The 113,738-nt window shown below is 56.0% G+C and carries 112 protein-coding genes, 2 tRNA genes and 3 pseudogenes (1 of these 117 only partly in view); 46 read left to right on the top strand and 71 right to left on the bottom strand.

Annotated elements, in window-relative coordinates:
* The first annotated feature begins 4 nt into the window (after positions 1–4).
* From metK to AAC637_RS08670, 6 genes are all read left to right on the top strand, one after another.
* The gene (gene metK / locus AAC637_RS08645; protein WP_340303218.1) at positions 5–1,186 is read left to right on the top strand and encodes a methionine adenosyltransferase; all 1,182 of its coding nucleotides are present in this window, start codon (positions 5–7) and stop codon (positions 1,184–1,186) included.
* 59 nt (positions 1,187–1,245) lie between these two features.
* A complete protein-coding gene (gene trmB / locus AAC637_RS08650; RefSeq protein ID WP_340303219.1) occupies positions 1,246–1,947 on the top strand; it encodes a tRNA (guanine(46)-N(7))-methyltransferase TrmB in 702 nt (233 codons plus the stop codon).
* 76 nt (positions 1,948–2,023) lie between these two features.
* Positions 2,024–3,376 carry a 3-phosphoshikimate 1-carboxyvinyltransferase gene (aroA, locus tag AAC637_RS08655; protein WP_340303220.1) on the top strand — a complete coding sequence of 451 codons (1,353 nt, stop codon included), beginning with the start codon at positions 2,024–2,026 and terminating at the stop codon, positions 3,374–3,376.
* Positions 3,373–3,969, top strand: coding sequence for a (d)CMP kinase (locus AAC637_RS08660; RefSeq protein ID WP_340303221.1), 597 nt, complete (start codon positions 3,373–3,375; stop codon positions 3,967–3,969). The genes aroA and AAC637_RS08660 overlap by 4 nt, the downstream gene beginning before the upstream one ends.
* 208 nt (positions 3,970–4,177) lie before the next feature.
* A complete protein-coding gene (gene rpsA, locus AAC637_RS08665; RefSeq protein WP_340244555.1) occupies positions 4,178–5,857 on the top strand; it encodes a 30S ribosomal protein S1 in 1,680 nt (559 codons plus the stop codon).
* Between the two features lie 204 nt (positions 5,858–6,061).
* Positions 6,062–6,889, top strand: a complete 828-nt coding sequence (locus AAC637_RS08670; protein WP_340303222.1) for a phosphogluconate dehydrogenase C-terminal domain-containing protein — start codon at positions 6,062–6,064, stop codon at positions 6,887–6,889.
* A gap of 176 nt (positions 6,890–7,065) precedes the next feature.
* On the opposite strand, the gene rpmE is transcribed toward AAC637_RS08670, so the two are convergent.
* From rpmE to AAC637_RS08775, 21 genes and pseudogenes are all read right to left on the bottom strand, one after another.
* Positions 7,066–7,287 (bottom strand): 50S ribosomal protein L31, encoded by a 222-nt coding sequence (rpmE, locus tag AAC637_RS08675; protein WP_317655736.1) that lies wholly within the window; start codon positions 7,285–7,287, stop codon positions 7,066–7,068.
* A 14-nt stretch (positions 7,288–7,301) separates the two neighbouring features.
* Positions 7,302–7,688, bottom strand: a complete 387-nt coding sequence (rplS, locus tag AAC637_RS08680; protein ID WP_317655735.1) for a 50S ribosomal protein L19 — start codon at positions 7,686–7,688, stop codon at positions 7,302–7,304.
* 266 nt (positions 7,689–7,954) lie between these two features.
* The gene (gene trmD / locus AAC637_RS08685; RefSeq protein WP_340303223.1) at positions 7,955–8,779 is read right to left on the bottom strand and encodes a tRNA (guanosine(37)-N1)-methyltransferase TrmD; all 825 of its coding nucleotides are present in this window, start codon (positions 8,777–8,779) and stop codon (positions 7,955–7,957) included.
* Entirely contained in the window at positions 8,769–9,293 is a 525-nt protein-coding gene (gene rimM, locus AAC637_RS08690) for a ribosome maturation factor RimM (protein ID WP_340244548.1), read from the bottom strand. The genes trmD and rimM overlap by 11 nt, the downstream gene beginning before the upstream one ends.
* Positions 9,290–9,445, bottom strand: coding sequence for a hypothetical protein (locus AAC637_RS08695; protein ID WP_340254140.1), 156 nt, complete (start codon positions 9,443–9,445; stop codon positions 9,290–9,292). The genes rimM and AAC637_RS08695 overlap by 4 nt, the downstream gene beginning before the upstream one ends.
* Before the next feature lie 165 nt (positions 9,446–9,610).
* Positions 9,611–10,006: pseudogene (rpsP, locus tag AAC637_RS08700) on the bottom strand (30S ribosomal protein S16); the annotation flags it as partial.
* A gap of 41 nt (positions 10,007–10,047) precedes the next feature.
* On the bottom strand, positions 10,048–10,353 hold the full coding sequence (locus AAC637_RS08705) for a chorismate mutase (RefSeq protein WP_317655731.1): 306 nt from the start codon (positions 10,351–10,353) through the stop codon (positions 10,048–10,050).
* A gap of 12 nt (positions 10,354–10,365) precedes the next feature.
* Positions 10,366–11,859, bottom strand: coding sequence for a signal recognition particle protein (gene ffh / locus AAC637_RS08710; protein WP_340303224.1), 1,494 nt, complete (start codon positions 11,857–11,859; stop codon positions 10,366–10,368).
* 200 nt (positions 11,860–12,059) lie between these two features.
* Positions 12,060–14,048 (bottom strand): 3'-5' exonuclease, encoded by a 1,989-nt coding sequence (locus AAC637_RS08715; protein WP_340303225.1) that lies wholly within the window; start codon positions 14,046–14,048, stop codon positions 12,060–12,062.
* 39 nt (positions 14,049–14,087) lie between these two features.
* Complete coding sequence (locus tag AAC637_RS08720; RefSeq protein ID WP_340303226.1) at positions 14,088–14,615, bottom strand: hypothetical protein; 528 nt, start codon at positions 14,613–14,615, stop codon at positions 14,088–14,090.
* 53 nt (positions 14,616–14,668) lie between these two features.
* Positions 14,669–16,483 (bottom strand): DUF294 nucleotidyltransferase-like domain-containing protein, encoded by a 1,815-nt coding sequence (locus AAC637_RS08725; protein WP_340303227.1) that lies wholly within the window; start codon positions 16,481–16,483, stop codon positions 14,669–14,671.
* Positions 16,484–16,603: 120 nt separating this feature from the next.
* Positions 16,604–18,373, bottom strand: a complete 1,770-nt coding sequence (locus AAC637_RS08730) for a sodium:solute symporter family protein (protein WP_340303228.1) — start codon at positions 18,371–18,373, stop codon at positions 16,604–16,606.
* A 15-nt stretch (positions 18,374–18,388) separates the two neighbouring features.
* Complete coding sequence (locus AAC637_RS08735; RefSeq protein ID WP_340303229.1) at positions 18,389–18,649, bottom strand: DUF4212 domain-containing protein; 261 nt, start codon at positions 18,647–18,649, stop codon at positions 18,389–18,391.
* Positions 18,650–18,747: 98 nt separating this feature from the next.
* Positions 18,748–19,434, bottom strand: coding sequence for an adenylate kinase (locus AAC637_RS08740; protein ID WP_340254155.1), 687 nt, complete (start codon positions 19,432–19,434; stop codon positions 18,748–18,750).
* A gap of 17 nt (positions 19,435–19,451) precedes the next feature.
* On the bottom strand, positions 19,452–21,392 hold the full coding sequence (gene acs, locus AAC637_RS08745; RefSeq protein ID WP_340303230.1) for an acetate--CoA ligase: 1,941 nt from the start codon (positions 21,390–21,392) through the stop codon (positions 19,452–19,454).
* Positions 21,393–21,974: 582 nt separating this feature from the next.
* Positions 21,975–22,937, bottom strand: coding sequence for a LysR family transcriptional regulator (locus AAC637_RS08750; protein ID WP_340303231.1), 963 nt, complete (start codon positions 22,935–22,937; stop codon positions 21,975–21,977).
* Positions 22,934–23,944 (bottom strand): annotated as a pseudogene (locus tag AAC637_RS08755) (Ldh family oxidoreductase). Before AAC637_RS08755 ends, AAC637_RS08750 begins: the two are co-directional and overlap by 4 nt.
* Positions 23,945–24,063: 119 nt before the next feature.
* The gene (locus AAC637_RS08760; RefSeq protein ID WP_340259821.1) at positions 24,064–25,002 is read right to left on the bottom strand and encodes a hydrogen peroxide-inducible genes activator; all 939 of its coding nucleotides are present in this window, start codon (positions 25,000–25,002) and stop codon (positions 24,064–24,066) included.
* 312 nt (positions 25,003–25,314) lie between these two features.
* Positions 25,315–26,199 carry a serine/threonine protein phosphatase gene (locus AAC637_RS08765; protein ID WP_340303683.1) on the bottom strand — a complete coding sequence of 295 codons (885 nt, stop codon included), beginning with the start codon at positions 26,197–26,199 and terminating at the stop codon, positions 25,315–25,317.
* Positions 26,148–28,688, bottom strand: a complete 2,541-nt coding sequence (locus AAC637_RS08770; protein WP_340303232.1) for an ABC transporter permease — start codon at positions 28,686–28,688, stop codon at positions 26,148–26,150. Before AAC637_RS08770 ends, AAC637_RS08765 begins: the two co-directional genes overlap by 52 nt.
* The gene (locus AAC637_RS08775; RefSeq protein ID WP_340303233.1) at positions 28,685–29,386 is read right to left on the bottom strand and encodes an ABC transporter ATP-binding protein; all 702 of its coding nucleotides are present in this window, start codon (positions 29,384–29,386) and stop codon (positions 28,685–28,687) included. The genes AAC637_RS08770 and AAC637_RS08775 overlap by 4 nt, the downstream gene beginning before the upstream one ends.
* Here AAC637_RS08775 and AAC637_RS08780 point away from each other — a divergent pair.
* Together AAC637_RS08780 and AAC637_RS08785 are read left to right on the top strand one after the other, a co-directional pair.
* Complete coding sequence (locus AAC637_RS08780) at positions 29,385–30,107, top strand: arylesterase (protein ID WP_445322730.1); 723 nt, start codon at positions 29,385–29,387, stop codon at positions 30,105–30,107. The genes AAC637_RS08775 and AAC637_RS08780 overlap by 2 nt on opposite strands.
* Positions 30,104–30,991: a carbon-nitrogen hydrolase family protein gene (locus AAC637_RS08785; protein ID WP_340303234.1), complete on the top strand. Its 888-nt coding sequence runs from the start codon at positions 30,104–30,106 to the stop codon at positions 30,989–30,991. The genes AAC637_RS08780 and AAC637_RS08785 overlap by 4 nt, the downstream gene beginning before the upstream one ends.
* 70 nt (positions 30,992–31,061) lie before the next feature.
* Here AAC637_RS08785 and AAC637_RS08790 read toward each other — a convergent pair.
* The 4 genes and pseudogenes from AAC637_RS08790 to AAC637_RS12695 all read right to left on the bottom strand — a co-directional run.
* A tRNA-Gln gene (locus AAC637_RS08790) sits at positions 31,062–31,136 on the bottom strand.
* An 80-nt stretch (positions 31,137–31,216) separates the two neighbouring features.
* Positions 31,217–32,713, bottom strand: a complete 1,497-nt coding sequence (locus tag AAC637_RS08795) for a phosphomannomutase/phosphoglucomutase (protein ID WP_340303235.1) — start codon at positions 32,711–32,713, stop codon at positions 31,217–31,219.
* A 24-nt stretch (positions 32,714–32,737) separates the two neighbouring features.
* Positions 32,738–33,571 (bottom strand): 3-deoxy-8-phosphooctulonate synthase, encoded by an 834-nt coding sequence (gene kdsA, locus AAC637_RS08800; RefSeq protein WP_317655712.1) that lies wholly within the window; start codon positions 33,569–33,571, stop codon positions 32,738–32,740.
* Positions 33,572–33,576: 5 nt separating this feature from the next.
* Positions 33,577–33,738, bottom strand: a pseudogene (locus tag AAC637_RS12695) (capsule biosynthesis protein); the annotation flags it as partial.
* A 127-nt stretch (positions 33,739–33,865) separates the two neighbouring features.
* On the opposite strand from AAC637_RS12695, the gene AAC637_RS08805 reads away from it, so the two are divergent.
* The 3 genes from AAC637_RS08805 to lpdA all read left to right on the top strand — a co-directional run bounded on the left by AAC637_RS08805 (position 33,866) and on the right by lpdA (position 36,642).
* Positions 33,866–34,657 (top strand): SseB family protein, encoded by a 792-nt coding sequence (locus AAC637_RS08805; RefSeq protein WP_340303236.1) that lies wholly within the window; start codon positions 33,866–33,868, stop codon positions 34,655–34,657.
* A 29-nt stretch (positions 34,658–34,686) separates the two neighbouring features.
* On the top strand, positions 34,687–35,088 hold the full coding sequence (locus AAC637_RS08810) for an MAPEG family protein (protein ID WP_340303237.1): 402 nt from the start codon (positions 34,687–34,689) through the stop codon (positions 35,086–35,088).
* 165 nt (positions 35,089–35,253) lie between these two features.
* Entirely contained in the window at positions 35,254–36,642 is a 1,389-nt protein-coding gene (gene lpdA / locus AAC637_RS08815) for a dihydrolipoyl dehydrogenase (RefSeq protein ID WP_340303238.1), read from the top strand.
* A 188-nt stretch (positions 36,643–36,830) separates the two neighbouring features.
* Here the strand turns inward: lpdA and AAC637_RS08820 are convergent, their stop codons facing one another.
* Both AAC637_RS08820 and AAC637_RS08825 read right to left on the bottom strand, forming a co-directional pair.
* Positions 36,831–37,484, bottom strand: coding sequence for a GntR family transcriptional regulator (locus tag AAC637_RS08820; protein ID WP_340303239.1), 654 nt, complete (start codon positions 37,482–37,484; stop codon positions 36,831–36,833).
* 22 nt (positions 37,485–37,506) lie between these two features.
* Positions 37,507–38,226 (bottom strand): M48 family metallopeptidase, encoded by a 720-nt coding sequence (locus tag AAC637_RS08825; RefSeq protein ID WP_340303240.1) that lies wholly within the window; start codon positions 38,224–38,226, stop codon positions 37,507–37,509.
* Between the two features lie 132 nt (positions 38,227–38,358).
* On the opposite strand from AAC637_RS08825, the gene AAC637_RS08830 reads away from it, so the two are divergent.
* From AAC637_RS08830 to AAC637_RS08840, 3 genes are all read left to right on the top strand, one after another.
* On the top strand, positions 38,359–38,694 hold the full coding sequence (locus tag AAC637_RS08830) for a TIGR02300 family protein (RefSeq protein WP_340303241.1): 336 nt from the start codon (positions 38,359–38,361) through the stop codon (positions 38,692–38,694).
* A gap of 100 nt (positions 38,695–38,794) precedes the next feature.
* Positions 38,795–38,870: transfer RNA gene (locus AAC637_RS08835), tRNA-Ala, on the top strand.
* 238 nt (positions 38,871–39,108) lie between these two features.
* A complete protein-coding gene (locus tag AAC637_RS08840; RefSeq protein ID WP_340303242.1) occupies positions 39,109–39,438 on the top strand; it encodes a hypothetical protein in 330 nt (109 codons plus the stop codon).
* 215 nt (positions 39,439–39,653) lie between these two features.
* Here AAC637_RS08840 and AAC637_RS08845 read toward each other — a convergent pair whose 3' ends face one another.
* Positions 39,654–39,947, bottom strand: coding sequence for a hypothetical protein (locus AAC637_RS08845; protein WP_340303243.1), 294 nt, complete (start codon positions 39,945–39,947; stop codon positions 39,654–39,656).
* A gap of 63 nt (positions 39,948–40,010) precedes the next feature.
* The gene (locus AAC637_RS08850; RefSeq protein ID WP_340303244.1) at positions 40,011–40,340 is read right to left on the bottom strand and encodes a hypothetical protein; all 330 of its coding nucleotides are present in this window, start codon (positions 40,338–40,340) and stop codon (positions 40,011–40,013) included.
* 1,207 nt (positions 40,341–41,547) lie between these two features.
* On the opposite strand from AAC637_RS08850, the gene AAC637_RS08855 reads away from it, so the two are divergent.
* Positions 41,548–42,606, top strand: coding sequence for a YeeE/YedE family protein (locus AAC637_RS08855; protein WP_340303245.1), 1,059 nt, complete (start codon positions 41,548–41,550; stop codon positions 42,604–42,606).
* 84 nt (positions 42,607–42,690) lie between these two features.
* On the opposite strand, the gene AAC637_RS08860 is transcribed toward AAC637_RS08855, so the two are convergent.
* On the bottom strand, positions 42,691–43,890 hold the full coding sequence (locus tag AAC637_RS08860) for a UxaA family hydrolase (RefSeq protein ID WP_340303246.1): 1,200 nt from the start codon (positions 43,888–43,890) through the stop codon (positions 42,691–42,693).
* 10 nt (positions 43,891–43,900) lie between these two features.
* On the bottom strand, positions 43,901–44,212 hold the full coding sequence (locus tag AAC637_RS08865) for a UxaA family hydrolase (protein WP_340254214.1): 312 nt from the start codon (positions 44,210–44,212) through the stop codon (positions 43,901–43,903).
* 191 nt (positions 44,213–44,403) lie between these two features.
* On the opposite strand from AAC637_RS08865, the gene AAC637_RS08870 reads away from it, so the two are divergent.
* Positions 44,404–45,387 carry a sterol desaturase family protein gene (locus AAC637_RS08870; RefSeq protein ID WP_340303247.1) on the top strand — a complete coding sequence of 328 codons (984 nt, stop codon included), beginning with the start codon at positions 44,404–44,406 and terminating at the stop codon, positions 45,385–45,387.
* Between the two features lie 177 nt (positions 45,388–45,564).
* Here the strand turns inward: AAC637_RS08870 and AAC637_RS08875 are convergent, their stop codons facing one another.
* A complete protein-coding gene (locus AAC637_RS08875; protein ID WP_340303248.1) occupies positions 45,565–46,935 on the bottom strand; it encodes an aspartate aminotransferase family protein in 1,371 nt (456 codons plus the stop codon).
* Positions 46,936–47,145: 210 nt separating this feature from the next.
* Between AAC637_RS08875 and doeA the strand changes: the two genes are divergently transcribed.
* Positions 47,146–48,324 (top strand): ectoine hydrolase DoeA, encoded by a 1,179-nt coding sequence (gene doeA / locus AAC637_RS08880; RefSeq protein WP_317655701.1) that lies wholly within the window; start codon positions 47,146–47,148, stop codon positions 48,322–48,324.
* Positions 48,321–49,304 carry a N(2)-acetyl-L-2,4-diaminobutanoate deacetylase DoeB gene (gene doeB, locus AAC637_RS08885; protein WP_340303249.1) on the top strand — a complete coding sequence of 328 codons (984 nt, stop codon included), beginning with the start codon at positions 48,321–48,323 and terminating at the stop codon, positions 49,302–49,304. The genes doeA and doeB overlap by 4 nt, the downstream gene beginning before the upstream one ends.
* Here doeB and AAC637_RS08890 read toward each other — a convergent pair.
* The gene (locus AAC637_RS08890; RefSeq protein ID WP_340303250.1) at positions 49,301–49,612 is read right to left on the bottom strand and encodes a hypothetical protein; all 312 of its coding nucleotides are present in this window, start codon (positions 49,610–49,612) and stop codon (positions 49,301–49,303) included. The two genes, doeB and AAC637_RS08890, sit on opposite strands and share 4 nt — an antisense overlap.
* 213 nt (positions 49,613–49,825) lie before the next feature.
* Here AAC637_RS08890 and AAC637_RS08895 point away from each other — a divergent pair, with 213 nt between their 5' ends.
* Entirely contained in the window at positions 49,826–51,361 is a 1,536-nt protein-coding gene (locus tag AAC637_RS08895) for an ATP-dependent DNA helicase (RefSeq protein WP_340303251.1), read from the top strand.
* Here AAC637_RS08895 and AAC637_RS08900 read toward each other — a convergent pair.
* From AAC637_RS08900 to trpS, 14 genes are all read right to left on the bottom strand, one after another.
* On the bottom strand, positions 51,338–52,087 hold the full coding sequence (locus tag AAC637_RS08900; RefSeq protein ID WP_340303252.1) for a TIGR02186 family protein: 750 nt from the start codon (positions 52,085–52,087) through the stop codon (positions 51,338–51,340). The genes AAC637_RS08895 and AAC637_RS08900 overlap by 24 nt on opposite strands.
* 2 nt (positions 52,088–52,089) lie before the next feature.
* Entirely contained in the window at positions 52,090–53,010 is a 921-nt protein-coding gene (locus tag AAC637_RS08905) for a sulfite exporter TauE/SafE family protein (protein WP_340303253.1), read from the bottom strand.
* Positions 53,011–53,078: 68 nt separating this feature from the next.
* Positions 53,079–53,882 (bottom strand): purine-nucleoside phosphorylase, encoded by an 804-nt coding sequence (locus tag AAC637_RS08910; protein ID WP_340303254.1) that lies wholly within the window; start codon positions 53,880–53,882, stop codon positions 53,079–53,081.
* On the bottom strand, positions 53,866–54,831 hold the full coding sequence (locus AAC637_RS08915) for an ABC transporter permease (RefSeq protein WP_340303255.1): 966 nt from the start codon (positions 54,829–54,831) through the stop codon (positions 53,866–53,868). The genes AAC637_RS08910 and AAC637_RS08915 overlap by 17 nt, the downstream gene beginning before the upstream one ends.
* Complete coding sequence (locus AAC637_RS08920; RefSeq protein ID WP_340303256.1) at positions 54,831–55,931, bottom strand: ABC transporter permease; 1,101 nt, start codon at positions 55,929–55,931, stop codon at positions 54,831–54,833. Before AAC637_RS08920 ends, AAC637_RS08915 begins: the two co-directional genes overlap by 1 nt.
* Positions 55,931–57,469, bottom strand: a complete 1,539-nt coding sequence (locus AAC637_RS08925; protein ID WP_340303257.1) for an ABC transporter ATP-binding protein — start codon at positions 57,467–57,469, stop codon at positions 55,931–55,933. The genes AAC637_RS08920 and AAC637_RS08925 overlap by 1 nt, the downstream gene beginning before the upstream one ends.
* Before the next feature lie 96 nt (positions 57,470–57,565).
* Positions 57,566–58,573: a BMP family lipoprotein gene (locus AAC637_RS08930; RefSeq protein ID WP_340303258.1), complete on the bottom strand. Its 1,008-nt coding sequence runs from the start codon at positions 58,571–58,573 to the stop codon at positions 57,566–57,568.
* Between the two features lie 179 nt (positions 58,574–58,752).
* Entirely contained in the window at positions 58,753–59,175 is a 423-nt protein-coding gene (rimI, locus tag AAC637_RS08935) for a ribosomal protein S18-alanine N-acetyltransferase (protein WP_340303259.1), read from the bottom strand.
* Positions 59,172–59,816 (bottom strand): tRNA (adenosine(37)-N6)-threonylcarbamoyltransferase complex dimerization subunit type 1 TsaB, encoded by a 645-nt coding sequence (gene tsaB / locus AAC637_RS08940; RefSeq protein WP_340303260.1) that lies wholly within the window; start codon positions 59,814–59,816, stop codon positions 59,172–59,174. Before tsaB ends, rimI begins: the two co-directional genes overlap by 4 nt.
* Positions 59,817–59,822: 6 nt before the next feature.
* Positions 59,823–60,386, bottom strand: a complete 564-nt coding sequence (locus tag AAC637_RS08945; protein ID WP_317655688.1) for a NifU family protein — start codon at positions 60,384–60,386, stop codon at positions 59,823–59,825.
* A gap of 88 nt (positions 60,387–60,474) precedes the next feature.
* Positions 60,475–60,930: a universal stress protein gene (locus AAC637_RS08950; RefSeq protein ID WP_317655687.1), complete on the bottom strand. Its 456-nt coding sequence runs from the start codon at positions 60,928–60,930 to the stop codon at positions 60,475–60,477.
* A gap of 73 nt (positions 60,931–61,003) precedes the next feature.
* Positions 61,004–61,873 (bottom strand): branched-chain amino acid aminotransferase, encoded by an 870-nt coding sequence (locus AAC637_RS08955; RefSeq protein WP_340303261.1) that lies wholly within the window; start codon positions 61,871–61,873, stop codon positions 61,004–61,006.
* Between the two features lie 367 nt (positions 61,874–62,240).
* The gene (locus tag AAC637_RS08960) at positions 62,241–62,723 is read right to left on the bottom strand and encodes a VOC family protein (protein ID WP_340303262.1); all 483 of its coding nucleotides are present in this window, start codon (positions 62,721–62,723) and stop codon (positions 62,241–62,243) included.
* Between the two features lie 93 nt (positions 62,724–62,816).
* Positions 62,817–63,839, bottom strand: a complete 1,023-nt coding sequence (gene trpS / locus AAC637_RS08965; protein ID WP_340303263.1) for a tryptophan--tRNA ligase — start codon at positions 63,837–63,839, stop codon at positions 62,817–62,819.
* A 116-nt stretch (positions 63,840–63,955) separates the two neighbouring features.
* On the opposite strand from trpS, the gene AAC637_RS08970 reads away from it, so the two are divergent.
* Positions 63,956–64,639, top strand: coding sequence for a rhomboid family intramembrane serine protease (locus AAC637_RS08970; RefSeq protein WP_340303264.1), 684 nt, complete (start codon positions 63,956–63,958; stop codon positions 64,637–64,639).
* 123 nt (positions 64,640–64,762) lie between these two features.
* On the opposite strand, the gene AAC637_RS08975 is transcribed toward AAC637_RS08970, so the two are convergent.
* A complete protein-coding gene (locus AAC637_RS08975) occupies positions 64,763–65,644 on the bottom strand; it encodes an RNA polymerase factor sigma-32 (protein ID WP_340303265.1) in 882 nt (293 codons plus the stop codon).
* 38 nt (positions 65,645–65,682) lie between these two features.
* On the opposite strand from AAC637_RS08975, the gene cobU reads away from it, so the two are divergent.
* From cobU to AAC637_RS08990, 3 genes are all read left to right on the top strand, one after another.
* Positions 65,683–66,303, top strand: coding sequence for a bifunctional adenosylcobinamide kinase/adenosylcobinamide-phosphate guanylyltransferase (gene cobU / locus AAC637_RS08980; RefSeq protein ID WP_340303266.1), 621 nt, complete (start codon positions 65,683–65,685; stop codon positions 66,301–66,303).
* A complete protein-coding gene (locus AAC637_RS08985; protein ID WP_340303267.1) occupies positions 66,303–66,878 on the top strand; it encodes a histidine phosphatase family protein in 576 nt (191 codons plus the stop codon). The genes cobU and AAC637_RS08985 overlap by 1 nt, the downstream gene beginning before the upstream one ends.
* Before the next feature lie 180 nt (positions 66,879–67,058).
* On the top strand, positions 67,059–67,232 hold the full coding sequence (locus AAC637_RS08990) for a hypothetical protein (RefSeq protein ID WP_340303268.1): 174 nt from the start codon (positions 67,059–67,061) through the stop codon (positions 67,230–67,232).
* On the opposite strand, the gene gshB is transcribed toward AAC637_RS08990, so the two are convergent.
* The 3 genes from gshB to rsmI all read right to left on the bottom strand — a co-directional run bounded on the left by gshB (position 67,229) and on the right by rsmI (position 69,498).
* Complete coding sequence (gshB, locus tag AAC637_RS08995; protein ID WP_340303269.1) at positions 67,229–68,173, bottom strand: glutathione synthase; 945 nt, start codon at positions 68,171–68,173, stop codon at positions 67,229–67,231. The genes AAC637_RS08990 and gshB overlap by 4 nt on opposite strands.
* Positions 68,174–68,251: 78 nt before the next feature.
* Positions 68,252–68,605 carry a YraN family protein gene (locus AAC637_RS09000; RefSeq protein WP_340303270.1) on the bottom strand — a complete coding sequence of 118 codons (354 nt, stop codon included), beginning with the start codon at positions 68,603–68,605 and terminating at the stop codon, positions 68,252–68,254.
* Positions 68,602–69,498, bottom strand: coding sequence for a 16S rRNA (cytidine(1402)-2'-O)-methyltransferase (gene rsmI, locus AAC637_RS09005; RefSeq protein WP_340303271.1), 897 nt, complete (start codon positions 69,496–69,498; stop codon positions 68,602–68,604). The genes AAC637_RS09000 and rsmI overlap by 4 nt, the downstream gene beginning before the upstream one ends.
* Positions 69,499–69,601: 103 nt before the next feature.
* On the opposite strand from rsmI, the gene AAC637_RS09010 reads away from it, so the two are divergent.
* From AAC637_RS09010 to AAC637_RS09035, 6 genes are all read left to right on the top strand, one after another.
* Positions 69,602–70,756 carry a penicillin-binding protein activator gene (locus tag AAC637_RS09010; RefSeq protein WP_340303272.1) on the top strand — a complete coding sequence of 385 codons (1,155 nt, stop codon included), beginning with the start codon at positions 69,602–69,604 and terminating at the stop codon, positions 70,754–70,756.
* Positions 70,719–73,544, top strand: coding sequence for a [protein-PII] uridylyltransferase (locus AAC637_RS09015; RefSeq protein ID WP_340303661.1), 2,826 nt, complete (start codon positions 70,719–70,721; stop codon positions 73,542–73,544). Before AAC637_RS09010 ends, AAC637_RS09015 begins: the two co-directional genes overlap by 38 nt.
* 5 nt (positions 73,545–73,549) lie before the next feature.
* On the top strand, positions 73,550–75,127 hold the full coding sequence (gene murJ, locus AAC637_RS09020) for a murein biosynthesis integral membrane protein MurJ (protein WP_340303273.1): 1,578 nt from the start codon (positions 73,550–73,552) through the stop codon (positions 75,125–75,127).
* A gap of 75 nt (positions 75,128–75,202) precedes the next feature.
* On the top strand, positions 75,203–76,405 hold the full coding sequence (gene coaBC / locus AAC637_RS09025) for a bifunctional phosphopantothenoylcysteine decarboxylase/phosphopantothenate--cysteine ligase CoaBC (RefSeq protein ID WP_340303274.1): 1,203 nt from the start codon (positions 75,203–75,205) through the stop codon (positions 76,403–76,405).
* A complete protein-coding gene (dut, locus tag AAC637_RS09030) occupies positions 76,405–76,875 on the top strand; it encodes a dUTP diphosphatase (RefSeq protein WP_340303275.1) in 471 nt (156 codons plus the stop codon). The genes coaBC and dut overlap by 1 nt, the downstream gene beginning before the upstream one ends.
* Positions 76,875–77,915, top strand: coding sequence for a HesA/MoeB/ThiF family protein (locus AAC637_RS09035; protein WP_340303276.1), 1,041 nt, complete (start codon positions 76,875–76,877; stop codon positions 77,913–77,915). Before dut ends, AAC637_RS09035 begins: the two co-directional genes overlap by 1 nt.
* On the opposite strand, the gene AAC637_RS09040 is transcribed toward AAC637_RS09035, so the two are convergent.
* Complete coding sequence (locus tag AAC637_RS09040) at positions 77,912–78,526, bottom strand: SH3 domain-containing protein (protein WP_340303277.1); 615 nt, start codon at positions 78,524–78,526, stop codon at positions 77,912–77,914. The genes AAC637_RS09035 and AAC637_RS09040 overlap by 4 nt on opposite strands.
* A 201-nt stretch (positions 78,527–78,727) precedes the next feature.
* On the opposite strand from AAC637_RS09040, the gene AAC637_RS09045 reads away from it, so the two are divergent.
* On the top strand, positions 78,728–79,714 hold the full coding sequence (locus tag AAC637_RS09045) for a 2-hydroxyacid dehydrogenase (RefSeq protein ID WP_340303278.1): 987 nt from the start codon (positions 78,728–78,730) through the stop codon (positions 79,712–79,714).
* A gap of 28 nt (positions 79,715–79,742) precedes the next feature.
* Here AAC637_RS09045 and AAC637_RS09050 read toward each other — a convergent pair whose 3' ends face one another.
* Together AAC637_RS09050 and AAC637_RS09055 are read right to left on the bottom strand one after the other, a co-directional pair.
* Positions 79,743–80,207, bottom strand: coding sequence for a lytic transglycosylase domain-containing protein (locus tag AAC637_RS09050; protein ID WP_317655663.1), 465 nt, complete (start codon positions 80,205–80,207; stop codon positions 79,743–79,745).
* Positions 80,208–80,210: 3 nt separating this feature from the next.
* A complete protein-coding gene (locus tag AAC637_RS09055; protein WP_340303279.1) occupies positions 80,211–82,175 on the bottom strand; it encodes an AsmA family protein in 1,965 nt (654 codons plus the stop codon).
* A 209-nt stretch (positions 82,176–82,384) separates the two neighbouring features.
* Between AAC637_RS09055 and rimO the strand changes: the two genes are divergently transcribed.
* Complete coding sequence (rimO, locus tag AAC637_RS09060) at positions 82,385–83,743, top strand: 30S ribosomal protein S12 methylthiotransferase RimO (RefSeq protein WP_340303280.1); 1,359 nt, start codon at positions 82,385–82,387, stop codon at positions 83,741–83,743.
* Positions 83,744–83,752: 9 nt separating this feature from the next.
* On the opposite strand, the gene AAC637_RS09065 is transcribed toward rimO, so the two are convergent.
* Entirely contained in the window at positions 83,753–84,466 is a 714-nt protein-coding gene (locus tag AAC637_RS09065) for a M48 family metalloprotease (protein ID WP_340303281.1), read from the bottom strand.
* A gap of 128 nt (positions 84,467–84,594) precedes the next feature.
* On the opposite strand from AAC637_RS09065, the gene AAC637_RS09070 reads away from it, so the two are divergent.
* Positions 84,595–84,834, top strand: a complete 240-nt coding sequence (locus AAC637_RS09070; RefSeq protein WP_317655657.1) for a hypothetical protein — start codon at positions 84,595–84,597, stop codon at positions 84,832–84,834.
* A gap of 9 nt (positions 84,835–84,843) precedes the next feature.
* A complete protein-coding gene (locus AAC637_RS09075) occupies positions 84,844–85,722 on the top strand; it encodes a DMT family transporter (protein ID WP_340303282.1) in 879 nt (292 codons plus the stop codon).
* Here the strand turns inward: AAC637_RS09075 and AAC637_RS09080 are convergent.
* Positions 85,719–86,006 carry a DUF167 domain-containing protein gene (locus AAC637_RS09080; protein WP_340303283.1) on the bottom strand — a complete coding sequence of 96 codons (288 nt, stop codon included), beginning with the start codon at positions 86,004–86,006 and terminating at the stop codon, positions 85,719–85,721. The two genes, AAC637_RS09075 and AAC637_RS09080, sit on opposite strands and share 4 nt — an antisense overlap.
* A 77-nt stretch (positions 86,007–86,083) precedes the next feature.
* Here AAC637_RS09080 and AAC637_RS09085 point away from each other — a divergent pair, with 77 nt between their 5' ends.
* The 3 genes from AAC637_RS09085 (at position 86,084) to AAC637_RS09095 (ending at position 88,631) form a co-directional block, all read left to right on the top strand.
* Entirely contained in the window at positions 86,084–87,196 is a 1,113-nt protein-coding gene (locus AAC637_RS09085) for a class II histone deacetylase (protein WP_340303662.1), read from the top strand.
* A gap of 100 nt (positions 87,197–87,296) precedes the next feature.
* On the top strand, positions 87,297–88,001 hold the full coding sequence (locus AAC637_RS09090; RefSeq protein WP_317655654.1) for a CoA transferase subunit A: 705 nt from the start codon (positions 87,297–87,299) through the stop codon (positions 87,999–88,001).
* 3 nt (positions 88,002–88,004) lie between these two features.
* Positions 88,005–88,631: a CoA transferase subunit B gene (locus AAC637_RS09095; protein WP_340303284.1), complete on the top strand. Its 627-nt coding sequence runs from the start codon at positions 88,005–88,007 to the stop codon at positions 88,629–88,631.
* A gap of 3 nt (positions 88,632–88,634) precedes the next feature.
* Here the strand turns inward: AAC637_RS09095 and AAC637_RS09100 are convergent, their stop codons facing one another.
* Positions 88,635–89,168, bottom strand: coding sequence for a lytic transglycosylase domain-containing protein (locus tag AAC637_RS09100; protein ID WP_340303285.1), 534 nt, complete (start codon positions 89,166–89,168; stop codon positions 88,635–88,637).
* Between the two features lie 162 nt (positions 89,169–89,330).
* Here AAC637_RS09100 and AAC637_RS09105 point away from each other — a divergent pair, with 162 nt between their 5' ends.
* Genes AAC637_RS09105 through pdeM form a run of 4 tightly spaced genes read left to right on the top strand, consistent with a single transcriptional unit; the run spans position 89,331 to position 93,220 of the window.
* The gene (locus tag AAC637_RS09105) at positions 89,331–89,552 is read left to right on the top strand and encodes a hypothetical protein (RefSeq protein ID WP_340303286.1); all 222 of its coding nucleotides are present in this window, start codon (positions 89,331–89,333) and stop codon (positions 89,550–89,552) included.
* Positions 89,553–89,606: 54 nt separating this feature from the next.
* A complete protein-coding gene (locus AAC637_RS09110) occupies positions 89,607–90,056 on the top strand; it encodes a prepilin peptidase (protein WP_340303663.1) in 450 nt (149 codons plus the stop codon).
* 42 nt (positions 90,057–90,098) lie between these two features.
* Positions 90,099–92,504 (top strand): ligase-associated DNA damage response DEXH box helicase, encoded by a 2,406-nt coding sequence (locus AAC637_RS09115; protein WP_340303287.1) that lies wholly within the window; start codon positions 90,099–90,101, stop codon positions 92,502–92,504.
* 41 nt (positions 92,505–92,545) lie between these two features.
* Positions 92,546–93,220 (top strand): ligase-associated DNA damage response endonuclease PdeM, encoded by a 675-nt coding sequence (pdeM, locus tag AAC637_RS09120; protein WP_340303288.1) that lies wholly within the window; start codon positions 92,546–92,548, stop codon positions 93,218–93,220.
* Here pdeM and folD read toward each other — a convergent pair.
* The 14 genes from folD to truA form a co-directional block, all read right to left on the bottom strand.
* Positions 93,210–94,103 (bottom strand): bifunctional methylenetetrahydrofolate dehydrogenase/methenyltetrahydrofolate cyclohydrolase FolD, encoded by an 894-nt coding sequence (gene folD / locus AAC637_RS09125; RefSeq protein WP_340303289.1) that lies wholly within the window; start codon positions 94,101–94,103, stop codon positions 93,210–93,212. The two genes, pdeM and folD, sit on opposite strands and share 11 nt — an antisense overlap.
* A gap of 105 nt (positions 94,104–94,208) precedes the next feature.
* Positions 94,209–95,885, bottom strand: a complete 1,677-nt coding sequence (locus tag AAC637_RS09130; protein ID WP_340303290.1) for a formate--tetrahydrofolate ligase — start codon at positions 95,883–95,885, stop codon at positions 94,209–94,211.
* Between the two features lie 202 nt (positions 95,886–96,087).
* Positions 96,088–98,004 (bottom strand): ATP-dependent zinc metalloprotease FtsH, encoded by a 1,917-nt coding sequence (gene ftsH / locus AAC637_RS09135; protein ID WP_340303291.1) that lies wholly within the window; start codon positions 98,002–98,004, stop codon positions 96,088–96,090.
* Between the two features lie 80 nt (positions 98,005–98,084).
* A complete protein-coding gene (tilS, locus tag AAC637_RS09140; protein WP_340303292.1) occupies positions 98,085–99,386 on the bottom strand; it encodes a tRNA lysidine(34) synthetase TilS in 1,302 nt (433 codons plus the stop codon).
* Positions 99,377–100,258 (bottom strand): tol-pal system protein YbgF, encoded by an 882-nt coding sequence (ybgF, locus tag AAC637_RS09145; protein WP_340303293.1) that lies wholly within the window; start codon positions 100,256–100,258, stop codon positions 99,377–99,379. Before ybgF ends, tilS begins: the two co-directional genes overlap by 10 nt.
* A gap of 5 nt (positions 100,259–100,263) precedes the next feature.
* Positions 100,264–100,761: a peptidoglycan-associated lipoprotein Pal gene (pal, locus tag AAC637_RS09150; RefSeq protein ID WP_340303294.1), complete on the bottom strand. Its 498-nt coding sequence runs from the start codon at positions 100,759–100,761 to the stop codon at positions 100,264–100,266.
* Positions 100,762–100,886: 125 nt separating this feature from the next.
* On the bottom strand, positions 100,887–102,233 hold the full coding sequence (gene tolB, locus AAC637_RS09155) for a Tol-Pal system beta propeller repeat protein TolB (RefSeq protein WP_445322731.1): 1,347 nt from the start codon (positions 102,231–102,233) through the stop codon (positions 100,887–100,889).
* Positions 102,230–103,225 (bottom strand): hypothetical protein, encoded by a 996-nt coding sequence (locus AAC637_RS09160; protein WP_340303295.1) that lies wholly within the window; start codon positions 103,223–103,225, stop codon positions 102,230–102,232. The genes tolB and AAC637_RS09160 overlap by 4 nt, the downstream gene beginning before the upstream one ends.
* A 5-nt stretch (positions 103,226–103,230) precedes the next feature.
* Positions 103,231–103,722 (bottom strand): protein TolR, encoded by a 492-nt coding sequence (gene tolR, locus AAC637_RS09165; RefSeq protein ID WP_317655620.1) that lies wholly within the window; start codon positions 103,720–103,722, stop codon positions 103,231–103,233.
* The gene (tolQ, locus tag AAC637_RS09170; protein WP_340303296.1) at positions 103,722–104,414 is read right to left on the bottom strand and encodes a protein TolQ; all 693 of its coding nucleotides are present in this window, start codon (positions 104,412–104,414) and stop codon (positions 103,722–103,724) included. The genes tolR and tolQ overlap by 1 nt, the downstream gene beginning before the upstream one ends.
* 182 nt (positions 104,415–104,596) lie before the next feature.
* On the bottom strand, positions 104,597–104,986 hold the full coding sequence (gene ybgC / locus AAC637_RS09175) for a tol-pal system-associated acyl-CoA thioesterase (RefSeq protein ID WP_340303665.1): 390 nt from the start codon (positions 104,984–104,986) through the stop codon (positions 104,597–104,599).
* A gap of 2 nt (positions 104,987–104,988) precedes the next feature.
* Positions 104,989–105,624, bottom strand: a complete 636-nt coding sequence (locus AAC637_RS09180; RefSeq protein ID WP_340303297.1) for a hypothetical protein — start codon at positions 105,622–105,624, stop codon at positions 104,989–104,991.
* A gap of 42 nt (positions 105,625–105,666) precedes the next feature.
* Positions 105,667–107,847, bottom strand: coding sequence for a selenide, water dikinase SelD (gene selD / locus AAC637_RS09185; protein ID WP_340303298.1), 2,181 nt, complete (start codon positions 107,845–107,847; stop codon positions 105,667–105,669).
* Positions 107,844–108,623, bottom strand: a complete 780-nt coding sequence (gene truA, locus AAC637_RS09190; protein ID WP_340303666.1) for a tRNA pseudouridine(38-40) synthase TruA — start codon at positions 108,621–108,623, stop codon at positions 107,844–107,846. Before truA ends, selD begins: the two co-directional genes overlap by 4 nt.
* Before the next feature lie 110 nt (positions 108,624–108,733).
* On the opposite strand from truA, the gene AAC637_RS09195 reads away from it, so the two are divergent.
* The 6 genes from AAC637_RS09195 to ruvB all read left to right on the top strand — a co-directional run.
* Positions 108,734–110,155 (top strand): YcjX family GTP-binding protein, encoded by a 1,422-nt coding sequence (locus AAC637_RS09195; RefSeq protein WP_340303299.1) that lies wholly within the window; start codon positions 108,734–108,736, stop codon positions 110,153–110,155.
* 46 nt (positions 110,156–110,201) lie between these two features.
* The gene (locus tag AAC637_RS09200; RefSeq protein ID WP_340303667.1) at positions 110,202–111,452 is read left to right on the top strand and encodes an MFS transporter; all 1,251 of its coding nucleotides are present in this window, start codon (positions 110,202–110,204) and stop codon (positions 111,450–111,452) included.
* Between the two features lie 7 nt (positions 111,453–111,459).
* Complete coding sequence (locus tag AAC637_RS09205) at positions 111,460–112,332, top strand: 50S ribosomal protein L11 methyltransferase (protein ID WP_340303300.1); 873 nt, start codon at positions 111,460–111,462, stop codon at positions 112,330–112,332.
* Between the two features lie 86 nt (positions 112,333–112,418).
* A complete protein-coding gene (gene ruvC / locus AAC637_RS09210) occupies positions 112,419–112,922 on the top strand; it encodes a crossover junction endodeoxyribonuclease RuvC (protein ID WP_340254363.1) in 504 nt (167 codons plus the stop codon).
* Entirely contained in the window at positions 112,919–113,602 is a 684-nt protein-coding gene (gene ruvA, locus AAC637_RS09215) for a Holliday junction branch migration protein RuvA (RefSeq protein ID WP_340303301.1), read from the top strand. Before ruvC ends, ruvA begins: the two co-directional genes overlap by 4 nt.
* Before the next feature lies 1 nt (position 113,603).
* Positions 113,604–113,738 carry the 5' portion of a Holliday junction branch migration DNA helicase RuvB gene (gene ruvB, locus AAC637_RS09220; protein WP_340303302.1) on the top strand. The gene runs 900 nt beyond the window's last position, so 135 of the gene's 1,035 nt are visible here — the first part of the coding sequence; its start codon is at positions 113,604–113,606; its stop codon lies beyond the right edge, outside the window.

Consider the following 113,738-nt stretch of genomic DNA (forward strand, 5'->3'; position numbering starts at 1 on the left):
TATCATGTCCCGTAAGCACTATGTTTTCACCTCCGAATCCGTTTCGGAAGGTCATCCTGATAAAGTATGTGATCGTATCTCTGATGCGGTCTTGGACGCGTTTTTGTCCGAAGAACCCGAAGCGCGTGTTGCTTGCGAGACTTTCGCCACGACCAATCGCGTTGTGATCGGTGGCGAGGTTGGTTTGTCTGACCAAGATAAACTGCGCGACTATATGGGCCGTATCGAAGATATCGCCCGCGCGTGTATGCGCGACATTGGGTATGAGCAGGACAAATTCCATTGGAAAACCTGTGAGATCACCAACCTCTTGCACGAGCAATCCGCCCATATTGCACAAGGCGTGAACGCCGCAGAGGATAAAGACGAGGGTGCAGGCGACCAAGGGATCATGTTTGGCTTTGCCACCAATGAAACACCTGATCTGATGCCCGCCCCGATCCAATATTCCCATGCGATCCTGCGCCGTTTGGCTGAGGCACGAAAGTCTGGCGCGGCCCCGCAGCTTGGGCCAGATGCGAAATCGCAGCTTTCTGTGCGCTACGAGGATGGCAAGCCAGTTGAAATCACTTCCTTGGTTTTGTCGACACAGCATCTGGACGAAAGCATGACCTCCGCTGATGTGCGGGACTTGGTCGAGCCTTATATCCGCGAAGTGCTGCCCGAGGGGTGGCTGACCGCCGCCACAGAATGGCACGTTAATCCAACGGGTAAATTCGTCATTGGTGGCCCTGATGGCGATGCGGGCCTCACAGGGCGCAAGATCATCGTAGACACCTATGGTGGCGCGGCCCCACATGGCGGCGGTGCGTTCTCGGGCAAAGACCCGACCAAGGTGGATCGCTCAGCCGCCTATGCGGCGCGCTATTTGGCGAAAAACGTGGTGGCTGCAGGTCTTGCAGATCGCTGCACTATTCAGCTGTCCTATGCGATTGGCGTGGCCAAGCCTTTGTCGATCTATGCCGACACACATGGCACGGGCAATGTCGATGAGGCCGCGATTGAGCGCGCCGTGGCACAGGCGATGAACCTGACCCCACGCGGCATTCGCCTGCATTTGGGCTTGAATAAGCCAATCTTCCAGCGCACCGCGGCCTATGGCCATTTTGGCCGCGCCCCCGAGGCAGATGGTGGCTTCTCGTGGGAGCGCACTGATCTGGTCGATGCGATCAAATCAGCGCTCTAATTTGAACCTTGCACATGGAGTATGGCCCTGACCGATTTGGTTGGGGCCTTCTTTCAAAGATGACCGAAGCCAGACCCCACCGCAATTTCTATGGCCGCCGCAAAGGGCATAACCTGCGCGACAGTCAAGAAGCCTATTTGGAACAAGACTTGGCCAAGCTTAGTCCTGGTGCGGTTGATTGGGATGAGAACCCCGATCGCACAGCCCTTGATCTTGAGACGCTGTTTGGCGGGCGCGATGTTTGGCTTGAGGTTGGGTTTGGCGGCGGCGAGCACATGGTGCATCAAGCCGCGCTGAACCCCGATGTCGGGTTGATTGGTTGCGAGCCCTATATCAATGGCGTGGCCATGCTGCTTGGCAAAATCCGCGCCAGCGGTGTCGCCAATCTGCGGGTTTTTCCGGGCGATGTGCGCGATATGTTTGATGTGCTGCCTGATGCATCAATCGCGCGTGCGTTTTTGCTTTATCCTGATCCGTGGCCGAAGAAACGCCACCATCGCCGCCGTTTCGTCACGCCGGAGCATTTGGAACCTTTGGCGCGGGTTTTGCAGCCTGGCGCGATTTTTCGGGTTGCCACTGATATTCCCGACTATGTCCGCCAGACATTGGAGGAAGTTCCAAAGGCAGGGTTTGAATGGTTGGCCGAAGGGCCAGGGGATTGGCGCAAACCTTGGGGCGATTGGATTTCCACCCGTTACGAACAAAAAGCCCTGCGGGAGGGGCGGGTTCCCCATTATCTGACCTTCCGTCGGTTGGGGTGATATCCCCAAAGCCTGTGGACGCGGCGGGCTGTCACCGCTATCAGATGGGCCAAGTTAATTTGCGAGGGAATGAAGCATGTCTGCCCACGGAAAACCTATCAAAATGAAGGCGCGGAAATCAGCGGGTTTGTCGGGCGAGGCGCATGTGCCAGGTGATAAATCCATCTCGCATCGCAGCCTTATTTTTGGTGCGATGGCCATCGGGCAGACGCGCATCAAAGGGTTGCTTGAGGGGCAAGATGTTTTGGATACGGCCAAGGCGATGGCCTCCTTTGGTGCCCGCGTCACGCGTATTGCGGATGGCGAGTGGCATGTGGACGGCGTTGGTGTTGGCGGCTTTGCCGAGCCTGATCATGTGATTGATTGCGGCAATTCTGGAACGGGTGTGCGTCTGATTATGGGCGCTATGGCCACAACCCCCATTGCCGCCACCTTTACAGGCGATGCAAGTCTCAATAAGCGCCCCATGGCACGGGTCACAGACCCGCTCGCCCTTTTTGGTGCACAGTCCTTTGGGCGCTCAGGCGGGCGCTTGCCGATGACGATTATCGGTGCGGAAACCCCCGTGCCTGTGCGCTACAAGTTGCCTGTGCCCTCAGCACAGGTCAAATCTGCGGTTCTGTTGGCGGGCTTGAATGTGCGCGGACAAACTGTGGTCATCGAAGAAGAGGCCACGCGGGATCATACCGAACGGATGCTTGCGGGTTTTGGCGCAACGATTACGAGCGAGCAGACCGATGAGGGGCACGTGATCACCTTAGAGGGCCAACCAGAATTGCGCCCACAGGATATCACTGTGCCCCGTGATCCCTCCTCCGCGGCCTTCCCAATTTGTGCGGCGCTTATCACGGAAGGCTCAGATGTATTGGTGCCAAATATCGGCCTTAACCCCACCCGCGCAGGTTTGTTTGAAACCCTGATCGAGATGGGGGCGGATTTGACCTATGAAAACATCCGCGATGAAGGCGGAGAGCCAATGGCAGACATCCGTGCGCGTTTCTCACCTGATCTCAAGGGGATCGAAGTTCCGCCTGAGCGCGCCGCAAGTATGATTGATGAATACCCAATTCTGTCGGTTGTGGCCGCGAATGCCACGGGCGCGACTGTGATGCGCGGGGTCAAAGAACTGCGCGTCAAGGAAAGCGACCGCATTGATGCCATGGCCACAGGTCTGCGCGCAAATGGGGTTGAGGTGGAAGATGGCCCTGATTGGTGGATTGTGCAGGGCCGCGGTGCGGGCGGTGTGCAAGGCGGCGCGATATGTGCAACGCATTTGGATCATCGGATCGCCATGTCTTTCTTGTGCTTGGGGCTGTCCACGAAAGAACCCGTGCAAATTGATGATGGCGGGCCAATTACGACTTCATTCCCCATCTTCATTGATCTGATGCGGGGGCTTGGCGCCACGCTTGGCGAGGTGGACGTTTGATTTTCACGGTCGCCATTGATGGGCCTGCGGCCGCAGGTAAGGGCACGATAAGCCGCCGCTTGGCTGATCAATTTGGCTTTGACCATCTCGATACAGGCCTGCTTTATCGGGCCGTTGGGGCAAAAGTGGCCGATGGGGTCGCGCCTCAGATGGCCGCGCAAAATCTGACAGCCGCCGATCTGGCCCGCACTGATCTGCGCAGCCATGCGGCGGGGCAAGCTGCCTCAAAAGTTGCTGTGATCCCCGAGGTGCGCAGTGCCTTGGTGACATTTCAACGCGAGTTTGCCCGTCAAAGTGGCGGCGCTGTTTTGGATGGGCGCGATATTGGCACGGTGATCTGCCCCGATGCGGATTTGAAATTATTCATCACAGCCCGCCCCGAAGTGCGCGCGCATCGCCGCTATTTGGAACTTGGGGGAGATGAAGCGCAGATCTTGAACGAGATCATTGAGCGCGACAGCCGCGATATGTCGCGTGCAGATGCCCCATTGCGTGCCGCCGAGGATGCGGTGGTGATCGACACCAGCGATTTGGACATTGAGGCAGCTGTTCGCCTTGCGGCAGAACATGTGACAGCCCGCCTCAAGGGCTAGTGTGAAAAATGGCCAAAACCCTTGTCATACTGGCGCAATGACTGTATGAGCCACGCAATCAAGCAGACGGTCAACGTCTCGGATTGAGCAGGGTCGGGATATCCTCCGGCCCTTCATCATTTTCGAGGGGGCGATTGAAAACGAAACCAAAGACCTGCGGAGACAACCGCATGGCCCGAATAGCTCTATGAAAAGGAACTGAATATTTATGTGCGCTAAAGCAACTATGGAAGAATTCGAAGCCCTTCTGAACGAAAGCTTCGAGATTGATACCCCCGCAGAAGGTGCGGTTGTCACTGGTAAGGTCATCGCAATCGAAGCGGGCCAAGCCATCATTGATGTGGGCTACAAAATGGAAGGCCGCATCGACCTTAAAGAATTCGCAAATCCCGGCGAGGCCCCCGAAATCGCAGTTGGTGATGAGGTAGAGGTTTACTTGCGCAATGTGGAAAACGCGCGTGGCGAAGCGGTTTTGAGCCGCGAAATGGCCCGCCGCGAAGCCGCATGGGATCGCTTGGAAAAAGCATATGCCGCAGAAGAGCGTGTCGATGGTGCAATCTTTGGCCGCGTCAAAGGTGGCTTCACCGTTGATCTGGGCGGTGCTGTTGCGTTCTTGCCTGGGTCTCAGGTTGACGTGCGCCCCGTGCGGGATGCAGGGCCTTTGATGGGCCTCAAGCAGCCATTCCAAATCCTGAAAATGGATCGCCGCCGTGGCAATATCGTTGTGTCCCGCCGTGCAATCCTTGAGGAAAGCCGCGCCGAGCAGCGCGCCGAAGTTATCGGCAAACTGGGCGAAGGCGACATCGTGGATGGTGTGGTCAAGAACATCACCGAATACGGCGCATTTGTTGACTTGGGCGGTGTTGACGGCCTGTTGCACGTCACCGACATGGCATGGCGCCGTGTGAATGATCCAAAAGAGGTTCTCACAATTGGTGAGACCGTGAAGGTTCAGGTGATCAAGGTCAACAAAGACACCCATCGTATCAGCCTCGGCATGAAGCAGCTGTTGGACGATCCATGGGATTCCGTTGAAGCGAAATTCCCGCTTGAATCCGTTCACATGGGCCGCGTGACCAACATTACCGATTACGGTGCATTTGTTGAGCTGGAGCCTGGCGTTGAAGGTCTTGTGCACGTGTCTGAGATGTCATGGACAAAGAAAAACGTGCATCCTGGCAAGATCGTTTCGACCAGCCAAGAAGTTGAAGTAATGGTTCTGGAGATCGACAGCTCCAAGCGCCGCGTATCGCTTGGCCTCAAGCAGACCATGCGCAACCCATGGGAAGTGTTTGCAGAAACCCATCCTGTTGGCACAGCGGTTGAAGGCGAGATCAAGAACATCACCGAATTCGGTTTGTTCATCGGCCTCGACAACGACATTGACGGCATGGTTCACCTGTCTGACCTGACATGGGAAGGCCGTGGTGAGGATGTGATCGGCGATTACCGCAAAGGCGATATGGTCAAAGCGGTTGTTACCGAAGTTGACGTTGAGAAAGAGCGTATCTCCCTGTCGATCAAAGCTGTTGATGGCGACCCATTCGCAGATGCCGTTGGCGGCGTGAAGCGTGGCTCGGTCATCACTGTTGTTGTGACTTCGGTCGAAGAAGGCGGTCTGGAAGTGGAATATGAAGGTATGAAATCCTTCATTCGCCGCTCTGACCTCAGCCGCGACCGTGGTGATCAGCGCCCTGACCGTTTCTCGGTTGGTGACAAGATCGATGTGCGCGTAACCAATATCGATGCGAAGACCCGCAAACTGGGCCTGTCGATCAAGGCACGCGAAATCGCCGAAGAAAAAGAAGCGGTCGAGCAGTATGGCTCATCCGATTCTGGTGCAAGCTTGGGCGATATCCTTGGCGCTGCATTGAACAAAGACGAGTAATCATCACGCGGGCCTTTGGCCCCGTTATGAGATGAAAAAGCCCCGCTCTGCAGAGCGGGGCTTTTTCTATTTCTGTATGATAGGCCGTCGTAGCTGATAGAATCTTCATCTTTTGCGCTTCACGGGCAAACGAAGTATCAATGTGGGCAGGGCAGAGATGCATAGCATGCAAGGGGCTCGGATAGAGCGGTAGGAGAACATATTATGACGAACGTGGCAGTTTTTGGCGCTGGTGGCAAAATGGGAGTCCGATGCTCTCTCAATTTGGCTAAAACTGACTTTGATGTGTCCCACATTGAAGTGAGCGAAGCTGGCCGCGCACGCCTAAAAGAGGCCGTTGGTGTTGATTGCGTTGATGCTGAGACCGCAATTGCTAACGCTGATGTCGTGCTTCTTGCTGTTCCGGATACGGCCATTGGCGCTGTCGCCACAAGCATCGTCGACAAACTGAACCCAGGCACAATGGTTGTGATCCTCGATGCGGCAGCACCTTTCGCGGGCCATCTGCCAGAACGAAAAGATATCACTTACTTTGTGACCCACCCATGTCACCCGATGATCTACCACAATGAAGCCAAAGAAGCTGCGCGCCTCGATCGTTTTGGTGGGGTGGCTCATCCGCAGGGCGTCGTGAATGCCCTGATGCAGGGCCCAGAAGAGCACTACGCGATCGGCGATGAGGTGGCGAAAGCGATCTACGCGCCCGTGCGCACCACATACCGCGTGACGGTCGAACAGATGGCCTACCTAGAACCTGGCCTGTCCGAAACCGTCTGTGCCTCGCTTCTGGTCGTGATGAAACAAGCGATGGACGAAGTTGTGAAAACTGGCGTTTCTGAGGAATGCGCACGTGACTTCTTGCTCGGTCATATGAACATTTTGGGTGCTGTAATCTTTAATGTTCAGGACGGTGTTTTCTCGGACGCGTGCAACAAAGCAATCGAATTCGGCATCCCAGCCCTGATGCGCGATGATTGGAAAAACGTCTTCGAGCGGGATGAAATCATGGCGTCCATTCGCCGGATTACATAACCCGAAATACCACCTGCTGAATTGAAAGAGCTGTGCCATTTGGGGTGCATTCTGTTGACATTCAATACACGGAAGGAATTCAGCACTGTTAAGCAGCAAAGACATTTAAATTGTGGTTAAAATAAAAAACACCGTCCCAAAGGGACGGTGTTTTGAAATAGTCAGGTGGGTTTGGATTAGAAACCCAGACCTTCGTATTTCTTTTTGAACTTGGAAACGCGGCCGCCTGTATCCATCAAGCGCGCGCCACCACCTGTCCATGCAGGGTGCACAGAAGGGTCAATATCCAGCGCAAGCGTATCGCCCTCGGAACCCCAAGTGGATTTCATCTGAACAACGGTACCATCGGTCATTTTGACATCGATGACGTGGTAATCGGGATGGATGTCTTTTTTCATCGTCTAAGCCCTTCTTACGCTTCGGCATTATCGCTGAGTTCGCGATAGTTTGTTTTCTCGGCGATACGGGCCGACTTACCACGGCGATCACGCAAGTAGTACAGCTTCGCGCGGCGAACACGGCCGCGGCGCACCACTTCGATTGAATCGATATTGGTCGAGTAGAGGGGGAATACGCGCTCTACGCCTTCACCAAATGAAATTTTGCGAACAGTGAACGAACCTGCGATCCCTTTGCCGTTTTTACGGCTGATGCAAACGCCTTCATACATCTGCACACGAGAACGCGACCCTTCGGTCACTTTAAAGCCAACGCGAATGGTGTCGCCAGCTTTGAAATCGGGAATAGTCTTCCCAAGGGCGGCAATCTGTTCCGCCTCGATTTGTGCGATCAGATCCATTGGATCTTCTCCTCTAAATGCTCGCGGTTGCTCCGCGAAGGTGTGGTCGCATCTGAGAGCTCTGGTCTTCGACCGGATCCACCTGTTCCCATATGGGGGTGTCCGCCAGAGGTCACGCTGACTTTCCTAATGTGATCTTTGGCTAATCTGTCTTGCGCCGAAGTTCCGCAAAAGCGCGGGGACGAAGCCCCAAGAGAAACCAAAGGTGCCCGATCAGCCGATTCCGACTGCGGACGGATGGCGTATAGGCTGCAAATCCCAAAGGATCAAGCCTTATCGCGCCCTGTCTTGCCCTGTTTAGAGAGATATTCCGCCCAAAGATCAGGACGGCGCGATTGCGTTAAAGCCTCGGCTTGGGCATGGCGCCATTCCGCAACGCGGGCGTGATTGCCAGATGTCAAAACCTCGGGGATCGCCATCCCGCGCCATTCAGCGGGGCGGGTATAATGCGGATGCTCCAACAGGCCATTGGAAAAACTTTCTTCTTGGGTCGAGTCAAAATTTCCCAAGACACCCGGAATAAGGCGAATGGTGGCGTCAAGCACCGCTTGGGCGGCAATCTCGCCGCCCGTCAGAACAAAATCACCCAGCGAGATTTCTTCCATCTCGTAATGGTCAATTACACGTTGATCCACCCCTTCGAACCGCCCGCATAAAAGGGTTATGCCGTCACAGCTCGCAAAGCGCGCGGCATCGGCCTGTGTAAAAGGCCGCCCCCGAGGTGACAGATAGACACGCGGCCAGCGTGCAGGGTCACGTGGTGTGTTATCAGCGGCCATGTCCATGGCGCGCCCCACAATGTCGGGACGCAAGACCAGCCCCGCGCCGCCGCCTGCGGGCGTATTATCAACATTGCGGTGCTTGCCCTCGCCGAAGATGCGCAGGTCGATAGTGTCTAAGGCCCAAAGACCGCTTTGCAATGCCTTACCTGTCAGCGAGCCCCCCAAGACACCTGGAAACATGTCAGGAAAGAGTGTGATGACCTTCGCGCACCATGCATCCTTTAGGCGCTGCGGCCCCATCAAATCGCGTGGGGTGGCATTGGCCGAAATCGACAGACGGCCATAGCTGCGGGGTGGTTTAGACGTCATCGTCAAACAAGCCTTCTGGCGGATCAATCACGATGCGCTTGGCGCTGAGGTCAACTGTGGGGACAACCGCCTGTGTAAAGGGCACAAGAACGCTGCCTTTGTGATTGGGCACGCTGCGCAGTTCGAGAATATCACCTGCGCCATGGTTCAAAACGGCTGCCACCTTGCCGCGCGCTGCGCCGCCTGTGTCGACCACGTTAAGACCGAGAAGGTCGCTGTGATAAAACTCGTCATCAGGAAGGGCGGGCAGGGCCGTGCGCGGGGCAAACAAACGGGTGCCGCGAAGGCCATCTGCCGCTTCTTTTGTCATGACCCCAACAACCCGCGCGGCAAAGCCACCTTTGACCGCACGGGTGATTTTAAGATCAAAGCTTCGGTCGCCTTTTTCAGAAAACAGCGGGGTGTAAGTGCCGATATCTTCGGGATTGGCGCAAAAACTTTTGAGGCGCACTTCACCGCGCACGCCAAAGGAGCCTGCAATCGCACCGACACAAATCAGGTTTTGATCGCTCATTCCACGGGGCCCTCTCTTAGGCATAACCGATCTGCGCTGACCCATTCGCCCGAAAGGGCAAGACAGGCCGCTTGCGCATTGCGCCGTTCTTCAACGCGCCCACCTATATAGGCGACAAGGCAGAGGATCGAAATTAGGATCAGGCGGCGCATTTAAGATACTCAAAGCCACATCTACGCTTGGACCTAAGGCCGCCTTGCCCCCAAGACATAACAAGCGGGGGCAAGGCAGGGGGCTGATTACTCAGCCTTTGCTTCTTCTGCGGCTTCCTCAGCGGCAGGCGCTTCTTCAGGTGCAGCTGCTTCTTCAACAACGGCCTCTTCTGCGGGCGCCTCTTCTGCGGCAGGTGCAGGTGCGGCTGCTGCTTCGGCTGCTTCTGCGGCCTTAGCGGCTTTTTCTTCTGCGCGCTCTTGTGCCTTTTTGCCTGGAACAGCTTTGTTCGGGTTGTTGCGGGTTTTCGCGGCCAACACGCCAGCTGCTTCCAAGAAACGGCTTACGCGGTCGGTGGGCTGTGCGCCCTGCTCGAGCCAGTATTTCACGCGCTCCATGTTCATTTTCACGCGATCTTCGCTGTCTTTTGCCAAGAGCGGGTTATATGTGCCGAGCTTCTCGATGAAGCGGCCATCGCGGGGCATGCGGCTGTCAGAGGCCACGATGCTGTAGAATGGGCGCTTTTTCGAGCCACCACGGGCCAAGCGGATTTTCATTGCCATGTTAGTCTTCTCCTTCGGATAGATGATCGGGGCGTTTTTGTTTATTGCCCGTTTTCAATGTGTTGTTCATGGTGACGGATGACCTCCTGAATGATGAATTTCAGAAAGGTCTTGGCGAATTCGGGGTCGAGATCGGCCTCCTCAGCCAAACGCTCAAGCCGCGCGATTTGTTTGGCTTCGCGGTCTGGGTCGGAAGGGGGCAGATCATGTTGTGCCTTCAACTTCCCTACGGCTTGGGTGTGCTTGAACCGCTCGCCAAGGGTATAGACAAGGATTGCGTCTAAGCGATCAATTGAGGCGCGATGTTCCTTGAGCAGCGCTGCGGCGCGGGCGGCTGTATCGGTCATGATGCGATCCCTTTATTTCTTTTTGCCAAAGCCCGTCAGGGGCGGCAGACCGCCGCCACCACCCAAGCCGCCAAGCCCCATCTTGCGGGCTGCGGCCTCCATCGCTTTGGGATCCATTGCTGAAGGGTCCATGCCCGCCAAATCTTTGGGTGCGCCTTTGCCCATTAATGCGCCAAGGCCCTGCTTGAGCATCCCGCCTTTGCCCATTTTGCCAAGCTTCTTCATCGCATCGGCCATTTGGCGGTGCATTTTCAAAAGTTTGTTCAGGTCAGAGACATCTTGCCCTGCGCCTGCGGCAATGCGCTTTTTGCGGCTTGCCTGCAAAAGGTCAGGGTTGGCCCTTTCCCGCTTTGTCATGGATTGGATCAGCGCGATCTGGCGTTTGATCACCTTGTCATCAAGCCCTGCATCATCAAGCTGCTTTTGCATCTTGGCCATGCCCGGCATCATCGACATCATGCCCTGCATCCCGCCCATTTTCAGCATCTGCTCTAACTGGCCTTTAAGATCGTTCATGTTGAACTGACCTTTTTGGAAGCGCTTCATCATGCGCTCGGCCTGTTCAGCCTCAAGGGTTTCTTGGGCTTTTTCAACAAGGGCCACGATATCGCCCATGCCTAAGATGCGGCCAGCGACACGCTGTGCTTCGAATGTTTCAAGCGCCTCGAGCTTTTCACCCAAACCCACAAAGCGGATCGGTTTGCCCGTGATTGCGCGCATCGACAGTGCCGCGCCGCCGCGACCATCGCCGTCCATACGAGTTAAAACGATACCAGAGACGCCAATTTTATCGTCAAATTCCTGCGCAACATTCACCGCATCTTGGCCCGTGAGGCCATCCACGACCAAGAGTGTCTCGCGCGGGTTGGCAATGTCACGCACGGCTGCGGCCTGCGCGATCAGGTCTTGATCAATATGCAAGCGCCCTGCGGTGTCGAGGATATAGACATCATAGCCACCAAGCCCCGCTTGGGTTTTGGCACGCTTTGCAATCGTCTCAGGGTTTTCACCTTGGATGATGGGCAGGGTATCCACGCCAATTTGTTGGCCAAGGATGGCCAACTGCTCCATCGCGGCAGGGCGGTTTGTGTCAAGGGATGCCATCAACACGCGCTTGCCTTCGCGCTCCTTCAGGCGCTTGGCCAGTTTCGCGGTTGTCGTGGTTTTCCCTGAGCCTTGCAGACCCACCATCAGGATGGGTGCAGGCGGGTTGTCGATTTTCAGTGCGCCAATCTCGCCTTCGCCCTGAAGCGTGGCGATCAATTCGTCATGCACAATTTTGACGACCTGTTGACCCGGGGTCACCGATTTGGTCACCGCAGCGCCTGTGGCCTTTTTCTCGACCGCGCGAATAAATTCCCGCGCCACGGGCAAAGAGACATCTGCCTCAAGCAAGGCCACCCGCACTTCGCGCAGGGCTGTTTTCACATCATCAGCAGACAAAGCGCCTTGCTTTGTCAGCCCCTCAAAGACCGAGGAGAGGCGTTCTGAAAGTGTTTCAAACATTGGCCAAGGCCCCTTTGTCGCGTCATCTCATTGGTGATCTGTGCATCAGGCCACCGCATTGCAATGCACCAAGGCCCCCGTGGGCGAAACTCGCTGACGGGGGGCGATCTTGGACATATCCTAAGACCAGAAAGCTAAAGCTTGCTGGAAGTTGTGCCGCTCTTACGCGCGCGCAGAGGGGAATGTCAAGCCTTCGCGCCTTAGTTCAAATGGCGCAAGAGTCGCGCATGACGATCAAAGGCCGTGATCAACTGTCCCAGATTTTGGATATCTGTCGCCTCAAGCATGGGCAACATCTTCACAAAGGCCCGCGCCGTTCCCAATGTGTCGCCAAGTGCGGTATGACGGGCATTGTCGGGCATGCGGATGCTAAGGCGGTCACATAGCGCGTCCAATGTGTGTTCCGCAGACTGACCAAAAAGGATGGCCGAACACAGAACAGTGTCCAAGATCGGCTGATCAAAACGCGCGCCAATGGCCCCTTCGCGCCGCTGTAGAAAGGCCATGTCAAAGGGGGCGTTATGGGCCACCAGAACCGCGCCATCGGCAAAGCGATGAAATCGCGATAAGGCATCAACAACCGATGGGGCGTCTGCCACCATCTCATTGGTGATCTGATGCACCGCTGTTGAGGCCGCAGGGATTTTGCGCGCAGGGTTGACCAATGTATCAAAGCGTTCGCTCTCGACCAATTTGCCGTTTACGATCCGCATCGCGGCAATCTGACAGATTTCATCGACTTGCGGGTTCAACCCGGTGGTTTCTGTATCGAACACCACGAAAGACAAGTTCTTCAGCGGGACCTGTAACAGCTCAGCAGGCAGTGCGGTTTGCAACAGGTCAAAATCATATTGGATCACGCGCGGCGTTTGTAGCGCTTCGGGGGCGGCGGCTAGGGACAGGCTGATCCGTTGATCTGTGGCTTCGATCTTGGCGCCGTGGCTGCGCAAAACATCGGCCCCCGCAAAGCGTGAATGGCCCGTGATCAGGGGGCTGTCTAACCAATCATTGAGCCGTGCCGCGTCAGGGGCCTTTGCATCTCCCTGCAGGTCAAGAATGGCCTCTCCCTCTGTCAGTCGGGCCGCAAGTCGAATGTCAGACGCCCCCGCGCCAATCCACGACAGCGTCAGGCGCTCTAACAAGCGGCTGATGGCAAAGCCATCGGCGCGCAGTCGCAGGTCAGGCAGCGCGTCATACTGGAGTTGGATATCCTTTTGCGCCAAGCGCGTGGCAAGCGCGATTGCGATATCGGATAGGTCAAGCTGCTCAAGGGGCCACCAAGCTGTATCGGTTTTGGCTTTTTCTTTTTGCACATCGCGCAACGTCTTTTCCAACTGCGTACGCGGCGCCCCTTGGGGCAGGTCTGGCAAAACGGCATCCACGGCCTCAATTAAATCGGCAAACAAAGCCTCGCGCGTGCCATGCAGTGCCAAATCTTTGGATTGGTCTTGCAAGCACAAGAGATAGGCAGGATCGGCTGTTTCCTGACCTTCGAGCCAGAATAAGCGCATCCGTGCCTCGAAAAGGCGGGCATCGTGGCGGGTTGTTACCAAAATATCCGTGCCCTTGGCGCTCTGTGCGCGCAACAGCCTGCCATAAGCCTCGCGCAAGGGGGCCATGCGCAAAAGCTGATCAAGGGGGCGGTTCAGACCCAACCCCTCATCATCATTGAAGAGGTCCCGCATCTTGCCATTGTAAAGCGCGATTTTATGGTCAGGCGTGCAGAACACGACCCCATCGGGAATTTCAGCCAGTAAGGTTTCAAGCCGCTGCTTCTCAAGGCCGAGCCGTGCTGTTTCACGCCCCACGGCCAATGCTATTGCGTTGCGCGTTTCGGTCAAATGCGCGGCAACAGCCGCAGCAGCAGGGGCTAAATCACCCAAATATCGCGCATAGTTTGGATTGATTTCATCATCCACATCGGCATGAGCGCGGGCGCGCATATCCGCGGCCAATGCCTCAAGGGGGCGGGCGACATATTCATCGAACTTTGTCCAAACCCAAGCAGACAGGCCGATAATTGCAAATGCCCCAACCGCCCCTGCGGTGATAAAGGCCGATAGCGCGTGATCCTCGCCCAAGCGAACATACCCGATCACCAGACCCGCGGTCAGCAGGGCCGCGCCCCCAAGGGCCAAGAGCGCAAAGAACAAAAAGATGCGCAAACGCAAACTAAGATGGGTGAACATGGGCGTGCGGGCCTCCTCCTCCCGCAGCGGTGACGCGGCCTAGCCGCCCAGAGTTGGGCAGACCACGGCAATCAACGGATCATCAGGGGAAACCGCTAACCAATCGGCATTCTGGGCGCGGCCATCGGTATCAAAACTGGTGGTTGGAAAAATCTCTGCGCGGGCGGGGGTCGTGCAATCCACCAAGATGGGCTTGATGATCGCGGGTTGCCACCGCTCGTGCAGGCGCGTTTGCACAACCCATTGGCCTGAGCCTTCGACTGTTTCGACAGTCTCTGACGGGGTAACTGCGACAAAGCCTTTGATCCATGGCTTCACGTATGTCCACGGCTGCCAAACTGCGCGCTGTTCGCGGGTGGCGATCATTACAGTGTCTGAGGGCAGGGTGGCCATGACGCCGCGCGCCCATGAATATTCGAGGGATATCGTGGTCAGGATCATCGCGAGCCCTGCGCCTGCAGGCACGAACCACTTTGGTATCCGCTCTCCTATCAGGCGGCGCAGGCCATAGGCGATGCCTGCCCCTGCAAAGGCCGAGGACAGTGCCGCAATAAGGACGAGGAACATTTGCATTTCGTTGGTCTTTCTCTTTTCGTGACAACCAAAAACAGGCGCGGGGGTTATAGAAACCCGCTCCGCTGTCCGATTGCCGATTGCATTGTTTTAATCACAACGAAGGCATCGCGGAGATGACTTCGATCAAAATCGGATAAATAAGCAGGCGCCATGAAATTATCGGGCGCGTGGCCATTGCGGATTTGGCGCGCTTGATGCGCAAGCCGCGCTTCCGCGATCATGTCATAGGCATCCAATAAATCCCGTCCGCCCGAGGCAGAAACCGTACCTCCGTCAATTGCGGCAACCAAGCGCGCGCGGGTGTTTACTTCGGTCAACTGTCCTTTCAGCGCATAGATGCGCCCCAAATCCACCACGGGCACAACGCCGTTATGCTTGAGATCAATGCGATCTTTATGCTCGCCCGACCGGACAGTGGCAAAGCCCCGAAAGAGACCAAGCGGGGGCGTATGCTTGAGCGAATTGGAAATCATATGAGCCACAAAAATCGAATTTCCCGAAGCCTCTGCAAGGGTCGATGCGTGAAGATCGTCAAACAGGGCCATCGTGCCGCCAATGGGCCGCAGGTCAAACATCACCGATGCCAACATCTGCGCCTCGGTGTTGGGTTTGTTGATCCATTTCGAGAAATAGTTTCGCCAAACGCGTAAGGGTTGCCGCCAACGCGCGGCGGTCGCCATCATATCACCTGGGCAATAGAAATAGCCTGCCTCATCTAAACCATCAGAGACGAATTTTGCCAAAGCGGCGAAATAAGCGTCATCTTCTGGGCGCATAGCATCGTCTATGATTAGGCAATTGTCTTGGTCGGACACGCCCGTTTGTTCTTGCCGGCCTTGGCTGCCGCAGGCCAGCCACAGATAGGGCACAGGCGGCGGCCCAAGATGGTCTTCTGCAAGTTTTAGCAACCGCCGGGTCGCGGCATCGCCGATATCGGTGATCAGGCGTGTGACCACTCGATGATCATTATTTGCCCCAACCAATTGCATCAAAAGGGCAGGGATGCCTTTTACATATTTGGCAATTTCTGCGCTATTCGCGGCATAGGCGATATCCATGATGATTGAGGCGGAACTGGTCGCCTGAAAGCGCATCATATCGGTCTGGCTTAATATGCCTTCGGGCTGCCCGCGATCCATGACGGGCATATGGGTAAACCCATGCTCGACCATCAAATGCAGCGCATCAGCTACGAGGGCGGAGGCGGGCAAGGTCTTGGGATCACGCGTCATCACTTCGGCCACGGCCGTGTCTGATGGCAGCCCCGCCGCCATCGCGCGATTGGTTAAGTCGCGTGTGGTGATGATCCCTTGCAGCGCCCCCGTTTCGGAGGTGACAAGCAAGCAAGAGACGCGGTGATCCCGCATCTTCTGCGCGGCGCTCAGCAAGCTGTCTTGCGCTGTGCAGGTCAGAGGATTGCGCGTCATTAAATCGCCCAAGGTTTGGGTCGATAATGCACTGCGCTTGGCGCGGGCTGGGCGGGTGCGGTCAAAGAAATCTAGAAAGGCGGGGTGCTCTTTCACCAATTTATGGAAAAGTGGCGCCGAGATCTCCAATAGTTCGGTTGGTTTCACGGCGGTTGCGGTGACAGGCGCAATACCATCGCGCATCAAGCCACGCTCTCCGAAGGAGTTTTTGGGGCCGAGGATCGAGACCAGTTCACCATTGGGTTCGGTGATATCAACCTGCCCTGACACGATGAGGTAAAGCGCCTCAAGCGGCGCGCCCGCGTGATAAATCACAGCGCCCGCTTTCGCCATGGAGCGGTTCACCTGCCCTGCCAGTTCCGCCAGATAATCATGCGGTAAGCTGTCATAGGGGTGCGTTTGTGACAGAAGTGTCAGGATTTCTTTTGGCATCTGGATCTAGGTCTGTTTGGTCGGTCTGGCTCAGCCTAGACTATTTATGAAAAAGGCGCATCCCGATTGATCGGAATGCGCCCATTTTTCTTGAGGGGTAGCCCCTAAGTGATCAAAGGATCACTTGTTGATGGCTGCACCTGCGCCACGTGGGATACGTACGGATTCCACGAGGTCTTGGATCTCCTGCGGAGGCTCTGCTGTCACGCGGGATACTGCGAATGCAACGGCAAAGTTCAGCAATGCGCCCACTGGCCCGAAATGGGTTGGTGGGATGCCGAACAGGTAGTTCGCTGCAGTGTTATCCAGCATGTTGGTGCCTGGGATGAAGAACCAACCCAAGAATGTGAACAGGTAGAGACAGGTTGAAATCAGACCTGCAAGCATACCTGCTGTTGCACCTGCGGAGTTCATGCGCTTGGAGAAGATACCCATCATCAGTGTTGGGAACAGCGAAGCTGCTGCCAGACCGAATGCCAGAGCCACGGTTTGCGCCGCGAAGCCTGGAGGGTTCAGACCAAGATAGGTTGCCAAAGCAATCGCGCCTGCCATCGATATACGGGCGGCCATAAGCTCGCCTTTTTCGGAGATGTCAGGATTGATCACCGACTTGATCAAGTCGTGACTGATGGAAGAGGAGATCGCCAACAGAAGACCCGCCGCTGTGGACAGAGCCGCTGCCAGACCACCTGCCGCGATCAGAGCGATAACCCAACCTGGAAGCTGTGCGATTTCTGGGTTTGCCAAAACGAGGATGTCACGGTTGAACGTAACAAGCTCGTTTCCTGCCCAACCACGCTCAGCTGCCATTTCAGCCATACCAGCATTATTTTCATTGTAGTACTGGATTAGGCCATCGCCGTTCTTGTCTTCAACAGCCAGAAGGCCAGTCACTGACCAAGTGTTGAACCAATCAGGCAGATCAGCTTGTGCAACAGGCTCACCTTCAACGCCATTTGGCCACATGGTGGTCATGATGTTCAAACGAGCCATAGCGCCCACCGCAGGAGCGGTTAGGTAAAGCAGCGCGATGAACACCAGTGCCCAGCCAGCAGACCAACGTGCGTCTGACACTTTGGGAACGGTGAAGAAGCGAATGATCACGTGGGGCAGACCCGCGGTACCAATCATTAGAGACAAGGTAAACAAAGCCATCAACCATGGGCTAGAGCCTGTGGTGTAAGCATTGAAGCCCAGATCCGTCAGCAAGCCGTCCAATGTGGCCAGCAGAGGCTGGCCAGAGGCGGTGTGCTCGGAGAAGAGGCCGAGGCTTGGGATTGGGTTACCAGTCAGTTGCAGTGAGATGAACACAGCAGGGATCGTATACGCAGTGATCAGAACACAATACTGCGCCACCTGTGTATAAGTGATGCCCTTCATACCGCCTAAAACCGCGTAAACGAATACGGTTGCGGAGGCAATGTAGAGACCCGTTGTTTTGTCAACTTCGAGGAAGCGAGAGAAAGCCACGCCAGCACCAGTCATCTGACCGATAACGTAAGTCACGGACATCACAATCAGTGAGGCTACGGCCACAACGCGTGCAGTTTGGCTGTAGAAACGGTCGCCTACGAACTCAGGAACCGTATACTTGCCAAATTTGCGCAAATAGGGCGCAAGAAGCATCGCCATAAGCACGTAACCGCCCGTCCAGCCCATTAGGAAGGTCGAGTTGTTATAGCCTACGAATGCGATAAGACCTGCCATTGAGATGAAGGAGGCTGCCGACATCCAGTCAGCTGCAGTTGCCATACCGTTCAAGACAGGCGGAACACCACGCCCTGCGGCGTAGAATTCAGATGTGGAACCCGCGCGGGCCCAAATCGCGATACCGAAGTAGAGCGCAAACGACAGCCCCACAACGATAATATTGAGTGTTGTTTGATCCATAATCTGGCCCGTCCCTTACTCTTCGTCCACGCCATATTCTTTGTCTAATTTGTTCATACGCGATGCGTAGAAGAAAATCAGAACAAGGAATACGAGGATTGAACCTTGCTGAGCAAACCAGAAGCCCAGATCTGTGCCACCCACCGCGATGCCGCTAAGCATCGGGCGGAAAAGAATAGCAAAGCCATAGGAACACAGCGCCCAGATCACCAAGCATAGGGTGACCAAGCGGATGTTCGCGGCCCAGTATTCAGAGTTATTTGCCTTTTCGGCCATTGATATCTCCCTTCGGTTTCTAACCAGTGAGGCACTGCCCCAACGGTGACATCTGACGCCGCCTCCTCCTAAGGCGCCGACAGAATTCTTTTGCCCAATTACGCCCCAGTGAGGTGGGACACGATCTTGCCAAGTGCCTTGGCAATATCGTCAATAGCCCCCATAGCCGCGACTTTGCTAAGCGTGCCGCGGGCATTGTAATAGTCGATAAGGGGGGCCGTTTGGGCATGATATGCCGACAGGCGCGTGCGCACTGTTTCGGCATTATCATCAGGGCGGCGCTTAAACGAGCTGCCCTGACATTTGTCACAAACACCCGCTGTTGCGGGTTGCTTGAATTCGTCATGATATCCTTCGCCACAATCGGCGCAGGTATAGCGACCCGATACGCGGGCCACCATCGCTTCATCATCCACCTCAAGGCTGATGACAGCGTCAATCTGCTGGTTGCGTGCCGCCAAAAGGCCATCAAGCGCCTCGGCTTGCGCGGCGGTGCGGGGAAAACCATCCAGAATTGTGCCTGCGGCCACATCGGGCTGCTGAAGGCGTTCTTCGAGAACGGCGAGCACAATCTCATCCGAGACCAACTCGCCCTTTTCCATAACCGATTTCGCGGCCAAGCCTGCGGGTGTGCCTGCATTGACTGCGCCACGCAGCAAGTCACCAGTGGACAGCTGCACAAGCCCGAATGCCTCTTCTAGCATGCGGGCTTGGGTGCCCTTCCCAGCGCCCGGAGGCCCGAGAAGGATTAAGTTAACTGGTCGTGTCATCGTATCTGCCGTCATTTACTGAATTCCACGCGTTACTTAACGATGCGATTGGCGATGAGGTCATCCACCACGCTTGGATCTGCCAAGGTTGATGTGTCACCAAGGCTGCCGAAATCGTTTTCGGCAATCTTACGCAAAATGCGGCGCATGATTTTCCCCGACCGCGTTTTGGGCAGGCCAGGTGCAAATTGCAGCGCGTCTGGTTTTGCAATTGGGCCGATCTCTTTACGCACCCAATTGGTCAATTCTGCCCGCAATTCTTCGGAGGGCTCTTCGCCCGCCATCAACGTGACGTAGCAGTAGATCCCCTGACCTTTGATATCATGGGGGAAGCCCACAACTGCGGCCTCTGATACTTTTTCGTGTGCCACAAGCGCCGATTCAACTTCGGCTGTGCCCATGCGGTGGCCCGACACGTTGATCACATCATCCACGCGGCCCGTGATCCAGTAATAGCCATCTTCGTCGCGGCGGCATCCGTCCCCAGTGAAGTAATAACCTTTATAGTCACTGAAATAAGCTTGCACAAAGCGGTCAGGATCGCCCCACAGGGTGCGCATCTGACCAGGCCAGCTGTCTTTGATACACAAAACGCCTTCTGCGGCGGTTTCGTGGATTTCTTGACCTGTGGTCGCATCCAACAGCACGGGCTGAACGCCGAAGAATGGATTTGTCGCTGAGCCCGGCTTAAGTTTGGTTGCACCTGGCATAGGCGTAATCAAATGGCCGCCCGTTTCGGTCTGCCACCATGTGTCAACAATGGGGCAGTTCCCCTTGCCAACAACGTCATTATACCAATTCCATGCTTCGGGGTTGATAGGCTCGCCCACCGACCCCAAAAGCTTGAGGCTAGAGAGATCATATTTGGTGACGAATTCATTACCCTGACCCATCAGCAAACGAATGGCTGTAGGGGCGGTGTAGAATTGGTTCACTTTGTGCTTTTCACAAACAGCCCAGAAACGACCCGCGTCAGGATAGGTTGGCACGCCTTCAAACATCAAGGTTGTCGCGCCATTCGCAAGCGGGCCGTAGATGATATAGCTGTGGCCTGTCACCCAGCCTACATCTGCGGTGCACCAGAACACATCGCCATCATGATAGTCGAACGTGTACTGATGCGTCATCGCAGCATAAGTCAGATAGCCGCCTGACGTATGAACAACACCCTTCGGCTTGCCCGTTGAGCCCGAGGTGTAAAGAATGAACAGCGGATCTTCAGCGTTCATTTCTTCCGCAGGGCAGGCGGTGGATTGGCCCGCAGAGGCCTCATGATACCAGATATCGCGACCATCTGCCCAAGTTACATCTTGACCTGTGCGCTTCACGACCAAGCATTTCACATGGTCATCACAATGCAAAAGCGCCATATCCACGTTAGATTTCAGATCGGTCACGCGACCGCCGCGGGGGGCGCCGTCCGAAGTAATGACAACCCGTGCTTCCGAGTCATTGATCCGATTTGCCAATGCGTCAGGTGAGAAGCCCGCGAAGACCACGGAGTGGATCGCGCCGATGCGCGCGCAGGCCAGCATGGCATAGGCGGCCTCGGGGATCATCGGCAAATAGAGAACAACACGATCACCACGCTTGACGCCCAATGATTTCAGGGTGTTGGCAAAACGACCCACTTCATCGCCAAGCTGTGAGTAGGTGATATGCTGCGCGGCTTCGTTGGGATCGTCTGGTTCAAACAAAATCGCGGTCTGATTGCCGCGCGTTGCCAGATGACGATCAATGCAGTTGGCCGCTACGTTCAGCGTGCCGTCCTCATACCAACGGATATCTACATTGTCATAGGCAAAGGAGGTGTTTTTGACCTTGGTGTAGGGCTTGATCCAATCAAGGCGCTTGCCTTGTTCGCCCCAGAACGCCTCGGGATCGGAAATGGAGGCCTTATACATTGCTGTGTATTTATCCGCGTCAATATGCGCGCCAGCAAGAAGGTCAGGGAATTTCGAAGTCGTTGGCAATGTGGTTCTCCCTCAAAGGTGGCGGCGCGGATGTCGTTTGACAAAGGGTGCCGCGCCGCAGCTTGGGTGTCGCTCACCCCGATCCCTTCGTGGAAATATGGCGGTTCGTGCTTGTTCAACGTAAACAAACGACACAAACGCAGCTCATGTGATGACTAAAACAGATCCTCCCCGATCCCCAAATTTTGCGTCCTTGCCCCCTCCATTGGGCGGTTTCGCAAAGTCGACAGTGGCCCCATCCTTGGCCTGATTTCCCGATCAGGCACACCGCTATCGATCACGATCAGTTTACAACAAGTTTTTGACTTCAGAAGAAATACATCCTGATTTCCGCGATTTCTGTGTAACAAATTTACACTGCGTTGCGGAATTTGTAAATTTATTAACAATATTTGAAAATTTCCTTGGAAAACATACCTAGTTTGGTGGCGAGCATATTTAAACCATAGGCTGTATTTGTGCGTTTTTAGAGAGTTAGCGCTAAATTCTGCGCTGCGGCGCAACCCCAACATGTGGTGTTTTTCCTGATTATCGGTTGATGGAGGGACAAAACCGCGCGCGAGTCACCCGAAATTAAGGGCGCTAAAGCACGCGGAAATCCGCCCCCAGCCAAGGCATCCTTTGCAGGGCTGGCGCGATGAACAGCTTTTGTGAAAGATCGCGGATCAGGTTCGCCATTTCACTGGGAATGGCCCCCGTCCAGTCATCGGTGCAATAGAGCATGATCTGGCGCGGTTGTGCGGGTGAGGGCAAGGGGTGGGTGTCAATCCCATCTGCAAATCGCTCGCCCCGCATCAGGCTTAGGGGCGTTGTGATGGTGAAGCCAAGCCCTGCTGCCACGAGGGCCGAAATGGATTGGTTCGAGTCGATCTCAAATCTGCGACTAACCTGCATATCATGCATCTGAAGATACTCATCAATATGCTGCGCCATAACCTGCGCGGGGTCGCGACCCAAAAAAGCAAGCCCGCCCAAATCTTCGAACCTTCCCTCAAAGGCATATCCTTTTGGGAGGGCCAAAATATAGGGATCCTGCACAATCGGGTGCGCCACGATATCGGCGGGCGCGGTCTGCGGTGCGGCGCAAATGATCATATCAAGGTTCCGCTTGGCCAACATATTGAGCAAGATGTGGCTCGCCCCAGTTTGTAGGCGGAATTTACAATCGCTGAGCGTCTCGGCCAAACGTGCGGCCAATTGTGGGGTTAGATCATTCTCAAAATCATCAATAACCCCAAGACCAAGGGCGGATATGCCCGATAGGTTCAAGCGGCTCAGATCTTTTTGCCCTGCACGCAGCGCGCCAAGCGCCACTTCCACCCGTTTTAGGAACAACCGCCCCGCAGGTGTCAGGCCAATAGGCCGCCTGCGGGTGTCAATCAATTCAACCCCCACCGCCAAAGATAAATTGCGCAGTTGTTGCGAGGCGGCAGGCACGGATAGACCCATCTCCTCGGCCGCATCGGACAGCGATCCCGTGCGCGCCATAACCTCGAAGGTCTCAAGGCTCTTGAGGCTGATCCCCTTAAGATCGGGTCGCGTCATGCGGCGATGATCCGTTCCAATAGCGCCTGAGGCACAGCGACCCCTTCTGTCAGCGCGGTTTCAAATTTTTGCCTGCGCGAAAGCGCCTGCAACCTATTGGGGGCATCGGCAAGAAGCGCTTGGGTGAATTGCTCAAGCGCCGATACCTGCCCGTATGATTGCGGCTTGATGGCAAAAAGACAATGCCCCATGCGCTGCGGCCCACTGCTTGGATCATCAGGGTCACTGATCATGGCCGAGGCCCCCGCCCCGACAAGGCTGAGCACGAGAATTTCGACCATCACCGCAATATTGAACCCGTAGCTGCCCTTAACAGGCAGGATGTTGCCCTCAATCGCCGCGCGAGGGTTTTACGTGACGCGCCCGTGATCATCAAGCGCAAGCTGGGGCGGCAGGGTGGTTCCTGATTTGATGTGATCAAATACAGTGTAGCGCAATATCGCGGCTTGGCCTTGTTCAAAAATCAACACACCTTGTCCGCGCTTGTCAGGGACTGCTAGTGCGATTGGATTATCCCCCAAAGTCGGTGGCAAACGCGGGTTTGTGCTGATGCATGCCGTATCGGTCGATAGCGCCAAGCTCACATAGCCGCGCCGCGCAACGTCTTCGGCCATCTGCGGCAGAAATCCTGGGCTATGACCATTGGCAAAGGCCAAACAGGCCGCCCCTTCCGCCTCGGCGATCTGCAGAAACTCGGGCAGGGCCAGATCAAAGGCCGCGGGCAAAAAGCCGTTGGCGATGTCACAATGTAACCGCATGCCTTGTCTGGGCTGCAATTTCGGCATCGCCCCCCCATCACAGCGACCAAGCGCCAGATCCTCAAGGCAATGCAATAAATAGCGAGGGCCTGCGCGGGCGCGTCCTTTGGCTTCGGCGCGGGCGATGCGGCGTGAAAGAGGTTTGGCTTGATGTGTTTTGGCCGACAATCTGCTGAGGCTGTCAAAACTCAGCGCTTCTAAATCGGCAAGGCTTAGCCGTTGATTGTTTTCGTCTTGCTGCTCATTCATACTCTGTCGCCTTTTACACTGCGGCTCAACATTGAGCCTCTATGGGACAGATTGTTTCACTCAAGAACTGCGGCAGAAGGGCGCAAGCGCGGCAAAAGCGGTGCGATATTGGGGCGCGCCTAGCCCTCGATGATCAGTTCGGGCAATTGACGCGCGTAGCCGCGGATCACATCGGCCAATTGCCGATGCGCAGTGCTGGCCCCTGAGGTTGAGCGCCATACAAGCCCGATAGAGCGCGAAAAACGCTTGCCCTTAAAGGGCCTTACTGCAACATCCTGCGCGCGCCCCAATATTTCGGAACGCACATAGAGCGCAGGCAAAAATGTGGCCCCCATCCCCATTGCAACCATCTGGCGCAGGGCATCAAGCGATGTGCCCTCATATTCGCGCGACAATGTCGCCCCTGTTTCAACACAAAGTGCAGATATCTGGTCATGCAGCGCATAATTCGGTGACAGTGACAGGATTGTTTCGCCGCTGAGGTCTTGCGGCTCAATTTGGCTGCGCTGCGCAAGTGGATGATCGGCTGAGATTGCCACGACCAAGGGCTCTCGGAACAATCGTTCCGTGACCAAAGACGCGCCAGGGATTGGCAACTGAGTCAGGATCAGATCATGGCCCCCTTCGCTGATTTGACGGGCAAGGTCATGCGGGGCCGCCTCGCGCACATAGAGACGCAAATCAGGGTGGGAGCGATGCAAATCGCCCACGATATGTGGCATCAGATAAGGCCCCAGCGTAGTGGACGTGCCAAGGCGCAATGTGCCCGCGAGGCCCGTTTGCAAGGTTGCGGATAGATCAACAATTGCTTGGGTCGCGTCCAAAATATCGCGCGCGCGCGCCACAACTTCGCGTCCCGCTAGGGTCAATTTGACAGGCCCGCGCCCCCGTTCAATCAGGGTCAGGGATAATGCCTCCTCCAGGGTTTTGATCTGCACCGAGAGCGAGGGTTGCGATATCCCACAGGATTCTGCCGCTAGGCGGAAATGGCCCGTTTCCTCAATCGCGACCAAGTACCGAAGTTGGCGCAAGGTAAGCGGAATTTTTGGAATTGGCATGGCGGATGCCTTGTTAGTTTTTTCCTATCAAAATATGTTGTAATGCAATATTTTCTTTCAGCAAGGGTGACCCTAAATCTTGGTCATGATCAGGCGCAAACCTGATTGGGCCGATGCGAAGGCACGCGCGCAAAGGCCATTTACACGCAAGGCCCAAGTCTCTGGTTGTTAGTCCCTTCCAGTGGTTTGAGATGGGCAAAGCGTTTCGGGTGTCCTGACGGGATCCTGCCGTCACCCCTGAGGGACACCCGATTTCTCCTTAAAAGCGCGGATTAATCAGCTCTCCCCGGTTAGTCCGCGCTCACCTCTCTCTTAGGTATGCAATTCGGTGGTGCTGCCATCGGGCAAAATTGCCACGGCGCTTAGGCGTCCTGTTTCATCGGGGCGGGTGTTTAGCGCGATGCGTCCCTCCGCTTGGGTTGCGCTGTCGACTGCGTTATGGCCGTGGGCTATCCATAGGCCATCTCCACGCAGGCGATAGGCAAATTCAGGATGGCCCCAGATCAGATTGCGGCCGCTTTGTTGGTCAAGCGGATGATGCGGATCAGCGCCTGCATGTGTTGCAGCCAAGCTGCCTGATTTCCAAAACAACGGCAGGTTGGCTAACCACGCAATGCGCGCCTCTCCCAAGACTTCTGATAAATGTGCAACCAAGTCATCGGGGGGCAGGTTCGGGTCAAGCTTGAGTTCCTGTAAAAATCGCGGGGCCCCTGCACGCAGCCAGCGTTGAAGTCGCACCGCCGGCGCGTCTAAACTATCGAGCAAAAGTCGCTCCTGCGCACCGCAAAGACAGGTGACGTTATTTGGAAATTCTTGGGTCAGATCCATCAGGCGGTCGAGCGTGGCTAGCCCTTGCCCGCCCGCGTGCAGGTAATTTCCAACGAACACCAATTGTGGATTTGTTGCGCCACTATTGCCGATATGGGCATCAATGCGCGCCAAAATGCCTTCAAGCAAACTAGCGCAGCCCATAAGGTCGCCCACGATATAGCTTGCCAATTCAGGCCGCGGTTGCCCGCCTTTGCCCTGACCTAGGGCTGCCTGTCCTGTGGGTTTGGGGGTGCGCTTGAACAGTTTGAACATGATTAAAATCTGCGCGGATATGGGCGCATAAGCAAGGCTAAATTTGCGGTGCGGCCGCGCGCTTAATCGCGTGCGCGCAACCGTCCCGCAGGGCGCATGGCCAAAGGTCGCCATGCGTAACCAAGCCCCGCAGCAAGGCTGACCAAGGCACCGCCGCCAATGATGAGAATGGCCGAGGTGAGATCAAACTGAAAGGGCGCCTCGATCACAAATTCCATGACCGCAAAGCCTCCAAGCGTGCCTGCGCCAAGGGCGACCAAGCCTGCCATCGCCCCTAACAATGCGGAACGAAGGGCGAAGGATGACAGGATTTGCCCACGCGAGGCGCCGAGGGTTTTCAAAAGTGCAGCCTCATAGCTGCGCGCCCGTTCGCCCGATGCGGCCGCACCGATTAAGACGATCAATCCTGTCAACAGGGTCACGCCTGCGCCAAGGGACGTTGCCTTTGCAATGGCCTCAAGCGCCTCGGCCACGCGGTCTAGTGCATCACGGACGCGAATGGCGGTAATATTGGGGGCATTGCCCGCAATATCACGCAACAACTGCGCTTCTGCGGACTCTTCGGCATAGACTGTTGCGATGAATGTATGAGGTGCGCCTGCAAGCGCGTTAGAGGAGAGGGTCATAACAAACCCAATCCCTGCATTCGAAAAATCAACCTCACGCAGCGCGGCAATGGTCGCGGTGATGTCCCGCCCCAAAACGTTAACAGTGATCTGATCGCCAAGCCCGACACCTAATTCGGCGGCCTCTTCGGCGGCAAAGGCCATCAATGGTGGCCCGTCATAGTCTTGATCCCACCATTGCCCTGCAACGATTTGGTCAGATGGTGGGGCTTCGTCCAGATAGGTCAGGCCACGATCCCCGCGCACGACCCAGTGATCCCCTGCCAGTTCGCGCGCGTCTTGCCCGTTGATCCCCGTCACGATGCCGCGCAGCATGGGCGCGGTTTCCACTCGTGATACCGCAGGGTCGCTTGCCGTGCGGGTGAGAAAGGCGTCAATCTGGTTTGGTTGGATATCGACAAAGAAATAGGAGGGGGCAACCTCGGGAAGGTCGCGGTCAATCGCATTTTGTAGATTGGACGAGATTTGCCCCACCGCCGCCAGAACTGACAGGCCCAGACCCAACGAGATCATCACCGCGGTTGCTTCTGAACGGGGGGCGGCAATCGCAGCGAGGGCCGCGCGCAGCATAACCCGTCCGCGTAAGGCGCGCCCGCGCGCCAAATTGCGCAAGACGCGGCGCAACACCCATGCAGCCACCCATAGGATCAAAAGTGCTGCGGCAATCCCCCCTGTTGCGCCAAGCGTCAAAATCGGCACGCCAGACCGCCATAGCGCCAAACCCAAGAGCGCCGCGCATAGGCCAAGCAGCGCTGCGATATAGCGTTTGCGCGGGGTGGCAATGGCTGGGCTTGCCGCATCTCGAAAGATCGCTGCGGCGCGCAAGCGTTCGGTTTGCGCCAAGGGTAGCAGCGTAAAGATTAACGCCGTCAGTGCGCCATAGCTTGCCGCCTCAAGAAGGGCAGCAGGGGCGATGGTTATGTTCAAATCTACAGGCATATGCGGGGCCAAGAACGGAGCCGCCACAAGCGGTAACACCGCCCCAAGCACCACGCCCATGCCAACACCAACGGCACCCAAAATAATAATTTGGATCAGATAGGCGGCAAAGATTGTATGCCCCTCGGCCCCGATGGTTTTCAGGATCGCAATGGTGGATAGACGATTTTCCAAATAGGCCCGCACCGCGGCAGCAATGCCAACCCCACCTACGGCCAGACCTGCAAGGCCAACCAACACAAGGAACGTGCCGATACGATCGACAAAGCGTTGCACCCCCGGGGCCGCGCGGCGGCTGTCTTGCCAGCGGATACCGCCTTCGGGAAAGGCCGCCTCCATCTGACTGCGCAAGCTATCGAAATTTGCCCCTTCGGACAGTTTCAGCCGCACTTCGGTTTCATAAAGTGTGCCGGGTTGCATCAGGCCTGAGGCGGTCAATCCGTCCAGCGATATGATGGTGCGCGGGCCAAGGCCAAAGCCGCCTGCCGCGCCATCAGGTTCTGCATCAAGTGCGGCGCGCAGCTGAAATTCTGCCGTTCCAATGGTGAAGACATCACCAATTTGCATGCCCAAACGATCAATCAGCACTTTCTGCATCACCGCGCCATGCAGGCCATTTTGCGCAGAAATGACCTCTTGGATCGGGTGATCTGGTATAAGACCCGCCGCGCCATAAAGCGGATAGGCCGCATCGACCGCCCGCAATTGGGTCAGGGCGTAATCCATCCCCTCGGGCCCCGCGAAACCCGCCATAGACCGCAGTTCGATTGTCTCAGAGAGGTCTGTTGAGATTGCCGCCATAAAGGCGCGCTCTTCATCATTTGGGCCGCGATAGGTGAATTCCATTTCAGCGTCTCCGCCAAGGATCACCGCCCCCTCACGCGACAAGCCATCGCCAATTGCGCTGCGCACTGTGCCAACAGTGCCGATAGCCGCCACGCCCAAAATCAAACAGGCGAGGAAAATGCGAAAACCACGCAACCCCCCACGCCATTGCGCGCGCAATTCGCGCTGCGCAATTCGCCACGCCATGATCATGTGCGCGATCCTTTTTGCGGGCGTGTTTCTGAGACGACCCGACCATCGCGCAAGGTGACCATGCGGTCACATTTTGCGGCCAGTTCCGAAGAATGGGTGACGAGGATCAGCGTAGCCCCGTGACGGGTTTGCAGATCCATCAGAAGGTCCATGATCTGCGCCCCATTGGTTGCGTCCAAATTCCCTGTGGGTTCATCCGCCAATAAGATCGAGGGGCGCGGTGCTGCCGCACGGGCCAAGGCCACACGCTGTTGTTCACCGCCGGACATTTGCGCAGGATAATGCCCCGCACGATGCGCAAGGCCAACCGAAGCCAGTTCAGCCTCGGCCCGATCAAACGCATCGGCCACCCCTGCCAATTCAAGGGGCGTTGCAACATTCTCTAGCGCGGTCATGGTTGGGATCAGGTGAAAAGATTGAAAAACAACGCCCATATGGCTGCGGCGAAACCGCGCCAAGGCATCTTCATCCATACGCCCCAAATAATGATCAAGCGCACGCACTGTGCCCGATGTGGGGCGCTCTAATCCACCCATCAACATTAAGAGCGAGGACTTGCCCGAACCCGATGGCCCAACGAGGCTGACGCTTTCCCCTTTGCTTATCGTCAAAGACACCCCATGTAGGATATCGACAGGGCCCGCATTGCCTATCAAGGACAGATCCGCGTCTTCAAGCGAAAGGATGGTTTCAGCCATGTTCAATAACCCCGCATACTTGGTTGCATCTCGATATGGGGTTTTGCCGCGCTGCGGCAAGGGGCGGCCTGTCTGGGCGGCGCTCTTTGGCGTGCTGCTGATGCTGCTGCCACAGACGGGCGCCGCGCAGGTGCAGGTTGTTGCCTTGGGCGACAGTCTGACCCAAGGATACGGCTTGCCCCAAGGCGAAGGTTTTGTGCCGCAGCTGCAAAATTGGCTCAATGAGCAAGGTCTTGATGCACAAGTCGTCAATGCGGGTGTCTCGGGTGACACGACCGCAGGGGGGCTGTCTCGGATTGACTGGACGCTGACCCCTGAAGTGGATGCCGTGATCGTGGCGTTGGGAGGGAATGACCTGTTGCGTGGGATTCCACCTGCAACCAGCCGCGCCAACCTTGAGGCAATTTTGCAGAAAATATCTGCGCGCAATTTGCCTGTTCTTTTGGTGGGCTTGCCCGCGCCCAATAATTACGGCCCCGCATTTAAGGCTGAATTTGACGCGATTTACCCCGATCTCGCGGCCCAATATGAGACTAGTCTTGTGCTTGATTTTCTTGGGCCTATTGCCGCGGCCGCTGAAAGTAACCGCCAAGAGGCATTGAGCGATTTGATGCAGCCCGATGGCATTCACCCCAATGCCAAGGGCGTGGCTTTGGTGGTCGAGGCACTTGGCCCTGAGGTTGCAAACCTTATTGCCCGCGCCGAGGCAGGCGGGTCATGAGCAAGGCTGCCGATCATCTGCGTGTGGCTCTTGGGCAGATGTGTTCTGCCACGACCCACGCCCCAAATATCGCCGTGATGCAAGAGTTTGCGCGCGATGCCGCGGAAGCGGGCGCAGATCTTTTATGTCTGCCTGAAGTGGCGGGTTTGATGTGTCGCGATCGTGAGAAAGCTTTGCCACAGGTCAAGGCCGCCTCGGAAGATCCATTTCTGGATGCCGCGTGCAATGCGGCGCGCAGGCACAACCTTTGGATCCAAGCAGGCACAACACCGATCCGACCTGAAGGCGCAGGAAAATTCCGCAATCACGCTGTTTTGATCGCGCCTGATGGGGATGTGGTCGCGGCCTATGATAAAATTCACCTGTTTGATATCGCACTGGCCGGGCAGGCCCCAATTGGAGAGTCCAGCCGATTTGACGCAGGGGATCAGGCGGTGTTGGTCGACACCCCTTGGGGCCCGTGGGGGATGAGCGTGTGTTATGATATCCGCTTTGCCCATCTCTTTCGCGACTATGCCAAGGCGGGCGCGCGCATGATCTTTGTGCCATCGGCCTTTACAGTGACCACGGGCCAAGCTCATTGGGAGGTTCTGCTGCGTGCTCGTGCCATTGAGACTGGCAGTTTTATCGTAGCCGCCGCCCAATCAGGCAGCCATGAAGATGGGCGCAGCACCTATGGTCATTCGATGGTTGTCGCCCCATGGGGCGAGATTTTGTTGGATGCAGGCACGGCAGCGCCTGCCTTGCATATCTGCGATTTGGATTTGAGTCGTGCGGATCACGCGCGGGCACAAATTCCGAACCTGTCCAATGAAAGACCCTATCAGTTATCGCGAAAGGATGCGCGCACCAAAGCACGCAATCCCAACGAATACTACCGCTAAGACGGCGTGATCAGCCGTGAGCGCGCCATTTTGTTACCTGTCGGGTGTACCAGTCAGTTTTGGGAAGAATTGGCTGGGGTGGTAGGATTCGAACCTACGGTACGCGGTACCAAAAACCGTTGCCTTACCACTTGGCTACACCCCAACCGTGACGCGCTAGTTACTTTGCGCGGGTCGCAGGATCAAGACCCTTGTGCGAAAAATCTTTGGTTTATTTTCGTGGTCTCAAATCGTTTGATCATAGGCCCCGACATCGGGTTCTGTTCGAATGATCGCGTCTAGGTCTCGGAAGATTGCGCGCATTTCTGCTTCGCTGGCGGGACTTTCGCAGACAACCACCAAATTTGGCGTGTTGGATGAGGCCCGCACAAGGCCCCATCCGCCATTTTCCAACATCACCCGCGCGCCATTTACCGTTACGACATCCACGATTTTCTGCCCGCCCAGTGAGCCGCCTTGACCCTGTAAAGCCACAAGTTTTTCCACCAACCGAGCGAGAACATCGTATTTTTGCGTGTCCGCGCAATAGGGCGACATGGTCGGGGTGGCGTAGGTTTGGGGCAAAGCCCGGCGCAGATCCGCCATAGAGGCGTCAGGGTTGCGATCCATCAATTTGCAGATTTCTACCGCAACGCGCATGCCGCAATCATAGCCACGTCCCAGAGGCGGCGCGAAGAAGTAGTGGCCCGATTTTTCGAACCCCGCGAGTGCGCCCAATTCATGCACGCGGCGTTTCATATGGCTGTGGCCGGTTTTCCAATAATCCGCCCGCGCGCCAAGCGCCCGCAATTCAGGGTCAGAGGCATACAGCCCCGTAGATTTCACATCAGCTACGAAAATCGCACCCTTGTGATGTTTGGCCAGATCGCGGGCCAAGATCACGCCCATCTTATCGGCGAAAATTTCTTCGCCTTCATTGTCGACCACGCCGCAACGATCGCCGTCCCCGTCAAACCCAAGCGCGAAATCAGCGCCGCTTTCACGCACCGTGTCGGCCATGTCATGCAACATTTCCATCGCTTCGGGGTTTGGGTTGTAATGCGGGAATGTGTAATCAAGCGCATTATGCGATGCGACCACCTCGACCCCCATGCGCGCGAATAACTCAGGGGCAAAGGCCGAAGCCGTGCCATTGCCCGTGGCGCAGACCACGCGCAGCTTGCGGGTCATTTTGAAATCGCCGACGAGATCATCCAAATAGGCCTCTTTGACGCCATCGACAAACTCATACGCACCGCCCGTGCGTGCCACGCCCGCGCCACCCAAAACGATATCGCGCAAACGCGCCATCTCGACTGGGCCATGAGTGAGGGGCTTTTCAAATCCCATTTTCACCCCTGTCCATCCATTGGGGTTATGGCTGGCTGTCACCATGGCCACCGCGGGCGCATCAAGGTGAAATTGCGCGAAATAGGCCATCGGGCTGAGGGCGGGGCCGATATCCCGCACCTTGATCCCCGCCTGCATCAAGCCCAAGATCAGCGCGTTTTTGATCGAGAGCGAATAGTCGCGGTAATCATTGGCCACCACGATCTCAGGGCGAATGCCGGCCTCATGCATTTGTGTGCCAAGCCCTAGACCCAAGGCTGTAACGCCTGGCAGGTTAATCTCTTCGGGAAAACGCCAGCGTGCATCATATTCGCGAAACCCTGTCGGTTTGATCATGGGATCGCGCAAAAAGGTCCATGTATTCGGGGTGACCTCGGCGAGGGGTTTTGTCATGGCGAATACCTTATTGGGCTTGCGTTAAATGCGGATTGGGTTGGCTTTGGCCAATTGGTCAAGCTGCATCAACATTTCAATCAATGCGGGCATATCCGACAGTCGGATCATATTGGGGCCATCGCAAGGGGCGTTGTCGGGGTCTTGGTGCGTCTCGGTAAAGACCGCGGCCACACCAACCGCCACGGCGGCACGGGCCAAAACAGGTGCAAATTCGCGCTGCCCGCCTGATGCGCCACCCAAACCCCCAGGTTGTGCGACAGCGTGGGTTGCATCCATTACCACGGGGCAGCCCGTTTTTGCCATCTCGGGCAGAGACTGCATATCAACCACGAGGCGGTTATAGCCGAAACTGACCCCGCGCTCGGTGAGCAGGATCCGATCATTGCCCGTGCTTTCGATTTTGGCGACCACATTGGGAATATCCCACGGGGCAAGAAACTGTCCCTTTTTGACGTTGATCACGGCACCCGTCCTTCCCGCCGCTAGCAAAAGGGCGGTTTGGCGACACAGAAAAGCAGGGATCTGGAGAACATCCACCACCTCGGCCACGGGGGCGCATTGCTCTTTTTCGTGAATATCGGTCAGAACAGGCACGCCAAGCGTGGATTTAACAGATGCCAAAACCTCAAGGCCTTTATCCAAGCCCAAGGGGGGCGCGGCATTGAGTGAGGTGCGATTGGCCTTATCAAAGCTGCCCTTGAAAATATACTGCGCGCCTGCCTTTTCGCAGGCCTCTTTTAGGATACCTGCAATCATCTGCGCATGATCCGCGCTTTCCAATTGGCAAGGCCCCGCAATAAGGGTGAGCGGGCGGTCGTTGCCGACCGTCAGATTTCCGATTTGCACGTCTCTCATATTTTTTACGCCGATACCTGTTCTCGAAGAATAGATGCTGTCATTGATATCAACAGGTAGATGCCCGAAAACACAAGGAAGGCAAGCAATGTATTTTCAAAACTGCGCGGATAGGCCGCCTCGTCAGGCGCGACAGGAAGGACACTGATAGACAGGTAAAGTGTTTGGCAGTTCGTTGAAAGATTGGGTGTGATCCTGCCCCCGCCCTTGCGCAGGCCGGGGCGGGGCAATACGAGATGGGGTGAATAATCCTGACCTGCGCGTCTTTTGCGCAAGATGTTGGAGTCTTGATGGATGACCGAAACGCCCTTGGATCATGCCCATGCGCAAATGCAAGCAGACCCTGATGCCCAGATGCCGCGACTGCGGTTCTATGACCGCCTTTTGGGGGCTGAGCTCTTCGTCCTGCTTGAGCGCCCAATGGCCGCTGGGCGGGATCGGATTGAGCCAAAAATCCTGACATCTGAGGGGGTTTCCTTCGTCTTGGCCTTTGACCGCGAAGAACGGCTGTCGCAGTTCGTGGACGGGTTAGAAGCACCCTATGCTGCGCTTACGGGGCGGGCCTTAGCCAAAATGTTGGCACCTCAGGATATTGGTCTGGGCTTGAACCTTGGGGTCGCGCCCAGCGAGATCTTGCTTGACGGCGCTGCGATGGTCTGGCTGCGCGATATTGCCGAGCAGGGACCAACATCCATGGATGCGCGCCCCGTGTCGCTGAACGCACCACGCGGCCTGCCGCAAGATGTGTTGATTGCGTTGGACGCCAAATTAGCAGGGCTGACGGGATTGGCCGCAGGGGCCTATCTTGCCTTAGCCGATTATGCCGATGGCAGTCACAGCCATATCCTTTGCTTTATCGATGCAGCGCCTGAGGCGCATGCGGCCTTGGCGCGCGCCGTTTCAGAAACGCTCCATCTGTCTGGCGTTGAGGCGGGCATGCTTGATGTGGTGTTTTTGCCGGCGCATGAGGCCTTTGTCGCGAAATTGGCGAAGGTTGGCTTACGTTTTGATCTGCCACAGGTTGAAAAGCCACGGTGCCGCCCCGCGCCGGGATCGGACCCAGATAACCCACCCAAGCTGCGATAGCTTGGCCCGCTGCAACGAAAGGCTTAGCCATGCAAACCGCATTGACGACCGAGCTCTACATTCTCGCCCTCGCTTTCTTTTTACAGGTATTCCAATTGATGCTGTATGGCGTTGTTGCGAATTTACAGGTCGGGGTTGGGTATTCCATGAGTGCGCGGGATACAGCCAAAAGCCTAACGGGTGTGGCGGGCCGATTGCAGCGCGCCTTAAACAACCATTTTGAGGCATTGATCCTCTTTGCTATTGCGGTGGGGCTGGTAACGGCGCTTGGGGCGTCTAATGCTGCCACCGAAATTTGCGCCCATGCCTATTTGGTGGCGCGGATCCTTTATGTGCCAGCCTATGCGCAAGGACTCACGCCGTGGCGGTCTATCATTTGGGCGGTTGGGTTCTTTGCGACAATCGCTATGGTTGTGATCGCAGTTTTTTAATTTGTGATCACAAAGTCGAAGATCACCCCCTGAGCCGCGCTATTTTGGCCCGTTTTTGGGGGGGTAAGGGGTGAAAATCCTTGTTTCGCGCACGCCAATTTCCTATGCGCTTGGCGAATTCGGCCTGATACAGGGCCACGACCAAGCGCCAAGGAGGCGAAGATTATGGCAGACTATGATGTTATCGTTATTGGCGCAGGCCCTGGTGGCTATGTGTGCGCAATCCGTTGCGCACAGTTGGGCCTAAAGACCGCCTGTGTCGAAGCCCGCGACACATTGGGCGGCACATGCCTTAATATTGGCTGCATTCCGTCTAAGGCGCTGCTGCACGCAAGCCATGCCTTGCACGAGGCAGAACATAACTTCGCCAAGATGGGCCTCAAAGGTGCTGCGCCCAAGGTCGATTGGAAAGGTATGCTGGCCTATAAAGATGATGTGATTGGCCAAAACACCAAAGGGATCGAATTCCTGTTCAAAAAGAACAAGGTGGATTGGATCAAAGGGTCCGGCTCCATCCCTGCAGCGGGGCAGGTGAAGGTTGGCGACACAACCCATAACGCAAAATCGATCATCATTGCATCTGGCTCAACGCCGTCCACGCTGCCAGGCATTGAGGTAGACGAAAAAATCGTGGTCACTTCTGAGGGTGCCTTGGCTCTAGGTAAAGTGCCCAAGAAAATGGTTGTCATTGGTGCTGGGGTCATCGGTCTTGAGCTTGGCTCGGTCTATGCCCGTCTTGGGGCCGAGGTCGAGGTGATTGAGTATCTCGATACCATTACCCCCGGTATGGACAGTGAAGTTGCCAAGAATTTCCAAAAAACCCTTTCAAAACAGGGTTTGAAATTTACGCTTGGGGCCGCTGTTCAAGGGGTAAAAACAACCAAGACCAATGCGACTGTCAGCTACAAATTGAAGAAAGATGACAGCGACCATCAGGTTGTTGCAGATGTGGTTCTGGTTGCGACTGGGCGCAAACCCTACACTGAGGGGCTTGGCCTTGATGCGCTTGGGGTGGAACTGTCTGAGCGCGGACAAATCAAAACGGATGGCCACTGGCAGACCAATATTAAGGGCGTTTATGCGATTGGTGATTGTATCGCAGGCCCAATGTTGGCGCATAAAGCCGAGGACGAAGGTATGGCCGTTGCCGAGGTTGTTGCGGGCAAACATGGCCATGTGAATTATGGTGTGATCCCTGGCGTGGTTTACACAAACCCCGAAGTGGCTTCGGTCGGCGCGACTGAGGAGATGCTGAAGGCTGAGGGCCGCGCCTATAAGGTTGGGAAATTCTCCTTTATGGGCAACGGCCGCGCTAAGGCGAATTTCGCGGCGGATGGTTTTGTGAAAATCCTTGCCGACAAAGACACTGACCGCATTTTGGGGGCTCATATCATTGGCCCTGCGGCAGGGGATTTGATCCATGAGGTTTGTGTCGCGATGGAATTTGGCGCCAGTGCGCAGGATTTGGCGCTGACCTGTCATGCGCATCCTACATTCTCTGAGGCAGTGCGCGAGGCGGCATTGGCCTGTGGGGATGGAGCGATCCACGCCTGACTTGCGGCGTTTGAAACAAAGAGATGCCGAATGCAGGGGAGGCATTCGGCATCTTTCCTTTGGGGTGACTTGCGCAACAGTCGGGGAAACCTTGGGCAAGTCTAACGACGGTTTCCTGATTGGGGGACTGCAAACCGCATGGGTCATTTAAAACCCGATTCGGTTTAAGCAATGGTTAATGGTCAGCCTCAGGCGGCCAGCAGCCTTAATCCATGGGTGACATCGGCCCGAACGGCCAAGCGCAACCCTGGCTCATCTCCAGCCTTTAATGCGGCGAGGATCGAGCGATGATGCTGCGGTGCATCGGTTCGGTTTAGCCGCCCGTAGAGCGCGCGCATGGTCGGCCCCAATTGCAGCCAAACCGTTTCCGCCAAAGCCAACATTGCGGGCGCTTGTGCGCGCAAATAGAGCGTGCGGTGGAATTCAAGGTTATGGCGAATATAGGCAATGGCATCGCCCGTATGGATCACCCCTGCAATCGCGCTATTGGTGCTTTCCATACGCTCGATTAGGGCCATATGCGCCCGCGGCAGGGCGCGTGCGGCCAATTCAGGCTCAAGCAATGCGCGCAACGCTGCCAATTCTTCGATCCGTTCATTGCTAAGTTCTGGGGTCGATACGCGGCCTGACGCCGATAAAAACAATGCCCCTTCGCTTACCAAACGCCGCACCGCCTCGCGCGCAGGGGTCATGGATACCTGAAATTCTTGGCCAATTCCGCGCAGCGTCATCGCTCGCCCTGGTAAAATTTCGCCATGCATGATGCGCGAGCGCAAAGCGCGATAGACCCGTTCATGGGCCACGGTAGCGGTTTGTTCAGCTGGGCGCGGGTTGATCAACATAGGCCATATGTGATCACAAATCTTATCCCGTTGGCAAGCTCTCAAAACGCCAAGCCAAAATCTCGTTCCCATGGGTTTTGAGCCATGCGCGATGCCGTTGATACTCCGGGCAGAGCGCGGCGCAATGTGCCCAGAATTTTGGGCCGTGGTTCATTTCTGCCAGATGCGCAACCTCATGGGCGGCGACATAATCCAGCACCTCAGGCGGGGCCATGATCAGTCGCCAAGAATACATTAAATGCCTCTGCGCCGAGCAACTGCCCCAGCGGCTTTTGGTGTCACGAAGTGTGAGCTTGGAAAACTGTCTTCCCAGTTTATTCGCGTAATATTCCGAGGCCGTGTAGAGCCGCGCATTGGCGCGGGTTTTTAGAAAGGCGGCCACGCGAATGGGCAGGCGTGGATCATCGGTAACGCTCAAACATCCATCGATCAGCTTTGCGGAACGGCCACTTCCCGCGATAATTGGATGGGGAACACCTTCGATGGGAATCACAGCACCGATAACAGGGCGCTGTGCTGTGGGGCGGTTTTGCAAATGCCCCATCAACCAATCACGGCGAGCGTGCAGAAAGGCCAAAGCCTCACCTTCCGGCGCCCAATGGGGCATGGTTAGGCTGACAGTGCCATCTCGATTGGACACGCGTAACGAAAATCGCGTTGCGCGCACGGATTTCTTCATCACCACCTCAACGGGCTGTGGCCCGTCCAACTGGTGAATCCAAGATGATGTCTTGCGCCGCATCGCAATAAGCCTCTGTGTTTCGTCAATCTAACGGGCAATCCGCGCATTAGTTTTCGGAAAGCCTTTGACACCCTATTCACATTGTGGCAGGGGATCGCAATTCTCTCGATAGCGTTCATTGAAGGGGGTGTCATGCCCAAAGAGGAATGGGGTGTTAAACGCGTATGCCCAACCACAGGCAAGCGTTTCTACGACCTAAACAAAGACCCAATCGTCAGCCCATATACGGGCGAGGTGGTCACATTAGATACTGGTAAAGGCAGCCGCAGCTTGGTCGCCGAAAAACCATCTGCCGCCTCTGCGGCCAAATCCAAAGCCCATGCGGATGATGAGGTGGTCTTGGATGATGAAGATGATTTGGTATTGGATGATGATTCCGATCTGGATGATGATCTTCTCGAAGATGACGATGACGACAATGTCTCGCTCGATGACATTGCTGATGTCGGTTCGGACGATGACGAGTAAACCACTCTGAAAACCGTTGCGTGTCGGGCGGATTTTTCGCTTGATCTGCCCCGCGCGACACCATAAACCGCAGATCGCAACAAATGTTGCGCATGGTTACGGGGCCTTAGCTCAGCTGGGAGAGCGCTTGCATGGCATGCAAGAGGTCAGGGGTTCGATCCCCCTAGGCTCCACCAAATCCTCCTAACCCATTGATTTCCTTATTTCGTTGACCTGATTTAGCCTATGTGCCACCATTACGGCTATACGCAATGGCTGTTTATCCAAAGGCAACCCTTGCGCAAAAGAGTGGCAAGAAGAGCCTGTGCCCTACTGCTACATTATTCTTGTTATAAATCGATACTTATTGTTGACGGTCACTTGTTTTTTACAATGAGCGTGCAGGTTACTTTATGTCAAAGATAGGAGGATACAATGACATACGAGGACATCAAAAAAGCACTTACTGATCTTATCGAACACGGAAATTCAGATACATTTGCTAATTTAATGTCTGATGATTTTGCAATGCTTTCGGTACATCAAAGTTCAGTTGGCGAAAAAGGCAAAAATAAAGAGCAGGCAATTCAGATGATGCAAGGTTTGGATCCAATTGGCGATGCAAACGTGGAGTGCCATATTGAAACCGACAACGTGATCGTAGTTACGCACAACAGCATAAACGGTAACATCACTCTAGCTGCGAACCACATCGAAAACGGAAAAATCTCTAAATGTGTATATTTTCGGGGGCCAAAATCCTAATCACAATCTCAAAGTAAATTGCTTAACTTATAAATGTAGTTGGAGCGTTGCACCGAAAGGGCGTTTACGATCGGAGAGCTACAAAACGTGGCGTGTTTAGCTGCCCAACTCTGCGCAAGTGCTGATACCAACAGCAGGATCGTTTCGGGTATCGCCATCACCATTAGCGTATCCATGCGATGTGAGAACGAAACGCATCGAATTAAGGCTAAACGTCATTGCGAATATGCTCTGATCGGGTAAGCATCGCATGAACTCGGGAGCATTACCCCCGAGTAAAACGCAGTCATCACCTTCAAAAATGTACCCTCTCGTCCAAACTGGCTGACGGTCATGGTATCTGTATTGATCAGGTATCGGCTGTTATCCTCAAAACGCACTTGCACCCATTCGCCCTGAACAAGAGCGAAACCAGTTGATTGCCCCATCTCACAAACATACTGCTCAGCAGAAGCGGCCCCTGCAAAAGTGCTGGCTGCAACAGTTACGGCTAAGATGATGCGCTTCATGGCGTGGCTCCTGTTTTACCGTAGCTTGAGCGCACAGGGTTGCTTGGTCAAGTCGTAGGGTTTTTAGGCGTTGACCAGATAAAGAAGATACAACCAAGGGAATACAAACATCCATCCTAGTGCCGCAGCTTTAAGTATGTTGCTCAATATTACTTTAGTCCTGACTGCCCGTGCCAAAACCAACAGGATGAAGTACCCAACGCCTAGTATTATTGATACCGCCCCACCAAAGAGCACCGCTAGGCCACCACCTTGAGCGGGATTAGGTAGCATAACAGATATCCAGATTGCGGCCATGTAAGCGGCACAGAACAGTAATGCTCTAACGAAATCGCCTTGATAAGACTCCCCGATAAACACGGATAATGCTTTTTGACTGATGCTTCTTGTCATACACGCAGGAGAGCATCGCTATGTCCGTGCGTCAAGCATCTCTTTAGTTTGATCGACTAAAGCGTTGAAAGTTTTGAGGCACAAAGCCGGGCTATACGCAGGGCTATATTGAGCGGGCTATATCTCTGATAAGAATTCTATAAGCTATTGATATTATAATATTAATAGAGACACTATAGGAAACTGGTGGCGATCCCCCTAGGCTCCACCAAATCCTCCTAACCCATTGATTTTCTTATTTCGTTGAAGTGATTTAGCCTAAGCTACTCCTGTCGGGCGCGGCGCATGTGCCATCGTCATGCAGCTTCGAGATAGTGAAGAGGCAGGCTGCGATTATGGCTATGAAGGCGAGGAGGAGTTTCACGCTATCTCACCCCCGCTTGTAGCCTACAGCAAGATTATGGTCAGTCTCGCACGTATCGCCAGAGCAGCACTCAAAAATATTGGACTTACATATCGCACATTGCTCATGCCCATGAACTACAACGGTGTTCAGTGGTGACTGACATCTGGGGCATCTCTGCTTGTAGTGATTGGCTGGATGAAGAAGGTTATCCATCATTGTGTCCCGCCAAAGCGGCCCCTGCCAAAGTAGCGGCTGCAATGGTTGTGGCTAAGATGATGCGCTTGATTGCGTGGCTCCTGTTTCACCGTAGCTTGGGCGCACAGGGTTGCTTGGTCAAGCTTTGAGGAGATAAGTCACTTTGGTTGACGGGGGTGGAAGACGGTATGCTTGGACCACTTGAGGGATAGGCCATCTTCTGGAGTGTCGGTTCAGCAGAGGCCGTCTTCCAACATGACGATAGCAGAAAATACCTTAAAAATCCACGTCAGATTACATTTTGAGGCTGAGGGTAGTCAACCTACCTGAATAGCTTCAAAACCCCACCCTGCCACTGTTATATCGCCGCTACGGGTCTACTAGAGCGTTACCTTTGGGTCGTCAGGATTGACCACCCACGCGGTGTGCTTCCACTAAGTATGCGCACTCGCGGGCGGTAAAACAAAAAGAACCATTGTTATGGCCCGCCGGATCTGGTGGGCCATTTTCTCTTGCCTCGGCGCTTGGGCAGAAAGGCGTTTACCTTTATGCAAAAAAACAGAACAAATGCTCCACATTCAGCCGTGTTTCTGGGCTATTCTGGGCTTGTCAGCACCTTATTTTCTCACAAAAGAGGACAAAGTTCCGCTTTTGTGAGGATTCGCCATGTTCGAACAGCTGGGCTTTGAAACCCTTACCGCTCCTCAGGCCGCTCTGTGGTTTGCATTGGTTTTGGGATGCGCCTTTGGTGCTTTGGCGCAAATCACGCGCCTCTGCTTTCGCCGGATGATCGATGGTGAGGATCGCCGGCAAGCCGCGGGTATCTGGCTGATGGCGCTGGGCACAGCTACCCTGGGTACGCAGGCAGCCATACTGATGGGCTGGATCGATTTTGCAGATCATCGCTTCATGGTCACAAGTCTGCCCGTTGTGGCCATTGTCGTTGGCGGGCTCGCCTTCGGCGCTGGCATGATCTTGACGCGCGGATGCGTGTCGCGGCTGACTGTACTGAGCGCGAGCGGCAATCTGCGAGCGCTTCTGGTTCTGGCGGTCTTCGCAATCGCAGCCCATGCCACGTCAAAAGGGGTGCTGTCGGGCCCGCGTACCAATTTAAAAGCTATCACCATGGAATTGGCCCCTACTCTGCCGGGTACGCCACTGCTGTGGGCGGCGCTGATTGGGGGCGCTGCATTGGTCTTTGCCTGGCGTTCAGGCCTTGGGGCCGGAATGCTGGCTCTGGCAGCGCTGTTGGGGCTTTTGGTGCCTCTGGGCTGGGTTGGCACGGGCTTTATCTTGTTTGACGACTTCGATCCAATCGCATTGCAAAGCCTGTCTTTCACGGCACCTGCCACCGAAACTTTGTTTTGGGTTGTTGCCTCGACCGCCATTGCGCCTGGCTTTGGTGTGGGATTGATGGGAGGCACAGTGCTGGGTGCGGGTTCGGCGGCGCTCTTACGGGGGCAATTTGCTTGGTCTAGCTTTGACAGCCCTCGCCAAACCGCGCGCTATTTGGCTGGTGCCGGACTGATGGGGTTCGGCGCAGTTCTGGCCGGCGGATGTACCGTGGGTGCTGGCTTGTCTGGTGTGCCTACCCTGTCATTCGCAGCGATCTTGGCGTTGACGGCGATCGCACTGGGGGGCGCGCTTATGCGCTTTCTACTCGCTGTAGTGCCTTTTGAATATGGCTCAAAAGCACCCAACGCATCAGTACAATCGGCCACGTAATCAGCGCACTCTTTGATTGTTTGTTTCTCAAAGCCCAGAGTTACCGTTAGCTATGATTGCATGCTTTGCCAATAAACACTCAAGTTATGAATGAAGATTTGGTAAACAGGCTGGTCCAATCGGCTCAAAGCTTTTGTAGGTAAGTATGAATTCTCGATGACCGAGCTGTTCAGATTTAGTTTGTTGACCGCCTGCGACTGCATATACAAGTTCACTAATCTCTTGTCCTACTTCGTCGATCGTACGATGACCTTCGATAATGTCGCCTGCGTTAATATCCATATCGTCAAATAGGGCACGATAGGTCTCTGGATTGGCACAAATTTTAATGACTGGTGATATTGCAGAGCCTACCACTGAGCCGCGCCCTGTGACGAATAGGGTCATGTGCGCACCAGAGGCTATCATCTCGACGATTTCAGCATTGTCGCTGATGTTCGGGAAGCCAAACCGAACGTCTCCATCCGGTACCACGTCCATTAGATACAGTCCGCCGCATGGAGGGATATCGCCTGGTTTGATAAGGCCGGATATTTGACTGCTGCCGGATTTTACATAGGCGCCGAGTGATTTTTCTTCAATTGTGGATAACCCACCTGCGGCATTACCTGCAGCAAAGCTCCCATACCCAAGTGTTTGATAATAACGTTCGGCTTTGAGTACACTTTCTCGTATTGCCTGCCCTAATTCTGGGGTCACTGCGCGTTCTGCCATGATGTTTTCGCAACCGATTAGCTCCCCTGTTTCCTCGAAAATACAGGCTGCGCCTTCTGCTACTAGGAAATCGAATGCGCGTCCGGCGGCAGGATTACCTGATATGCCTGATGTTCCATCTGATCCGCCACAGACCGTCCCAATTACTAGGTCAGAGGGTGCCAACGATGTGCGCGATACATTGTCAATTTCTAAAAGTGCGCTTTTTATCCAGTCCTGGCCTAATTTTATTGTCGATTTAGTGCCACCTGCTTTCTGAATTACAAGCGTGCGGACGGGCCTGCCCGATGCTTCTACGGCTGCAGAAACACGCACTTTGTCGAAGCTTTCACATCCCAGAGAAACGAAGAGGACTGCACCAACATTGGGATGGGTGCAGAGGCGCTCCATAATTTGCGCAGCATATTCATTAGGAAAGCAACCTGGAAAACCAATTAATTGTACGTCTTGGCCCCGGAACTCTGTCACGATTTCGGATGCTACAAAATGTGCGCATTCCACCAAATACGCTACTAAAACACTGTTTCGTATACCTTTTCTGCCATCTTGTCGCAGCCAGCCTTCAATCATTTTACTCTCCTCAGCTGACGGCATCTGCGTCGTGTAATACAACGCTTGGTGTGTAGGCAGAACGTACGTTGTGGACGTGCACATGTTCGCCAGGCGCGATGTCCACTGTAGCTACGCCGATCGGCATGCCATATTTTAAGACTACATCTCCAGACTTGATATGCCGGCAGGCGATCTTGTGAGCCATTGGGATCATTTGAGACAATTGCACCTGGCCTCCATCCATGTCGATCTTTGTGCCCTCATCAGCGTTAATTCTCGCAACAAGTGTATTGTCATCAGGATGAAGTCGCATAAATGGGCATGCTTTGAGTTCTGTCATAGGTACACTGCCTCTGAAGCTTACACTTATAGAAACATGAAATAGTAAGGTAAGCTTTGTCAAAACTGTTTGAGAACTATGAAGATTAAGAATTCTACATTAGCATGCGATTTCCGCTGACGAGTTCGCTTTTTTCGATCTAGGTGGTCTCTTGGGTACGGTGTCTTGTGTTTTCGGCTTGGTGATAAAAAATGGCTAATTCCTCCGTTGATAAAAAATCTTGGAACTATAGTCCAAATGAGCCTATTCGATACAATCCGTTGTTTGAGTGGCCTATCGATGTCGCGAAGACGTTCAGATGGATTGTTTTCCGTTGGATCAGCATTTCACGGGCATTGTTTATCGCAATACTAGCGGTTGGAACTTATCATTACTTAACTCCTAGCCTTGAAGCCTTTCAGGAACCAAGTTCTGAAATTATAGCTTTAACCTATGTTCGTAACTCAGCCATACTATTTTTGGTGGCCGGGTCACTTCATATGTATCTTTATTCTTTAAGGATGCAGGGAGATGACTTTAAATTTTTAAAACGAAAAATGGCCCAAAAAAACAAGTTTTTCAGTTTTAATGACCAGGTGTATGACAATATTTTTTGGAGCCTGGTTAGCGGTGTTACCGTGTGGACGGCATACGAGATTTTGTATTTAAATCTTCTCGCCAATGGCTTGATAAGCGTGATGCCATTCAACGACCACCCTTTACAATTTTTTGCATGGCTTTTGGTGCTGCCAATGGTTCGATCTGGTCACTTTTATTTTATCCATCGGTTGCTGCATCATCCCTTCTTGTACAAGCATGTCCACAGTACCCATCATAGGAACGTGCACACCGGTCCATGGTCTGGCATTTCAATGCATCCAATCGAAAACTTAATTTATCAATCGTCAGTATTGATACATTTTGTGATACCGTCCGAACCCGCTATAGTCTTTGTTCATCTATTTATGACGTCGCTTGGCCCGGCTTTTTCACATTCTGGGTTTGAAAAAATTCTGGCAAAAAAGACCAAGTTACTCGACTCGGCGGACTTCCATCATCAGCTACATCATAGGTATTTTGAATGTAACTATGGAACGATGGAGGTTCCATTAGACGTTTGGTTTGGCACAGATCATGATGGCACTAAAGAAGCCACAAATCGTGTCCGTCTAAAAGTTAGCAAAAAGAGTGTATAGGTCTCTCAAGAGTATTTTGAGGCTGGTAAAATGCAGTGACAAATGGTCTCGAGGGATACCGGTTTTTTAAAGTTACAACGATTGAAGACAGTCACTCTGTGAGACTGCTAAGATCTCCTTGTTGCTAAGAAATTTTGGAGTTGAAATGGGGCCAAGTTGCGTTGACCCCACTTAAGGTCATTGCAAAACCTCTTTGATTGCCTCGGCCGTCACGCTGACGACAGTATCCGCTTCCTCGCGGCTGAGGCATAGCGGTGGCGCATAGCCAATGATATCGCCCTGTGGCATGGCCCGTGCAATCACCCCGCGCCGCGCCATTGCGGCGACAATCTGGGGGGTAATCTTTTTGGCGGGGTCAAAGAAGGTGCGAGTGTCGCGATCCTCAATCAATTCTACCGCGCATAGCATCCCATCACCGCGCACCTCGCCCACTTGGGCATGCTCAGCGAGGGCGGTGCGCATGGCTTGGTTGAAATAGGCGCCCGTGTCGCGGGCATTCTCAACCAAATTCAGGCTGTCCAAAAGTTTCAGATTGGCAACACCTGCCGCCGCGCCGATGGGGTGGGCGGAATATGTCCAACCATGCCCCAAGGGGCCGAATTCATCGGTGCCATCCTCAAGAACCTTCCAAACTTTGTTGGAAATAATGGATCCTGAGAGCGGCGCATAGGCCGAGGTTAGGCCCTTGGCGATGGTCATGATGTCTGGTGTGATGCCATAATGGGGCGAGCCAAACATTGATCCCATGCGGCCAAAGCCCGTGACCACTTCATCTGCAATCAACAAGATGTCATGCTTTTGCAGAACGGGTTGGATTGCCTCCCAATACCCTGCGGGGGGCGGCACAATCCCGCCTGTTCCCAGCAAGGGTTCTGCGATAAAGGCCGCGATAGTGTCAGCACCTTCGCGGGCGATCAGCTCCTCAAGATCAGCCGCGCATTTGGCAGAGAATTCCGCCTCGGAAAGGCCGAGGTCATCACGGCGGAAGTAATAGGGGCTGGTTGTGTGCAAGACCGCATCAAGAGGCAGGTCAAATTTTTGATGGAACAGGCTCAACCCTGTCAGGGATCCCGACATCAGGCCTGAGCCGTGATAGCCGCGCCAGCGCGAGATGATCTTTTTCTTCTGCGGCAACCCACGGATATTGTTGTAATACCAAACCAGTTTGATGTTGGTTTCATTGGCATCTGATCCACCAAGCCCGAAATAGACCTTTGACATATGGTCGGGCGCACGATCCATGACCATCTGCGCAAGCGTGATTGAGGCCTCAGTGCCATGGCCTACATAGGCGTGGTAATATGCCAATTCGCGGGCTTGCTCGGCAATGGCCTCAGCCACTTCTTGACGGCCATAGCCGATATTCACGCAGTAAAGCCCTGCAAATGCATCCAAAAAACGATTTCCATCGCGATCGGTGATGTGACAGCCGCTTGCGGTTTGCACGATCCGATTGGGGCTTTCGCCGCGGGCGTGCTGCGCAAGATGTGTTGAGGGGTGCATGAAGCTGTCGCGATCCCATTTCGACAGCTGATCATTGGTAAGCATCGGCTTTGTCCTTTGTCATGTGTTTTGGCACGTTTGCCTCAAGCCTAAGGGAAAATCCGCCCCAGTGCCATGCCTTGCGGCGAAGTCATGGATCACAGACCCGACACTGTGATTGGCGCAAGCGACGTTTTTGGTGCAAGCAATGACGCGAAGCGGGAAGCGATGGGCGCTGAATTATCGAAAACTTGGCCCACCAACAGGAGGCGGCAGATGGTTTCTCGCATTCATAACTTTCCAACCCAAGAATATCAGGCGCGTATTGCGCGCACGCGCGCCGAGATGGCCGCGCGAAATTTGGATTTTATCATTGTAACTGACCCGTCCAATATGGCGTGGTTGACGGGCTATGACGGTTGGTCATTTTACGTCCATCAAGCAGTGCTCTTGGGCCATAAAGGCGAGCCGATTTGGTGGGGCCGTGCGATGGATGGATTGGGTGCCTTACGCACGGTCTGGATGTCAGATGACGCTGTGGTTGGCTATGATGACACCTATGTGCAAAACCCCGAAAAACACCCGCATGAAACCCTTGCAAGCCTGATCCATGATCATGGCGGCGTGCGAGGGCGCATTGGCGTTGAGATGGATAATTACTATTTCTCTGCTGCTGCCTATGCGGCTCTGGTGAAGGGGCTGCCTGATGCTGAATTTGTGGACAGCACAGGTTTGGTCAATTGGCAACGCGCGGTGAAATCCGAGCAGGAAATCACCTACATGCGCCGCGCTGCAAAAATCGTGGAGCGGATGCACGAAGTCATCCGTGAAACGGCCGAGCCCGGCATGCCGAAAAACGCCCTTGTGGCCGAGATTAGCCGCACGGGTATTTTGGGTGCAGATGGTCATTGGGGCGATTATCCCGCCATCGTGCCCCTGACCCCCTCAGGCGTGGATGCCACCGCTCCGCATCTGACATGGGATGACAAACCCATGGCTGCAGGCGAAGCGACCTTTTTTGAAATCGCAGGCTGTTATCGCCGCTATCATTGCCCTCAATCGCGAACCCTATTCTTGGGCGAGCCGCCTGAAAAATATCGCCGTGCCGAAGAGGCGGTGGTTGAGGCAATCCATGCAGGCCTTGAACAAGCGAAGCCAGGGAATTTCTGTGAAGATATTGCGAATGCCTTTAACAAAAAGCTCAATGAAATGGGTTTCGAGAAAGACAGCCGCTGTGGCTACGCGATTGGTCTAAGCTATCCGCCTGACTGGGGCGAGCGCACAATGAGCTTTCGGCGCGGGGATCGCTCCGTTCTTAAACCAGGAATGACCTTCCATTTCATGCCTGCTTTGTGGTTGGATGATGGCGGGCTTGAAATCACTGAGCCGATCCTGATCACCGAGACAGGTGTTGAATGCCTGTCTAACTTGCCACGCGAGGTATTTGTGAAATGACCCCAACCATTGCCCTTGATGGCATGGGCAAGGCGCATGGCCATTTGCGCCTGCCCCATAGCCGTAATGACAGCGCATGGGGCCACGTTATGATTCCCATCTGCGTCATCGGCAATGGGGATGGCCCGACCGTTTTGTTGACGGGCGGCAATCATGGGGATGAGTATGAAGGGCCGATTGCCCTGCATGATTTGGCCTATTCACTTGAGGCCTCTGATGTAGCGGGGCGGGTCATCATTCTGCCGCAGATGAATACGCCCGCCTTTTTGGCGGCAAGCCGCACATCGCCGATTGATCAAGGCAATATGAACCGCGCCTTCCCTGGAAATGCGCGCGGCACGGTCACACAGAAAATCGCAGCATATCTCAACGATGAACTCCTGCCGCGGGTTGATGCGGTTTTGGATTTCCACTCAGGCGGCAAGACGTTGGATTTTCTGCCCTTTGCCGCAAGCCATGTCTTGTCCGATGCGGCCCAAGATCAGGCTTGTGCGCAGGCCGCCCGCGCATTTGGCGCACCTTATACTGCTAAAATGCTTGAGATTGATGACACAGGTATGTTTGACGGCGCGGTTGAGCGCGCAGGGAAAACCTTCGTGACGACCGAGCTTGGTGGCGCAGGGATGGCGCGCGCGGAAACAGTCGCGATTGCCAAGCGCGGGGTGCGCAATTTTTTGGTTCATTTGGGCGTTGTGCAGGGCAAGCTAGAAGAGGCGCCAAGCAGCCTGTTAGATATGCCTGATGTGGATTGTTTTACCTTTGCCGAAATGAATGGGCTTTATGAACCCGTTGTTGATTTGGGCGCACGCCTGCGCGCGGGCGATCTTGTTGCCCGTATTTGGCCTGTTGAGGCCACAGGCAAGCCCCCGCTCGGCCTTCTGGCCAAGCGTGATGGTTTGCTCGTGGCCCGCCACGCACCTGGCCTGATCAAATCAGGCGATTGTGCAGCGGTGTTGGCTGTCGAGTTGGGCGCTGCCTAATCTGCGCCCTCAACCTTGTGCAGGTCTTGCATGAGCACGGGATCGACCCCGCGCTGGGTGAGTTCGTAAGCCGTGTAAGAGAGCCATAGCGCGAACTCACGTCCTTTGCAGATGTCTTGACGATTTTCGCCATCCTTGAAAGTGCGTGCGATCACTTCGCAGGCCTTTAGCACTATGCCGATCACATCGGACACGCGCACTTCGGGCCATTCTTTTGCAAGTTTTTTGGCGCAATCGCTGAAATCTGATGTTTCAGACATAAGCAAAGACAAAACTGCCTCAAGCAGTTCTTCATCTTCCATGGACATGTGGGGTTTTCCTGTACCAATTAATTATGGCCGGATTCTCCGAGCCGTATCCCGACAGGCTTTTCCTGCGGGCGCTCTGGTGCTGCACATGCCGTGCCAAGATGAATAAAAAAATCCAAAATTTGAAAAACACTTTCCAGGAATTTTGGTTAACTTCTCCGAAGCGGTGTTTTTGCCGTGGAAGGGGGGCATCTTGGGCGTTAGGGTGCGCCCATGTCTGCGTTGACCTTCTCCTCCGATCAGGCCGAGGCCTTTGATAGTGTTGCCGCCATGTTGGCGGGGCATGGTGTGGACATTGAAGCCGAGACGATCACCCCAATCTCAGATGGCCAATCAGGCGTTCTGGCGATTACGGGAAAAGCGGGCTCTGGGAAAACGATGCTACTATCGGCCTTGGTAAAAGGTCTTGAAACCGCCGGGGTCGACCTGATCACAGGTGATTTCGAGCCACGCCGCCGAAAAGACCGCAGGTCTGCTGCAATCCTTGCCCCCACCAATAAAGCCGCAAGCGTTTTGCGCATGCGCGGGGTGCCAGCCACAACGATCCACCGTATTCTGTATACGCCTGTTTATGACCCTGAATTTGAAAAGGTCGCAGAATGGCTTACAGGGCAGGGGGAAAGGCCGCAGATTGAAGCCCTGAGTGATGAGGCGCTCGAGCGCGCGCGCCTGACCTATGAAACCCATAAATCGGTTCCTGCAGCCTTGGCTGCAGCGGGGTTGCGGGGATCAGATTTCATCACAGGCTGGAAACGGCGAGAGGAGCCGTTGGATATCGGTCTGGTCGATGAGGCCAGCATGTTGGATGATAAGCAATTCGCGGATTTGCGCGAGATATTTCCCGCGCTTGTTCTGTTCGGCGATCCCGCCCAATTGGCGCCCGTGGGGCAGTCAGGCAAAATGGTGTTCGAGCAGATCAACCAAAAAGCGGTTTTTTCCTTGGGCCGTATCCATCGCCAAGATGCAGATAACCCGATCCTTGATCTGGCCCATGCCTTGGGGGATCCCGCGCTTGAGTTCGAGCAATTTGAACGGATGATTGAGCAGGCGGCCGCGCGGGATGAGCGCGTGGTTGTTTCGCCGCGCGCTGATAGTGATTTGATGGCCCGCAGCCCCGTTTTGGTTTGGCGCAATACCACACGGGTGCGATTGATCACGGGCTTCCGATCGGTGCATGGCGCGCCCTCTGATGCGCTATTGCCTGGCGAACCTCTGATTTGTGATGGGATTGAATTGCCGCTGAAGCATCGCAAGAAGCGCATTGATCTTGAGGCGCGCGGTCTGATTAAGGGGGCGCAGGTTGTCTATGTTGGGCCAGGCTCAAAACCTGGGTTTTCGCGCTTGCATGTCATAGGGGCCGAGGCGCCGCGCCTTTCGGCCGCCTCTATCGTGAAAATTGAACTGCCCGATGAGGAGGAACCATTCATCCCCTATGCCGCCCATATGGGGGCCGCGTTTTTGCATGGGGCTGCGGTGACGATCCATAAGGCACAAGGTAGCCAATGGCCCGATGCGCAGGTCTTTGCCCCTGATCTTTACGCGGCAAGCCGCATGGGCCGTGTCGAAGCGGGACAACCATTGTGGAAGCGCTTGGCCTATGTGGCGATTACGCGGGCCGAGAACCGCTTGATTTGGGTGACGCGCTATATGCTGTCAAAGCCCAAAAGCCCGCTTGGGGTCGGTGATCTGGAGGTGCCAAGCGCGCCTTTGGTCTTAGATGCCCAATTAGGCCCGGATCATGCGGAATAGAGCGGAGACAAGCCACCCCACGGCAATGGCGATGAAGAGCGCCAAAAACCCGTAAAGCAGCGGCTGTTCATTGGCGAGACGATAGGCTGCGCGCTCAATCCCGACTTTGCGAACGGCAATCGTGTTTTCATGTGCACTGATGACGCGCCCTTCACGGGTCAGGAAAATGCGCACCAAGTAATCGCCCTCAACCAAATTTGCGGGCAGGGCGATAGAGGTCGAGAATAGGGTGTCTTCCCGCAGATCGACACTGTTTTCATTGATCTGATAGAGGCCTTCTTCGGCGCGCAGACGGGCTAGGGCTTCGAGGAACCCACTGGCATGATCTGCGCCGCCGGCGGCATTGCGAAACGCACGCGGCAGAGAGATGCTATAAAGCACATCAGACACACTGCTAATCGCGTCACGATAGGGGGCGCTGGTGGCGACAGCATAAAATGTTGGCGCAGCATCGATATGCGCAAAGGCGCGGTTGATCCAAATCCCACCAAAGCGTTCCTTACGCCGCATTGTGATAGGGCGGCTTGGGCCTGCAACAGTTACCACGACTTCAAGGTCTGTATCGCGTGCAATGGGCGCTTCGCGCCGCACAGCGCCAAAAATCAAAATTTCGGAACCAGAGAAATTGGTCGTAATCGAGATGCTGTCTTGGCTGACCCCTGCCACCACATCTTCAGCCCAGACTGGCAGAAGCGTGGACAGATAAACGAAGATTGCGATAAGCATTCTCATAGCCCCACCCCCGCTTGGTAGGAGATGGAATAGAGCTCGGCGGGTTCGACCAAGAGATCAAAAGCCAGTTTTGCACAGACGATCAAAACGAGGCTTGCCAATAAAATCCGCAATTGCTCGGCCCGTAATTTTGTGCCGATCTGCGTCCCGATTTGCGCGCCAATCGCGCCGCCCACCAAAAGAACAATCGCCAAAACAATATCGACCGTGCGGTTCGTTGCGGCATGCATCACAGTGGCAAAGCCAGTGACAAAAATAATCTGGAACAGGGATGTGCCAACCACAACTTTGGTGGGCATTCCCAAGAGATAGATCATGACAGGCACCATAATGAACCCGCCACCGACCCCCATGATGGCCGCCAAAAGCCCGACAAACGCCCCTGCAATAAGTGGGGGGATTACCGATATATACAGCCCCGAAACACGGAATTTCATCTTGAAGGGAAGGGCGTGAACCCAGTTATGTTTGCGCCGCTTTGGGGCTGTGCCATGGCGACTTTTGCGCAAGGCGCGTAGGCTTTCAACAAAAATCATGCTGCCGATAATGCCCAAGAACACCACGTAGGAAATCTGCACCACCAGATCGACCTGACCCATGGCGCGCAAAATCGCGAAAAGCTGCACACCTGCGCCCGCGCCGATCAAGCCGCCAATCAGCAAAACCACACCCATGCGCAAATCAACTGTGCGCCGCTTAAGATGGGCCATCACGCCTGAAACGGATGACGCCACGACCTGACTGGCGGATGTGGCAACCGCCACGGCGGGGGGGATGCCGATGAAAAACAGCAAAGGCGTGATCAAAAAGCCGCCCCCGACCCCAAACATACCTGACAATATGCCAACCAATCCGCCAATCCCGAGAATGGCAAAAGCGTCAACACTGACTTCGGCGATGGGCAGATAGATTTGCATAAAGGAGGCCGTTCATCACTCTTATCCCCTTACAGCACAGGCAGACAGTCGGGAAAAGTTAAATTTCTTTAACCATTTTTGAGATAGTGCCGCAAAAGGCTTTCGAATTTCTGCGCACCCAAGGGGGCCATGGCCTTTGTATGCGCATGGCTGATGGCTTCATCAGACAGGCCCGCTGCCATGTTTGTGATGACCGATACCGCCGCGACCTCAAGACCTAAAAAGCGACACAAGATGACTTCGGGCACAGTCGACATTCCCACTGCATCTGCGCCAAGAATGCGGATTGCGCGAATTTCGGCGGGCGTTTCGAATGAGGGGCCAGAATACCACGCATAAACCCCCTCTGGCAGGTCGATGCCTTCGGACACAGCAGCCCTGCGCAACGCGTCACGGATCACGGGGTTATAGGCGTCTTTCATGGGCACAAAGCGCGCATCGTCCTCAACACCGATCAACGGGTTGCGGCCCGAGAAATTGATATGATCATTGATCAGCATCACATCGCCAAGGCGGCACTCGGGCGTAAGGGAGCCTGCGGCATTGGTGATCAACAGTTTTGAGCCGCCAAGCGCCTTGAACACCTCAAGGGGCAGGCGCATTGCATCAGCTTGGCCTTGTTCATAATAGTGAACACGGCCCCCGAAAATGAAAACGCGCCGCCCCTCAAGCTGACCTATCGCCAGTTGGGGCGAATGCCCTGACACGCTTGCATGGGGAAATCCCGCAAGATCGCTGTAGGGGATTTTGACCCCCTCAACCATATCGACCAAATGGCCAAGGCCCGAACCAAGGATCAGGCCGAGTTCAGGCGGTGTGTCCCCTGCAAGGGATTGTATCTGTCTGATGAGGGCTTCAACGTTCTTTGACATAAGGCTCGCCTCCCGCGCGGGGGGGGATTGCACGCCCCACGAACCCCGCCAAAATTACAACTGTCAGAATATAGGGCAAGGCCTGCATGAATTGGACGGGGATCACGAGTCCTGCGATGTCGATATTCTGATAGCGGTTGCCAACAGCATCGAGCAGGCCAAACAGGAAGCAGGCGGATAGCGCATACCATGGTCGCCATTTTGCGAAGATCAGTGCCGCCAGTGCGATAAAGCCTCGACCTGCACTCATGTCTTTGACAAAGCCCGCAGACAGCCCAGTGGCCAGATATGCCCCCGCAAGACCACAGAGCAACCCGCAGATCAAAACCGCGCTATAGCGCATCGCGGACACAGAGATGCCCGCTGTATCAACGGCGGCGGGGTTTTCCCCAACTGCACGCAAGCGCAGACCAAGCCGCGTGGCATAAAGCAGCCACGCCGTGGCGGGAACAAGCGCTAGGGCCACATACACCAAGATCGAATGACCAGAGATCACCTCAGCATAAAGTGGGCCGAGATAGGGGATTTGTCCCAACGTTTCGGTAAAGGGCAAAGTGATTTCGCTAAAGCGCGCATTGCCCGTCAATGCGGGCGTGCGCCCACCTTGGGCGAACCATGTCTGCGAAATGACCACGGTTAGGCCTGCGGCTAGGAAGTTAATCGCCACACCTGAGATCAGCTGATTGCCGCGAAAGGTGATTGATGCCAAGCCATGCAAGGCCGCCAACAGGCTAGAGGCGACAATCCCCGCCGCAAGACCAATCCAGACACTGCCTGTCACAAAGGCAATCGCTGCTGAGAAGAAAGCCGCGACCAACATTTTTCCCTCAAGGCCAATGTCGAACACGCCTGCACGCTCAGAGTAAAGCCCTGCAAGACAGGCCAAAAGGAGAGGGGTGCCAAGACGGATTGAGCTGTCCAAAATTTGCAGGATCGTTGCGTAATCCATCACATATCCCCCGCTTGACGGGTGCGCGTGCGCGCAAAAAATGCCTCAAGGGGGAGACGCACCATCGTGTCCAAGGCCCCCGTGAATAAGATGACCAAGGCTTGGATGACCACGATCATTTCACGGCTGATTGCGGGGATGACGAATTCTAGTTCCGACCCTCCTTGATAGAGTGCGCCAAAAAGTAAGGCCGCCAAACAAACACCGATCGGATGAGAACGCCCCATGAGGGCCACGGCGATCCCCACAAAGCCCGCGCCTTGTACGCTGCTGATAACCAGTCTTTCAGCCTCGCCCATAACCGAGTTAATCGCCATTAGCCCTGCAAGCGCGCCCGAGATCAGCATGGTGACGATGATAATCCGCACAGGCGAAATCCCTGCGTAAATCGCTGCCCGTTCCGAATGACCAAAGGCGCGGATCTCATAGCCAAGTCGCGTGCGCCAAATCAGAACCCAAACTGCAAAAGCGGCTAAGAGCGCGACAAAGAAGGTTACGTTCAGCGGGGTTGAGGGGCGAAAGCCTACAAAACCTGCGAATTGCGAGGCATTTGGCAAATGCACAGCCTCAGCAAAGCGCGCGGTTTCTGGTGCCATGGATCCAGGCACGCGGAACACATTGACCAAGAGGTAAACCAACAAAGCGGCCGCGATGAAGTTAAACATGATTGTGGTGATCACCACATGGCTGCCGCGTTTGGCCTGCAACCATGCAGGGATAAGCGCCCAAACCGCGCCAAAGGCGGCGGCGGATAAGGTTGCAGCGAGCAATGCGATACTCCAATGGGGCCAAGCGACAGAGAGGCAGATTACCGCCACCCCAAGCCCGCCCAATGTGGCCTGACCTTCACCGCCGATATTGAACAGGCGCGCATGAAAGGCCACCGCCACCGCAAGCCCTGTGAAGATGAAATTGGTGGCGTAGAACAGGGTATACCCCCACCCATAAGCGGAACCCACTGCGCCTTGCACCATCACCGCCATCGCGTGAAATGGGTTTTCACCGATTGCCGTGACCACAAGCCCTGAAACAATCAGCGCCAAAAAAATGCTGATGACTGGAACCAGAAAAATATCGGCCCATTTTGGCATACGCTCCATCACGCGGCCCCTTTTGTGAGGCCTGCCATCAACAGGCCCAGTTCCGCCTCATCGGTTTTGGCGGCATCGCGCTCGCCCATGATTTGGCCGTCAAACATCACCGCGACCCGATCGGCGAGCCCCATGATCTCGTCCAATTCGACCGAAACCAAAAGAATGGCACAGCCCTGATCACGCAAGGCAATGATCTGACGATGGATGAATTCAATCGCACCAATATCGATACCGCGGGTCGGTTGCCCAATCAGCAGCAGATCGGGCGTATGGGCCATCTCGCGCGCGACCACGATTTTTTGTTGATTGCCGCCCGAGAAATTGCGCGCAGGCAACATAATGTCAGGTGGACGAATATCGAATTGCGCCATTTTCTCGGCGCAATCTTTTTGGATTGCGGCATTGTCCATCAAGGTCGCACCCGCCTGATAGGCTGCGCGTTCATGATAGCCAAAGGCAATATTTTCCCATGCCATAAAGGGCATAATCAGCCCTGCGGTTTGGCGATCTTCGGGGATATGGGCAATACCCATTTGCCGCCGCGCGCGGCCATTTGCAGTGGCGCCAGATAGGGGCAGAGGTGCGGATTTATAGAGGGCTGCGCCCGCGCTTGCATGGCGCATACCGCCCAGAATCTCCAAAAGCTCGGATTGGCCATTGCCTGCCACGCCCGCGATCCCCAGAATTTCGCCTGCGCGCAGTTCTAGGTTGATATCCTTCAGGCGCGCCACGCCGCTTGCATCCACGAAAGACAGGTTTTGCACCTCTAGCACGATGTCCTTGGGGCGCGCGGGTTCTTTTTCGACTCGCAGTAGAACTTTGCGCCCTACCATCAGTTCAGCCAAACCCTCAGGCGTGGTGTCTGCGGTTTTGACAGTGGCGGTCATCTCGCCACGGCGCATCACGCTGACAGTGTCTGTAATCTCCATGATCTCGCGCAATTTATGGGTGATCAGGATGATGGTTTTCCCTTCTTTGCGAAGGCGGCCCAAAATCCGAAACAGTTGGTCTGCCTCTGCAGGGGTCAACACTCCTGTAGGCTCGTCCAAAATCAAAATATCCGCTTCGCGATACAGCTGTTTGAGAATTTCAACCCGCTGCAAATGGCCGACCGATAAATCCTCAATCACCGCATCGCCATCAACCTTGAGCCCATATGTCTCGGAAAGATCCGCCAGCGCTTTGCGGGCTTTGGCAATCGAGCCGTGCAAAAGCCCGCGTTCCTCTGCGCCAAGGATGATGTTTTCCAGAACTGTGAAATTCTCAACCAATTTGAAATGTTGGTGCACCATCCCAATACCCGCCGCGATGGCGGCTTGGCTGTCGGTGATCTCGACCGCGCGGCCATTGATGAAGATCTCACCCCGATCTGCGCGGTAGAACCCATAAAGAATGGACATCAGCGTGGATTTGCCCGCGCCATTTTCCCCCACAATCCCGTGGATCGTGCCGCGCGCAACTGTCAAAGAAATATCTTTGTTGGCCTGCACAGGCCCGAAGGATTTTGAAATCCCTCTCAATTCAATGGCGGGTGCGGAGGTCATAGGGTGTCCTTGCTTTTTGGTGCAATGCGAGAGGGGCGAAGAGGGTATGATCCGCTTCGCCCCCGCATCTGTCACGCGCAAATTGCGCGCGTGTCGTTATTGCATCTGCACGGGGCAGCTGCCGTCATCGGTGTAGTTATGAACTGCAATCTCACCTGCAATGATCGCCTCACGCGCAGTGTCAACAGCGGCCTGCATTTCAGGGGAGATCAGAGCCGCGTTATTTTCGTCCAACGCATAGCCTACGCCATCTTCGGCCAAGCCCAACACAACCAAACCTGGCTGAACGTTTTCGCCTGCGCTGAATGCGTTATAAACGGCAACGTCAACGCGTTTAAGCATCGAGGTCAGAACCGAACCAGGGTGCAGGTGGTTTTGGTTGCTGTCCACACCGATAGAGTAGACACCAGCATCGGTTGCGGTTTGCAATACGCCCACACCTGTGCCGCCGGCGGCTGCGTAGATCACATCAGCACCACGATCAATCTGACCACGGGTCAATTCACCACCACGCACAGGATCGTTCCACGCGTCAGGCGTGGTGCCGGTCATATTGGACAGAACAGTCACATCTGCGTTGGCCGCCACGGCACCTTGGGCATAGCCACAGGCAAAACGAGAGATCAAAGGAATGTCCATGCCACCGATAAAACCAACAGTGCCGCTTTCCGAGGCCATGGCCGCCAACATGCCAACCAAATAGCTGCCTTCATGCTCGCGGAAAATGACTGATTGCACATTTGGGGCATCGACAACGCCATCGATGATGACGAATTTTGTGTCAGAGTATTCTGGGGCGAGAACTTCTAACACGGAACTCCATGCAAAGCCTGCCATCACGATTGGGTTCGAGCCGTTTTCCGCAAAGCGGCGCAGTGCTTGTTCGCGCTGTGCGTCATTTTGCAATTCGATTTCTTGGTAGCTGCCGCCTGTTTCGCTGGCCCATGCCTCGGCACCACCAAATGCAGCTTCATTGAAGGAGCGGTCAAACTTGCCGCCGAGATCGAAAATCAGCGCTGGATCAGCAAAAGCGCCAGTCGCGCCAAAAGCGAGGCCCGCTGCAGCGCCCATCAAAGATTTCAGTGCGCGTGAGGATTTTGTCATTGTGAGTCTCCTGTTGTGTAAAGCCCGATTTGCAGCTTCCGATAAGCGGCAGAAATCAATGGGGCCTGTTTATTAATTGGCAACTATAAAGCGGGGCTTGCGCGAAATGGTCAATAAGATTCGCGCAGCTATCCACCGCTTTATGGCATGTGCCTTAAATTCAGGCCTTGCCGCTTTGATTAGTAGAAAAACGCCTTTGCCAAGAGGATCGCATCTCCAAATGTGCCGTTTTTGTAGCGGTAATAGTTTTTGCGTAGGCCCGTCTCATCAAACCCCGCAGATGCATAGAGGGCGCGCGCGGCATGGTTGGTGCTGTCGACCTCAAGAAAGATATCTTCTACGCGCGCCTCTTGCGCACGCGCCATCAATTCCTGCAACAAAATGCGCCCAAATCCCTTGCCTTGATGGCTTGGGTCAATCGCGATGGTTAGGATTTCTGCCTCAGGTGGCACGATCCGCAAAACGGCAAAGCCGTGGTCGTGATGGCAGATGGTCATGTTGCGCGCCACGAGCAGCTCTTCAAAATCTTTGCGCGTCCACGCGCCACCTCTGCTAAAGGCGCGGGCGTGTAAGGCGGCCATTTGGGTGGCGGTGCGGGTCACAGCAAACGTGGCCCATAGTCGCGCGCGGGGGCTGCATCGGCCGCGCGCAAATAAAGCGGTGCAGGGCGCGGCAGTGGCATATCTGTAGCTTGTTTGGCCTCGGCGATATGGGCGATTGCTGTGGCAATCATGACAGGTGGGGCGACATAGGTTCGCCCATAAGCATCGGCAATTTGCGGCCCCAGACTTCCTGTGACCTGCTGAGCCAGTTCACGAGCGGAGAGCGTGATCAAGGTGACAAGCCGCGCTTCATCTGCGCGGCCCTGATCATCAAAGCTTTGCAGATAGGCCTCATCGCGGCGGGCATCTTCGATCACGCTGAGGGGGCCTTTGATCCCATAACGGCGCGCCTCAAAAATTGAGACACCAATCGCAGGTCGCGCTAAGGCCAGTGCAAGACCACGGGCGGCTGAGACCGAAATGCGCAGGCCTGTGAAATTGCCCGGCCCGATGCCGACACCAATGGCACCCAAGTCTGCGGCTGTTTTGCCTGCTTCTGCGAAAATCTCATCGACCAAAGGCATAAGGCGTTCCGCCTGACCTTTCGCCATCGGTTCAAGCCGCGCAGCAAGGACTGCGCCCCCGTCGACCAAAGCGGCCGCGCAATGCGCGGCCGATGTGTCTATCCCTAAGCAAAGCAAGGGGGATTAGACCGTGACAGGGCGCACTTCCACCACTTCGGGGATGTAATGGCGCAACAGATTTTCAATACCCATTTTCAGGGTCAAGGTTGATGAGGGGCAGCCCGCGCAGGCCCCTTGCATATGCAGATAGACTACCCCACGATCAAAGCCGTGAAAGGTAATGTCGCCGCCATCTTGCGCCACAGCAGGGCGCACACGGGTGTCGAGCAATTCTTTGATCTGACCCACGATCTCGGCATCCTCGCCGCTGTGATCAGCATGGCCCCCTGCGGCGGGCCCCTCATCCCCCATCACGGGCGCGCCAGACTGGAAATGCTCCATAATCGCGCCGAGAAGGGCAGGCTTGATATGATCCCATTCGATTGTATCGGCCTTGGTCACAGTCACGAAATCGGTGCCAAAAAATACAGCCGTTACGCCATCAACCGCAAAAATGCGCGCGGCAAGTGGCGATTTATCCGCCGTCTCGCGCGATGGAAAATCGGCTGTGCCCATGTCCAGAACGGTTTGCCCTGGCAAAAACTTCAGCGTGGCTGGGTTCGGGGTGGATTCCGTTTGAATAAACATTGGGCTTTCTCCTGCGCGCAAGCATGAGCCTGATATGATACGGCACCCCCGATAAGTCAAGTTTTAGAATGGTTCTAAAACTTAGCAATCAGGTGATTTGCTCAAGCTGTTCTTTGGTCAACTCACCTGGAACAATGGTGATCGGCGCGGGCAAACTGCCGGCCTGTTTCGTCAATTGCGTGACCAATGGACCAGGCCCACCCTTGCCCGATCCTGCCCCAAGAACCAACACACCGATATTGGGATCATCGTGAATATGCGCGAGAATTTCTTGGACAGGTTCCCCTTCACGGATGGCGAGACTGGGATCAATCCCCTGTCGGTCGCGCATCCATTTTGCAAATACTTCGAAATGTGCCTCAATCCGTTCCCGCGCCTCGGCGCGCATCAAATCGCCAATGCCAATCCAGTGTTGGAATTCCTCAGGTGGGATGATGGAGAGGATTTCAACCGCGCCCTTGGTGTTGGCTGCGCGCATCGCGGCAAAGCGCATCGCGTTAAGACATTCACGCGTGTCGTCTAGAACCACCAGAAACTTACGCATCTTTTCATCCCCTCTCACCGCATCAAAGGATGCGCATTTGCACGCGCCATTTCAACAACAAACGCGTGATGCCTTATGAGGCCGCCTCGCTGCGCGCCCAATCCCAATAGAGATCGCGCGCTTTCTGGCTGATGGGCCCGATCTCATAGGAGATCTCGTCAAAGGTGCTGACGGGGGTGATTTTTTGCAAGTTCCCCGTCAAAAACACCTCATCGGCGCGGCGGAAATCATCAAAACTGAGCACGGTTTCAACCACCGTGATGCCATTTTCGCTCAGGTTTTTGATATGGCGCGCGCGTGTTATGCCTGCCAAAAATGTGCCATTTGGAATTGGCGTATAGACCACCCCATCGCGCACCATAAAAACATTTGCGGTGGCGGTTTCCGCAACATTCCCCATCGCATCGGCCACAAGTGCATTGTCAAAACCCTTGGTTTTCGCCTCAAGAAGCATCCGCGCATTGTTGGGGTATAGGCAGCCTGCTTTTGCGTTGACCACATTATCCGCCAAGACGGGGCGGCGGAAGGATGTGGTGGTCAGACGCACGGTTTTCTTGGGGTCGGGCATTGGGATTTCTTCAAGGCTGATCGCAAATCCTGTTGCGCCCGCCTTTGGCAATATCCCCAATTCGCCCCCATCAAGCGCCCAATACATGGGACGAATATATACGGCGGCATCCGCGGGATAGCGCGCCAATCCTTCCCAAATGATTTCATACATGGCCTTCGGGCTATGGCTTGGTGTGATCATCAACGCCTCGGCAGATCTGTTGACCCTTGCGCAATGCGCCATCAAGTCTGGCGCAAGCCCGTCCACATAGCGCGCGCCGTCAAACACATTCGAGCCAAGCCAAGCGCCATGATCAGCGGCGCGGATGACAGGGATATCCCCATCATGCCATGCGCCGTTGAAATAGGTTTTTATATTGCTGCCAGTTGCCATGAGTGATCCTCCTCATGGCTACCTATAGGCCGCTTCAGCCCGTTGGGCCAGTCGCAAAGCCCAATTGATATTCCATCGATGATGACGCGGGTTTTGGGCCAGCTTTCGGATCTTGAGCAGGCTTTGCCGCCTGTGGTGCTGCGCCCAATTTGGGCGACTGCGGTGTTTCATTCTTCGATATCGTAGTCATGTCGAACCTCCGTTTCGTGTGAACCGTCGACCGAAATCAGCCAACAGAGGTTGAGGGCACCAAAGCGCCCTGCCTTAGGATGCGTGCAAACCTTAATGACGGTATGACAAAGAAAGTGTTAAGCGCGGCGCGATTAATGCCGCGCCTGCAAAATGCAAGCCGCAATGCAGCAAAAAGTCAAGCCTCCGCCAAGAGCGCCTCTAGATCAAGCGGGGCGTTGACCATCTCCAATGCGCCTGATGCATCGCGGGGCCAATCGGCAGGCGCGCGGTCGCGGTAGAGTTCAATCCCATTGCCATCGGGATCAGAAAGATAGAGCGCCTCCGACACGCCATGATCCGCCGCCCCTTCAAGCTGCACGCCTTTGGCAACCACATTCGCTAGGGCACGGCCAAGGCTTTTGCGGTCAGGATAGAGGAAAGCCACGTGGTAAAGACCCGCCGCCCGCCGCGGTGCGGGGCCGGCCCCCGCAGATTCCCACGTGTTAAGGCCAATATGGTGGTGATATCCCCCAGCTGATAAAAATGCGGCTTGGCGGCCATAGCGTTGTTTCAGCTCTAGCCCTAAGACATCGCTATAAAATGCGATCGAGCGCTCAAGATCGGTGACTTTCAGATGGACATGGCCAATGGCCAAGGCGTCAGGTGCAGTATAGGTCATGATGTTCTCCTTTGAGGGCAATCTGCCCCCAAAGCACGCGCACATAAACTGACCATTTCGCAGAGTTTCTGTGCAAAAATGCACTAACGGCGTCTAGCTGCGCACCATCCCGACAATGTCATAGGCCTGCGCCAAAATCGGTGCTGCAATTTCGCGCGCACGTTCTGCACCGCGACCGAGAATACGATCAATTTCGTCCTGATCCTGCATCAGGCGCGCCATTTCCGCCGAGATTGGGGCAAGTTTTGCCACAGCCAAATCAGACAGTGCCATTTTGAAATGACCAAAGAGCGCGCCTTGATGCTGATCCAAAACGGCCTGCGGATCAATTTCTGCCAAAGCGGCGTAGATATTGACCAGATTGCGGGCCTCGGGTCGCGCCGCCAGTTCGGCCAATGCATCAGGCAGCGGATCAGGGTCCGTCTTCGCCTTGCGGATTTTCTTGGAAATCGCATCCGCATCATCGGTCATATTGATCCGACTTGCATCTGCAGGGTCAGATTTCGACATCTTTTTGGTCCCGTCTTTTAGGCTCATAACCCGTGTTGCCGCCCCTTCAATCACGGGCTCAGCGATCGGGAAGAAGTCGACCCCAAAATCATGGTTGAACTTGGCCGCAATATCGCGGGTCAGTTCCAAATGTTGTTTTTGATCTTCGCCGACTGGCACATGGGTGGCGTGATAGATCAAAATATCAGCGGCCATCAGCGCGGGATAGGCGAATAACCCCAGCGAGGCGTTTTCGGCGTTTTTGCCCGCTTTGTCCTTCCATTGGGTCATGCGGCCCATCCATCCCATGCGGGCCACGCAATTAAACAACCACCCAAGCTGCGCATGTTCAGGCACTTGGCTTTGATTGAAGAGGATGGATTTTTCTGGATCAATCCCTGCGGCAATGAAGCCCGCACAAAGCTCGCGGGTGTTTTTCGTAAGGTCACTTGGGTTCTGCCAAACGGTAATCGCGTGCATGTCCACCATGCAATAGATGGTCTGAAATCCGCCCGCCTCTTGCATATCTACAAAACGCTTCATCGCGCCCAAGTAATTCCCAAGGGTCAGCCCGCCCGAAGGTTGGATGCCTGAAAAGACGCGTGGTGTGAATTTTGTCTCAGCCATTGGTGACCTACTGCGGTTGTGATTGGGTGCCAGAAGAAAATCATTCCACAATACTGGCATTTGCCTTGCGCATCGCTTACCCACGAGGCGCAATAAGGTCAACCGAAGGTGCAGCCATGGATCAAGAGAATAATAGCCTGTTCAACGACCTTCACCCAGTCGTTCTTGGTTTAGCTGTGGTGATCTTTGGCCTTGAGGTGATGTTTCAGCTGGCCACTGCTGGGCTTTTGGGCGGGTCAGGCGGGATTGGGTGGCGCATGGCCGCGGTGCGGGATTATGGCGTGTTCCACGAAATTGCCGCTTGGATGTTTGCCAATAACAGCTATCCCGCAAATGATCTGATGCGTCTTGTGACCTACCCGCTGATCCATGGCGGTTTTATCCATGCCGTGTTCGTCAGCGTGTTCATACTGGCCATTGGCAAAATGGTGTCACAGGTTTTCTCAGGGCTGTCGATCTTGGTTCTGTTCTTTGCGGGTTCCATCATCGGGGCTTTGGCCTTTGTGGGCTTGTTAAACAGCACCTATCCCCTGATCGGCGGGTATCCGGGTGTCTATGCTCTGATCGGTGCCTTCACCTTTATCCTCTGGGCCAATATGGGTCGGACAGGTGACAATCCGATGCGTGCTTTTTCCCTGATTGCAATGCTTTTGGGCATTCAAATCTTATTCGCTTTCTTGCAAGGCGATTGGGGCAGCGTGATCTCTGATCTTTCAGGATTTGTGACAGGATTTGCCCTGTCGTTTGTATTGATCCCAGGGGGGTGGGCCTTGCTTTTGCAACGCCTTCGCAAACGCTGATCTAGCGGGCGGCAGCCACGATTATTGGCTCAATCGGGGATGTTGTTACCACCGCTTGCGGCGTGTTTGTGGTCATGGCCAAGATGGCCAAGCCAAAAATCACCACAAGGGGCGCGTGAAGGATCAACCCGCGAGAAATGCTGTCACCTCATGCGATTGCGCCTCAAGGGATTTGCGCATCTTGGCAAATGCGGCAGCCTCAAGTTGGCGCACACGTTCCTTGGACAGGCCCAGTTCTTCGCCCAAGGATTCCAACGTGCGCGGCTCATCCCGCAATTTGCGTTCGCGCACAATGAACCGCTCGCGCTCGTTCAATGATGACAAGGCATTCAACAACCATTCGCGCAGTTGCGCGCGGTCGTGGGCCTGCTCAACCAAATCTGCAGCCTGTTCGCTGTCATCCTCAAGCGTGTCGATCCATTCGCGTCCTTCATTCTCAACGCATTGCGTGGCGTTCAAAGAATAATCAGATCCTGCAAGGCGACCTTCCATCATCTCAACATCATGCAGCGGCACGCCGACCTCTGTGGCGATCATCTGCAACAATTGATGCTTGTCGAGGTTTTGGCCTGCGGCCATTGCCTCGCGTTCGATGCGCGTCTGCACGCGGCGCATGTTGAAGAAAAGTGATTTTTGGCTGGAGGTAGACCCCGTGCGCACCATCGACCAATTGCGCATCACGTAATCTTGGATAGATGCCTTGATCCACCACACGGCATAGGTTGAAAACCGCACGCCACGATCAGGGTCAAATTTATCTGCCGCCTTCATCAAACCCAGACCCGCCTCTTGGATCAGGTCATTCATCGGCGCGCCGTAGCGCTTGAATTTCGCGGCCATGGAAATCGCAAGGCGCATATAGGCCGTCACCAGACGGTGCAAGGCTTCCTCATCGCGATGATCGCGCCAAGCATAGGCCAGCCGCAATTCCGTCTCTGCGTCTAACAGTTCCGCTTTCATCGCACGGCGCGAAAGCGCTTTTTCTCCACCCATGTCCAAAGCCATAACGCACCCCCTGTTGGCGTATCATTTTTGGCAGTGTCTTGTTCCGCATCTTGTGCGGTTCTATTGGTGTTACGCGGCAGCATGATGAATGGATCACTTTTGGTGAGGAATTTCTTTTGACGGGTTTGGCGGGTTTGACATTGGTTTTTGGCGGTGCGGCTTCTGGCAAGTCGCGCTTTGGCGAGGATTTGGTGCTGAACACGGGGCTGTCGCCCGTTTATCTCGCGACAGCACAGGCCTATGATGCCGAGATGGAGGTCAAAATCGCCAAGCATAAATCCGCGCGTGCGGCGGCCCAGTGGCGCACAGTCGAAGTGCCGACCGATATTCCTGCGGCTCTGACGCAACTGCATAAAAGCGAGGCCGTGTTGATTGATTGCGCCACGCTGTGGTTGGCCAATTTGGGTATGGCTAAACGGGACTGGCGGGCTGAATGGGCGGCGCTGGCCCACGCCATCGCCGATTGCCCAGCCCCTGTTGTTATTATCTCGAACGAGCTTGGAATGGGCGTTGTGCCGGATCATCCCCTCTCGCGGGCCTTTCGTCAGGATCAAGGGGAATTGAACCAAGCCATCGCTGCCACAGCGGATCTTGTGGTGATGGTGGCCGCAGGCCTGCCTCTCGTCCTCAAAGGGCAATTGCCGAAGGGGCAGGGGTGATGCGCCGTGCCTTTTGGCTGCGCCATGGGCCGACCCATGCCAAGGTGATCACGGGGTGGCGTGATGTTCCTGCTGATCTCAGCGATCACGCGCAAATAGCGCGGCTTGATGCCTATCTTCCTGCACAGGCCGTGATGATTTCCTCTGACCTCATCCGTGCTGCGGCCACTGCAGATGCGCTATCGCCGCGCCTGCGCCTGCCTCATGAGCGTCATCTGCGCGAATTTCATTTTGGCGAATGGGAGGGACAGGGGTTTGATGCGGTTAGCCAATCCGCCCCTGAACTTTCGCGCGCCTTTTGGGAGGGGGGGGAAGACATCTGCCCGCCCAACGGGGAAAGTTGGGCGATGGTCATGGCGCGGGTGAGCCGCGCGTCTGATCGCGTTCTGGGGCAGCACCCAGATCAAGATGTGATCTTTACATGCCATTTCGGCGCAATCCTAACGCAAATCGCGCGCCATTCAGGGCTAAGCGCATATCAGGCTTATGCCCATACCATCCCCCCTCTCTCGGTCACTGAATTTCATCAGAGAGAAGGCAGATGGTCTGTTGTGAGAATCGGGTATTGCCCCTAGCGGTGGTGTCCTTGGCACAGGATGGGGTGCGACATGGCATACAGGCTTTTGATCGGGCAAGGACAGTTAATTCTGTTATCTCCGCGAAAATATGAATTATTCTCTAACTTGCATATCAACTTAACGAAGGACTAAGGCTGAGCTTTGGCCTGTTTGTAAAGCTCCAGTAGAAACGTCAGTTTGAAAAATCCTGTTTCCAAACTGACCACGGTCTTGAAACCTCACAGGCTCTTCTTGGTACAGTTCAATCGTGTGGATCTTGGTAAAGTTGGGCTGGCCCTATCCGACAAAACCGAAGAGGCGCATATCCTTGAAGCGGTCAGTTATCGCATCAGCACAGGGCGTGAAGATTAGCCCGCACGTCGTGCCTCGATGGCTTGCCAAATGATTTCGGCGACATTGATCCCGTCAAAGCGTTCTAATTCTTGAATGCCCGTAGGTGAAGTCACGTTGATCTCGGTTAGGTAATCGCCGATCACATCAATCCCCACAAAAATCTGGCCTTTTTCGCGCAGCAGCGGGCCAATTCTGGCGCAGATCTCATTTTCGCGCGCGGTCAGCCCGATTTTTTCAGCCCGTCCGCCAACATGCATATTTGATCTGGTTTCGCCTTCGGCAGGCACGCGGTTGATCGCCCCAACGGGCTCGCCGTCAATCAAGATGATCCGCTTGTCCCCCGCCGTCACATCAGGCAAGAATTTTTGCGCAATCAGGGGTTCGCGGCTGATAGAGGTGAACATCTCATGCAAGGAGTTGAGGTTGCGATCCGTAGGTTCAAGACGAAACACGCCCGCGCCACCATTGCCGTAGAGCGGTTTGATGATGATATCCCCGTGGCGTGCGCGAAACTCACGCAAAGCACCAATATCGCGAGCGATCATAGTGGGCGGGGTTAAATCGGGGAATTCCAGAACCAACAATTTTTCAGGATAATTGCGCACCCAAAACGGGTCATTCACGATCAAGGTTTTGGGATGAATCCGTTCCAAAAGATGGGTGGTGGTGATGTAACCCATGTCAAAAGGCGGGTCTTGGCGCAAAAGCACCACATCCCAATCGCCTAGGTCGATGGTCTGCTCTGCCCCAAGGGTGAAGTGGTTCCCTTTTTCGCGGCGTAAGGTGATCGGCCACCCGCGCGCGCAGACCCGACCCTCGTCAAAAAACAAACGATCTGGAGTGTAGTAAAACAGCTCATGCCCCCGCGCTTGTGCCTCCAGCCCCACGCGAAACGTGCTATCCGCGTCAATGTTAATCGGCGCGATTGGATCCATCTGAATTGCGACTTTGAGTGCCATGTCTCACCCCGTATCTATACCAACCCTTTCATGGCCTTTGGCAGGGGGGGACGCAATGCCCAATTCATGTCAGGCAGGCTATTCGAGAAACGCATTCGCGATGATGTGAACCTGTCCGATCTGGTTGAGGGCTGCGAGATCATAACGGCACGGTGTTGCAAGGCCCATGGGACAAAGACCCAAATACTCATCACCTGTCTGTAGGATGCGCGCCCTTTGTGCGAGGCTGACCCGTGACACAGCGGTGTCAAAATCCCGCGATTTTTTAACTTCCATAAAAGTTATTTCGCCTGATTTTTCAAAAATCAGATCTATCTCGTCGCCCCGCCCGCGCCATCGCCGCGCCCGCAAGTGATAGCCATGGGTTTCATAGAGCCGCGCCACCTGATCCTCGGCAGACAGCCCCGCAAGATAGGCGGTTTTCCCGCTCACGGATCCGCGTCCAAGGACAGACCCAATTGATAAACATCGCGTTTTGGCAGGCCCAGTTCGGTTGCCACCTGCGCCGCAGCCTCCTTCAGCCGTGCAGTCTTAAGTCGCGCCCGAAGCGCCGCAATCACGGTGGCCTCATCAGCGGCTTGCTTTTCCGCGCGGTCAATGACAACCACGATCTCACCTTTCAATGCTCGACCTTCGATCGCCGCAATCACATCTGCAAGCGATCCGCGAATGACCTCCTCAAATTTTTTGGTCAATTCGCGGCACAGAGCGATCTGGCGATCTTGGCTCCAAATCTCGGCCATCTCGTTTAACAATTTATGAATGCGCTTCGGGCTTTCATATAAGATCAGCGTTGCTTGGGTCTGATCCAAATCTTGCAGAAATTTGCGCCGTTCCCCCGATTTTGAGGGTGGGAAGCCCGCAAAAAGAAAGCGGTCACTGGGCAGGCCCGACACGGTCAGTGCGGCCAGTGAGGCGGATGCACCCGGTGCGGTGGTGACCATATGACCATCCGCAATGGCAGCACGCCCCAAGGCAAAGCCAGGGTCGGCCACCAACGGCGTCCCTGCCTCTGATGCATAGGCCACGGATTTTCCTTCGCCCAAAAGGGACATGATCTTTGGCCGCATCTCTGCGCCGTTATGATCGTGATAAGGCAAGACTGCGCGGCCATTCAGCGCCACCCCATGAATTTCCATCAAATGGCGCAAGGTGCGCGTGTCTTCTGCGGCGATGACATCGCAGCTGGCAAGGATGTCTAACCCGCGCAAGGTGATGTCGCGCGCGCTGCCAATCGGGGTTGCGACAAAATATAAACCCGCGGCCAGTTTGCTGTCGCGGGGGGTGTAGGCAAATTCGCGCCCGTTTTCTGTGTCGTTTCGCATCAGCTCACTTACATATCTGCGCAGTCTGTCCATTGCGAGCGTTTACTTGGCGGACAGGACTGGCTAGGGTTTGTGCAAATTGGCCCCACTGGGAGAGATCACTATGATCCCTGCTTTGACAAGATTTCGCAAGTTCTTGCGGTTGAGTTTGCTTTTGCTCTTTGGCGTGGTTCTGTCGGCCTGTCAGGCCACAATGGGAACAGGGCCACAGGTCGGGCAATCTGTGCGCGTTGCGATGCTGCTGCCCTATGGTTCGCCCAATGCAGGGGACGACCTTCTGGCAAGTAGCCTTGAGAACGCCGCGCGCCTCGCTGCCGCCGAGGCCGTTGGCACGCAAATCGAATTGGTAGTTTATCCAACGCAAGCCGATGCAGGCATGGCCGCAGCTGTGGCACAGCAGGCGGTTGCGGAAGGGGCGGATGTGATCCTTGGGCCATTGCGCTCGGACGCGGCGGCGGCGGTTGGTGTGGCCGTGGCGAATACCAATGTCTCGGTTCTTAGTTTCTCGAACAATGCCAGCATTGCAGGGCGCAATCTGTTTGTGCTTGGCCTGACTTACGACAATGCCGCCGCGCGGATGGTGTCCTATGCAGCGGCGAATGGCCGTGATCGCATCATGGTGGTGCATGCGCGCAATTTGGCGGGTGAAGTGGCGCGTGATGCAGTGCGCCGTGCGGCGGCGGCCTCAGGTGCCACTGTTGTGGGTGAAATCGCCTATGAGTTCAGTCAGACTGGCGTTGTTGCTGCCTTACCTGAGGTTGAGGCAATGGTCGCACAAACTGGCGTAAATGCGATGATTTTGACCGCGGACGCATCAGGGGCTTTGCCGCTTTTCGGTCAACTCTTGCCAGATAATGGCTTTGACACTGAGGCCACCAAAATCATTGGTCTGACCCGTTGGGATATCCCTGCGCAGACCTTGGAAATTCGTGGCTTGCAGGGCGGGTGGTTTGTCCTGCCCGATCCCAATGCCGAAAGTGCGTTCCGCACCCGCTATCAATTGGCCTATCAGCAAGCCCCCCATAACCTTGCGCCCTTGGCCTATGACGGGATGCGCGCTGTGATTGACACCGTGGGTCGCACGGGCCGTTTGGGCGGTGTGGATTTCGCATCAGGCTCTGGCTTTGCGGGCGCGAACGGCGTATTCCGATTGCTACCCGATGGCTCTATTGAACGCGGCCTTGCCGTAGTGACTTTGCAGGACAGGCAGATCATCCTTGTTGACCCCGCCCCAAGAACCCTCGGCGCTGGATTCTGAGCAGAACCCACGCCTTTCGGTCATCCCATCTGCTGCGGGGCAATTGATTTGTCCCGCTCAAGATATTTTTGACGCAGAGGCCGTTACTGCCGCAATTGATGACGCGATATCTGATCTCAGCGATCCTGCCAAAATTCGCGCGGCGGTCGTGGCGATCTTGCAAGATGCCCAAGTAAAGGGTCGAATTGCCATTGATGCGGCCTTTGCGAAAAATCCCCTGACCGCACGCCGTGTGACGCGCGCCTATGTCCATCTGACCGATGGGTTGGTGGAGCAGGTGCTGCGTGTTTCATCTACACGCTTACACCCCAATCCCACCCCGACCGAGGGGGAGAGGATGGCGATCTTGGCGGTTGGCGGCTATGGGCGTGGCGAGATGGCCCCGTTCTCGGATGTTGATCTTCTGTTTTTGACCCCATGGAAAAGCACAGGTTGGGTCGAAAGCGTGATTGAATCTAGTCTCTACATGCTTTGGGATCTTAAGCTGAAAGTGGGCCACGCCACCCGCAACATCAAAGATTGTCTGCGTCTGGGACGCGAGGATTTTACAATCCGCACGGCCTTGTTGGAGATGCGCCACTTGACGGGCAATGCCGAATTATCGGCCAAGCTCAAGACGGCACTGCGCAAAGATTTGTTTGAGGGCAGCCTTTCAGAATTCATCGAAGCCAAGCTTGAGGAACGGGTCAGCCGCCACAAAAAGCAAGGTGGCCAACGCTATATGTTGGAGCCGAATGTAAAAGAGGGGAAGGGCGGTCTGCGCGATTTGCAGACGCTCTATTGGATTGCGAAATATCAGCATGGCGTGGCGCGGGCCGAAGATCTGGTTGCCCTCAAGGTGTTCAGCCGCGAAGAATTTGACGCGTTTGATGCGGCCGAACGGTTCTTGTGGTCGGTGCGCTGTCATTTGCACGCTATTGCAGGCCGCGCGCAGGATGGTTTGAGTTTCGATTTGCAAGTGCAGGTCGCGGAACGCATGCAATATGCCGATCACTCAGGCCGCCGTGCGGTTGAGCATTTCATGCAGGATTATTTCCGCCATGCCACCCGCGTGGGCGAATTGACCCGCATCTTTTTGACCGCGCTTGAGGCCAGTCACGCCAAAAGCGAACCGATGATCTTAGGCTTTTTGCGCGGGCGCAGCCGCAAAAAGAAACTCAAAGACGGCTATGCGCTGAAACAAAATCGTCTGACTGTCGAAAATGAAAAGGCGTTTTTGGCCGATAAGATCAATCTATTACGCATTTTTGAGGAGGCGTTGCGCACAGGCTATCTTTTGCACCCCGATGCAATGCGGATGATCTCGGCCAATTTGCACCTCATTGACACAGCAATGCGCCGCGACAAAGAGGCGAACCGCATTTTCCTTGATTTGCTTTTGAAACAAGGCAACCCCGAACGTGCCTTGCGGCGGATGAATGAATTGGGGTTCTTGGGCGCATTCATCCCTGATTTCGCGGCTATCGTGGCGATGATGCAATTCAATATGTATCACAGCTACACTGTGGACGAGCATACGATCCAAGTTGTCTCTACCCTTGCGCAGATCGAACGGGGCGAATGGGTCGAGGAATTGCCGATTGCATCTGGTATTTTGAAGCGTGGGGTAAACCGCAAAGTGCTTTATGTGGCCTGTTTGCTGCATGACATTGGCAAAGGTCGGAAAGAAGATCATTCGATTTTGGGCGCTCGGATTGCGCGTGCACTCTGCCCTCGCTTGGGCCTCAAACCCGATGAGACTGAAACAGTCGAATGGCTTGTGCGCTACCACCTGTTGATGTCCGACATGGCCCAAAAACGCGACATTGCGGATCCGCGCACAGTGCGGGACTTCGCCAAACTGGTAAAAACGCGGCAGCGTCTGGATTTGCTGACTGTTTTGACAGTTTGCGATATTCGCGGGGTTGGACCTGACACATGGAACAACTGGAAAGCCACGCTGTTGCGCGGCCTCTATCGCGCCACGGCTGAAGCCTTGGAAACGGGTCTTGAGGATCTTAACCGCGACAAATTGGAAAGTGAGGGCAAAAAGGCCCTGCGCGATGCCTTGGCAACTTGGCCTAAGGCGGATCTTAAAACTGAAATAGACCGCCATTATGGCCCCTACTGGCAAGGGCTTGATCTGGCCAGCCAGATTATCTTTGCCAATATGCTGCTTGGCCTTCGGGATGATGAAATCCGGATTGACACACAGCGTGATACTGACCGCGATGCGACCCGCGTCTGCTTTGCGCTTGCGGATCACCCAGGCATCTTTAGCCGCCTTTCTGGCGCCCTGTCATTGGTGGGCGCGAATGTGGTCGATGCCCGCACCTATACCTCGAAAGATGGCTATGCGACTGCCGTGTTCTGGGTTCAAGATGCTGATGGCAACCCCTATGAGGATGCCCGCCTGCCGCGTCTGACTTCGATGATCGACAAAACCCTAAAGGGCGAGGTTGTAGCCTCAAAAGCGTTTGAGAGGCGCGACAAGATCAAAAAACGCGAGCGCACGTTTAACGTGGCGACCAATATCACCTTCGATAATGATGGGTCGGAAATCTACACCATCATCGAAGTGGATACACGCGACCGCCCTGGTCTGCTATATGATCTGACCAAGACCTTAGCCGCGAACAATATTTACATCGCCAGTGCGATGATCGCGACCTTCGGTGTTCAGGTGGTAGATGTGTTTTACGTGAAAGATATGTTCGGTCTCAAACTCCACTCCAAATCCCGCCAAGATGTGTTGGAGCGCAAGTTGTGCGATGCCATCGCGCGCGTGGCCGAGCGGGCAGGGGTCTAGCGGCTGTGGCGGCCCCGCAAATCAGATTGGGCTTTGGCTTTCTCACTGTCGGCGGTTGGACATTGGTCAGCCGCGTCTTGGGATTTCTGCGCGATATTCTGATTGCCCGCTATCTTGGTGCGGGCGGCGTGGCCGAGGCGTTTTTGGTGGCGGTTTCTTTACCAAATATGTTCCGCCGCTTTTTTGCTGAGGGTGCAATGAATACGGCCTTTGTGCCGATTTTTTCCAAAAAACTCGAAGGCGGCAGCGATGCGATGCCATTTGCGCGCAATGCATTATCCATGCTCGCTGTGTTTCTGATTGGCTTCACCTTGCTTGCGCAGATTGCCATGCCTTGGTTGGTTTTAGCGATGGCATCGGGCTTTGCCGATGATCCCCGCTTTGGGATCGCGGTGGAATTTGGCCGTATCTGTTTCGCCTATATTTTGCTGATCTCACTGGCGGCGTTGATTTCGGGCATGCTGAACGCTGCGGGGCGCTTTGCGGCTGCTGCTGCGGCGCCTGTGCTGTTGAATGTGATCCTCGTCTCGGCGCTGATCTTTGGCGCGCAGAGCGCTACGGACAGCCCCGAAGCCGCGCGCATGATCGGGCTGGCCCTGTCTTGGGGGGTGCCCGTGGCGGGCGTGGCGCAACTGGTTTTGGTGTGGGGGGCAGCTGCACGCGCAGGGTTGGTCATCCGCCCAACTTGGCCGAAATTCACGCCTGATCTGCGCCGACTGGCGGTTGTGGCAGGGCCTGCCATGCTTGCAGGTGGGGTGGTGCAGGTCAATCTTTTGGTGGGGCGTCAGGTTGCAAGCTTCTTTGATGGGGCGATTGCATGGTTGTCTTATGCCGACAGGCTATATCAATTGCCGCTCGGTGTGGTTGGGGTCGCAATTGGGATTGTGTTGTTGCCAGATCTCTCGCGCCGCTTGCGGGCAGGCGATGATGCAGGGGGGCGGCAGGCCTTATCGCGTGCGGCTGAGATTGGGATGACCCTGACCATTCCTGCCGCGGTTGCGTTGATGGTTATCCCAGTGCCTTTGGTCTCGGTCTTGTTTGAGCGTGGGGCCTTTGAGGGCCAAGACACTATTGCCACGGCTTGGGCGGTGGCGATTTATGGGGCAGGGTTGCCTGCCTTTGTTCTTCAGAAAATCTGGCAGCCCGTGTTTTACGCGCGCGAGGATACCAAGCGCCCATTTCACTATGCCTTGGTAGCAATGGTCATAAATGCCGCTCTCGCCATCGGGCTTGCCTTTTTCATCGGCTATCTTGCCGCCGCATTGGCCACCACCATTTCTGCATGGGTCATGGCCTATCAGCTGCGCCGTGGTGCAAAGACCTATGGTGATGTCGCTGCCTATGATGCGCGGTATCTCGCGCGCATTCCACGCATTGCGGGGGCGGCCATCGCGATGGGGGCGGTGCTCTATGGTGCGGGATTGATCCTTGCCCCCGTTCTTGAGGGGGGGGGCGTGCGCTATCTCGCGCTTGCGGGGCTGATTGCAGTTAGCGCGGGGACCTATGCCCTTTTTGGTCGCCTGTTTGGCGCCTTTTCATTCGGAGAAATTCTGGGCGCGCTGCGCCGCAAAGGGGCCGCGTGAGGGGCATTTCCCATTGCCCCACGGCGCTGCGCCACATAGGTTTCGCAACAGAACAGGCGAAAAGGTGAGATCATCATGATTTCGGGGAAACGTATATTGTTGATCATAGGGGGCGGGATCGCGGCCTATAAATGCCTTGAGCTGATCCGCCGTTTGCGCGACCAAGGGGCCGCTGTTACCCCTGTTCTCACACAGGCGGCACAAGAATTTGTGACACCACTTTCGGTCGCAGCCCTCGCGGGCCAAAAGCCATACACGCATCTCTTTGATCTGACCGATGAGGCCGAAATGGGCCATATCGAATTATCCCGTGCCTCAGATCTAGTTGTGGTGGCCCCAGCAACGGCGAATTTGATGGCCAAAATGGCGGGCGGTCATGCAGATGATCTGGCCTCGACCCTGCTGATTGCAACTGACAAGCCGGTGCTGATCGCCCCTGCGATGAATGTGCGGATGTGGGCACATCCCGCCACCGAGCGCAATTTGGCGCAGCTTTTGGGGGATGGGATTCGTTCTGTTGGCCCCAATGAGGGCAGCATGGCCTGCGGTGAATTTGGCCTAGGCCGCATGGCCGAACCCGATGAGATTGTCAGCGCTATTGCCGCGCAATTTGCGGAAGGCCCGCTTGCGGGGCGACATGTTCTGATTACTTCTGGCCCAACACATGAACCCATAGATCCCGTGCGCTATATCGCCAACCGCTCGTCAGGGGCGCAGGGGGCGGCGCTTGCTGCGGCCTGTCGCGATTTGGGCGCGCGGGTCAGTTTCGTCACAGGCCCTGCATCTGTGTCACCGCCTCATGGTGTAGATGTGATCAAGGTCGAGACTGCCGCGCAGATGGCAAAGGCCGTTACAGAGGCCCTACCTGCAGATGCCGCTATATTTGCCGCTGCCGTTGTCGATTGGCGCGTGGATAATGCCGCAAACCAAAAGATCAAGAAATCGGGCGATGGCGCGCTGCCCCGTCTCAGCTTTGCGGAAAACCCAGATATTCTGGCATCTGTGGCACAGATGAAAAAAGGCCGCCCGGCCTTGGTTGTGGGCTTTGCCGCTGAAACCGAAAATCTGGTTGATCATGCGCAAGCGAAATTGGCGCGCAAAGGATGTGATTGGATTGTGGCCAATGATGTGTCCCCTGAAACGGGGATCATGGGGGGTGCATATAATGCGGTCACGCTGATCACGCGCACAGGCGCTGATCCATGGCCACGCTTGAGCAAATCTGAGACTGCAGCACGGCTTGCCCTGCGCGTGGCCGAGGCTTTGGGGCACGCATAATGGCGCAAGTAGAGGTAAAGTTCTTATGCGAAGACTGGGCCGATCCTGACCTGCCCCTGCCGCGATATGAAACCGATGGGGCGGCGGGTTTTGATCTGCGCGCACAGTTCACGGCTGACGCCCGCGAGGCCGGGCTGACGCTTGCCCCGCAGATGCGCGCCTTGATCCAAACAGGGTTTCGTGTGGCTGTGCCTCGTGGGTATGAGCTGCAAATTCGGCCGCGATCTGGCCTTGCCTTGAAACATGGGGTGACGCTCGCCAATGCGCCCGGAACGGTTGACTGCGATTATCGCGGGCCATTGGGGGTTATCCTCATCAATTTGGGCGATGCACCTTTTGTTATTGGCCATGGGGATCGGATTGCTCAAGGCGTTGTCGCGCCAGTGACCCAAGTCCGTTTTACGCTTGTGTCGCGTTTGGATGAAACCGCGCGCGGTGCGGGTGGTTTCGGCTCAACTGGGCAGGGCTGATGTTCACGGTTCTTGCAATCATGGCTGCGCTTTGGGGCTTTGGGGCAGTGATGAAAACTGCCTATACCCCCCGTCTTGTGATGATCGCCCTTGTCTATGGGGTGGTTGTCTTGGGCCATTTCGTATTGCCCGAGGGCCACCCTTTGCGCATCGCGACAGGCGAAACTGCCGCGCCATGGTTGATTTTAGGCGGCGCAGTTCTGTTGGTTCTGGCCTATCGCGCGGGTCTAAACCGCTTGCGCCGCGTGGCCCAGCCCATGATCACGCCCGCGCCGCGCCAAAGCGGCACCTTCACGCCAGAGGAATTAGAGCGCTATGCCCGCCACATCATCCTGCCTGACATTGGTGGACAGGGGCAAAAGGCGCTGAAATCGGCCAAGGTTTTGGTGGTAGGGGCAGGTGGTTTGGGCTCGCCTGTTTTGCTGTATCTCGCAGCTGCGGGGGTCGGGCGCATTGGAGTGATTGACGCGGATCATGTCAGCCTGTCGAACCTGCAACGCCAAATCATTCATCGCGATGCCGATCAAGATATGCCCAAAGTGTTTTCAGCAGAACGTGCGATGAAGGCCATAAATCCGCATCTTGATACCCGCCCTTACAATCGTGCTTTGGACGAGACGATCGCGGCAGAGCTATTCGCGGACTATGATCTAATCATTGATGGCACGGATCAATTCGAAACGCGGGCAATGATCAACCGCGCTGCGGTGTCTGCCAAGCGTCCGCTTTTGGCAGGTGCAATTTCAGCATGGGAGGGACAGATTGCCCTCTACGATTCAAGTGCTGGCGGGGCGTGCATGGCCTGTGTCTTTCCCAATCCACCACAGGCAGGGATGGCTGCCACCTGTGCCGAGACGGGTGTCATCGGCGCGCTTCCAGGGGTGGTGGGCACCATGATGGCACTTGAGGCCATCAAGCAGATTACAGGTGCGGGTCAGGGGTTATTGGGACGTATGCTGCTATATGATGGGCTTGGGCCTGAGACGCGGATCGTCAAGCTAAAGCGCAATGCGGCTTGCCCCGTTTGCGCAGGGGACTAGTCGAAAATCTCGTCCTCCATCACGCCCCAAAGGGCGGATTTCTCAACCCATCCTGTAAACCCATCAACGGCAAAGCGACACCAGTCGCGTTCGCATTCGCTTACCCGTCCGACCACGCCGCGTTGGGCTTGGGCAATGACAGTGGCATCTGGATCAGGGCGTTGGTGCAAATCGGCAAGGTCAATATCAATTTGCGCTGTGCGTCGCCCTGACAAAAGGGCGTAATGCATCCATCCGCCCACGCCGTCATGATCCACGACCCGCCGCCAATGCCCATGCTCGGCCACAACCATCAGCGGCATATTGCGTTCTTGAAAGACCCAATCAATGCGGTGGTTGCGCGAGGGGCCGCGCCGCGCATAGCCGCGTGTCGCATCCATCGAAACATAGCGCGGCAGCGGAAAGCCTGTTTCTGGCCCAGTGGTCGGGGCGTCAAAACTGGGCGTTGGCGTGGGGGTGGCGGTCTCAAGTTCGGGTGTCTCGACTGGCACAAGATTGTCAGGGCGTGGCAACGGCACCGCGCCATCGGTGCTTTGCGCCCCTGCGGTGGCCGCAAACACAAGACAAACCGCACCAATCGCTAGGGTTATGCGCCAATCTGACCGTGGCATGACTATCCTCAATAGGCCTCGTCCCGCCGCTTTGGGCTGGGTTATTTTGATTTTTCTCATACTATAGCGAGAAAGCCATCGCGGGGGAAGATGACATTACGAAGCGCCTGTCGCGGCCAAGGCCCCGCGAACGCTTGCACCCGCGCGCAGAATGGGGAAGGGTAACAGCGTCAGACATGCCATCCGCCTCAGGAGAAGCCCATGCCCGCACCAAGGTTAAAAGTTGTCGTTACCCGCCATTTGCCCGAAGCGGTGGAAACCCGCATGAGCGAATTGTTTGATGTTCAGCTCAATGACGAAGACCGCAAAATGAGCCGCGATGATCTGGTCGCAGCGATGAAATCAGCGGATGTTCTGGTGCCATGTGTGACGGATCAGATTGATGCAGGCATGTTGGGGCAAGCGGGCGAACGGCTCAAGCTGATTGCCAATTATGGTGCAGGGGTCGATCATATTGACGTTGCCACTGCACGCCAACGCGGGGTCTTGGTCACCAATACACCCGGTGTCATGACGGATGATACCGCCGATATGACCATGGCGATGATCTTGGGTGTTCTGCGCCGCGTGCCAGAAGGGCAGGCTGTCATGCAAACGGGCACATGGCAGGGATGGGCGCCAACCGCCTTTATGGGGGGGCGTATCGCGGGCAAGCGTTTGGGTATTCTGGGAATGGGTCGCATCGGTCAGGCCGTGGCCCGCCGCGCGGCTGCTTTTGGCATGCAGGTTCATTACCACAACCGCCGCAGGGTTCACGCTGATATAGAGACAGCGCTCGGCGCGACTTATTGGGAAAGCTTGGATCAAATGTTGGCGCGGATGGATGTGATTTCAGTGAATTGCCCGCACACCCCTTCGACCTTTCATTTGATCAATGCACGCAGGTTGAAGTTGATGAAGCCATCAGCGGTGATTGTGAATACATCGCGGGGAGAGGTGATTGATGAAAACGCACTCACCCGCATGTTGCGCGCGGGCGAGATCGCGGGTGCGGGCTTGGATGTGTTTGAGCGTGGCCATGATGTGAACCCCCGATTGCGGGAATTGGATAATGTGATCCTCCTCCCGCATATGGGGTCAGCGACGCTTGAAGGGCGGATTGAGATGGGCGAAAAGGTGTTGATCAACATCAAGACCTTTGCAGATGGCCACCGCCCCCCCGATCTGGTTTTGCTGAGCATGCATTGAGACAGCGGTGATATGCGGCAAAAACGCCTCACCCCCGACAGTCGCGCCTGACCTCGCGTTCCCTCAGGCCTGTCTCGACCAACATGCATCTGTCCCGTGCTACATAGTAATAGCCACGCGCGTAATGCATGACGGCCGTGTCATAAGATCCATCTGACAGCAGCCATGCGCCGCGCAGATATTTGACCGCATAGGTGAGATTGGTTTCTGCATCCAGTAAATCGGCATCTTCACCCGTAAACCCCATATTGCGGGCTGTGGCGGGCAAGATTTGCATCATCCCGTAATAGGGGCCGTTGCGGGCATGGGCGCGATAGTCGCTTTCACGTTGGATCACGCGGTGGATCAGGGGGGCGGGCACATCATATTGGCGCGCCATTTTATTCACGAGGGCCCGAATTTCTGCTGTTTCGCCTGGATAAAGATCAGGTTCGGGTGTGCCAATGCAGGCCACAAGCATCACGCAAAGGGCTGTGATCATAAGGCGGCGCATAGATCAATTCCCCCCGAACAGGCCGCGCAAGGCACCTTCGACCTCATTGCGCAGTTGATTTTCGATGGCATCGCGCGCATCGCCCTCGGCGGGCAGGTTAAGCCGATCGCGCGCCTCTTGTTCCAGCCTAGCACGCTCTTCGTCAATGCGGGCTTGGGCCGCAGCTTCAAGTTCTGCGCGTTCCAGTTCTAGCCGCCGATTGGCCAAATATTCTAAATCAGGTGCAAAACTGAGATCAGCCCAAGGGCCGCGCACGATGACGGGCACGGCAATATTCGACCCATCGGAGGATGTTTGCACAGCGGGGATCACGCGATATTCCACTGACTGGCCCCCAATATTGATCTCGCCCGTCCCTGTGACACCGCCCCATCCAGCGGTTAGGGTGAGGTCGTCATTGCGCGCCACACCGCCCGTGATCGCAAGGGTCGCGGTGATGCTGTCATAGACTGTGCGCGCGCCTTCGCCCCGATAGGAGCTGTCGAGATTGCGGATCATCCCCGCAAGATCAAGCCCCTCAATCGCCCCCTGACCAAAGTCAAGCGCGGCACTGCCCTCAAGGCTGTTCATCCATGCCGCTACAGACCGCCCGCCCGCTAAAATGTTAAAGGTGACGTTTCCCGTGCCTGAAAGGCGGTCATAATCTGCAAAATCTTGCAACAAGGGTTGCAATTGCACCGCACGGATCGCCATGTTGCTGGCTACGGATCCATTGCCACGGCCATTTATCACAGTTTGCCCTGCAATCGTGCCGCCATAGGCCACGGCGCGCGCCAAATCGAGCTGCAGACGGCCCGCATCAAGCGTGGTTTGTAGCGCAATATCTGACAGCCGCATCATACCCAAATCCAATTCGGCAAGGGCCAGATCAAGATTGGCATCTACCGCGAACAGGCCTGTGAGGTCGATTTCGTCACGCGGCCATCCGCCGCCTGCGCTGCTGCCCTCGGTTGCGCTGCCTTCTGTCAGGGCGCTTAGGTCAACGCGCCCGCCCGCGATGCGGCCCGTGATCTTAGGGCACTCACCGCCTGTGCTGAGATCTGCAGATAGGGTTATGGCCGTGTCATCTAGCGCAAGGGTTGCATCCATGATCTGCGCAACGCCCTCGGGCGTGATCGCAATGGGGCCGTTCAGCGCGATACGATCACGACCCAATCCCGCGGGCAAAGTCACCGCTGCGACACCCGCCGCAGTCGTGATCGGGGTCAGGTCGGTGATATCGGCATTCACCTCGCCCGCAAGGCTGAACGGGGCAAGCATAAGCGCGCCGCGATAGCCAAGGCTGCCGCCTGTCCAAGACAGGGACATATCAGTGCGCGCCTCACGCCCTGCAAGCGCATCAGCAAGGGTGGTGAGGGTCACATCGCCCCTCAAGCGCGCGCCATTGATTGCGGCGTTAAAGCTGCCTGTCAGACTGCCGTTCAGATCGGGCGCTTCAAGGCGAAGATTGACCGCTTCGGCCGCATAGCTTTGCTCTGTTGTGGCATCAGTATAGCGCAGGGTGCCATCGCTGATCTGTGCAAGGCTGAGGCTGATTTGCGGCAGGTCACCGCTTGTGCCTGTCTCGGCTGTGAGGGCGGTGGTTGAAAATTCCCAATTGGCCTGTCCATCCGCGTTTCGCAGCAAAATGATGTCAGGCTTTATCAGTTCCGCGCGCGCAATCCGCACCTCGCCAGAAAAAAGGGGCATGACTTCGACCCCGATATGCAACGCCTCAGCCCGCAGCATCGGGCCTTGATCCGCAGCCCAGTCAGGGTTGGAAATTTCAAAACCTTCGGCGCTGATCCCGATCATGGGGTAAAAACTTGGCCGCACTGCGCCCGTCAGGGCCACATCACGCGCGAGGCTGGCCGATAGCCGCCCTGTCGCCAATCTGGCAATGGTGTCCGTTGGAATTAACGCAATCCCTCCAACAGCCACGCCCACGAAAATCACGACAGCCAAAATGACCCGCAACACCCACTTCATCGAGAATCCCCCAAACTATTTTTGTAACCCCAAGCACCTTTGTGTTTAGCGGCTATGGTTCGGGGCCGTAAAGCCTTGGCGGTGCCTTTATGTTCAAGGTTGCGCGAGGTCACGGCAGAACAAGATTAGGCTGGATGTGGCCCCGCGCCGATGGTGCCTGAGTGCTTTCTTGCTTCACGATGGCCAGAAGCCACGCTATAGCGCGGGATATGACACAGAAACCACCAAATCTTCGCCCAGATCTTGCCCGTGCGCGCATTGAGGAGACGATCCGCGAGGGTCAGCCCAAAATCGGGATGGTCTCGCTTGGCTGCCCCAAGGCGCTTGTGGATAGTGAGCGGATCCTGACCCGACTGCGCGCCGAAGGCTATGGGATCAGCGCCGATTATGGCGGTGCCGATGCGGTAATTGTGAATACCTGCGGCTTTCTCGACAGCGCCAAGGCCGAAAGTTTGGACGCGATTGGCGAGGCGCTGCGCGAAAATGGCCGCGTGATCGTGACGGGCTGTTTGGGGGCCGAGCCTGACTATATCACAGGCGCGCATCCGCGTGTTCTGGCCGTAACGGGCCCGCACCAATATGAGCAGGTCTTGGATGCGGTGCATGCCGCCGTGCCACCCGTGCCTGATCCGTTTGTCGATCTTTTGCCAAGTTCAGGCGTAAGCCTAACGCCCCGTCATTACAGCTATCTCAAGATTTCCGAGGGCTGCAATCACAAGTGCAAGTTTTGCATCATCCCCGATATGCGGGGCCGCCTGCAAAGCCGCCCCGCAAAGGCCGTGTTGCGTGAGGCAGAAAAACTGGTTGAGGCAGGGGTCAAGGAACTTCTGGTCATCAGTCAGGACACCTCGGCCTATGGCACGGATTGGGCTGGTCGGGATGAGAAATTCCCAATTCTTCCTTTGGCGCGCGATTTGGGCCAACTGGGCGCGTGGGTGCGGTTGCATTACGTCTACCCTTATCCGCATGTGCGGGAGTTGATCCCTTTGATGGCCGAAGGGTTGGTTCTGCCTTATCTGGATATCCCATTCCAACATGCCCATCGCGATACGTTGCGACGTATGGCCCGCCCTGCGGCATCAAGTAAAACCTTAGACGAAATCGCAGCTTGGCGTGCGGACTGCCCTGCGATCACCCTGCGCTCAACCTTTATCGTGGGGTATCCGGGCGAAACAGAGGCCGAATTCCAGATCCTGCTTGATTGGTTGGATGAGGCGCAGCTCGATCGGGTCGGCTGTTTCACATACGAAAATGTTGCGGGTGCGCGGTCAAATGATTTGCCAGACCATGTGCCGCAAGAGGTCAAGGACGAGCGTTTTGCGCGCTTTATGGAAAAGGCGCAGAGCATTTCCGAGGCGAAATTGGCCGCCAAAATTGGCACGCGTCTTGAGGTGATCGTGGATGAGGTGGACGATGAAGGGGCCACCTGCCGCACCAAATCAGACGCGCCAGAGATTGATGGCAATCTCTTTATCGATGAAGAGTTCCAAGATCTCAAAGCGGGCGACATCGTGAATGTGACAGTTGATGGGGCCAGTGAATATGATCTTTGGGGTCAGATCGCCTGACCCCCACCCTTAGCGCAAGCTTGCCATCGTATCCCGCACGATTTGAATGCGGTTCGCATTGGGCGGGTGCGTTCCAAGAAAGGTTTCGCCCGGATCAGGCAGGCGGGTAAAATATTGCGCGCCAAGCTCCGGATCAAACCCCGCGCGATAGGCGATGACAGTACCCAAAGCATCGGCTTGCAATTCGTGATCTTGGCTAAAACGGCGCGCGCCCACTGTCGCGCCAATATCCGCCGCGTTTTGCACCATAGAGGCATCGCCACCCGCAATCCCTGCAAGCACGCCGAAAATTAACGCCCCCCCTTGGGCAGAGGCCCGTTGGCGGGGAATATGGCGGGCGATGTGATGCGCAGCCTCATGACCCATCACAAAGGCCAATTCGTCAATATTGCGCGCATCTTCAATAAGGCCAATCGTAAAGACCAGATATGGGTCGCCCGCATTGTCCAAGGTTTGAAACGCGTTGATGCCTGCATTTCTGTCACGCTCAATCGCAATGGTGAAATTACAGTTTTGATCTGGTGTTTCTTGGCGGCAAATATCTTCGGCAATGGGTTCGACCTTGGCGACCACTGTGCGGAAATTATTCATTGCCACATCTGGGGCTAGTTTGGGCAGATTATCGCTGCTTGCCGTGCTTGTAGGTGCGCCACTTGGTGGCGGGCTTGCCACCTGACACGCGGCAAGGAATGCAAGCATCGGCAAAATCAGAATTGCACGCATTAGAACCAAATACCTTTTTGTTGAGGCCAACCCTATTTAGCAGCCCATTTTGAGATATCTCAATCGAATTCTCATCACGAGAGGATCACATGATTGCCAAGAGGGAAATTCCCCCCTAGCGTGATCTTATGTTTAGCATTGAGCATGATTTTGACGCCACGGTTGTAACCTTGATGGATGAGGGGGAAAGCCCGCTCCAAGAGGATGTCGTGCTGACGGCTTTTGAAGAGGTCGTTCAGGTTGAACAATATGACCCGCGCAGTGATAGCATTCAGAAAATCTCAATCTCTATGGCGCAGTTGCGGGAGTTGGCGGCAGCGCTGAACTTGCCAGAAGGGGTGTATCGGATTGATCGCCCGACCCGCTAAGCCCCCCCAATGACCCCTGATACATCCCATCACGCGGCCAATTTGCGCGGCAGTTTGTTCATGGTTTTGGCAATGCTTGCCTTTACCCTCGAGGATGTCTTTATCAAGGCGGCAGCGGCGCATATCCCCTTGGGCCAAGTTATGGTGACCTTTGGGCTTGGTGGGCTGTTGGCCTTTGTGGCCATGGCGCGCCTTCGGGGCGAGGTGATCTTGCACCCTCAGGCCTTTGGTCGCGCCATGGCGTGGCGTGCCTTGTTCGAAATAACGGGTCGGGTATGTTACACGGTCGCGATTGCCTTAACGCCCCTGTCCTCGGCCAGTGCGATTTTGCAAGCCACACCTTTGGTGGTGGCGGCGGGGGCGGTGATGGTCTTTCGCGAAACCGTGGGCTGGCGGCAATGGGCGGCGATTGGCGCAGGGTTTGTTGGGGTGCTATTAATCCTACGGCCTGGGCTGGACGCGTTTGAACCGCTGTCCCTCTTCGCGGTCTTGGGCATGATCGGCTTTGCTGGCCGTGATCTGGCGACACGCGCCGCACCAAAGAGCATGACAACGGCGCAGCTTGGCGTTTACGGGTTTATCATGCTGAGCATCGCAGGCGGTATCGTTTGGGGTTATCAGGGCGGCGTGGCCCCACTAGGCGCGGGCGGCATGGTTCTGACAGGGCCTGCCATCTTATTTGGCGTTGCCGCCTATATGTGCCTGACTATGGCCATGCGAACAGGGCAAATTGCCGTTATTGCCCCATTTCGGTATACCCGTTTGGTTTTCGCGATGATCTTGGCCGTGGCCGTGTTTGGCGAACGTCCCGATGCCCTGACCTTGATTGGCAGTTTGATTATTGTTGCCTCGGGCCTTTATACGGTTTGGCAAAGCCGCAGTGTTTAGCCCATATTCACGCCAACCACTTTGTTCCGATCCGTCTCGCCGCGTATCAGCGTCAGGCATGAGGGCGCGATCCCGATTGCCTGAGCCAAGAGTTTTAGAACCGCACGATTTGCTTTGCCGCTATCGGGTGCTTGGGTCACATAGACCCGCAACAGGTCTTCTTCGACCACGATACGGTTCTGCGCGGCCTTTGGGGTGACACGTAAATTTAGCCGTATACCGGTCTGCGCATAGGCGCTGAGGTCGGGTAGGGATTTGCGCAAGGGGTGCCTCTCAAAAGCCAATGAGTAGCAAACTTGCACTCTGTCTCTTAGGGTGCAAGATGCGCGCGGTGGATTTGGTGATGAGGAAAGGTTTGATCATGGCAACAGGGTTTTTCTGGGATGAACGCTGCTTTTGGCATTCGGGTGGCAATTATGCCTTTCTCGCCCCTGTGGGCGGATTGGTTCAACCTCTTGCCGCAGGCGGCCTGCCCGAAAATCCTGAAACGAAGCGGCGCTTGAAAAACCTACTTGAGATCACGGGACTGTGGTCTGAACTTGCGCCCCGCCATGCGGATCCTGCAACCGAAGAAGATATTTTGCGCATTCATCCCGAAACCTATTTGCGCCAGTTTCAAGATATCTCAGCGCAGGGTGGGGGCGAGTTGGGGTTGCGCACACCTTTCGGCCCCGATGGGTTCGAGATTGCAGCCCTGTCTGCCGGTTTGGCCAAATCAGCCCTGTTTGCAGTGCTTGAGGGGGATTTGGAGAATGCCTATGCGCTGTCTCGTCCGCCAGGGCATCACTGTTTGCCTGATTTTCCCAATGGGTTTTGCCTACTTGCCAATATCGCCATCGCGATTGAGGCCGCGCGGGCCGAAGGGCTGGCCACGAAATGTGCCGTGATTGACTGGGATGTGCATCACGGCAACGGAACTGAGGCGATTTTCTATGATCGTGATGATGTTCTGACCATCTCCCTTCACCAAGATCGCAATTATCCCCGCGATAGCGGTGCGTTTGAGGATCGTGGATCGGGTGCTGGGGCAGGGTTTAACCTCAATATCCCGCTGCCCCCCGGGGGCGGGCATAATGCCTATCTTGAGGCGATGGAGCGTTTGGTGATCCCCGAATTGGAACGCTTTGCGCCTGATGTGATTATCATCGCTTGTGGGTTTGACGCGTCAGGTGTTGATCCTTTGGGGCGAATGATGGCAGGCAGCCACACGTTCCGTGCGATGGCAGAACAGGTGCGGGACGCGGCTGACGCGCTGTGCGAGGGTCGCCTCGTGATGGTGCATGAAGGCGGTTATTCCGAATTGCACGTGCCGTTCTGCGCCCATGCGGTTCTGGAGGTTATGAGTGGCAGTCGCATCACCGCCCCTGATCCTTTGTCAGAACGGATCACCGCACAGCAACCCGATGTGCGGTTTGATGCATTTGTGAGCGAATGGATCGCCGAGATGGAAGCAAGCCTTTCTGATATGCGCTAACAGACCCGCAAACTGATATTTGCTGCATTGCAGCACGTTGACACCGCGCAGGTTGCGGGTCAATTTGCCACAAATCTTATTGGAAAAAGGGTGAGACCCGATGAAGAAAATCTATGGCTCTGCTGCTGAGGCTTTGGATGGCCTTTTGCAGGATGGAATGCTGATCGCGGCAGGCGGCTTTGGCCTCTGCGGGATTCCTGAATTGCTGATTGATGGCATCGTGGACAGCGGTGTTAAAGATTTGACCGTGGCCTCCAACAACGCGGGCGTTGATGATTTCGGTTTGGGCAAACTTCTGGCCACACGCCAGATCAAAAAGATGATGTCTTCTTATGTGGGCGAGAACGCAGAATTCATGCGCCAATATCTGGCGGGTGAATTGGAACTGGAATTCAACCCCCAAGGCACTTTGGCCGAGCGGATGCGCGCAGGGGGGGCAGGCATTCCGGGGTTCTACACCAAGACAGGTGTGGGCACAGTGATTGCCGAAGGCAAAGACCACAAAGATTTTAACGGCGAAACCTATATCCTTGAGGAAGGGATTTTCGCGGATATATCTATCGTCAAAGCGTGGAAGGCTGATGAAACGGGCAATGCGATTTTCCGTAAGACCGCGCGGAACTTCAATGTGCCTGCTGCGACCTGTGGCAAGGTTTGCATCATGGAGGTCGAAGAAATCGTGCCCGCGGGCAGCCTAGACCCTGATCATATCCATTTGCCTGGAATTTTCGTGCATCGCTTGATCAAGGGGCAGCATGAGAAACGAATTGAACAGCGCACTGTGCGCCAGCGTGAGGAGGCCTAATCCATGCCATGGGATCGCAATCAAATGGCCGCCCGCGCGGCACAAGAACTTGAAGACGGGATGTATGTGAACCTTGGCATCGGGATTCCAACCCTCGTGTCAAATTATATTCCAGAAGGCATGACCGTGACCTTGCAATCCGAAAACGGAATGCTGGGCATGGGGCCTTTCCCCTATGAGGGTGAGGAAGATCCAGACCTGATCAATGCGGGTAAGCAGACGATCACTGAATTGCCCCATACCGCCTATTTTGACAGCGCAACATCATTTGCGATGATCCGTGGCGGCAAGATTGCGATGGCAATTTTGGGTGCGATGGAAGTGTCTGAGACGGGCGATCTTGCCAATTGGATGATCCCTGGCAAATTGGTCAAAGGTATGGGCGGCGCGATGGACTTGGTCGCAGGCGTGCGCCGTGTTGTGGTTGTGATGGATCACACCAACAAGCATGGGGAAAGCAAGGTTTTGAAATCTTGCACCTTGCCGCGGACAGGAACGGGCGTTGTGCATCGTATCATCACCAATTTGGGCGTTCTGGATGTGGTCGAAGGCGGCCTCAAGATCGTGCAACTGGCCGATGGTGTCACCGAAGCTGAACTGCGCGCGGCAACAGAGGCGCATATTGTCTGACCCTTAGGGCTGCATGGTTGCAAAAACGCAGCCATCCGAAATCAACTCAGGTGGCGTGATGCATAACAGCCGCGCCACCTGCCACGCCTCAGCCACTTTTGGCACATAGGCACGGGTCTCGGCAAAGTTTGGCACGCCACCCGCCGTATCCACTGCCCCTTCCCCCGCATTATAGGCCGCGATGACCAAAAGCGGGTCACGGGCGAAGCGCCCCATTAGAAAATCCAGATAGGCCACGCCGCCGCGAATGTTTTGCGCGGGGTCAAATGGATCATCTACGTTAAAGCGCGCCGCTGTATCAGGGATTAATTGCATCACCCCTTGGGCGGCTGCGCCGCTTTGGGCATCTGCGACCCCAGCCGACTCCACCGCCAAAATGGCCAAGGCGAGAGCAGGTGATACCTGCGTTTCGATTGTCTCGCGCAAGATCACTGCGCCATAGCGGCGGGCCAGATCACCCATGCCAGCGGCGTTATCTCCGTGTTGCCTGTCAGGTGCGTTGGCGATCACATTCAGCGCGGCCTCAAATCTTGGCACCCCGCCCGTAAGCCCATGGGGAATATCTGCCCAGAACCAAGCGCTATGGGCCCCGTCATCATGCGGGTTTCGCGGCAGGGGGGTTGAGCAGCCTCATCTAACTGTGCCAAGTTAATTGTTAGTGCATGATCGGCCTCTGATCTATGGTAATTACGGCTTCTGGTGCTGGTGGGCGCCGCACAAGGTGAATTTACCCTTCCGCTCGTCAATAAGACCCAAGTGGAGCGCGCACAGCTTCTCTATACGATGGCATTGGCGGCTATTCGACAGGATCGCTTTGATCTAGGCCGTGGCCTGCTGGCTGAGGCCATTGATACCCATCCACAATATTTCGAGGCGTCTGTCGCAACACAGCGCGCCTTAGACAGCGGGGTTCGCAATTAATGACACATTTGATGCAGATTGAGGCTTTGGTTTTTTTTAATCCTGACCGCACTGTTGTGCCTTTATGTGACTTGGACAGACCTGAGCCGAATGCGCATTCCAAATCTGTCAGTGCTGATCCTAATTGCAATTTTCGCGGTTGCGGGCCTGTTTCTATTACCGCTTGAGGTTTACGCCATGTGTTGGGTTTGGGCCTTGGGGGTTTTGGTTGTTGGGTTTTTGATGTCCACAATCGGCCCGATTGCCATCGGGGCGGGGGATGCAAAATTTGCGGCCGCTTTGTCCCTGTTCATCGCCAAAGGGGATGGGATGCAATTTTTGGTTCTTTTTGCAGGCGTTTTGTTGGCGTCGTGGTTGGTGCATCGTATCGCGGGCAAAATCACCTTGATCCGCAAGGCTACCGCAACATGGGCCAGTTGGGAGGCCGGAAAATTGTTTCCTATGGGCGTGGCCTTAGCGGGCACATTGATCCTTTATCTTGGCTTAGGCGCGGCGCAAATCTGATCTTTGATTGGACGGGCAGGCGGGCCGCCCTATGATCGGGGTATGGACGTATTGCCTACCCAAATTGACAATTGGTTCGCTACGCGCGGATGGCAGATGCACCCGCATCAGCGCGCGATGCTACGCGCGACATCACCTGCGCAGGTTTTGATCGCCCCCACGGGTGCGGGCAAAACCCTGTCGGGATTTCTTCCTTCGCTTGTGGATTTGATCCATGCACCCAAACAAGGGCTGCACACGCTCTACATCTCGCCGCTCAAGGCGCTTGCGGCAGATATCAGGCGCAATCTTCAGATCCCTGTTGCCGAGATGGGCCTTGATATTCGTATTGAGGATCGAACGGGTGATACATCGGCCCATATGCGGCGGCGTCAACGCGCTGACCCGCCTCAGATTTTGCTGACCACGCCTGAATCGCTTGCGCTGTTATTGTCCTATCCTGACGCGGATAAAATTTTTGCCTCGGTGAAGCGGGTTATTCTAGATGAAATTCATGCGCTGATTGACAGCAAACGGGGCGATCAACTGATGTTGTGTCTCGCGCGGCTTGCGCGGTTGTCCCCTCAGATGACCCGTGTGGGTTTGTCCGCCACAGTAAAAGACCCCTCTCAAATCGCGGCCTATTTGGCGCCGGACAGCAGGGCTGAGATCATTACCGCGCCGCAAGGCCCCGCGCCCAATATCGCCATTCTTAAGGCGGATATCCCGCCCCCATGGGCGGGCGGCAGCGGGCGATATGGCGTGCAGGCGGTTTATGACCAGATTAAACGCCATCGCGCCACGCTGATCTTTCACAACACCCGCGCCAATGCCGAACTGTTTTTCCACGAATTGTGGCAGGCCAATGAGGACACCCTACCGATTGGTATCCATCATGGCGCGCTGTCGCGCGAGGCCCGCGCCAAGGTCGAGGCCGCGATGAGTGAGGGCAGCCTGCGCGCAATCGTCTGCACAGGCAGTCTCGATCTGGGGATCGACTGGGGCGATGTTGATCTGGTGATCCAAATTGGTGCACCCAAAGAGGTTAAGCGCCTTGTGCAACGCATCGGGCGCGCGGGACACCGCTTTGATCTTGCATCTAAGGCGTGTATTTTGCCCGCCAACCGCTTTGAATATCTCGAGTGCCAAGCGGCGCTTGAGGCGGTGCGCGATGGCGGGCTTGAAGATGACCCCATCCGTCAGGGCGGGCTGGACGTTCTGTGCCAGCATATCTTGATCTGTGCCTGTGCAGGGCCGATTGCACCCGATGATCTTTATGCCGAGATCACCTCAGCCGCGCCCTATGCGGGCGTGACCCGTGCCGAATTTGACCGTGCCTTGGAGTTTTGCGCGACAGGTGGCTATGCGCTGCGCGCTTATGATCGCTGGCAAAGACTGGTCAGGCGGCCCGATGGGACGCTAGCTTTGCGAGATCCACGCAGTGCGGCGCGCATCCGCCAAAATATTGGCACGATTATCGAAACCGACAGGTTGAAAGTGCGCATGGCCAAACGGCGCGGCGGGGCACCTTTGGGCGAGGTTGAAGAAAACTTTGCCGCGCAATTGCGCCAAGGCGACAGTTTCCTCATCGGGGGGCAGATCGTGCGCTATGAGGGCATGCGCGAATTGGTGGTTGAGGTCAGCCCAAGCCCCCAAAAGCGGCCGAAAATTGCAACATTCATGGGCACGAAATTCGCAACTTCCCTACAACTCTCTGATCGCATTTTGGCGCGATTTGAAAGTGGCGATTGGTCGGGTTTGCCCGCCCATATTGCCGACTGGCTGGATCATCAGACGCGCCTGTCCCGCTTGCCGCAGCGTGACCGATTGCTGGTGGAAACCTACCCCCATGAGGGCCGCGCACATCTTTGTGTGCATGGTTTTGCGGGGCGCAATGCACAGCAGACCCTTGGCCTTGTTCTGACCCATCGCATGGATCAACTGGGTCTCGCCCCGATGGGCTTTGTGGCCAATGATTATGCCACGCTGATTTGGGGGCTTGATCCCATAGCTGATCCAAGGCCGCTCTTTGCGCCTGATTTATTGCGTGCGGCCTTTGAAGGGTGGCTGTCAGAAAACGCCGTCATGAAGCGCAGTTTCAAGGCGGTTGCGTTGATCTCTGGGCTGATCGAGCGCAGCGTGAATGGCACCAAGAAAACAGGGCGGCAGGCTGTGTTTTCGTCAGATATCCTTTATGACACGCTGCGCAAATATGACAGCGACCATATCTTACTTGAGATGACGCGCCGTGATGCGTTGCGGGGGTTGGTCGATTTTGGTCGCATTGATGAAATGTTGGCCCGCGTAGGCGGGCGTATTGACCATATCGCGCTGCCCCGCGTCAGCCCATTTGCAGCGCCCTTGTTGCTTGAGGCGGGGCGCATCCCTGTCCATGGTTCTGCCGATCAACGTCTGTTGGAGGAAGAAGCCGCAAAATTCCTGCCCCAAGCCGCGCTTGGTCACAGGTGAGGGGGCTTGCCCCTGTCTTTGGCTTGGCGCATCTATAGGCGATGCAAGCCCATCTTGAATTTCAGTTTGGCATGGAACGCCTTTTGGCTACGCCGCAAGGCGCGCTTTATTGGCCAAAGGCGGATGTTCTCATTGTGTCCGACCTTCATCTGGGAAAATCTGAACGGATGGCGCGGCGTGGTGCAGGATTATTGCCGCCCTATGACACCCCCGAAACCCTTGCGCGATTGACGGAAGAGATTGCCACCTATGATCCCGCTGTGGTGATCTGTCTGGGGGATAGTTTTGACGACCTAGAGGCCGCGCGGAACCTCTCGCCCTATTTGGCGCGGCGTTTAGGGCCCATCCAAGCAGGGCGCAAATGGGTTTGGATTTTGGGCAATCATGATGCAGGCCCTGTAAATCTTTCGGGCGAACATCTGGATGAATTTGAAACGCCGCCCTTTATCCTGCGCCATATCGCGCGGGCTGATTTACCCAAAGGGCGGTTTGAGATTTCAGGTCATTATCATCCAAAAATGCGCGTGGCTTTGCGTGGGCGTAGCCTGTCGCGCGCTGCGTTTTTGATGGATGCACAGCGCCTGATCTTGCCCGCATTTGGGGCTTATACGGGCGGTCTTTGGGCCGATGATCCCGCCTTTGCCGGGCTATTGGGGGCAGATGCGGCGGCCATCGTTTTGGGACAGCCGCCTGTCATGATCCCGCTTAAGCGGTAAGCCCTTCGGGCTCGGGCAAGCCATGGCTGCGCGCGCAGGCGGTGAGCGTATTAGCCAAAAGGCAGGCAATGGTCATTGGCCCGACACCGCCAGGAACAGGGGTGATCGCGCCCGCTTGGGCCGCGCAGCTGTCAAAATGACAATCGCCGACAAGGCGGGTTTTGCCCTCAGGGGTGGCGATGCGGTTGATGCCCACATCAATCACCGTAGCCCCCTCTTTGACGAAGTCACCCGTGATCATCTCGGGGCGGCCGACAGCGGCCACCAGAATATCTGCGCCACGGCAAATTGCGGCCAAATCCTTGCTGCGGGAATGGGCGATGGTGACAGTGCAGCTGTCGCCAAGCAAAAGTTGCGCCATAGGTTTGCCCACAATATTCGAGCGCCCAACAACCACAGCGTTGAGGCCAGAAAGGCTGCCGTGATGATCGCGCAACATCATCAAGCAGCCCAATGGCGTGCAGGGCACCATGGATTTCTGCCCCGTTCCAAGCAGACCCACATTCGAGATATGGAACCCATCCACATCCTTCGCTGGGTCAATCGCATTGATCACAAGCGCGCTGTCAATGTGGTCAGGCAGGGGCAATTGCACCAAAATACCATGCACCGATTGATCCGCGTTCAATTGATCAATCAAGGCCAGAAGTTCCGCCTGCGAGGTTGTGGCATCAAGGCGGTGTTCATAGGAATTCATCCCAGCCTCAACTGTGCGCTTGCCTTTTGAGCGCACATAAACCTCGCTTGCAGGATCTTCGCCGACCAACACTACAGCAAGACCTGGGGTGATGCCATGATCTGCTTTCATTGCGGTCACATGGTCAGTCACCATTTGCTGAACTTTGGCTGAGAAAGCTTTGCCGTCAATGATATGGGCGGTCATGGCGTCATTCCTTGTTCGGGGTCGTTTTTCGGTCTATTGGCAAGGCATATATCCCCACCGCGTTACTGCTGCAACGGGCGGGGATTGCCTTATTGAAAAAGGCGTTTAGAACAGCCCCTCAACCTCGCCTGCGTCATTCAGGCGGATATTCTCCGCACTGGGGACGCGCGGCAGGCCAGGCATGGTCATGATCTCGCCGCAGATCACAACGATAAACCCTGCACCTGCCGAAAGACGCACTTCGCGCACGGGCAAGGAATGACCTGTTGGTGCGCCGCGGCGGTTTGGATCTGTGGTAAAGCTATATTGCGTTTTTGCCATACAGACGGGCAGGTTTTGATAGCCTGCATCCTCCCATGCTTTGAGCTGATCACGGATTTTTTGATCCGCTAACACCTCGTCCGCGCGATAAATCCGCTTGGCCACTGTTTCGATTTTTTGGAACAGTGGCATGTCATCGGCATAGAGCGTTTGGAAGGCAGCAGAACCGCTATCCGCCAATTGCGCCACGCGGGTCGCAAGGTCGGTGATCCCCTTTGATCCTTCTGCCCAGTGGCGGCACAAGATGGCCTCAGATCCCAGTGATTTCACATAGTCTTGAACGGCGGCGACTTCGGCATCTGTGTCGCTGTAGAAATGGTTGATTGCGACAACCACAGGAACACCAAAACCTTTCAGGTTCTCTATGTGGCGACCAAGGTTTGGGCAGCCTTTTTTGACCGCTTCAATATTTTCTGCGCCCAAGTCAGCCTTAGCAACGCCGCCATTCATTTTCATTGCCCGCACAGTGGCAACCAAGACCACGCAATCGGGCGAAAGCCCTGCCTTACGGCATTTGATATTCATGAATTTTTCAGCGCCGAGATCCGCACCAAAGCCTGCTTCGGTGACCACATAATCCGCCAATTTCAGCGCGGTTTTGGTGGCAATGACCGAGTTACAGCCATGCGCGATATTGGCAAAGGGGCCACCATGCACAAAGGCGGGGTTGTTCTCGAGGGTCTGCACGAGGTTTGGCTGCATGGCATCTTTGAGCAGAACAGTCATTGCGCCATCGGCCTTGATGTCGCGTGCGTAAATCGGGCTGCGGTCACGGCGATAGGCCACGATCATATCCCCCAAACGGCGCTGCAAATCCGCCAAATCATCTGCCAAGCACAAGATGGCCATCACTTCGGAGGCCACTGTGATGTCAAACCCTGTCTGTCGTGGGAAGCCGTTGGACACACCGCCAAGTGAGGTCACAACATCGCGCAAGGCGCGGTCGTTCATATCGAGAACACGGCGCCAGACCACGCGGCGGTCGTCAATCTGCAGCTCGTTGCCCCAGTAGATATGGTTGTCGATCATCGCAGAGAGCAGGTTATGCGCCGCCGTAATCGCATGAAAATCGCCTGTAAAATGCAGGTTCATTTCTTCCATTGGTACAACTTGCGCCAAGCCACCGCCAGCTGCACCACCCTTCATGCCAAAGTTTGGCCCAAGCGAGGCTTCGCGGATACAAATCGCGGCCTTTTTGCCAATCGCACAAAGACCATCCCCAAGTCCCACTGTGGTGGTGGTTTTGCCTTCGCCCGCAGGGGTGGGGTTGATCGCAGTTACAAGGATCAGCTTGCCATTGTCGCGGCCCTCAAGGCCGTTGATGAAATCCTGAGACACTTTTGCCTTGTCGTGCCCATAGGGCAGCAGCGCCTCATATGGGATATCCAGCTTTTCGCCGATCTCTTTGATTGGCTGTTTGTTTGCGGCGCGTGCGATTTCGATGTCGGTTTTGAAGGCCATGATGCGCGTGTCCCATTCATAGTTGGGGGTTGAGAAAAAAGGTCGAATTCAGCGCGACTATAGGGAGGCGATTCTGAATCGCGCGGACTGTTTTCGACCTTTTCGCGCCGTGGTGCGCCAGAAGCAGAGCGCGCAGAAATGAAAACACCCCCAGATCGAAACGGATTGGGGGGTGTCTTGTAGTCTAGAAAACCATGGCCGCTTACGTCGAGGGTTCAGGCTCCATCCCGCCATCGTCATTGCGCGGTTTGCGCGATTTGGTTTTTGGAATCGCGGTGATCGAGGCGCCACCGCCTGTGCCTGTGTCATCCCCATCATCGCCGCGGTTCAAAGGTTCGCCCGCGATAACACGGGTGATCTCAGAGCCTGTGAGGGTTTCATATTCAAGCAGACCTTGTGCCAAACGCTCAAGATCATCGCGTTTTTCGGTCAAGATGCGCTTGGCGGTCTCATAACCTTGATTCACCAATTCCTTGACCTTGTCGTCAATGATCTTTTGCGTGGCCGCCGAATGGTTCGTGCCGCCGCCATAAGAGCCCAAATAGGATTGCTGCTCATTGGCGTAATCGACATAGCCCAGCTCTTCGGCATAGCCAAATTGCGTGACCATGGCGCGCGCAATGCGGCTGACCTGCTGAATGTCAGAGGCCGCCCCAGAGGTGACGTTCTCTTTGCCAAATACCAACTCCTCAGCCACACGGCCCCCCATCGCCATTGCGATTTTCGAGGTGTATTTTGTGTAGCTGACGGACAGTTGATCGCGCTCAGGCAGGGAGAGAACCAAACCCAAGGCACGACCGCGCGGGATGATTGTCGCTTTGTGAATTGGATCGTGCTGCGGCACGTTCAATCCAACCACCGCGTGGCCCGCTTCGTGATAGGCGGTGAGGCGTTTTTCATCCTCAGTCATCACCATTGAGCGGCGTTCAGCCCCCATCATCACCTTGTCTTTGGCATTCTCGAAATCTTCCATCGTGACAAAGCGGCGATTGACGCGGGCCGCCATCAAAGCGGCTTCATTCACCAAATTGGCCAAATCAGCACCCGAAAAGCCTGGCGTGCCGCGTGCGATGATTCGCAGATCGACATTCGGGCCAAGAGGCACTTTGCGCGCATGGACGCCCAAGATTTTTTCACGGCCCTTGATGTCTGGGTTGGGCACCTGTACCTGACGGTCGAAACGACCAGGACGCAGAAGGGCAGGGTCAAGAACATCTGGGCGGTTGGTCGCCGCCACGATGATAATACCCTCGTTGGCCTCGAAGCCGTCCATCTCAACCAGAAGCTGGTTCAAGGTTTGCTCGCGTTCGTCATTGCCGCCGCCATAGCCAACACCGCGTGAGCGCCCGACCGCGTCAATCTCGTCAATAAAGACGATACAAGGCGCGTTCTTTTTGGCCTGCTCAAACATATCGCGCACGCGGCTTGCGCCGACACCCACGAACATCTCGACAAAGTCAGAGCCAGAGATGGTAAAGAAGGGCACACCCGCCTCGCCAGCGATGGCACGTGCAAGCAAGGTCTTACCCGTTCCAGGAGGGCCGACAAGCAGCGCGCCCTTGGGGATCTTGCCACCAAGCTTGCTGAACTTCTGCGGATTCCTTAGGAATTCAACGATTTCTTCCAATTCTTCCTTGGCTTCATCGATCCCTGCAACATCGTCAAAGGTGACGCGGCCATGCTTCTCGGTCAGCAGTTTTGCCTTGGATTTTCCAAAACCCATTGCCCCGCCACGACCGCCGCCTTGCATGCGATTCATGAAGAAAATCCAGATCCCGATGAGAACCAGAACGGGCAGCCACAGTGACAAAATGGACATGAATCCCGACTGCTCCTGTGGGCGAACCTCGACCCGCACCCCTTGGTCAATCAAGGCGGTGGCGATGTCACTGTCCGCAGGACGGGTGGTTTCAAATGTGCCCTCCGAAGTGGTGAACTGCACCGCTTCGCCATCTATCGTTGCCGTGCTCACCGAGCCTTGTTCGACTTGAGAGATGAAATCAGAATAAGCCACTGATCGGGCATTGACCGATGACTGGTTGCCGCTGAACAGATTGAACAGCGCAAGGATCAACAAAAACAAAATGACCCAAAAGGCGATATTACGAGCATTGCCCAACAGAATTCTCCTCGCTTTCGCGGCAGCCGCGCCACATGCGCGCTTGCGTTCCCTCTAAGATAAGGAAGCTTTGGCTGACTTCAATGCGATAATATGGATCGGTGGAACTCTGCCGATGGATCATATTGCGGCGCGCATAGTCCCTCGCGCGCCAAATAGGGCACGGCAACCAAGGCTTGGCCCGCCCAAAGCGCGGGATAAGACTGAAACGCGGCCTTTGGCAAACCCTTTGGCAGCTCAAGCGCAGCAAGGCTTTGCGCGCCCAAGGGGCGGATCACGGCCTCGCTCAAACGGCGCCCTTTGATGCGCCACCGCCCATCCCATGCAGACGCCCCATCTGCAGGGCATTCATAATCGGCCACTGCGCGCAATTCACGCACCAAGATCAGCGCATCATCTTGCACAAAACTTTGCACCCCTTGAAGCGTTGCTCCGCGCCCCGCATGTGCGGCTTCTGCCAAGGCCCCTAGGCTGCTGAGGCGGGGCCTGTAGGGGGCTTGGGTCAAGCACCCAATCCCATGCGCCAAGAGTCGCAATTGGGTTTCTTCTTCAATCCTTTCAAGGCGCGTCAGGTCAAACCGCAGAATGCCTGGATAGGGTTCGGTGACGACATCGCGGGCCACATCCGCCGCGCGCGCCCAAAGTGCAACGCTGGCGCGGGCCATGTGGTCTGCCGTACGCGTGAGGGTGTCGACATCAAGACCAATTCCGGCCAGATCGCGCATCGCTTTGCGCGTGCGCACGCGCAGATATTCTTCGTTATCGTTTGAGGGGTCATCGATCCATTGCATCCCGCGCGCTTGCAGGGCCGCACGCAGGTCAGCGCGAGACGCCCAAAGGATTGGACGAATAACCGGGGTAGCCCCTGCCGCATCTGCGGCCTTATGCGATAGCGGCAAGGCTTTCATCGCGGCCAATCCCTCAACGCCCGATCCACGCGATAGGCGCATCAAAAAGGTTTCGGCCTGATCATCACGGGTATGGCCCACAAGGATCGCGCCAATTTCAGGCCGTTTGCGTCTGCGCCATTCTTGAACAAGGCTATAGCGCGCAGCGCGCGCGGCGGCCTGTAAGTTGCCCACGCCATCCCATTTCCATTGCAAGGTGACGTGATCAATCCCAAGATAATGCGCGATTTTCGCCACCCCTTCCGCCTCGGCGGCGCTTTCGGGGCGTAGTCCGTGATCCACAGTAATCGCAATCAGCGTCACGGGGCCATTGTCAGGGTCTTGGCGCATCTCTGCGGCCCAATCATGGGCCAGCATCATCAAGGCAAGGCTATCGCTGCCACCTGAAACCATGATGGCCAAAACTGGCGGTAAAGGCGCGGGGCATAGCCGCGCCATCTCACTGTGAAATTTATCGCTCAGACTCAATTGCACGCAAGCGCCGCACGCGTTGCTTCGGCAGTCGCAATTTCGCTGCGTGCCTCTGGATAGCGCGTAGCGACCTCCGACAGCGTGATACAGGCCTCCTCAATTTGGCCCAATTCGCCTAAGGATTGCCCAAGGCGAGCCAAGGCCGCAGGCGCGCTTGGGCCATCGGGGCTGCCTGAGAAACTGTCAAGAAAGGCGCGGGCTGCACGGCTCCAGGCCCCTTGCTGGACTTCGGCCTCACCGCGCAGGAAGTGTGCTTCGCCCGACAGCGGGCCGCCAGGATAAGTTTCTGCGAAGCGGTTAAAGGCTTGTGCGGCCTCTGCCCAATTGCCCGCATCATAGGCCGCAAGGGCGCGGTCAAAATCTGATTGTTCTGCAACGGCCAATTGCGGGCCATCGCTGGCCCCGCCGGTGCTTGGCGCGGGCGCAAGGGTGCTGCCTTGGCCCAAGGGCGTGCCTGTGTCCCCACTGGGGGCAACACCGCCCAAGGAGGGCGTATCACCCAACGTTGCGATATCGCAGTCAGGTTCCAATTCACACAGGCGGAATTCCAGATCACCAATGCGGTTGGTGCCGTCACCCACAATCGCCTCGATGCGCAATTGCAGCGTTTCGGTTGCGGCGGTCATGCGGCGCAATTCGGTCTCTATGGCGTCAAGCCGCGAAAGCGGGTTCGCCGTTCCTGCGGGCAGGCTTGGCCCGCCCGTTGTTGAGAGCTCAAGCCTGAGGCGCTGTATCTCGAAGTAAAGCACCGATAGCTCTTGCCGAATATCGGCAAGGCTTTGGGCTTGGTCAGTTTGGGCAAAGGCCGCATGGGGGGGCATGCCGCCCCCAAGGCCAATGACCATAACTCCGCAGATCAGCGCCCGCTTGAGCATATCACTTAGACCCCCGCACCAGCGGCAATCACCGTCACTGCGCGGCGGTTGCGGCTATAGCACGCTTCGTTCGAGCAAATCTCAATCGGGCGCTCTTTACCATAAGAGATTGTCGACAGACGATTGGGCGCGACCCCACGGCTGATCAGATATTCCTGTGCCGATGCCGCGCGGCGCGCGCCAAGCGCAAGGTTATACTCGCGCGTGCCTTGTTCATCCGCGTGACCCTCGATAATCGCGGTATAGTTTGGGTTGCTCAACAGCCAGTTCGCCTGTTGGTCTAGGGTCGCGATTGCCTCAGCCGACAGGTTCGATTGATCCACCGCAAAGAACACGCGGTCACCAATGGTTTGGTTGAAATATTCGGGGCTTGCAGGGTCGTAATTCCCGCCTGCGCCAGCGCCATATTGGCCACTTGCGCCATTGCCGCCAAGCCCTGCTTGCGAACAGGCTGCAAGACCAAGCATCGCAACCATCAAAGTTGATTTTACCAAAAGTTTCATCGTTTACATTCCTAAGACACGGGGCAGGTCATTCCACCCCGATTGTGAGCACCGCTTTGGCCCTGTGTAACATGTCCAAAGCGCGTTGTGAATCGGGCATAATGATTCGGCCAATCACGTGCGGGTTATTGCAACAGCGGCGACCAAGCGGGATCGGACGCCATTCCCGGTGTCGCGACACGCTGAAGGTTGCGCCCCGAAATATCGACCGAATAAAGCGCAGGCGCCCCATTTGTGCCTGCAGTTTCGCGGGTGAACATAACCACGCGCCCATTCGGCGCCCAAGTTGGCCCTTCATCAAGGAAAGACGCTGTCAAAAGACGCTCTTCGCTGCCATCAATGCGCATCACGCCGATATGGAACCGCCCTGCCTCTTGTTTGGTGAAGGCGATATAGTCGCCGCGCGGGCTCCAGACGGGGGTGCCATAACGACCACTGCCGCGGCTGATACGCTGCGCAGGGCCACCCATGGCAGGCATGATGTAAAGCTGCTGATTGCCAGAGCGGTCGCTTTCAAACACGACTTGGCTGCCATCTGGTGAAAAGCTTGGTGCCGTTTCAATCGAAGGCGCTTCGGTCAAACGTGTCTGCGTGCCCGTGACCAAATCAAGCACATAAATATCGCTATTTCCGCCCCGTTCGACCGAAAACACAACGCGCTGCCCGTCAGGGGAATAGCGCGGGGCAAAGGTCATGGTTCCAGGAAGATCGGCCAAAGGACGGTGGGTCACGCTCGCAATATCCATCTGATAGATGCGCGGCGTGCCACTTTCATAGGATGTGTAGAGCAAGCTGCGCCCATCTGGCGAAAAGCGGGGCGCAAGAACAATCGCGCTGCTATCTGTTAGATATTGAACATTCGCGCCGTCATAATCCATCAGGGCCAGACGCTTGAGCCGCGCGTTTTTGGGCCCTTCCTCGTTGATGAAGGCCACGCGCGTGTCGAAATATCCGCTTTCGCCTGTAATGCGGCTATAGACTTGATCTGCCACCCGATGCGCCATGCGCCGCCATGTTTCGGGCGTTGCTACGAATTGCAGCCCATCCCCGAGCGGCAGTTGCGAGAACACATCAAAAAGCCGAAAACGCACAACCATCTGCCCCTCTGGGGTGCGGCCCACCGAACCCGTGATCAGGGCTTGGGCATTGATGGCTTGCCAGTCGGCAAATTGCACGGGGCTGTCAAAACTGGTGATTGTGGAAATATGGGCCTCGGCTGGGATTTCGCGAAACAGGCCTGTGCCACGCAGATCGGCGGCAATCACCCGCGTGATATCTTGGGCGGCATCGGCCATATCAGGCGTATCCGCGATAAAGACGGGCAGGGCAAAGGGGAGCGGCTCAATCACACCTTCGGTGATCTCAATGCGCAAAGGCCCGCCTGCACCTTGGGCCCATGCGGGTAGGCTGCTTGCGCCAAGCGCAAGGCACAGCCCCAAGCCGCGAAAAACTGTAATCAACTGCGCCTTCATCTCAGCCTCATCTGTTCAGGGTTGAAGACCATCTCGATGGTTTGCCATTGGTCGTATTTTTCTGGGGGCAGGTTAAACCCGTTTGCGCCACAGCGCAAAATTGCACGGCGTCCTGCTTCAAATGCTTGGGAGACCGATGCATCCGAGCCACCAGAACTATCGATCATTCGGATAGACCCCGCATCTGGCCGCCCATCTTGGCCCAAGGTGACCGAGATGGTGACAATTGTGCGCTGCGCCTCGGAGGATAGCGCGCCCACATTCCAACACGTGCGCACATCCGCGATCAAACCATCCACTTCGCCGCTGCTGAGGGGCGGGCCAGAGGGGACGGAGGGGGTCGCAGGGGCGCTGACCGCATCTGCAACCGCCGCCGCAATCGCATCAGCGAGCGGGTCAGCAGGTTCAGGCGCTGGTTCAGGCTCAGGCTGCGGCTCTGGTTCGGGTGTGGGGCGCTGTGGCCGTGCGGTCGGCACTGGTGACGCAATCGGTGCAAGGCTTGCCGCGGGTGTTTCGGCCTCTGTTACGATCTGGGTCGTTGCGGCTTCGGGGGCTTGGGCCACCTCTTGTTCAACGGGCGTTTCACTTTGCGTATCAGGCTCAGGGGTTGCCTCGACAACAGTCGGCGCGATTTCGGCATCAGGCGGCGGTGTGGGCGCGGGTGTTGGTGCCACGCGCGGCGCGGCCTCAGGTGTTGGCGTATCTGACGGGGGCGCATCCTCCGCGCCCAATGGGGGAGCGCTGATTTCTGGGGGCTTTGGTTGCACCTCGGGTTGCGGTGCGGGGTCTGGCGTTGGCTCTGGCGCAGGTTCGGGCACAGGTGGCAGGCTCGCGGCTTGGGTAAGTTCCTCAAATTCAGCGGTTGAGATGATTTGAACGCCCGTCACCTGAAAATCGGTTTCCGTGTTGCGGTGAAACAAAATATCTCCAAACGCCACCCATAAGAGCAGCGCGATGTGCAGCCCAGCCGAGACATAAAGCTCCCGCCGCATCAAACTTACCCCTCAGGCCCGCTGCCCGCCGCGCCATCCAGCGCAGGCCCACCCGCATCGGTCACAAGGCCAATTTCGCGAAAGCCGCCCGCATTCAGCGCGCCCATGATTTGCATCACTTGCTCATAGGAAATCGCGCCATCTGCGCGTAGGAAAATGCGCGTGCTGTCGCGCTCGCCTGCAATGGCCAACAGTCGCGTGACCAGTTCATCCCGTGAAACTTCGGTGGTTTGGATCATCACCCGCCCATCGGGGGCGATGGTTACAGTGAGCGGTTCTTCTTCCTCACTCGGCAGGGCTTCTGCGGCAGTGTCTGGCAGGTTAATCGGCACACCAACAGTCATCAACGGGGCGGCCACCATAAAGATGATCAAAAGGCACAACATCACGTCCACGAAAGGCGTGACGTTGATTTCGGACATGGCGCGGCTGCTGCCCGCCCGTCTGCGGCCACGTCTGCGACCGCCACCCGATTTTTGCGCAACCGAGGCCCCCATCAGTCAAGCTGCCGTGACAGGAGGGTGGAGAACTCATCTGCAAAGCTCTCATAGCCTGCAATGATCCGATCTGAGTCGGACGACAGTTTGTTGTAGAAAATCACGGCAGGGATCGCGGCCAATAGGCCAAGACCTGTAGCCAGCAGGGCCTCGGCAATACCAGGCGCCACAACGGCAAGGGATGTGTTGCCAGAAATCGCGATTTCTTGGAAGGATCGCATGATCCCCCAAACTGTACCAAAGAGGCCAACAAATGGTGCCGTTGCGCCTGTTGTGGCAAGGAAGGTCAAGCCTGCGGTTAGGCGCTCTGCTTCGCGGGCAATTGCCACATCCATCGAGCGATCCACGCGTTGCTGCACACCAGGGATGAGCGCGCCATCGTCACGCAGCGAGTTGCGCCATTCGGCCATGCCCGCCACAAAGACACGTTCCGCGGCTGATTGCGGGCTTTCGGCGATTTGATCATAGAGCAAATCAAGCGGCTGACCCGACCAAAACGCTGCGTCAAAATCTGCTGTGTTTTGCCTTGCGCGGCGATAAATCCGAAATTTGTTGATCGTGATCGCCCAGACCCAAACTGAGGCCACGATCAGTGCGATCATCACGGCCTGCACAATAAAGGATGCGCGGAAAAACAGCGCTATGAGGGTGAAATCAGCCTCTTGCGCCATGCTAAGCGTTGTAGCGTCCATGCCCGTTCTTTCTATTTGCCTCGATGCCCGACCTTGCCTTTTGGGCAAAGCACCCCCAAATCGGCGCCGTTCTTTTTGCGGCACTAAGCATGGGATCGCGTTCACCTATATCAGGTTCAAAATCACTTGGGAATGGGCGCGCGCTCAAGCCCGCGTGATTGGCAAATCCTTGCTCTCAGGGCTTAGCAGAATTTCGACAGCATTTCGGGCGGCAGTTTCGCCACGCCGCCTTGACCATTGATGGTGGCGAGGGTGACCTTTGCGGCAAAGATCACGGTGCCTGCGCGCATGACATCTTGGCTCAATTCCAAGCGCACAGGGCTTGCGCGCAGAATTTTGGTTTCAACCACCAATTCATCATCGAATTTTGCGGGCGCGCGGTAATCAGCCTCAACGCGGCGCACGGCAAATACGATATCCTGTGTGGCCTTCAGTGCCGTTTGATCAATGCCAAGCTCGCGCACCATCTCGCTGCGGGCGCGCTCGATGAATTTTAGGTAATTGGCATAATAGACGATCCCCGCCAGATCGGTGTCCTCGTAATAAACACGGATGGGCCAGTGATGCGTCATGCTCAATTTCTGTGCTCCAAGACAGCCACCCGTGCCGCCATGCGTAGGCCATGTGTGCTTTCTTGCGCACAGACGGGCATCACAGGATCATAGCCTGCACGAATAATCGCTGCAATTTCAGGTTTCAGGCGTGCTGTGCCATCGGTTGTTGCGGCCAGAGGGGAGTGCCCTAGAAAGGCTTGATCCGACCAAAGTAAAATCGTCTGCACCGCTTGTGACAGCGCGATGGTATCGGCGGGCAGACGCGATAAATCCGCATCCATGCGCACAAAAACAAAGGCCGCTTTGATGCCACCATCGGCATCAAAGCGAAATGCGCGATATTGATTGGCATCTACCGATTTGAGCCGCGTAATGATCTCGGCTAAATTGGGCAGCAGGCGATCCATATTGGGTGTGGCAAGAACCTCGTCCCAATCACGGATGAAAAAAATCATGAAATTCGCGCCCAGTTCGGGATCTGTCTCGGCCATCTGGTGGCCAGCGAGTGCGACAACCGCCTCAAGCGCGCCCTTGACGATGGACACGGTCGCATCCTCAACCCCAAACACTACAGGGGCGATAGGCCGACCCCAACGGGCGAAGAGATAGCTGCCATCAGCGCGGGTGAAATAGGGTGTGACTGCATCTTGGGTCATAGGTCACGGGATTAGCGGCTTGGCGGCGGTGGTTCAATCCCCTCAACTGATCTCAAGCCTGCCAGTTTGATCCGTTATCTCGCCAATAACCCATCCGTTGTGACCTGTGGCTTGAAGTCCCGCTTGCACCTCTGGCAGGGCGGTTTGGGGCAGGGCTGCCAAAAGCCCGCCTGCGGTTTGAGGATCAAATAACAGATCGGCGCGCGGGCCCGATGTTGTGCCCCGTATTTGCCCCAAAAGATGCGCGCGGGTTTGCGGGTAAAGGGTCGATTGCACCCCTGCCGCCGCCAAATGAAGCGCGCCTTTATAGAGAGGAATTTGATCCAGCCAAATCTGCGCCCCCACGCCTGAGGCGCGGGCGATATTCATGATATGGCCTGCAAGGCCGAACCCCGTGACATCGGTCATGGCGCGGGCATGGGGGGCGAGAATATCCGCCACCGCCCCCTGCGGTGTCGTAAGCCCCTGATAAAGGCGCACAATGTCGCGGCCCTTTGCCAATCCTTGCATCTCTGCCGCCAGAAGAACCCCTGTGCCAATGGGTTTGGTCAGGATCAGCGCATCCCCTGCTTGCGCCCCCGTAAGTCCGATTGCGCGATCTGCAACAAGACCTGTGACTGTGAACCCGATGCTCAGTTCCGCACCCGCCGCACTATGGCCGCCGATAATATCGGCCCCTGCCGCTGACATCACTTCGGCGGCGGCTGACATGATTTCGGTCAACCAAGCACTTTGCAGCGGTTCTGATAAGGGGGGCAGGGTGATCATTGCCAAGGCCGATTGCGGGGCGGCCCCCATGGCCCAAATGTCGCCAAGTGCGTGAATGGCAGTGATGCGCGCCATCACTGCAGGGTCATTGCAAAACGCGCGCAGATGATCTGTGCTGATCACTTGGCGCGCGCTGCCTATATGCAGCACCGCCGCATCATCCCCCCGCCCAATCTCAATGTCTTTGCGGTGGGTTGGGGGTGGGGGCAGGGCGGCCTCAAGCGCGGCTTGGCCCAGTTTCGCGCCACAGCCACCGCATTGCGGTTTTGGCCCCATGGCCTCGATTATGCCAAGCGCGTGGTCTTGCGGCGGTTGCGGTCGTGCCGCCATCTCAGGCAACTGCGTCAGCTGTTGCATGAACTTGCGATCAATTTGGTCTTTCCACGTCCACAGAAATGGAAAGGATGCAGCCACCCTTCCGCGCGTGGCAATGGCCCGCTTATCGCCCAAGGAAATTAGCTTGAGACAATGGCGTTGCGGCTGATAGGCGCGCAAACTGCGCCCCATCGCAGCCGCGCGCAGATTGTGAAAAAGGGGTTTTGCCGCGCGCACCGCATAAACGCCCGCCTTACTGCGGGGGGCATGATCAAAATGCGCGCAATCCCCCGTAGCGAAAATATCAGGGTTTGTCACGCTGCGCAGATCGGCGCCCACGCGGATGAACCCATCTTTCAGGGCAAGCCCTGTCTGTGCCAGCCACGGATGCGCCCGCGCGCCTGCCGCGCCAAGGATCAAATCAAAGGGCAGTGGGGGCTCATCTCGCAGATGGATCATTTGCGCGGTGATCTCGGTAATTTCAACGCTCTCGTGCAGGGTAATATTTTGGATGCGCAAGTCTTGTCGCAGTAGCCGTGCCGCGCGCGAAGGCAATTCTTGCAACGCTTGTGCCCGCTCAAATATCGTTACCTCGGGCTTGCGCCCTGTGGCGCGCAGGCGGTGCGCCACGGCCATGGCGACCTCAACCCCCGCAATTCCGCCGCCGATAAGGGCGATGCGTGCAGGATTGGGCGCTTGGGTCAGAAAGCCCTCCCATGCGGCTGCAAACCCCTCGAGAGGTTTGACGGGCACGGCATGATCTGCAAAGCCTGCTAAGGCGGGCATATCTGTCGTGATGCCAATATCAATCGACATGATATCATAGGAAATAGACCTACCCCCCGCGAGATGCAGGCGTTTTTCCGTTCGATCAATCCTAATGGCGGGGGCAAGGATGAGGCGGGCATTGGCGAAACGGGCAAGGCGAACCAGATCAATCTCGATTTCGTCTTGTCGGTAATGCCCCGCAATCGCACCGGGCAGCATCCCTGAATAGGCCGCCGTTGGGTTGGGCGAGACAAGGGTTAAGCGCGCACCCGCAAGTGGCCGCATCCCCCACATGCGCGCGACAAGCGCGTGACTATGCCCGCCTCCCACAAGCACAATTTCGCGGGTCACGGGCCAAGCGGTGGGGGTCATGATCCTTGACCCCTGAACGGATCATCTGGATACCCCACGCCCGTCAGGATTAATCCATCTGGCGGCGCAACGGGGCCGCAGGCGGCCCGATCGCGCGCCTCTAGGCTGATGCGCACATCGTCAGGCGACCATGATCCCGCCCCAACCCGCTCAAGCGTGCCGACAATCGAGCGCACTTGATTGTGTAGGAACGAGCGCGCGCGCAGGTGAAATTGAAATTCGACCGCATCGCCGCGCGGGAAGGCCTCAATCCGTATCTCATCAAGGGTTTTGACGGGCGATTTCGCCTGACAGATAGAGGCACGGAAGGTTGTGAAATCATGCTTGCCGATCAAATGACGTGCGGCTTCTTGCATGGCGGTAAGATCAAGGGGCTGCTTGACGGCCCATGCCTGCCCCACATCAAGGGTCAAGGGCGCGCGGCGGTTGATCAGCCGATAGGTATAGCGCCGTTCAACTGCGGAAAACCGCGCGTGCCAATCCTCTGACACGGGCGCACAGGCCACAATTGCTACGGGCAAAGGTTTCAAATGATAATTCAGCGCCTCAGACAGGCGAAAGGGCTGCCACTCTTGGGCCATGTCACATTGCGCGACCTGACCCGTGGCATGAACGCCTGCATCTGTGCGCCCTGCCGCAGCGATGGAGGGCACATCCGCCTCAAGCTGTGCAAGCGCAGCCTCAATCGCACCCTGCACTGAGGGTTGATCAGCCTGACGTTGCCACCCCGCAAAGGGGCGACCATCATATTCGACTTTGAGCGCATAACGGGCCATGGCTTTGGCTAACGGAAACGCGCGCGCCATGCAATTGCCCATAACCCCCTATCCATGGCGGCTTTGCCATCCTATCTTTGCACAAGGCATTTGATGGGGGCAGGCCAAGCGTGATATCATCTTTGGGCGATATGCTGCGTGACAGCCTGGAGGGCACGGGCGAAGCATTGACGCGCGCCTTTTCAGACCCAAGCCTGCGCTTGGGGGTGACAGGGCTGTCTCGCGCAGGAAAGACGGTGTTTATCACCTCTCTCGTGGCCAATTTGATGGAGCGGGGCCGCATGGCGGCATTCTCGCCCGAGCGCGAAGGTCGGATTGAAGCAGCCTACCTGCAACCACAACCCGATGATACGGTCGCGCGATTTGATTACGAAAGCCATCTTGCCGCGATGACGGGGCCAGAGGCGCATTGGCCGATTGGCACGCGCAGAGTTTCGCAATTGCGCTTGTCCTTGCGCATCACGCCAAAAACACGGCTTGCGCGTCTGACGGGCCCACGCCGCTTGCATTTGGATATCACTGATTATCCGGGTGAATGGTTGTTGGATTTGGGACTGTTGACGCAAAGCTACGCGCAATGGTCTAAGTCCAGTTTGGCGCAGATTTCCGCCAAAGCGCATAGCTTGGCGGCGGCACGGGATTTCTTGGCGATTGCCACCGAAGCTGTGGCTGAGACGCGCCATGATGAGATGCAGGCCTCGGCCCTTGCGCAAAGTTTCACCGCCTATCTGCACGCGGCGCGCGCGGCGGGGTTCAGCCAATTGACCCCCGGCCGTTTTATCTTGACGGGCGAATTGCAGGGCAGCCCTGCGCTAACCTTTTGCCCCTTGCCGATTGAGGCCCTGAGGCGTGGCACAATCGCGCGCGAGGCCGCGCGACGCTTTGAGGCCTATAAATCGCAAATCGTGCGGCCGTTCTTTCGCGCGCATTTTGCCCGCATTGATCGTCAGGTGGTTTTGGTGGATCTGCTCAGCGCCATGCAAGGTGGGCCTGAGGTCTTAGAAGATTTGCGACAGGCGATGGCGGGTATTTTGTCGGTGTTCCGCCACGGCGCGAATGGCCCTTTGGCGGCACTCTTGGGGCAAAAAACCGATCGTATCCTTTTTGCCGCCACCAAGGCAGATTACCTGCATCAATCTCAGCATCAGGCCTATGCCAATCTTCTCGAGGCTTTGGTGCAAGAGGCCAAACAGCGCGCCGATTATCGGGGGGCGAAAACGTGGGCTATGGCGATTGCAGGCCTGCGCAGCACCGTTGAGGAAAGCCGCATTCTAGACGGGGCCGAGGTTGATCTGGTGCGGGGCCGTGTTGGGCAATCTAATCAGATGCGCGCCCTTGATGCGGGGCACTTGCCAGACCATCCCGACCATATCCTTGCCCCTGCACGCGAAGGCGCGCGGGATTGGTCGGATCATGAATTCGCGGTGACAGATTTCGCCCCGCCTATATCAAGCCTGCGCGCGGGGTTTGGCCCCCCGCATATTCGCCTTGATGCGGCGGCAGAATTTCTTTTGGCAGATCGTATGGGGTGAAAGTTTCAATTGCCAAGCCTAGCCCTTCGGGCCTATGGCAAAGTCTATGAAGCTCGTGCCCCTCTCTGAAACCTCACATTTGCCGCGCTGGCAGCGCCCACAGGTTCTTTTGTTCCTGATCGCTTTTGCGATGCCTGTGGCCTTTGCCACATGGTCGGCATTGCTCAATAATTTTGTGATTGAGGCGGCAGGGTTTGACGGGGCCGACATAGGATGGCTGCATTCGGTGCGCGAAATTCCAGGGTTTCTCGCGATTGGCGTGATTGCCTTATTGCTTGTGATCCGCGAGCAGAAATTGGCGCTTGTGTCTTTGGTTATGTTGGGTCTGGCCACGGCGCTGACCTCGCAATTCCCATCCTTGGGGGGATTGTTGATTGTCACCCTGATCTCCTCCATCGGGTTCCATTATTACGAGACAGTCAACCAATCGCTTCAATTGCAATGGATCGACAAAAAGCGCGCGCCACAGACCATTGGTTGGCTGATGTCGATGGGGTCTTTGGCCACGCTTTTGGCCTATGGGTTAATCGTGCTGACATGGCGTGCTTATGATTTGAGCTATGACTTGGTCTATGGGGTGGCGGGCGGCTTCACCGCCTTGGTTGCAATGATTGCATTTTTCGCCTTCCCCCAATTTGAGGGCCCAACCCCGCAGAACCGCAAAATGATCCTGCGCCGCCGCTATTGGCTCTATTATGCGCTGCAATTCATGTCGGGCGCGCGGCGGCAGATTTTCGTGGTGTTTGCAGGCTTCATGATGGTCGAGCGCTATGGCTTTGCCGTGCATGAGATCACAGTGCTGTTCATGGTCACATTGGTCGCCAATATGATCGCAGCACCGCTTCTGGGTCGTGCTGTTGCCTTTTTTGGGGAACGTGCGGCCTTGATGTTTGAATATGCGGGCTTGTTCGTGATATTCCTGCTTTATGCGGTCCTCTATCATTTTGATTGGGGCGTGGGTATGGCGGCGGTGCTCTATGTCGGCAACCACATCTTTTTTGCGCTGGCCCTCGCCATCAAAACCTATTTTCAGAAAATCGCAGATCCCGCTGATATTGCGCCTACGGCCGCCGTGGCCTTTACCATCAACCATATCGCAGCGGTGTTCTTGCCCGCGATCTTGGGGTATATCTGGCTGACCTCGCCGATTGCGGTGTTCCTGCTTGCGTCAGGGATGGCTGCCACATCTTTCGCCTTGTCGCTTTTGGTGCCGCGTAATCCAGAGGCGGGGAATGAAACCTTACTTGCGCGGCGCGGTTTACCCGTGGCTGCGCCCATCACCACTGTGATCAAATAGGGTGCTTATGACGACCTTTACCGCCTTTACCACATTGCCTGCTAAATCCGCCGCCGAAGCCTTGGGTGAGGCCATAGAGGCACTTGATCCCGCGCCCTATGGCGTAGGGGTTTTTGAGATCGAAGACGGCTCTGGCCGTTGGGAGGTGGGCGGTTATTTCCTTGAGGCCCCCAATGAGATCGGATTGGCGCTTTTGGCGGCATCGCATGGCGCGCGGGAATTTGTCGTCTCAGAATTGCCCGAAACCGATTGGGTCGCGCAGGTGCGCCGTGAATTGCACCCTGTGCGCGCGGGGCGGTTTTACCTTTACGGCAGCCATGATGCCGATACAGTTCCAAACGATGCCGTGCCCTTGCTGATTGAGGCCGCAATGGCCTTTGGCACAGGGCATCACGGCACCACCTCTGGATGTTTGATTGCGTTTGATCACCTGCTCACTGAGGGCCATGTTTTCAAAAATGTGGTTGATATTGGCTGTGGCACGGCGGTCTTGGCCTTGGCTGCGGCACGGGTCTTTCCGCAGACTGTTCTGGCCTCTGATATTGATGAGATCGCGGTTGATGTCGCCCGTGTAAACGCCCAAGCGAATGACCTCGCAGATCGGATCGAGGCTGTGCAAGCCGCAGGGTTTGATCATCCCACCCTTGCAGCCCGCGCGCCCTTTGATTTGATCTTTGCCAATATCCTAAAGGGGCCACTGATCGAACTGGCCCCCGATATGGCGCGTCATGCCGCACAGGGCGGTTATTTGATCTTGTCAGGCCTTTTGTTGGAGCAGGCTGAGGACGTCACTGCCGCCTATCTCGCGGCAGGGTTCGAGCGGGTTTATGCGTCCGAGCATGGGGAATGGGCGGCGCTGACACTGCGCTACATGGGGTGATTGGCACGCCCCGCTTGTTGAATGTTCTTGTTTCGTGCTATTGATGGGCTAAGCTGACGCAAAGAACCACAAAGGGCGAGCAGGCCATGCGTATCATCGGTATTGACCCAGGGCTTCGCTATCTTGGGTGGGGCGTAATCGAGGCGGATGGCCCGCGCCTACGCCACATATCAAATGGCGTTATCGAAGGGGTGGGCGATGATCTCGCCCCGCGTCTTTTGGCGCTATATGACGGATTAATCGCCGTCCTTGCCGAATTTGCACCACATTGCGCGGCGGTCGAACAGACTTTTGTCAATCGTGATGGCGCGGCTACGTTGAAATTGGGGCAGGCGCGTGGTGTTGCGATGTTGGCCCCTGCCAAGGCAGGCTTGCCTGTGGCTGAATATGCGCCAAACACAGTAAAGAAAACCGTGGTTGGGGTGGGGCACGCGCATAAAGATCAGATTGGACATATGGTGCGACTGCAATTGCCCGGATGCGCGCCAAAATCCCCTGATGCTGCTGACGCTTTGGCGATTGCGATATGTCATGCCCATCATGCGCAATCGCAGACGCGGATCATGAAAGCAGTGGGGGCAAGCCTGTGATCGGGAAATTGACAGGCCGCGTGGATTACCGCGCCAGTGACCATGTGCTTTTGGATGTCGGTGGCGTGGGCTATGTGGTTTATTGCTCAGAACGCACTCTTGCGAACCTGCCGAATGAGGGGCAGGTGGCAAGCCTTTACACCGAACTTCTGGTGCGCGAAGACCTTTTGCAGCTTTTTGGGTTTTTAACCCCGTATGATCGTGAGTGGCATCGTTTGTTGGTGTCTGTTCAGGGCGTGGGGGCCAAAGCCGCGATGGCAATCTCGGGTGCGCTTGGCACAGAGGCCTTAGCCCGTGCCATTGCGATTGGGGATTGGGGCGCGGTCAAAGCAGCCCCTGGTGTGGGCCCGAAATTGGCGCAGCGTGTGGTCAATGAACTAAAGGATAAAGGCCCCGCTTTGATGGCGATGGGTGGCAGTCTGGCCCGCGATTTGGCGCAGAATGCCCCTGCGCCCGTGGTGGAAGGCCCGCAGGAGCCTGCATCCACCCCTGCAGCACCGCCGCCGCCTGCAACCGCGCAGGCCGATGCGCAAAGTCAGGCTGAGGCAATTTCAGCCCTGACCAATTTGGGCTATGGCCCCTCTGACGCGGCAAGTGTGGTTGCGCGCGCGGCAGACGAGGCCGACACGACCCCTGCGCTGATCCGTGCGGCACTGCGCCTCTTGGCCCCGAAGGATTGATATGAGCACGCCTGATCCAACATTGCGCCCCGATCCGCACCCGCAGGATGATCTGCGCGAAGATCGCGCTTTGCGTCCTGAACTTCTGACCGAGTTTATTGGTCAGGCCGAAGCGCGGGCGAATTTGCGGGTGTTT

This window comes from Roseobacter sp. HKCCD7870, from assembly GCF_037830315.1.
Lineage (GTDB): Bacteria > Pseudomonadota > Alphaproteobacteria > Rhodobacterales > Rhodobacteraceae > M30B80.

Bases quoted from the DNA above. Each gene is read 5' to 3' on its own strand.
- metK (WP_340303218.1), top strand. From the start codon at position 5: ATGTCCCGTAAGCACTATGTTTTCACCTCCGAATCCGTTTCGGAAGGT.
- trmB (WP_340303219.1), top strand. From the start codon at position 1,246: ATGACCGAAGCCAGACCCCACCGCAATTTCTATGGCCGCCGCAAAGGG.
- aroA (WP_340303220.1), top strand. From the start codon at position 2,024: ATGTCTGCCCACGGAAAACCTATCAAAATGAAGGCGCGGAAATCAGCG.
- rpsA (WP_340244555.1), top strand. From the start codon at position 4,178: ATGTGCGCTAAAGCAACTATGGAAGAATTCGAAGCCCTTCTGAACGAA.
- AAC637_RS08670 (WP_340303222.1), top strand. From the start codon at position 6,062: ATGACGAACGTGGCAGTTTTTGGCGCTGGTGGCAAAATGGGAGTCCGA.
- rpmE (WP_317655736.1), bottom strand. From the start codon at position 7,287: ATGAAAAAAGACATCCATCCCGATTACCACGTCATCGATGTCAAAATG.
- rplS (WP_317655735.1), bottom strand. From the start codon at position 7,688: ATGGATCTGATCGCACAAATCGAGGCGGAACAGATTGCCGCCCTTGGG.
- trmD (WP_340303223.1), bottom strand. From the start codon at position 8,779: ATGACGTCTAAACCACCCCGCAGCTATGGCCGTCTGTCGATTTCGGCC.
- rimM (WP_340244548.1), bottom strand. From the start codon at position 9,293: ATGAGCGATCAAAACCTGATTTGTGTCGGTGCGATTGCAGGCTCCTTT.
- AAC637_RS08695 (WP_340254140.1), bottom strand. From the start codon at position 9,445: ATGCGCCGCCTGATCCTAATTTCGATCCTCTGCCTTGTCGCCTATATA.
- AAC637_RS08705 (WP_317655731.1), bottom strand. From the start codon at position 10,353: ATGACCGATACAGCCGCCCGCGCCGCAGCGCTGCTCAAGGAACATCGC.
- ffh (WP_340303224.1), bottom strand. From the start codon at position 11,859: ATGTTTGAAACACTTTCAGAACGCCTCTCCTCGGTCTTTGAGGGGCTG.
- AAC637_RS08715 (WP_340303225.1), bottom strand. From the start codon at position 14,048: ATGTTCACCCATCTTAGTTTGCGTTTGCGCATCTTTTTGTTCTTTGCG.
- AAC637_RS08720 (WP_340303226.1), bottom strand. From the start codon at position 14,615: ATGTTCCTCGTCCTTATTGCGGCACTGTCCTCGGCCTTTGCAGGGGCA.
- AAC637_RS08725 (WP_340303227.1), bottom strand. From the start codon at position 16,483: ATGCCAAAAGAAATCCTGACACTTCTGTCACAAACGCACCCCTATGAC.
- AAC637_RS08730 (WP_340303228.1), bottom strand. From the start codon at position 18,373: ATGGATCAAACAACACTCAATATTATCGTTGTGGGGCTGTCGTTTGCG.
- AAC637_RS08735 (WP_340303229.1), bottom strand. From the start codon at position 18,649: ATGGCCGAAAAGGCAAATAACTCTGAATACTGGGCCGCGAACATCCGC.
- AAC637_RS08740 (WP_340254155.1), bottom strand. From the start codon at position 19,434: ATGACGGCAGATACGATGACACGACCAGTTAACTTAATCCTTCTCGGG.
- AAC637_RS08750 (WP_340303231.1), bottom strand. From the start codon at position 22,937: ATGACGCGACCCGATCTTAAGGGGATCAGCCTCAAGAGCCTTGAGACC.
- AAC637_RS08760 (WP_340259821.1), bottom strand. From the start codon at position 25,002: ATGCCAATTCCAAAAATTCCGCTTACCTTGCGCCAACTTCGGTACTTG.
- AAC637_RS08765 (WP_340303683.1), bottom strand. From the start codon at position 26,199: ATGGCGACCTTTGGCCATGCGCCCTGCGGGACGGTTGCGCGCACGCGA.
- AAC637_RS08770 (WP_340303232.1), bottom strand. From the start codon at position 28,688: ATGATCATGGCGTGGCGAATTGCGCAGCGCGAATTGCGCGCGCAATGG.
- AAC637_RS08780 (WP_445322730.1), top strand. From the start codon at position 29,385: ATGTTCAATAACCCCGCATACTTGGTTGCATCTCGATATGGGGTTTTG.
- AAC637_RS08775 (WP_340303233.1), bottom strand. From the start codon at position 29,386: ATGGCTGAAACCATCCTTTCGCTTGAAGACGCGGATCTGTCCTTGATA.
- AAC637_RS08785 (WP_340303234.1), top strand. From the start codon at position 30,104: ATGAGCAAGGCTGCCGATCATCTGCGTGTGGCTCTTGGGCAGATGTGT.
- AAC637_RS08795 (WP_340303235.1), bottom strand. From the start codon at position 32,713: ATGACAAAACCCCTCGCCGAGGTCACCCCGAATACATGGACCTTTTTG.
- kdsA (WP_317655712.1), bottom strand. From the start codon at position 33,571: ATGAGAGACGTGCAAATCGGAAATCTGACGGTCGGCAACGACCGCCCG.
- AAC637_RS08805 (WP_340303236.1), top strand. From the start codon at position 33,866: ATGACCGAAACGCCCTTGGATCATGCCCATGCGCAAATGCAAGCAGAC.
- AAC637_RS08810 (WP_340303237.1), top strand. From the start codon at position 34,687: ATGCAAACCGCATTGACGACCGAGCTCTACATTCTCGCCCTCGCTTTC.
- lpdA (WP_340303238.1), top strand. From the start codon at position 35,254: ATGGCAGACTATGATGTTATCGTTATTGGCGCAGGCCCTGGTGGCTAT.
- AAC637_RS08820 (WP_340303239.1), bottom strand. From the start codon at position 37,484: ATGTTGATCAACCCGCGCCCAGCTGAACAAACCGCTACCGTGGCCCAT.
- AAC637_RS08825 (WP_340303240.1), bottom strand. From the start codon at position 38,226: ATGCGGCGCAAGACATCATCTTGGATTCACCAGTTGGACGGGCCACAG.
- AAC637_RS08830 (WP_340303241.1), top strand. From the start codon at position 38,359: ATGCCCAAAGAGGAATGGGGTGTTAAACGCGTATGCCCAACCACAGGC.
- AAC637_RS08840 (WP_340303242.1), top strand. From the start codon at position 39,109: ATGACATACGAGGACATCAAAAAAGCACTTACTGATCTTATCGAACAC.
- AAC637_RS08845 (WP_340303243.1), bottom strand. From the start codon at position 39,947: ATGAAGCGCATCATCTTAGCCGTAACTGTTGCAGCCAGCACTTTTGCA.
- AAC637_RS08850 (WP_340303244.1), bottom strand. From the start codon at position 40,340: ATGACAAGAAGCATCAGTCAAAAAGCATTATCCGTGTTTATCGGGGAG.
- AAC637_RS08855 (WP_340303245.1), top strand. From the start codon at position 41,548: ATGTTCGAACAGCTGGGCTTTGAAACCCTTACCGCTCCTCAGGCCGCT.
- AAC637_RS08860 (WP_340303246.1), bottom strand. From the start codon at position 43,890: ATGATTGAAGGCTGGCTGCGACAAGATGGCAGAAAAGGTATACGAAAC.
- AAC637_RS08865 (WP_340254214.1), bottom strand. From the start codon at position 44,212: ATGACAGAACTCAAAGCATGCCCATTTATGCGACTTCATCCTGATGAC.
- AAC637_RS08870 (WP_340303247.1), top strand. From the start codon at position 44,404: ATGGCTAATTCCTCCGTTGATAAAAAATCTTGGAACTATAGTCCAAAT.
- AAC637_RS08875 (WP_340303248.1), bottom strand. From the start codon at position 46,935: ATGCTTACCAATGATCAGCTGTCGAAATGGGATCGCGACAGCTTCATG.
- doeA (WP_317655701.1), top strand. From the start codon at position 47,146: ATGGTTTCTCGCATTCATAACTTTCCAACCCAAGAATATCAGGCGCGT.
- doeB (WP_340303249.1), top strand. From the start codon at position 48,321: ATGACCCCAACCATTGCCCTTGATGGCATGGGCAAGGCGCATGGCCAT.
- AAC637_RS08890 (WP_340303250.1), bottom strand. From the start codon at position 49,612: ATGTCCATGGAAGATGAAGAACTGCTTGAGGCAGTTTTGTCTTTGCTT.
- AAC637_RS08895 (WP_340303251.1), top strand. From the start codon at position 49,826: ATGTCTGCGTTGACCTTCTCCTCCGATCAGGCCGAGGCCTTTGATAGT.
- AAC637_RS08900 (WP_340303252.1), bottom strand. From the start codon at position 52,087: ATGCTTATCGCAATCTTCGTTTATCTGTCCACGCTTCTGCCAGTCTGG.
- AAC637_RS08905 (WP_340303253.1), bottom strand. From the start codon at position 53,010: ATGCAAATCTATCTGCCCATCGCCGAAGTCAGTGTTGACGCTTTTGCC.
- AAC637_RS08910 (WP_340303254.1), bottom strand. From the start codon at position 53,882: ATGTCAAAGAACGTTGAAGCCCTCATCAGACAGATACAATCCCTTGCA.
- AAC637_RS08915 (WP_340303255.1), bottom strand. From the start codon at position 54,831: ATGGATTACGCAACGATCCTGCAAATTTTGGACAGCTCAATCCGTCTT.
- AAC637_RS08920 (WP_340303256.1), bottom strand. From the start codon at position 55,931: ATGGAGCGTATGCCAAAATGGGCCGATATTTTTCTGGTTCCAGTCATC.
- AAC637_RS08925 (WP_340303257.1), bottom strand. From the start codon at position 57,469: ATGACCTCCGCACCCGCCATTGAATTGAGAGGGATTTCAAAATCCTTC.
- AAC637_RS08930 (WP_340303258.1), bottom strand. From the start codon at position 58,573: ATGACAAAATCCTCACGCGCACTGAAATCTTTGATGGGCGCTGCAGCG.
- AAC637_RS08945 (WP_317655688.1), bottom strand. From the start codon at position 60,386: ATGTTTATTCAAACGGAATCCACCCCGAACCCAGCCACGCTGAAGTTT.
- AAC637_RS08950 (WP_317655687.1), bottom strand. From the start codon at position 60,930: ATGCGTAAGTTTCTGGTGGTTCTAGACGACACGCGTGAATGTCTTAAC.
- AAC637_RS08955 (WP_340303261.1), bottom strand. From the start codon at position 61,873: ATGGCAACTGGCAGCAATATAAAAACCTATTTCAACGGCGCATGGCAT.
- AAC637_RS08960 (WP_340303262.1), bottom strand. From the start codon at position 62,723: ATGACCTATACTGCACCTGACGCCTTGGCCATTGGCCATGTCCATCTG.
- trpS (WP_340303263.1), bottom strand. From the start codon at position 63,839: ATGGCTGAGACAAAATTCACACCACGCGTCTTTTCAGGCATCCAACCT.
- AAC637_RS08970 (WP_340303264.1), top strand. From the start codon at position 63,956: ATGGATCAAGAGAATAATAGCCTGTTCAACGACCTTCACCCAGTCGTT.
- AAC637_RS08975 (WP_340303265.1), bottom strand. From the start codon at position 65,644: ATGGCTTTGGACATGGGTGGAGAAAAAGCGCTTTCGCGCCGTGCGATG.
- AAC637_RS08985 (WP_340303267.1), top strand. From the start codon at position 66,303: ATGCGCCGTGCCTTTTGGCTGCGCCATGGGCCGACCCATGCCAAGGTG.
- gshB (WP_340303269.1), bottom strand. From the start codon at position 68,173: ATGGCACTCAAAGTCGCAATTCAGATGGATCCAATCGCGCCGATTAAC.
- rsmI (WP_340303271.1), bottom strand. From the start codon at position 69,498: ATGCGAAACGACACAGAAAACGGGCGCGAATTTGCCTACACCCCCCGC.
- AAC637_RS09010 (WP_340303272.1), top strand. From the start codon at position 69,602: ATGATCCCTGCTTTGACAAGATTTCGCAAGTTCTTGCGGTTGAGTTTG.
- coaBC (WP_340303274.1), top strand. From the start codon at position 75,203: ATGATTTCGGGGAAACGTATATTGTTGATCATAGGGGGCGGGATCGCG.
- dut (WP_340303275.1), top strand. From the start codon at position 76,405: ATGGCGCAAGTAGAGGTAAAGTTCTTATGCGAAGACTGGGCCGATCCT.
- AAC637_RS09035 (WP_340303276.1), top strand. From the start codon at position 76,875: ATGTTCACGGTTCTTGCAATCATGGCTGCGCTTTGGGGCTTTGGGGCA.
- AAC637_RS09040 (WP_340303277.1), bottom strand. From the start codon at position 78,526: ATGCCACGGTCAGATTGGCGCATAACCCTAGCGATTGGTGCGGTTTGT.
- AAC637_RS09045 (WP_340303278.1), top strand. From the start codon at position 78,728: ATGCCCGCACCAAGGTTAAAAGTTGTCGTTACCCGCCATTTGCCCGAA.
- AAC637_RS09050 (WP_317655663.1), bottom strand. From the start codon at position 80,207: ATGCGCCGCCTTATGATCACAGCCCTTTGCGTGATGCTTGTGGCCTGC.
- AAC637_RS09055 (WP_340303279.1), bottom strand. From the start codon at position 82,175: ATGAAGTGGGTGTTGCGGGTCATTTTGGCTGTCGTGATTTTCGTGGGC.
- rimO (WP_340303280.1), top strand. From the start codon at position 82,385: ATGACACAGAAACCACCAAATCTTCGCCCAGATCTTGCCCGTGCGCGC.
- AAC637_RS09065 (WP_340303281.1), bottom strand. From the start codon at position 84,466: ATGCGTGCAATTCTGATTTTGCCGATGCTTGCATTCCTTGCCGCGTGT.
- AAC637_RS09070 (WP_317655657.1), top strand. From the start codon at position 84,595: ATGTTTAGCATTGAGCATGATTTTGACGCCACGGTTGTAACCTTGATG.
- AAC637_RS09075 (WP_340303282.1), top strand. From the start codon at position 84,844: ATGACCCCTGATACATCCCATCACGCGGCCAATTTGCGCGGCAGTTTG.
- AAC637_RS09085 (WP_340303662.1), top strand. From the start codon at position 86,084: ATGGCAACAGGGTTTTTCTGGGATGAACGCTGCTTTTGGCATTCGGGT.
- AAC637_RS09090 (WP_317655654.1), top strand. From the start codon at position 87,297: ATGAAGAAAATCTATGGCTCTGCTGCTGAGGCTTTGGATGGCCTTTTG.
- AAC637_RS09095 (WP_340303284.1), top strand. From the start codon at position 88,005: ATGCCATGGGATCGCAATCAAATGGCCGCCCGCGCGGCACAAGAACTT.
- AAC637_RS09115 (WP_340303287.1), top strand. From the start codon at position 90,099: ATGGACGTATTGCCTACCCAAATTGACAATTGGTTCGCTACGCGCGGA.
- pdeM (WP_340303288.1), top strand. From the start codon at position 92,546: ATGCAAGCCCATCTTGAATTTCAGTTTGGCATGGAACGCCTTTTGGCT.
- folD (WP_340303289.1), bottom strand. From the start codon at position 94,103: ATGACCGCCCATATCATTGACGGCAAAGCTTTCTCAGCCAAAGTTCAG.
- AAC637_RS09130 (WP_340303290.1), bottom strand. From the start codon at position 95,885: ATGGCCTTCAAAACCGACATCGAAATCGCACGCGCCGCAAACAAACAG.
- ybgF (WP_340303293.1), bottom strand. From the start codon at position 100,258: ATGCTCAAGCGGGCGCTGATCTGCGGAGTTATGGTCATTGGCCTTGGG.
- pal (WP_340303294.1), bottom strand. From the start codon at position 100,761: ATGAAACTTTTGGTAAAATCAACTTTGATGGTTGCGATGCTTGGTCTT.
- tolB (WP_445322731.1), bottom strand. From the start codon at position 102,233: ATGAAGGCGCAGTTGATTACAGTTTTTCGCGGCTTGGGGCTGTGCCTT.
- AAC637_RS09160 (WP_340303295.1), bottom strand. From the start codon at position 103,225: ATGCGGCGGGAGCTTTATGTCTCGGCTGGGCTGCACATCGCGCTGCTC.
- tolR (WP_317655620.1), bottom strand. From the start codon at position 103,722: ATGGGGGCCTCGGTTGCGCAAAAATCGGGTGGCGGTCGCAGACGTGGC.
- tolQ (WP_340303296.1), bottom strand. From the start codon at position 104,414: ATGGACGCTACAACGCTTAGCATGGCGCAAGAGGCTGATTTCACCCTC.
- ybgC (WP_340303665.1), bottom strand. From the start codon at position 104,986: ATGACGCATCACTGGCCCATCCGTGTTTATTACGAGGACACCGATCTG.
- AAC637_RS09180 (WP_340303297.1), bottom strand. From the start codon at position 105,624: ATGACCCAAGATGCAGTCACACCCTATTTCACCCGCGCTGATGGCAGC.
- selD (WP_340303298.1), bottom strand. From the start codon at position 107,847: ATGACCCCCACCGCTTGGCCCGTGACCCGCGAAATTGTGCTTGTGGGA.
- truA (WP_340303666.1), bottom strand. From the start codon at position 108,623: ATGGCCCGTTATGCGCTCAAAGTCGAATATGATGGTCGCCCCTTTGCG.
- AAC637_RS09200 (WP_340303667.1), top strand. From the start codon at position 110,202: ATGAAGCTCGTGCCCCTCTCTGAAACCTCACATTTGCCGCGCTGGCAG.
- AAC637_RS09205 (WP_340303300.1), top strand. From the start codon at position 111,460: ATGACGACCTTTACCGCCTTTACCACATTGCCTGCTAAATCCGCCGCC.
- ruvC (WP_340254363.1), top strand. From the start codon at position 112,419: ATGCGTATCATCGGTATTGACCCAGGGCTTCGCTATCTTGGGTGGGGC.